Consider the following 110,393-nt stretch of genomic DNA (forward strand, 5'->3'; position numbering starts at 1 on the left):
AGAGGAAGACCACGGTCGGCCCGGACCCGGAGACGATGCCCCGCAGCGCGCCCTCGGACTCGCCGCGATCGATGAGCAGGCCGAGCTCGGGCCGCAGGTCGACCGCCGGCTCCTGGAGGTCGTTGTGGAGCGCGCGGGCCAGGCTGACCGGCTGACCGGTGCGCAGCGCCCCGAGCAGGACGTCGGCCCCGGGCGGGGTCTCGGGGGCGTCGGGCCGCAGCCGGTCGAAGTGCCGGTAGACCTCCGGGGTCGACAGGCCCTGGCGGCTGGGCACGATCACCCACCACCACGTGCCGACGTCGGAGACCGGCTCGACGAGCTCACCGCGCCCGGTGCCGAGCGCCGTCCCGCCGACCAGCGCGAACGGGACGTCGCTGCCCAGCTCGGCGGCGATCGCCAGCAGCGCGTCGTCGGTGGTGCGCAGGTCGTGCAACCGGTCGAGGGCGACGAGCGCCGCGGCGCCGTCGGCCGACCCGCCGGCCAGGCCGCCGGCGACCGGGATCGCCTTCTCGACCTCGACGCGGCCGGTGAGCTCGCGCCCGTGGTGCCGCCCGAGCAGGACGGCGGCACGGTGCACCAGGTTGTCGCCGTCGACGGGGACGGCGCCGGCGTCGATCCAGTCGGTCGTCGTGAGCGTCAGGGTCAGGTCGTCGGCGGGGTGGGCGGTCACGTCGTCGCACAGCCCGACCGCCTGGTAGACGGTCGTGAGCGGGTGGAAGCCGTCCTCGCGCGCGGCGCCGACGCCCAGGTGGAGGTTGACCTTCGCGGCGGCGCGCACGGTCACCGGGGTCGTGCCGACGCCGATCACCGCAGGCCCGCCGCGATGGCGGCGAACTGCCCGACGTCCAGCGACTCCCCGCGCGCGAGCGGGTCGACGCCGGCGCCGGTGAGGGCGCGGTCGATCGCCTCGGGCTCGGCGATGGAGCGCAGCGCGCCGCGCAGCGCCTTGCGGCGGTGGGCGAACGCGGCGTCCACGACCGCGAAGACCTCGGTGCGCGACGCCGTGGTCGCCGGCGGCGGCCGGTGGGTCCACGCGACCAGGCCGGAGTCGACGTTCGGGGCCGGCCAGAACACGCTGCGGCCGATCGCGCCGGCGCGGCGCACGTCGGCGTACCAGGCCGCCTTGACCGACGGGACGCCGTAGGTCTTCGACCCCGGTCGCGCCGCGAGCCGGTCGGCGACCTCGGCCTGCACCATCACCAGCCCGCGCTCGAGGCTCGGCAGCAGGGCGAGCAGGTGCAGCAGGACCGGCACCGAGATGTTGTAGGGCAGGTTCGCCACGAGCGCGGTCGGCGGCGGGCCAGGGACCTCGGCGACGCGGAGCGCGTCGGCGTGGACCAGCTCGAACGCCCCGGGCCGGGCGGCCTGGTCGGGTGCGCGCTCGTCGACGGTCTCCACCAGCAGGGAGGCCAGCTTGTCGTCGACCTCGATCGCGACGACGCGTCGCGCGACCTCGAGCAGCGCCAGGGTCAGCGAGCCGAGGCCCGGGCCGACCTCCACCACGACGTCGTCGCCGGTGACGCCGGACTCCCGCACGATGCGTCGCACGGTGTTGCCGTCGATGACGAAGTTCTGCCCACGCTGCTTGGTCGGACGCAGGTCGAGTCGGTCCGCGAGCCGGCGCACGTCCGCCGCCCCGAGGAGGCGTGGGGCGGCGGACGTCATGTCGAGCAGGCTATCGGCGGCGCTCCCGGTCAGCGGGGCAGCCCCAGCTTGGCCGCGCAGCCGGGCCAGGACCCGTAGCCGCCGGTGGCGGCACGCACCCGCTCGGCGACGGCGATCTGCGCCTCGCGCGAATTGTTGCTCGGCAGGCCGGAGCCGCCGTAGGCCTGCCACGTGGGGAGGCTGAACTGCAGGCCGCCGTAGTAGCCGTTGCCGGTGTTGATGGCCCAGTTGCCGCCGGACTCGCACTGGGCGAGGGAGTCCCACACGGTGCCGCCGCCGGAGTAGTCGGGGGCGGCCTCCTCCAGGGTGCCGACGGTGACGACGGCGTCCACGGGGCGGCGGGTGACCCTTGAGCTCACCTCGCGGCGCTGCACGACCTCGCCGTTGCGGACCACGACGCGGTAGACGACGTCACGAGCGCCGGCGCGGCCCTCGGTGACGGTCTCGGTCTCGCCCTCGGGCATGGTGTCGTCCTCGCGCTCGACGGTGGAGAAGTCGATCTCCTCGCCCTCGACGGTCTTGCGGGCGACCCGGACGTCGGTGAAGACGACCCGGTCGCCGTCCTCGATCTGGGCGCCGCGCGCGGGCTTGGTCTCGTCGCTCTTGTCGAGCTCGACGCCGACGCCGCGCAGCGCCTCCGCGACGGTGAGGGCGGTGACGGTCCTGGTGACCGGCTTCCGGCCGGCCAGGCGGAAGGTGACGTCCTTGGCGGTGACGACCTCGACGGCCACGCCGCCACGGTCGATCGTCAGGCCGCGGCTGGTGGACAGGCGCGCGTCCTGGAACGGGGCGCCGATCTCGCCGAGCGCCGATGCGACGTCGGTGGAGGTCACCCAGTGGCTGGTCGTGTCGCCGTCGACGGTGAGCTCGACCTCGCGGCCGTAGCGGACGTTGATGAGGGTGCCGTCCTGGACGTCGGTGTCGAGGGCGGGCGCCACCAGGTCGTGCTCGCCGACCTCGACACCCTCGGCCTCGAGGACCTCCGCGACGGTGCCGCCCATGGCGGTGACCTCGCGCCGCTCGCCGTCGACCGAGACGGTGACCGACTTGCTGAGCGCGGTGTACCCGAGGGTGGTGCCGGCCACGGCGAGCAGGACCACCACGGCGAGCGAGACCACGACGGCCCGGCTGCGGAGGAGTCGGCCGGCGAGCCCCCGGGAGGGGGGCGTCGAGCCGGCGGTGCTGCTGACGGTGGTGCTGTCGGTGGTGCTGTCGAGAGGGGTCTGGTCTGGATGCTCGTGGGCGGGCATCGTGCTCCGAACGTCGTGATCCCCGGGCCTCGGGCGCCGGCGCCCCGGCACGCTCGAGCGGCCCCGTCCGGGACCCCTCTCGCAGCGGGCGTCGGACCCGGTGTTCGTCGTCGTGCTGGGGGTCCGACCGCGCCGGACGGGTCTTCCCGATCCCGGCCAACGCTTTCCAGAACAGCAGTGATGTGGTCGAGAATCAAGCCGGCGGACCGTCCCCCGGCTCACCGGGTGGCCGGGATCACGGCCCGATCACCCCACCGGTCACACCAGCCCCACCCGTCGCTGACCCGTCGCTGATCACTGACGGGTCAGCGTCGAAGGCCAGGTGACCCGTCGCTGATCACTGACGGGTCGCCGTCGCAGGCCCGGTGACCCGTCGCTGATCACTGACGGGTCGCCGTCGCAGGCCCGGTGACCCGTCGCTGATCACTGACGGGTCAGCGTCGGAGGCCCGCTGACCCGTCGCTGATCACTGACGGGTCGGCGTCGGAGGCCCGGTGACCCGTCGCTGATCAGCGACGGGTCAGCGGTGGGTCGGGGTTCACCAGGGGCCGCCGAAGGCGGTGGAGGTGTTGGTGTCGATGGCGCGGCAGAGGGTCTCGAGGTCGTCGCCGCGGACGTCGGCCATGGCGCGGACCGTCAGCGGCACCAGGTAGGAGGCGTTCGGGCGGCCGCGGTACGGCGTCGGGGTCAGGAACGGGGCGTCGGTCTCGACCAGCACCCGGTCCAGCGGGGTGATCGCGAGGGCGTCGCGGAGCGGCTGGGCGTTCTTGAAGGTCACCGTGCCGGCGAAGGAGAGGTGGGCGCCCCGGTCGAGGCAGGCCCGGGCGAACGCCGCGTCCCCGGAGAAGCAGTGCATCACCCAGCGCTCGGGCGGGCCCTCCTCGTCGAGGACGCGGAGCACCTCGTCGTGGGCGTCGCGGTCGTGGATGACCAGCGTCTTGTCGAGCCGCTTGGCCATGTCGACGTGGCGCCGGAACGAGGCGACCTGCGCCGCCCGCCCGTCCTCGCCGGTGCGGAAGTGGTCGAGGCCGGTCTCCCCCACCGCGCGCACCTTCGCGTGCGCGCCGGCCAGCGCCTCGATCTCGGCGAGCGCCTCGTCGAGCCGGCCCTCGGCGGCCAGGCGCGGCGCCTCGTTCGGGTGCAGCGCGACGCCGGCCACCAGCGTGTCGTGGGACGCCGCCGCCTCGACCGCCCAGCGCGCGCCGGGCAGGTCGCAGCCGATCTGCACGATGCGGGTCACGCCCACCGCCGCGGCCGCGGCGATCGCGCCGGCGGTGTCGACCCAGTCGCCGTCGGCGATGTCGAGGTGGCAGTGGTTGTCGACCACGGGGTGCGGCAGCGGCTCCGGGGACGGCGGCCGCTCGCGGTCGCGGCGGGCGCCGCTGGTCTCCTCGGTCGCGGCCCGCGAGCGGGTCGGTCCCTCGCCGGTCATGCCGACGCCGCCCTCTCCAGCACGGCCTCGGCCAGCGCCTCGGGCGCGTGCAGGGGGATCCAGTGGTCGATCCCGGCGAGCACCACCAGCTCGTAGGGCGCCCGCACGTGCTGCGGCGTCCGGTCGATGCTGGCCCCGCTGACGAAGTGGTCGCCGTCGCTCCAGACCATCGTGGTGGGCACGGTGACCGGCGAGCGGAGCAGGCCCCGGTCGGCGAACGGCAGGGCGCGGTACCAGGCCAGCGCGCCCGGCAGCGCGCCGTGCTCGACGATCTCGGTGCGGAAGCGCTCCAGCTCCTCGGCCGGCATGCCGCTCCCCCGCAGCGCCCGGTCGAAGACGCCGCCGCGGCGGGCGGCGAGCCGCTCGGGCACCCACGGCACCTGGAAGCCGGCCATGTACCAGGACCTCAGGGCCTGGGAGGAGCGCACCAGCGAGCCGAGGAAGGCCTGCGGGTGCGGCACCGAGACCGACGTCAGCGTGCGCACCAGGTCGGGCCGGGTCGTCGCGACCGCCCACGCCGCGATCGCGCCCCAGTCGTGCCCGACGACGTGGGCACGACGTCCGGCCCCACCACCGGCCCGCTCGACCAGCGCGGCGACGTCGCCGGCGAGGTGGGTGATCGTGTAGTCGCGGCGCCGCGGCGGCCGCGCGCCCGGGGAGTAGCCGCGCTGGTCGGGCGCGAGCGTGCGGTAGCCCGCGGCGTGCAGGAGGGGCGCGACCAGCCGCCAGCACGACGCCCGCTCGGGGAACCCGTGCAGCAGCACGACGAGGTCGCCGTCGACCGGTCCCTCGTCGAGGACGTCGAAGGTGAGCCCCTCGTGGTCGTAGGACGTCAGGCGCGCCGTCATCGCGGACCCGGGGTCGCGTGGACCAGGTTGTAGACGTCCCGCTTGGGCAGGCCGGCCAGCCGGGCGACCTCCACGATCGCCTCCTTGCGCTTCATGCCCCGATCCTCCCGCTCGGCGACGGCGGCCAGGAGGGTGGCCTCGTCGTGCCCGATCGCGGGCGCCGGCTCGGCGCCGCCGACGACGATCGTCACCTCGCCGCGGACGCCGTCCGCGGCCCAGGCGGCGAGCTCGCCCACCGGCCCGCGACGGACCTCCTCGTGGGTCTTGGTCAGCTCGCGGCAGACCGCGCCGGCGCGGTCGGGCCCCCAGGCCTCGGCCATCGCGGCCAGCGCCGCCGCCGTCCGGTGCGGGGCCTCGAAGAACACCATCGTGCGCTGCTCGCCGGCCAGCTCGGCCAGGCGCCGCGCCCGCTCCCCGGCCTTGCGCGGCAGGAAGCCCTCGAAGCAGAACCGGTCGACCGGCAGCCCGCTGACCGCCAGCGCCGTCAGGACGGCGCTCGGGCCCGGTACCGCGGTCACGTGGACGCCGGCCTCGACCGCCGCGACCACCAGCCGGTAGCCGGGGTCGGACACGCTGGGCATCCCGGCGTCGGTGACCAGCAGCACCCGCTCGCCCGCGAGCAGCGCCTCGACCAGCGCCGGCGTGCGCTGCTGCTCGTTGCCCTCGAAGTAGGAGACCACCCGGCCCGACAGCGTGACGCCGAGGTCGGTGGTGAGCCGCTTGAGGCGGCGGGTGTCCTCGGCGGCGACGACGTCGGCGTCCGCGAGCTCCTCGGCGAGCCGCGGCGGCGCGTCGGCCACCCGGCCGATCGGGGTCGCGGCCAGGACCAGGACTCCGGGATCGCCAGTGCTCACACCTTCGATCGTAGAGTTCCGCCTCGTGACCTCGCTCCACCCGCCCTCGACCGACGACGGGGCGACGGCACCCGGCCTGGGGCCGTCGGCGTGGCAGCGCGCGCGGGGCCGCCTCGCCGGCGTCGAGGCCCGCCTGGAGAACCGGGCCCTCGCCTGGGGTGTGGCGATCCTCGTGGCCGGGCTCGCGTTCGGGATGCGGCTGTGGCGCCTCGGCGAGCCGGACCGCTTCGCCTTCGACGAGACCTACTACGCCAAGGACGCCTGGGGGCTGCTGAACCAGGGCTACGTCCGCAACTACCAGGGCGAGGTCGACGGCAAGCTGATCGACGAGGCCATCCTCGGCGGGCGCACCCAGGGCATCTGGGGCGAGGGGCCGTCGATGGAGGTGCACCCCGAGGCCGGCAAGTGGGTGATCGCGCTCGGCGAGAAGGCCTTCGGGATGGACCCGTTCGGCTGGCGGATCTCCGCGGCCGTCGTCGGCGCGCTGATGGTGCTGGTGATGTGCCGGCTGGCGCGGCGGCTCACCGGCTCGACGATGCTCGGGGGCCTGGCCGGGCTCCTGCTCGCCTTCGACGGCCTGCACTTCGTGCTGTCGCGGCTGGCGCTGCTCGACATCTTCCTCGCCTTCTTCCTGCTCTGCGGGGTCGCCTGCATCGTCAACGACCGCGACTGGCACCGCGCAAGGCTCGCCCGGCTCGTCGGCGACACCCCCCTGGTCGACTCCGCGTGGGGACCGGTGCGCGGCCTGCTGTTCCGTCCGTGGCTGGTCACCGGCGGCGTGTGCTTCGGCCTGGCGCTCGGCACCAAGTGGACGGCTGCCTACCCGCTCGCCGCGTTCGGCGTCCTGGTGTGGGTGTGGAGCGGTGGCGCCCGGCGCTCCTTCGGCCTGCGCCACGCGCGGGTCCGGGCGATGCTGGTCGACGGCGTCCCGGCCTTCGCCCAGCTCGTGCTCGTCGCCTTCGTGGTCTACGTCGCGTCCTGGACCGGCTGGCTGGTGCACGCGGGCGAGTACGAGGAGGCGCTGTCGTCGACGCAGTACACCGGCTTCGTCTCCGAGGGCGAGTGCGTCGAGGGCGAGGACGGCGAGCTGCAGACCAACAACGTCACCGACGACTCCGCCACCTGGCCCACCGCCACCGAGAAGGACGCGAGCGGGCTCGGCGAGGTCGTGCAGTCGCTGCGGTCGCTCTGGTACTACCACCAGGACGTCTACACCTTCCACACCCACTACCTGAACTGCAGCTCCCACGTCTACCAGTCGCAGCCGTCGGGCTGGCTGGTCCTGAACCGGCCGGTCGGCGTCGCGACCGACCTCGACGTGGCGCCCGGCACCGACGGCTGCGACGCCCCGGCCGGCGACACCTGCTACCGCCAGGTGCTGCTCATCGGGACGCCGATCCTGTGGTGGGGCGGGTGCCTGGCGCTCCTCGCCGCGGCCGCCCTGTGGGTAGGCACCCGGGACTGGCGCTTCGGGGTCGCCCTCACCGGCACCCTGTCGACCTGGCTGCCGTGGCTGCTCTACGACGACCGGCCGATCTTCTTCTTCTACGCGATCGCCTGCCTGCCGTTCCTGGTGCTCGCGATCACCCTCGTGCTCGGCAAGATGATCGGGCACTCGCGCGAGCCGTCGGGGCGGCGGACGACGGGCGTGGTCGTGGCCGGGTCGTTCCTCGTGCTCGTCGTGCTCAACTTCGCCTACTTCTACCCGTTGCTCTCCTACGAGGTGATCCCGCGCGGCGACTGGATGGACCGCATGTGGTTCCACCGGTGGATCTGAGCCGGCTGCCCGAGCGTGCGAGGGCGAGCCGGCTCGACGGTCGTCGAGCAAGCGGCGCGACCGAGGGACGAGGTCGCGACCCGCGTGTCGAGACGCCTGGCCCACCGAGGCCGAGGCGAGTGGGCGGGTCTGGTGCAGCGGACCGGGGTTTCGTCGGCGCTCGCTGGCGCTCGCTTGCTCAACCTCCGGTGGTGGGGCTCGACCTCCGGTGCGGGCCGGTGGTTTCGTCGGCGCTCGCTGGCGCTCGCTTGCTCAACCTCCGTGCGGGGTGGGGTTTCGTCGGCGCTCGCTGGCGCTCGCTTGCTCAACCTCCGGTGGGGGCGCTCGACGGCCGAGGTTTCGTCGGCGCTCGCTGGCGCTCGCTTGCTCAACCTCCGTGCGGGGCGCGGTTTCGTCGGCGCTCGCTGGCGCTCGCTTGCTCAACCTCCGTGCGGGGCGGGGTTTCGTCGGCGCTCGCTGGCGCTCGCTTGCTCAACCTCCGATGGCGGGTTGCGTCGGGGCTCGCTTGCTCGACGTCGGGGGGAGGTCGGGTTCGGGGGTGGCGGATACGGTCGCGCCATGACGTCGTGGACACCCGGCTGGGACGCGGTCCCGGAGCCGCTGCTGGACTTCTGGACCGACCGGCACCTCTGCACGCTCACCACGCTGCGGCCCGACGGCCGGCCTCACGTGGTGCCGGTCGGGGTCGCGCTCGACCTCGAGCAGGAGTGCGCGTGGGTCATCACGGGGAGCGGGTCGCGCAAGGTGCGCAACCTGCTGGCCGCGGGCAGCGCGGGCGGCCCGGTGGCGGCGTGCCAGGTCGACGGGGCCCGGTGGGCGACGCTGGAGGGCACGGCGATCGTCGTGCACGACCCGGCCTCGGTGGCGCGGGCCTGCGAGCGGTACGCCGCGCGCTACCGCCAGCCGCGGGTCAACCCCGACCGCGTCGCGCTCCGGATCACCGTCGAGCGCATCGTGGCCTCGCGCGGCCTCGTCTGAGCCCCGCCTGCCGGGTGGCCCGGATGGTGGGGCTCAGTCGCCCCGCGTGACCAGGGCCTCGGTCAGCAGCGCGACCAGCGCCTCGGTCTGGATGTCGGCCGAGGAGCCGACCTCCTCGTCGGACCCGTCGAGCGCGCGGGCGGCGAGGCCGGCCTTGCTGTCGATGAGCTCGGCGACCTTGGTGTCGACGGTCTGCGCGGCGATGACCCGCCACGCGGTGACGGGCTGGTCCTGCCCGATCCGGTGCACGCGGTCGATCGCCTGGGTCTGCTCGGCGTCGGTCCACGACAGCTCGGCGAGCACGACGTTCGAGGCCACCTGCAGGTTGAGGCCGACGCCGGCCGCGGTGAGCGAGCAGACCGCGACCGCGACGTCGGGGTCGTTGACGAAGGCGTCGATGTTCTGCTGGCGCACCTTGGGCGACTGGTCGCCGCGCACGGACGCCGAGCGGATGCCGCGCTTGGCGAACAGCTCCTCGGCGGTGTCCATGACGTCGACGTGCTTGGCGAAGAAGACGACCTTGCCGACGTTGCGGGCCAGCTGGGCGGCGTAGTCGGCGGCGAGGCCGGCCTTGGCCTGCCCGATGCGGCGCATCATCGTGAAGACGTTCTCGCCGTCCTTGCTGCCGCTGGACGTGGTGTCCTCGCGCTCCCACGTGGCGACGCGGCGCACGAGGTCGCCGTCGATGCCGTCGACGACGACGCCGGAGCGACGCGTCGCGAGCGCCATGTCGTAGCGCTCGACCAGGCGGCGGGCGAGCTCGCGCTCGGCGGCCCGGATGGAGCGGCCGACCTCGCCCTCGAGCTCGACCGGGAGGTCGGCGATGCGGCGGGCCGGGATGTCGGAGGCGACGTCGACCTTGCGGCGCCGCACGATGCCGAGGTCGATGACCGCGGAGCGCGCCGCCGGGTAGAAGCCGGGGTCGATCGGGGTCAGACCGGTGTCCTCGAGGCGGTCCATCAGCTGGCCGAGGGGCTTCTTCTCGTCGATCCAGCCCAGGAACTGCCAGATCGCGCGGAAGTCGTCGATGTCGTTGATGAGCGGGGTGCCGGTGAGCGCGGTCATCAGCGGGCGGCCGGCGCGGGCGCGGATCCGGTCGGCGATCTTGAGCACGTGCTGCGAGCGCTGCGACGACTTGTTCTTGATGAAGTGCGCCTCGTCGACGACCATCCCGCGGAACCCGTGGGTGCTCATCCAGCCGACGTGGCGGTCGAGGATCTCGTAGTTGACGATCACGATGTCGGCGAAGCCATCGACGTCGTGCCCGTTGCCGTTGACGACGGTGGCCGTGCGGTGCGGCGTCCAGAGCGAGGCCTCGCGGGCCCAGTTGGTCTTCACGACGCTGGGGACGACGACCAGCAGCGGGTAGGCGTCGGCGGCCTGCGCGGCCAGCAGCGCCTGCGCGGTCTTGCCGAGGCCGGGCTCGTCGGCGAGCAGGAACGTGCGGTGGCCCGAGGCTGCCGACTCCACGACCTGGGCCTGGTGGTGCATCAGCTCGAGGCCGGCGGGCGCGCGGAAGGAGAACTCCTCGCCGTCGGGCAGCGCCATGCAGGACGTCGCCCCGCCGGCCGCGCGCTCGAACGACTCGAGCAGCGGCTCGATGAGCTCCCACCCGGACAGCCGCCGGGCGTGGGAGGGGCGCACGACGCCGGAGAAGTCCGGCACGAGGAACGGGTTGGCCAGCTGGCGCGAGACGACCGAGCGCGGGGTGACCTGGCGCTCGGGGTCGAAGGCGACCGTCGCGACGGGCTCGGGGGCGCTCTCCTCCTCCTCGGGCACCTCGACGCCGGCGGCGACGAGCATCTCGCGCTTGAGGTCGCGCCCGGCGTCGGAGAGCACGGCGTCCTCGGCGAGCAGCGCGAGCAGCGAGGTGTCGCGCGCGGTGGTCTTCGCCAGGATCGTGCCGATGCCGTCGAGCCGCTTCAGCTGCTCGGCGCGCTGGGCCTCGTTGATCTCGGTGTCGACCTTGACCCGGCCGCGCTCCTCGCGGGCGAGCTGGGCGACGACCTGGAACTTGGTGCGGCTGGTCGGCTTGACCTTGCCGCGCTGCGCGGCGCCCTCGACCTCGCGGACGGCTCGCGCGAGGATCGGGATGATCCCCTCGTTGTCGAGCTCGCGCCCACGGCGGCGCGCGCGGGTGGCGCCGTTCTGGCGCTGGCCTCCTCGAGCCAAGGAACTCCCCCTTCGGAGCTGCCCGACCGGTGCGGTCGTGGCGGTACGACGTGCGGCGACTCCTGGCGGGCCCACCGACGCAGCCCTGCGGGTGGGTGCCCGCCGGGCTGGTACGTCGCGCGTGGCCGACCGGTCGATCGCCAAGGCGTTTCGGGTGCCGTCGAGGACGGCGGTCGCCGGTCCCATACCGACGTGCCGTCAGCGTACCCCCCGCCCGGCCGATCGGGACCATCCCGGTGCGGCGGGTCCCCGACGAGGGGGAACCGGCCGCACCCGCCCACCCAGCGGCGCGGGTGCCGCCGCGAGGGCGGACGACGATATGTTCAGGGTCGGCGCGCCCCGCACGGCCGGGCCGGGCGGGTCGGCACCGGCCGCCGTCCGCAGCCGCGCCAGGACCCGAACCACCAGATCCGGAGCACCGACATGACGCTGCACCAGCCGACCGAGACCGCCACCGCCGACCGGCGCCGGGCCTTCTCCCCGACCGACCTGGCCCTGGTCGCCTCGTTCGCGGCCCTCATCTCGGCCATGACCTACCTGGGCGCGGTCCCCGTCGGCGGCGCCGGCGTCCCGATCACGCTGCAGACCCTCGGCGTGATGCTCGCCGGGTGCCTGCTCGGCCCGGTCCGCGGCACAGCCGCGGTCCTGCTCTACCTGCTGCTCGGCTTCATCGGGCTGCCCGTCTTCGCCGGGCACACCTCGGGCCCGGGGGTGCTCAGCGAGCCGAGCGTCGGCTACCTGCTGTCGTTCCCGGTCGCCGCGGCGCTCGGCGGCTTCCTGGTCAGCCGGATCGCCGCGTCGGCGCGCACCCGGGCGCTGCCGGTCTTCCTGTGCTCCATCGCGGCCAGCATCCTGGTGATCCACCCGATGGGGATCGGCGGGCTGATGGTCCGCCTCGACCTCGACGTCGTCGAGGCCTGGCGCATCGACGTCCTCTACTGGGTCGGCGACCTGCTGAAGACGACGATCGTCGCCCTGGTCGTCTCCGAGGTCCACCGCGCCTTCCCCCAGCTGCTCGACCGTCGTCGCTGACCGGCCCCGCATGCCGCTGATCGAGCTGCGCGACGTCGAGGTCACCGTCTCGACGCCGGCCGGCGACCGGGTGCTGCTGCACCCGACGTCGCTGTCGCTCACCGAGCAGCGGATCGGCGTGGTCGGCCCGAACGGCTCGGGCAAGTCGACGCTCGTGCGGCTGCTCAACGGCCTCGTGACGCCGACGGCCGGTGGCGTCCGCGTCGGGGGCGTCGACGTCGTCGCCCACCCGGCGGCGGCGCGCCGGGTCGTCGGCTTCTGCTTCACCGACCCGGCGGCCCAGCTGGTGATGCCGACCTGCGTGGAGGACGTCGAGCTGTCGCTGCGCCGGCACGAGAAGGACGCCGCGACCCGGCGCCGGCGCGCGCTGGAGGTGCTGGAGGAGCACGGCCTCCTCGCCCACGCCGACCTGAGCGTGCACGCGCTCTCGGGCGGCCAGAAGCAGCTGCTCGCGCTGGCCGGCGTGCTCGCGGTCCGGCCAGGGGTGCTGGTCGCCGACGAGCCGACGACCCTGCTCGACCTGGTCCACACCCGTCGGGTGGGCGACCTGCTGTTCTCGCTCGAGCAGCAGCTGGTGCTGGTCACCCACGACCTCGACCTGGTGCGCCGCTGCGACCGGGTGCTCGTGGTCGACGACGCCCGGGTCGTCTTCGACGGGCCGGCCGGCGCCGCCGTCGACCACTACGTCGCCTCGGTCACCGGGCGGTGAGCCGGTGAGGGGGCCGGGGCCCCGGTCGGTGACCGTCGGGCTCCACCAGCCCGGCGACACGGTGCTGCACCGGCTGCCGGCCGGCGCGAAGCTGGCGGGGCTGTCGGTGATCAGCATCGGCACCGTCGTGGCCCACGCGCCGGCGGTGACGGTCTCGGTGTTCGTGCTCGCCGTGCTGCTCGCGTGCCTCGGCCGGGTGCCGCTGGTGTCGCTGGTCCGCTCGCTGCGCCTGGTGCTGGCGATCGCCGTGGTGGCCGCCGCCCTCCAGTGGTGGTGGTACGACCTCCCCAAGGCCGTCGAGACCCTGGTGGACCTGGTCTCGCTGGCCCTGCTGGCCGTCGTCGTGACGGTCACCACCGCGGTGACGGCGATGCTCGACACGATCGTGCGGCTGCTGGGCCCGCTGCGCCGGGTGGGCCTCGACACCGAGCGGGTCGCGCTGGCGGTGGCGCTGGCGATCCGCGCCCTGCCCGCGACCGTCGACCTCGGCCGCGAGACCCGCGACGCGGCGCGGGCCCGGGGGCTCGGGCGCGACCCGCGGGCCCACCTGACGCCGTTCGTCATCCGCGTCGTCGCGCAGGCCCACCTGACCGGTGACGCGCTCGTCGCGCGCGGCATCGGCGACGACGACCTCGTCGGGCCGGCCGACGCCGCGCCGGGCCCCCAGCCGCCGCCGTAGCCGACGACGTGGACCCAGCGGCGCGGCGCGGCGTCCCGGGCTCAGCCGGTGGCGAGCCGCCGCTCGACGCGCAGGACGTCGACCTCGTGCTCGACGTCGCCGGTCATGGCGTGGGCCAGCCGCAGGTGCGGCAGCGCCTCGCGCAGCCGGGACTGGCGCTCGAGCGTGCGGCCGAGCGCGTGGCGGGCCCACACGTCGCTCGGGTCGTCCTCGACCAGGGCGCGCAGGTCGGTCTCGGCCGGGCCGAGCGAGGCGCGCATGAAGTGGGCCCAGGCGCGCAGCGTGCGCAGCCCGCGGTTGCCGGGGTCCTGCTCCAGGGCCGGGGCCAGGACGTCGAGCGCCTCGCGCGGGGCACGGCGCTCGAGCAGGTCGTGGGCGACCCGGTGCGCGGACTCCACGCCGCGCTGGCCGGGGAAGACGATGGCCGGGACGGCGATCTCAGGCAGCTCCTCGATGTTCACACCGGTGCAACGCGACGACGCCGATCGCGATTCCTGACCCGGCGCCGGGTAGTTTTCGGCGGGTGTCCGACAGCCGCCCCCGCCGTACCTTCGCGGTCATCAGCCACCCCGACGCCGGCAAGTCCACCCTGACCGAGGCGCTCGCGCTGCACGCGCGCGTGATCACCGAGGCCGGGGCCGTGCACGGCAAGGGCGGGCGCCGCGCGACCGTCTCCGACTGGATGGACATGGAGAAGGCGCGCGGGATCTCGATCACCTCGGCCGCGCTGCAGTTCACCTACCGCGACCACGTCGTGAACCTCGTCGACACCCCCGGCCACAGCGACTTCTCCGAGGACACCTACCGCGTGCTCTCGGCCGTCGACTCCGCCGTCATGCTCGTGGACGCCGGCAAGGGGCTCGAGCCGCAGACCCTCAAGCTGTTCCGCGTCTGCGCGCTGCGCGGGATCCCGGTCATCACCGTCATCAACAAGTGGGACCGCCCCGGGCTGTCCGCCCTCGAGCTGATGGACCTCATCGAGCAGCAGATCAAGCTGCGCCCGACCCCGCTGACCTGGCCGGTCGGCGAGGCCGGCGACTTCCGCGGCGTGCTCGACCGGCGCACCGGCGAGTTCGTGAAGTACACCCGCACCGCCGGCGGCGCGACCCGCGCCCCGGAGCGGCGGATGCCGGCCTCCGAGGTCGACGCCGCCGACCTGCCCGTGTGGCAGGACGCCGTCGAGGAGCACGAGCTGCTCGAGGCCGACGGCGCCGACCACGACCAGGAGCTGTTCCTGGCCGGCCGGACGACGCCGGTGATGTTCGCCTCGGCGCTGCAGAACTTCGGCGTCGCCCAGCTGCTCGACCTGCTGCTCGACCTGGCTCCCGCCCCGCACGCCACCGAGGGCGTCGACGGGTCGGTGCGCGAGCCCGCCGACGACTTCAGCGCCTTCGTCTTCAAGGTGCAGTCGGGCATGAACGCCGCGCACCGCGACCGGCTCGCCTACGCGCGCGTCGTGTCCGGCACGTTCGAGCGGGGGATGGTCGTCACCCACGCCTCGACCGGGCGCCCCTTCGCCACCAAGTACGCCCAGGCCGTCTTCGGCCGCGAGCTCTCCTCGATCGAGGAGGCCTCGCCCGGCGACATCATCGGCCTCGTCAACGCCCAGGCCCTGCGGGTCGGCGACACCGTGTACGTCGGCGACGCGATCGAGTACCCGCCGGTGCCGACGTTCGCCCCCGAGCACTTCATGACCGTGACGGCGGCCGACGTCGGTCGCTACAAGCAGTTCCGCAAGGGCATCGACCAGCTCGACCAGGAGGGCGTCGTCCAGGTCCTGCGCTCCGACCTGCGCGGCGACCAGAGCCCGGTGCTCGCGGCGGTCGGACCGATGCAGTTCGAGGTCGTCGAGGAGCGGATGGAGAACGAGTTCAACTCCCCCATCCGCCTGTCCCGCCTCGACTACCAGGTCGCCCGCCGCACCGACGCCGACGGGGCGGCCGCGCTGTCCGGCAAGCGCGGCGTCGAGGTGCTCCAGCGCTCCGACGGCACCCACCTCGCGCTGTTCGTCGACAAGTGGCGCGCCGACGTCACCGCCCGCGACAACCCCGACATCATGCTCGAGGCGCTGCCCGCGGGCGGCGCGGCCTGACGGCTGCCCGGGCCGCTCGCCGGCCGGGCGGCGCGACGAGGAGGTCCCTGCCGCCCGGGGGCCGGGCTCTCGCGGAGCGGCACCCGGACGCCAGGGACGTCGAGGGGTGGGGCGCAGACGTCAGCCGCGCGCGACGCGGAGCATCTCCTCGCGCGCGACCACCTTGATCCGCTCGCGGCCGGCGGCCTCGCCGAGGGCGACCTCGTGGGCGTCGAGACGGCCCCAGCCGTCCCAGGTGACGACGTCGACGCCGCGGTCGGCCAGGTGGGCGACCAGCCCGTCGGGGTCGGTGTCCTCGGGGACCGCGAGGGCGGCGACGTCCTCGAGCAGGTGCGCCACGGTCTGGGCGGCGTCGGACTTGGTGTGGCCGATCAGGCCGACCGGGCCGCGCTTGATCCAGCCGGTGACGTAGGCGCCGGGCACGGGGACGCCGTCGAGGTCGACCACCCGCCCGCCGTCGTTGGGGATGACGCCGGCGGCCTGGTCGAAGGGCAGGTCGACGAGCTGGGTGGAGAGGTAGCCGACCGCGCGGTAGACGGCCTGGACGGGCGTGTCGACGTACTCGCCGGTGCCGCGGGCCGTGCCGTCGCCCTGGAGCTCGGTGATCTCGGTGCGCAGCCCCTCCACCCGGTCGGTGCCGAGCACCTCGACCGGCGCCTGGCACAGGTGGATGTGGATCCGGCGCGAGGCGCCGGTCGGCTCGGCGTCGACGTGCTTGAGGAGGGTGTCGACGACCAGGCGGACGCCCTTGCTGGAGCTGATCGCCTGCTGGCTGGCCTCGTCGATCTCGAAGCCCTCGGGGTGCACGACGACGTCGACCTCGGGCGAGTGCGACAGCTCGCGCAGCTCCATCGGCGTGAACTTGATCTGGGCCGGGCCGCGGCGGGCGAAGACGTGGATCTCGCGGGCCCGGTTGAGCGACAGCCCCTGGAAGACGTTGTCGGCGATCTCGGTGCTCAGCTGCTCCTCGGCCGGCTTGGCGAGCATCCGGGCGACGTCGAGGGCGACGTTGCCGGCGCCGAGGACGGCGACCGACTCGGCCTCGAGCGGCCAGTGCGCGGGGACGTCGGGGTGCCCGGCGTACCAGGACACGAAGTCGGCCGCGCCGTGGCTGCCCGGCAGGTCGATGCCCGGGATGTCGAGCGGGCGGTCGGCCATCGCGCCGGTCGCGAAGACGACGGCGTCGTAGAAGCGCTGGAGGTCGTCGAGCTTGAGGTCGGTGCCGTACTCGACGTTGCCGAGGAAGCGGATGTCCTCGTGGCCCAGCACCCGTCGCAGCGCCTTGACGATCTCCTTGATGCGCGGGTGGTCCGGCGCGACGCCGTAGCGCACCAGGCCGTAGGGCGCCGGCAGGCGGTCGAGGAGGTCGACGCTGACCCGGACCCCGGCCTCGTCGGCCTCCTTGGTCAGGATGTCGGCGGCGTAGATGCCCGCCGGGCCGGCACCGACGACGGCGACGCGGATGTGGCGCATGAGGAGGTACTCCTGGGGATCTCGAGGGGCTGCTGCTCCAGCCTGTCGTGGGGGCAAGGTCATGGGTACCCGCCACATTCCTGTGAAGCCACAGGAACGGCCTGTGAGTCTCGACACGACGGATAGATTCACCTCGATCGCCCGACACCTGCAGGAGGACCCGTGAGCGCACCGACCATCGACCAGAGCAGCGTCGCCCAGGAGCGCCGTCTCGTCACCGCGCTCCCCGGCCCGCGCTCGGTCGAGCTGATGGCCCGCAAGCAGGCCGCCGTCGCGGCCGGCGTCGGCACGACGATGCCGGTCTTCGCGGCCCGTGCGGGCGGCGGGATCGTCGTCGACGTCGACGGCAACCACCTCATCGACCTCGGCTCCGGCATCGCGGTGACCACGGTCGGCAGCAGTGCGCCGCGCGTGGTCGCGGCCGTGCAGCAGCAGGTCGCCGAGTTCACCCACACCTGCTTCATGGTCACGCCCTACGAGTCCTACGTCGCGGTCGCCGAGGCCCTGAACCGGCTGACGCCCGGCGACCACGAGAAGCGCACCGCGCTGTTCAACTCCGGTGCCGAGGCGGTCGAGAACGCGGTCAAGATCGCCCGCACCGCGACCGGTCGTCCCGCGGTCGCGGTCTTCGACCACGCCTACCACGGGCGCACCAACCTGACGATGGCGATGACCGCGAAGGTGATGCCCTACAAGCACGGCTTCGGCCCGTTCGCCTCCGAGGTCTACCGCGCGCCGCTGTCGTACCCCTTCCGCGACGGGCTCGACGGCCCCACGGCGGCCGCGCGGGCCCTCGACCTGCTGGAGAAGCAGGTCGGCGCCGACAACCTGGCCGCCCTGGTCATCGAGCCCATCCAGGGCGAGGGCGGCTTCATCGAGCCCGCGCCCGGCTTCCTGCCCGCGCTCGCCGCCTGGTGCCGCGCCCACGGCGTCGTCTTCGTCGCCGACGAGGTGCAGACCGGCTTCGCCCGCACCGGCGACCTGTTCGCGTGCGAGCGGGAGGGCGTGGTCCCCGACCTCGTCGTCTCGGCCAAGGGCATCGCCGGCGGGCTGCCGCTCTCGGCCGTCACCGGTCGCGCCGAGCTGATGGACGCCGCGCACGCCGGCGGCCTCGGCGGCACCTACGGCGGCAACCCGCTCGCCTGCGCGGCGGCCCTGGCCGCGATCGAGACGATCGAGGCCGACGGCCTGGTGCAGCGTGCCCGCGACGTCGAGGACCTGCTGCTGACCCGGCTGCGGGCGCTGCAGGCGGTCGACCCGCGGATCGGCGACGTGCGGGGCCGGGGCGCGATGGTCGCCGTCGAGCTGGTCCGCCCCGGCGGCACCGAGCCCGACCCCGCCCTCGCCCGGGCGGTGGCGGCCGCCGCGCACGCCGAGGGCGTGATCGTGCTGACCTGCGGCACCCACGGCAACGTGCTGCGGTTCCTGCCGCCGCTCGCGATCAGCGACGCCCTCCTCCACGAGGCCTTCGACGTCGTCGAGCGGGCCTTCGCCGCCTCGGACACCACGGCGGGCTGAGCGGGCCCCGACCGCCGGGTCAGGCGCGCACCCAGCCGTCGCCGTCGCGGCGCACCAGACCGAGCTCCTCGAACGCCGTCAGCCAGCCGCCCATCGGCCACCGGCCCCACCGGGCGTGGAAGAGCCGGCCGTTGCGGAGGATGGCGTCGAGGTGCTCGACCGGGGGCGAGCTGACCGGGTGGTGCTGGTGGTAGGCGCGGGCGGCGCCGACCCACCACAGCTCGACGCCGGCCGCGGCGGCGCAGCGCCCGAGGTCGGTGTCCTCGCCGCCGTAGCCCACGTAGTCCTCGCAGAAGCCGCCGACGGCCGACCACGCCGCGGGGGTCGTGGCGAACGACAGCGACCAGAACAGGTCCGGGTCGCCGGCGGGGGCGACCTCGCCGGCGGCCGGCGCGGGGCGGGCGGGGTGCGGGGCGTCGAGGTCGTCCAGGGCGGCGAGGTCGTAGCCGGTGGCCGGCGGGGGCCGCAGGTAGGTGACCGGACCCGACCAGAGCCGGTCCGGGTGGGCGGTGACCACGCCGGCGTACCCGGCGACCAGGCCGGGGCCGGCCAGGCAGTCGACGTCGAGCAGGACGACGACGTCCGCACCGTGCTCGACGAGGTCGGCGACACCCTGGTTGCGGGCGGCCGCGAGCGGCAGGCCGAGCGCCGTGGTGTCGATGCGGGTCACGCTGCGCTCCAGCCCGGCCACCGTCGCCGGCTCGATCCCGGGGTCACCCATGGCGACCACGGTGTAGCGGTCGGGCCGCCGGGTCCCGAGGGCGAGCGAGCGGTGCTGGGCCTCGAGGTGGTCGTGGCGCCCGTGGGCGATGGTGACGACGCCGACGCGGGTCACCCGCGCTCCCCCGTCCCGGTGGTCGCGCTGGTCCCGGCGGTCCCGGTCACGACGGCGGCGAACCGCTCGACGGCGCGCCCGTCGCACCACTCGGCCCACGCCCGGCCGTCCAGGCCGGCCGCGCGGTCGAGGTCGGCCGCGTCGCTGGGCCACTCCCGGCTGACCACGGCCGGCCATCCCCCGGCCAGGACCGAGCCCGCGGTGGCCTGCTCGGCGTGCGGACGCGGCTGCGGCACCACCACGGCCGGACGGCGGGCGGCGGCCACCTCGGCCACGGCGTTCTGCCCGGCGTGGGTCACCACGACGTCGGCGGCGCGCATCGCCGCGGACGGGTCCTCGACCCAGCGCTCCGGGGTCCCGTCGAGCACGGTCCACGTCCAGCCGCGCACCCGCTCGGCGGCGCGGGTCGCGGCGGCCGCCGTCGCCGCGTCGCCGCCGGTGCCGAGCAGCAGGAGGGCGTGCCGGCCGCCGGCCGCCGGGGGCGGCGGGCCGTCGTCGACCGGCAGCCGCGACAGGGCACCGAGGCGGTGGACCCGGGCGGCCACCGCGTCCGGGACGCCGCGCAGCATGCCCTCGGCGCGCGGCGGCCAGAACGCGACCAGCGCGTCGGCGACCTCGAAGCCGAGCAGGTGCGCGGCGTCGTCGCGGTGGCCGGGCAGCACGACCCCCACGGTCGGGATCCCGTGCAGCCGGGCCAGCAGCAGCACCTCGACCGAGAGGTCGACGACCACGACGTCCGGCCGCGCGCGCTCGATCCAGGCCGAGATCGCCGCGGTGCGCGACCGCAGGCCGGCGTGCCCCAGCGGCGCCCAGTGGAGCCGACCGCCGGCGGTCGGCCGCACCGGCTCGCCGTCGTCGTCGCGGGCCAGGTCGACCCACTGGCCCGGCCAGTCCGAGGGGCGCTCCAGGGACGACAGCGCGGTCACCGCGCCCTCCCCCGTCGCCGCCAGGTGCGCGGCCAGCGAGCGGGCGCGCTGGAGGTGGCCGCGGCCGACGTGGTGGACGTAGTACCCGACCGTGCAGGGGGCGCGGCTCATGCCGCTTCGTCGTCGAGCTCGAGCAGCTCGTGGTAGCACCGCTCGTAGTCGTCGACCATCCGCGTCAGCGAGCACGTCGCCTCGGCGTGGGCGCGCACCGCGCGCCGGTCCAGCCGGGCGGCGGCGAGGACGGCCGCGGCGAGGGCGTCGACGTCGTCGGCGGGCGCCAGCACCCCGCCGAGCGCGCCGACGACCTCGGGCAGCGCGCCGCGGACGTACCCGGCGACCGGGGTGCCGCAGGCCATCGCCTCGGAGGCCACCAGGCCGTAGGGCTCGTCCCAGGCGGGGGTGACCACGGCGACCGACGCCCGCCGCAGCAGCTGCCCGAGCTCGGCGTGGTTCAGGTGGCCGGCGTACTCGATGCCGTCGCCGAGCCGCGGCTCGAGCTCGGTGCGGAAGTAATCCCGGTCGTGGGCCGGCCCGACCAGCACCAGCGGGACGCCGGCACGGCGGCAGGCGTCCATCGCGGCGTGCGGCGCCTTCTCGGGCACGAGGCGACCCGACCAGACCGCCGGTCCCCCGCCGTCGCCGGCGTACCAGCGGGTGAGGTCGATGCCGTTGTGGACGACGCCGGCCGGCACCGCGTGCGCCCACGCCTCGGCGGTGAACGCGCTGACGGCGGCGAACGTCGAGCCGAGCGGGTCGAGCGAGATGGCCGACTCCACCAGGGGCAGCGGGGGCGTGTGCAGGGTCGTGAGCATCGGCACGCCGACGGCCGACGCCATCGCGACCGGGAGGTGGTGGAGGCTGTTGTTGTGCACCACGTCGTACTCGGCGGCGCCGGTGCGGGCCAGGTCGAGCATCAGGCCGAGGTAGGCGTGGTGCTCGGCGACCCAGCCGGCGCTCGGGGCGTTGCGGTCGGCGAGGGCGGCGGCGCTCGGCTCGAACCCGGCCGGCACGAGCAGCCGGACGGGCAGGTCGACGTCGGTGCCCGGGCCGGCGAACAGCGTCACGTCGTGGCCGCGGGCGGCCAGCTCGCCGGCCAGGACGTGGGTCATGGCCTCGAGCCCGCCGGCGAAGGGCTCGCGGATCGGGAACCGGCTGGAGGCGATCAGGCAGATCCGCACGGTCACCTCCCCGCGAGCGCGTCGGCGTACAGCGCGGCGTGGGCGGCGGCGAGCGAGCGGCGCTGGGCGCGCCGCTCCTCCACCGTGGCGGCGAGGTCCGGCCGGAGCTCGTGGGCACCGCGGACGGCGACCGACAGCGACGCCGCGTCGAAGTGGTCCTCGTCGTGGGCGTAGGTGAGCACGGGGCCCTGGTCGGCGAAGTAGCCGCACGACGGCGCGACCACGGTCGTGCCGAGGTCGCGGCAGGCCTCGAGCCAGCCCGAGTGCGTGCCGAAGCGGTACGGCAGGACCGAGACGTCCAGGGCGGAGAGGTAGCGCCAGAGGTCGTCGTCGGAGAGGTAGTCGTGCACGTGGAGCTCGATCTGTCCGGCCGCCTCGAGGCGCCGCAGCGTCGCGGCCAGCCCGGCGTCGTGCCGGGCGCCGCCGGCCTCGAGCACGTCGCGGTGCGCGTTGACCTGGAGGACGGCGTCGGGCAGGTCGGCGAGGGTCTCGGCGAGGGTGGTGATCACCGGGAGCGGGGCCATGCTCGCCCGCAGGCTCTTGACGTGGACGCCGACGCGGAACGGGCGCCGCGCCGCCGCGCGTCGTGCGACCTCCCGCATCGAGCGGGCCGCGCGCATGGTCTCGAACGGGACGACGTGCGGGTGCGGCAGCACCACGGCCTCGCGGTCCCAGCGCCGGCGGATCTCGGCCGCGGCGCCCTCGGTGAGGGTGACGACGCGGTCGGCCGCCGGCACCAGCACGTCGAGCTGGGCGTCGTGGAGGGCGCGGGACTCGTGGTGCGGGTTGCGCAGGTCGTGCGCGGTGTAGACCAGGGGCGTGCCCCGGCGGCGCAGGACGTCGACGAACGCCTGGAGGTCGCGCGGCTCCCGGGCGTCGAAGCCGAAGTGCACGTGGAACAGGTCGACGTCGGTGGCGGCCTCGGCCCAGGCCGGGTCGAGCATCACCGGCGGCCACCACCGCTGCGTCGGCGCCGCGGCGCGGCCGTCGGGGCCGCCGTCGGGGTCGGGGTCGGGCATCCGCACCGGGCCGCCGCCGCCCTCGGGGGCGAGGTGACGGACGTAGACGTGGCCCGACGGGACGGACGCGACGACGGGCGGCGCGGCGGCGTCCGCGGCGGGGGGCGGGTCGCTGGCGTGGTGCTCGGAGAGTCGGGTCGTCACGAGGAGTGGTGCCCACGAGCGGACCGCCGCACGCACCGACACGCCTCAGACACCTGTCCGGGTGACTGCGCGATCGTCACCCGACGGGTGTGCCGACATCGGGGCTCGCGGTGGTGACCGGGGGCTCAGTGGTTGCGCAGGGCGTCGACCAGCTCCGACTTCGTCATCGACGACCGGCCCGCGACGTCGAGCTCACGGGCGCGCTTGCGCAGGTCGTCCACGCTCCACTCGTCGTAGGAGCCGGCGCGACCGCCGCGAGCCCCGACCGTGCCAGCACCCTGGGCAGCGGAGGCGTTGGCGATGCGGGCCGACTTCTCCTTGCTGTTGCCCTCGCGGCGCAGGGCCTCGTACCTCTTGTCGTCCTTGACGCTCGGCCCGGGCTTGTCGTCTGCCGGCATGACGGCCTCCTTCGGCGTGGTCGCGCCCCTCACGCTAGGCAGGACCGCACGGCCCCCACGGCACCCGCGCGGGTGATTGTGGGCCCGGACACCCCTGGAGGTGGGAGCCCGCGGTCCCGGCGCTGACTACGTTGATGAAAGAACCTGCGGCCGCCCTGCTGCCTCCGACTCCTCGTCGTCGAGGCCGATCGGCGTTCGCCCGACCGATCCTGAAGGCGGTTGCCCATGCTCGTCGAGGTCCTCGACCCCCATGACGTCCACCCCGACCCCGAGCTCTCCCGCACCGGTCGGTCCGAGCTGACCCACGACCTCCTCACCCGCGCCCACGCCACCGACGACCCCGTCGAGCGCGAGCGTCTGCTCGACGAGGTCATCGTCGCCAACCTCCGCGTCGCGCACGCCGTCGCCGCCCGCTACCGGGGCCGCGGCGTCGCCCTCGACGACCTCGAGCAGGCCGCCTGCGAGGGCCTCGTCAAGGCCGTGCACCGCTTCGACCCCGCCCAGCGCCACGACCTCCTCAGCTACGCCGTCCCCACCATCCGCGGCGAGGTGCTCCACCACTTCCGCAACCACTCCTGGACCCTGCGGCCGCCCCGCCGCATCCAGGACCTGCAGTGGCGCATCAACCGCGCCGCCGACGACCTCAGCACCAGGTTGGGGCGCGAACCCCTCACCGCCGAGGTGTGCGAGGCCCTCGAGATCACCCCGGCCGAGCACGACGAGGCGGTCGCCGCCTTCGGTTGCTTCCAGCCGACCTCGCTGGACCAGGAGATCGGCGGCACCGAGCAGCTGACGCTCGGCGAGAGCATCCCCGACGCCACCGACCACCACGACGCCACCGAGGCGCGCACCCTGCTCAGCCCGGTCGTCCGCCGTCTCTCCGACCGCGACCGCCGCATCCTCTACCTGCGCTTCTTCGAGGACCAGACGCAGCAGGAGATCGGCGAGGAGCTCGGGGTCCCGCAGACCCAGGTCTCGCGCTGGCTGGGCCGGATCTGCCGCGACCTGCGCAGCCAGCTCGCCGGCTGAGACCGGCGGGCCCGCTCCAGCCGTCGGCCGGAGCGGGCACGCCCGGTTGCGTCAGGGCCGGAAGACGGTCTTGACCATGCCGTCGCCCTTGTCGCGGAACGTCTTGTACGCCGCCGGCGCGTCCTCCAGCGGGAGGTGGTGGGTGGCGAAGGTCTCGACGCCGAGCACGTCCTCGTCCCGGTTCAGCAGGTCGAGGATGTCGTCGCTCCAGCGGTGGACGTTGGCCTGCCCCATGCGCAGCTGCAGCTGCTTGTCGAAGAGCTGGAGCATCGGCATCGGCGAGGCCGCGCCGCCGTACACCCCGGAGATCGAGACGGTGCCGCCGCGGCGGACCGACTCGAAGGCCGTGTAGAGGGCGTCGAGCCGGTCGGAGCCGGTCTTCTGCATCAGCGCGCCGGCCACCTTCTTGGGCAACAGGCCGAGGGCCTTCTGCGCGGCCTCGGCGACCGGGGAGCCGTGCGCCTCCATGCCCACGGCGTCGATGACGGCGTCCGCGCCGCGGCCGTCGGTGAGGTCGCGCACCCGCTCGGGCACGTCGTCGGAGTCGACCTCGCGCAGGTCGACGGTCTCGCCGCCGCGCTCGGTGATCCGGGCCAGCCGCTCCGGGACCGAGTCGACGACGATGACGCGCAGACCGCGGTGCTTGGCGATCCGCGACGCCATGTCTCCGATGGGGCCGGCCCCGATGACGAGCAGGGTGCCGCCCTCGGGGGTGTCGGCGTACTCGACGGCCTGCCAGGCCGTGGGCAGCACGTCGGAGAGGTACAGGAAGCGGTCGTCGGGCGGGCCGTCGGCGACCTTGATCGGCAGGGTGTTGCCGAACGGCACGCGCAGGGCCTCCGCCTGCCCACCGGGCACCTGGCCGTAGAGCTTGCTGTAGCCGAAGAGGCTCGCCCCGGTTCCCTGGTCGCGGTTCTGGGTGGTCTCGCACTGGCTGTGCAACCCGCGGGCGCACATCCAGCAGGTGCCGCACGAGACGTTGAAGGGGACGACGACGCGGTCGCCAACCTTCAGCGCGCTCACCTCGGGGCCGACCTCCTCCACGACGCCCATCGGCTCGTGGCCCACGACGTCGCCGGCCGTCATGAACGGCGTCAGCGGGTCGTAGAGGTGCAGGTCGGAGCCGCAGAGACCCGTCGAGGTGATCTTGACGACGACGTCGGTCGGCTCCTCGATGCGGGCGTCCGGCACGTCGACGACCTGCATGTCCTGCCGGCCCTGCCAGGTGACGGCCCTCATGCGGCGCACCCCGCAGGAGTGGTGGTGGCTGGTCGGTGGGTTCGGTGGGTCATGGCGACCGGTACCCACCCCCGGTGCTGCCTACGCACCTGCATGGGTGGGCCCGGATCGGGGCACTGAGGGTCATGGCGACGAACTCACGCATCGTGAAGGCCCCGCCCGACAAGATCTGGGCCGTCCTGGAGGACGGCTGGCTCTACCCGCTGTGGGTGGTCGGCGCCTCCCGGATGCGCGAGGTCGACGACGACTGGCCGGCGGTGGGCTCCCGGCTGCACCACAGCGTCGGCTCGTGGCCCCTGCTCATCGACGACACGACGGAGTCGCTCGAGGTCGTGCCCGACACCCAGCTCCGCCTGCGCGCCCGGGGCTGGCCCGGCGGGGAGGCCGAGGTGCTGGTCACGCTCGAGCCGCACCCGGAGGGCACCCGGGTCGTGATCGAGGAGGACGCCGTCCGCGGCCCGGGCGTGCTCGTGCCGCGTCCGGTGCGCTCGCCCCTGATCGGCTGGCGCAACGTCGAGACGCTGCGCCGCCTGGCCCTGCTCGCCGAGCGCCGCTGAGTGGCGCACGACGCGGTCGTCGTCGGGGCCGGGCCGAACGGCCTGGTCGCCGCCAACCTGCTCGTCGACGCCGGGTGGTCGGTGCTCGTGCTCGAGGAGCAGCCGACGCCGGGCGGTGCGGTGCGCAGCGACCGCGAGCTGCACCCGGACTTCGTCCAGGACACCTTCAGCGCCTTCTACCCGCTGGCGGCGACGTCGAGGACCATCCAGGGGCTCGGGCTGGAGGCGCACGGGCTGGAGTGGGTGCACGCCCCCGCCGTGCTGGGGCACCCGACCGACGACGGCTGGGCGGTGCTGCACCGCAGCCGCGAGGACACCGCGGCGGCCCTGGCCGCCTCCCACCCCGACGACGGCGAGCGGTGGCTCGATCTGTGCCGCACCTGGGACGCGGTCGGTGGCCCGCTCGTGGACGGGCTGATCTCCCCCTTCCCGCCGGTGCGGGCGGGGGCCTCGCTGCTGACCCGCGTGCCGCGTGCCGGTGGCCTCGACCTCCTGCGCACCTTCGTGACGCCGGTGGCCGACCTGGCCCACCGCTTCTCCGGGCCGGGCGCCGGGCTGCTGCTCGCCGGCAACGCCGGCCACGCCGACCTGCCGCTGCACTCCGCGGGCTCGGGGCTGTTCGGCCTGATCATGACCATGCTCGGCCAGACGGTCGGCTTCCCGGTGCCGCGCGGCGGCGCCGGCGAGCTCACGGCGGCGCTGGTGCGCCGGTTCGAGGCGGCCGGCGGCGAGCTGCGCTGCGGCACCCGGGTCGACGCCGTCCGCGTGCGCGAGCGGCGGGCGGTCGCCGTCGAGACCGCCGGGGGTGAGCGCCACGAGGCGCGCCGCGCGGTGGTCGCGGACGTCTCGGCCCCCGCCCTGTTCAACCGGTTGCTCGACCCGGCCGACGTGCCCGCCGGGGTGACCCGCGGCATGCGCTCCTTCGGCCTCGACCCCGGCACGGTCAAGGTCGACTGGGCCCTCGACGGCCCGGTGCCCTGGACGACGCCGCCCCCGGTCGCCCCGGGCACGGTGCACGTCGCCGACTCGGTCGACCAGATGGCCGAGGCACTCGGCGAGGTCGCGGCCCGGCGGATCCCGGCGGCGCCGTTCCTGCTGTGCGGGCAGATGACCGCGTCCGACCCGACCCGCTCCCCCGCCGGCACCGAGTCGCTGTGGGCCTACACCCACGTGCCGCAGCCCCACCCCGGCGTCCGCGACGCCGCCGGCGACGGCCCGGACGCCGTCCGGGGCACCTGGGACCGCGACGACTGCGAGCGCTTCGCCGACCGCATCCAGGCCCGGCTCGAGCGGCACGCACCCGACCTGGCGTCGCGGATCCTGGCGCGCCGGGTGATGGGGCCCCGCGAGCTGGAGGCCCGCGACGCCAACCTGGTCGGTGGTGCCATCAACGGCGGCACCTCCCAGATCCACCAGGAGCTGTTCTTCCGGCCGGTGCCGTCGATGCGCGGCCGCCCCGAGACGGGCGTGCGCGGGCTCTACCTCGGCTCGGCCTCCGCCCACCCCGGCGGCGGCGTCCACGGCGCCCCCGGCGCGAACGCCGCCCGCGCCGCGATCTGGCACCACCGGCTGCGCCTGGGGCGCTAGCCCGCCCGGCCCGCCGGCGCCGGTGGCTCGGCGAACTGGCGCCGGTAGCTCGACGGCGGCACCGCGAACTGCGCCACGAAGGCCTGGCGGAAGGTGACGGTGCTGGCGAAGCCGCAGGCACCCGCGACGCGGCCGATGCTCCAGGTGGTGGTCTCCAGCAGCACGCGGGCCTCGTCGAGGCGGCGCGAGAGCACCCAGCGGGCGGGGGTGGTGCCGGTGACGCGACGGAAGTGCCGGACGAAGCCGCGCCGGCTCATGTGGGCCTGCTCGGCGAGCCGCTCGACGGGCAGCCGCTCGTCGAGACGGGTGAGGGCCCAGGCCATCACCCGGCTCACCGGGTCGTCCTCGGCGGGTCCGGCGACCGGACGCTCGATGTACTGCGCCTGCCCGCCCTCGCGGTGCGGGGCGACCACGAGGGCGCGCGCGACCCGGGCGGCGGCGGCGGCCCCGAGGCGGGTGCGCACCAGGTGCAGGCACGCGTCGATCGAGGCGGCCGTGCCGGCCGAGGTCAGGACGTCGCCGTGGTCGACGTACAGGGCGGTGGCGTCGACGACGGTGGCCGGGTGCTGCGCGGCGAGCTGGTCGGTGGCCAGCCAGTGGGTGGCCGCGCGGCGTCCGTCGAGCAGCCCGGCCGCGGCCAGCGGGAACGCGCCCAGGCAGAGCCCCACCACGACCGCGCCCCGCGCGTGGGCGGCGACGAGCAGGTCGCACAGCCGGGGGTCGACCGGGGCCGGCGGCGGGTGCCACGACGGGACGACGACGACGTCGGCGTCCGCGACCACCTCCGGCCCGGCGACCGGGCCGAGCCGGTAGCCCTCGGCGGTGCGCACGGAGTCGCCGTCGAGGGCCCAGAGCGTGGTGACCCAGTCGGTGGCGGCGTGCTGCCGGCCCACCTCGCCGAAGACCAGCTCGGGGGCGGCCAGGTGGAACGTCGTCACGCCGTCGAAGGCGAGGACCGCGATCCGCACGCGTCCCTCCTCGGTCGTTGGCCCAGATCCATCACAAGTATGCATCCGGGCCACTCACGGACGCCGGTGCGTCCGCGCCAGGCTGGGGGCACCGACGGTCCCGCCGTCCCCCGACACGAGGAGAACCCCATGAGCAACCCCCGCCGCGCCCTCGTGGTCGTCGACGTCCAGCAGGAGTACTTCGACGGCCCGCTCACCATCCAGCACCCGCCCCGGGCCCACGCGCTGGCCCAGGTGCTCCGCGTCATCGGCGTCGCGCGGGAGCACGGACTGCCGGCCGTCGTCGTGCAGCACGCGACGGTCGAGGGCGCCCCGGCCTTCGCGCCCGGGTCCCCGGGGTTCGAGAACCACCCGGACGTCGAGGCGGCCGTCGACCCCGGCTGGAAGCGGGTCACCAAGCAGTTCGGCAGCGTCTTCGCCGGCACCGACGTCGCCGACTGGCTGCGCGAGGTGGGCGCGGACACCATCACCGTGGTCGGGTTCATGACCAACAACTGCGACCTGGCCACCGCCGTCGAGGCCGAGGGCCTCGGGGTGGCGGTCGAGGTGCTCTCGGACGCCAGCGGCGCCATCCACCTGGCCAACTCCGCCGGCACGGTGGCCGCCCGCGACCTGCACGAGACCCTGATGACGCTGCTCAACTCCAACTTCGCCACGGTCGCGACCACCGCGCAGTGGGAGCAGGCCGTCGCCGCCGGCACCGCCCTGGACACCGGGAGCGACCTGGGCTCCTCGGCCATGGCCGGGCGCGCGGCGTTCGACGCCTGAGCCGGGCCGACCACCGGGCCGACCGCCAGGTCGACCGCCGGGCCGGCCGCCGGGCTCAGGGCCCGCCGGTCGCCACCGGTCGGTCGAGGTTGCTCCACTGCGACCACGAGCCCGGGTAGAGCGCGACGTCGTCGTGCCCCGCGATCGCGAGCGCGGCGACCTCGTGGGCCGCGGTCACCCCCGAGCCGCAGTACACCGCCGTCGCGACGCCCTCGCGGACGCCGAGCGCCTCGAACCGGGCGCGGAGCTCGGCGGACGGCCGGAAGGTCCCGTCGGGCAGCAGGTTGTCGGCGGTCGGCGCGCTCACCGCCCCGGGCACGTGCCCGGCCCGGGGGTCGACCGGCTCGACCTCGCCGCGGTACCGCTCGCCGGCGCGGGCGTCGAGCAGGGTGCCGGCGTCCGCGAGCCCGGCCACGTCCTCGACGTCGAGGGTGGCCATGCCCCCGCCGGGCAGGACGACGTCGCCGACAGCCGGGACCACCTCGTCGTCGTCGAGCGGCCGGCCGGCAGCGACCCAGGCCGGCAGTCCGCCGTCGAGAAGGCGGACGTCGGTGAACCCGGCCCACCGCAGCAGCCACCACGCCCGCGCGGCCGCGAGGTTGCCCGTGGCGTCGTAGGCGACGACGGTGCTCCCGGCGCGCACGCCCCACCGTCGTGCGGCGGCCTGCAGCCGGTCGAGCCCGGGCAGCGGGTGGCGTCCGTCGGTGGGCCGGCCGTGCGCGGCGAGCTCGGCGTCGAGCGGGACGAAGACGGCGCCGGGCAGGTGGCCGCGCCGGTAGTCGTCGTGCCCCGGCGGCCCACCCAGCGTCCAGCGCACGTCGAGGAGCACCAGGTCGAGGCGACCGGCCCGGGCGTCGTCGACGAGCCCGACCAGCCGGTCTGCGGTGACGAGGACGTCCTGCGCGGTCATCGCGCCACCGTAGACGCCGTCAGGACCGCTTGCGCGACACCGCGTCGAACACCGGTCCGACCATCCGGTCGTAGAGCCCCGGCGCGAGCCGGAAGGCGGCCACCAGGCCGTAGTTGAGGTAGGCCGTCTGCACCTCGAAGCGCCGCGAGCCGATCTGCCGCAGCACCACCCGCGCCGCCCGCTCGGGGCTGATCGTCGGCGGTGGGGCGGTGTTCACCCCGCCGGCCGCGTCGAGGGCCGAGTCGTAGATCGGGGTGTCGACGCTGCCCGGCGTCACGTGCGAGATCCGCACGTCCGGCAGGTCGCCGTTCTCGATCTTCAGCTGGCGCGCCAGGGCGCGCACGCCCCACTTGCTGACGACGTACGGCGTCATCTCGGGCACCGCGACCAGCCCGAGCAGCGAGCCGACGAGCACGAGGTCGCCGCGCTCCTGCCGGCGCAGCACCGGGACGACGTGGCGGGCCACCGACGCCGAGCCGAGCAGGTTGGTGCCGACCACCTGGGCGAAGTCCTCCGCGGAGGTGTCCTCGGTGCGTCCGTAGGTCACGACGCCGGCGCAGTGCAGCACCGCGTCGATCCGGCCGTGCCGGGCGAGCGTGTCGGCGACCACCTGCTCGACGGCCTCGTCGTCGGAGACGTCGGCCACCAGCGGTGTGGCCGAGGCCGCACCACGGGTCCGGCACTCCTCGGCGACCTCCTCCAGCACGTCGGCGCGACGGGCCACGAGCACCACGTGGTCACCGGCCTCGGCGGAGAGCAGCGCGGTGGCGCGGCCGATCCCGCTGGAGGCGCCGGTGACGACGACGACCCGTTCCTCGGGCCGGCGGCCCGGCGCGCCGAGGAGACCCGGCAGCCGCGGGAGCAGCCCGCGCGTCAGCACGAGCAACCCCCTCGGGTGAGGTCACTCGGGGCGGCGGCGCCGTTAGCGTCGAACGCATGAGCATCAGCAAGGGAACCAAGGTCCACTGGAACACCTCTCAGGGGAAGACCACCGGCAGGGCCGTCGAGAAGCGGACGAAGCCCTTCCAGCACGACGGGCAGAAGTTCAACGCGAGCGAGGACGAGCCGTACTGGATCGTCGAGTCCGAGAAGTCGGGGGCGAGCGCGGCCCACAAGGAATCCTCGCTCGAGCAGGCCTGAGGCGTGGGAACCACGCAGCCAGCAGCGCCGCGAGCGGTGCTGGTCGTCGGGGCGAGCTCCGGCATCGGGCTGGCCGTCGCGCAGCAGCTGAGCGAGCGCGGTGACCGGCTGGTGCTGTTCGCCCGCGACCAGGGCCGCCTCCGGCAGGTCGCCGACGCGCTGCCCGGCCCGGTCGAGGTGGTGGCCGGCGACGTCGCCGACGCGGACGCCGTCGAGCGGGCCGTCGCCGCGTGCGTGGCCGCCTACGGCCGGTGCGACGCGGCGATCAGCACGGCCCAGGCGATGGCCTACGGCACGGTCGAGAGCCTGCCGCCCGACGTGCTGCGCCACCTCGTCGACGTCGCCGTCGGCGGCACCGGCAACCTGGCCCGCTCGCTGCTGCCCCGCTTCCGCGAGCAGGGCGGCGGCCACCTGGTCGTGGTCAGCTCGCTGCTCGCCGAGATCGCCGTCCCCTCGATGGGCGGCTACTGCGCCGCCAAGTGGGGCCAGCTCGGCCTGGTCCGCACGCTGCAGGCGGAGGTGCGCCGCGAGCGCGGCGTCCACGTGAGCGTCGTGCTGCCGGGGGCGGTCGACACGCCGATCTACCGCCAGGCCGCGACGTACGCCGGCCGGCTGGGCTCCGCGCCGCCGCCGGTCGTGGCTCCCGGGCGCGTGGCGCAGGCGTGCCTGCGCCGGCTCGACCGGCCCCGCCGGCTCGACCACGTGGGGCCGGCCAACCTGCCCGCCGTCGCCGCCTTCCGCACCGTGCCCGCGCTCTACGAGCGCCTGGCCGGTCCACTGGTCGACCGGGTCGTGCTGCGGGGCCCGCGCTCCGAGGACCACGCCGGCAACGTGCTGGAGCCGGTGCCGGCGGCCGAGGGGCTCCGGGGCGGCTGGACCACCGGCGGGCGGCTGCGCGGCCGTACCGGACGAGCTCGGTGGCGTGGATGAGGGCACGGCCACGACGCTAGCCAGCAGCCGGGCCGGGCACGTCACCCGAAGGATTCCGAGCCGCCACCCGTCCGGGGGGCGACCGCGACGGGCGGGGCGGGCAGCATCGGGGGCATGACCGACGACGCAAGCACCTCGCAGGACTCCAGCATGCTCGAAGCCGTCCAGGGCGTGGTCGACCGCGTGAGCTCCTACCAGGACGGCGCCCCGGAGGGCACGGTCCGCCACGAGCTCCTCGCCGGCCTCGACAGCGCCGGGATCCGCCTCGAGGACGCGGAGGTCACCCGGCTCGCCGACGCGATCGAGGAGCAGCACGGCGCCGTCGACGCCGCGAGCGTCCTGGGCGGCTGAGCCCGGCCTAGTCGCCGACGGCGTCGCTGCCCCGCTGCACGACCAGCGGGTCGGGGTCACCGACGACGTCGTCGTCGCGGCCCTCGTAGTCGAAGCGCGACAGGAAGTGGCGCATCGCGTTGACCCGCGCCCGCTTCTTGTCGTTGCTCTTCACCGTCGTCCACGGCGCCCACTCGGTGTCGGTGCGCCGGACCATCGCCTCCTTGGCGGCGGTGTAGTCCTCCCACTTGTCCAGCGACTCCAGGTCGATCGGTGAGAGCTTCCACTGCCGCACCGGGTCGACCTGGCGGATGATGAACCGCGTGCGCTGCTCGGACTGCGTCACCGAGAACCAGAACTTCGTCAGCGAGATCCCGCTGTCGACCAGCATCCGCTCGAACAGCGGCGCCTGGGCCATGAACTGCTCGTACTCCGGCGGCGAGGCGAACCCCATCACCCGCTCCACGCCGGCGCGGTTGTACCAGGACCGGTCGAACAGGACCATCTCGCCGGCGGTCGGGAGGTGCTGGACGTAGCGCTGGAAGTACCACTGGTTCTGCTCGCGGTCGCTGGGCTTGCCGAGCGCCACGGTGCGCGCGTAGCGGGGGTTCAGGTGCTCCATGAAGCGCTTGATCGTGCCGCCCTTGCCGGCGGCGTCGCGACCCTCGAAGAGCAGCACGTGCTTGCTGCCGGTGTCGGCGGCCCAGCGCTGGAACTTCAGCAGCTCCACCTGCAGGCCGTACTTCGCGGCGTCGTACTCCTCGCGCGACATCCGCTCCTCGTAGGGGTAGTTCTCGCGCCAGGTGTCGACGGCGCGGCCGTCGGGATCGATGAGCACGGGGTCGTCGTCGTGGTCCTCCCCGATCGTGTGACCACCGATGTGCAGCCGGTCGATGTACTCGCGCACGTCCCTCAACATGGGTGGGACCGTAGCGATCCAGCATGAACAGCCGGGTTCGGGGCTACCGTGACCCATGGCCGAGTCCGAGAGCGGCGCCGATGAGCCCCGACGAGGGGGGTCACCCCCGTCGGTGCACCGGGACGTCGAGGAGCGCTACCGCTCCCTGTTCGACAACAATCCGCAGGCCGTCTTCCGGCTCGACGTCGAGGGCCGGTTCACCGGTCTCAACCCGTCCGCCGGAACGATCAGCGGCTACTCCGCCGCCGACCTGGTCGGCCGGCACTTCCGCGACCTCATCGTCCACGACGACCACGACCGGGCGGCGACGGCGTTCGCCCGGGTGGTCGAGGAGGGCTCCCAGCAGGTCAACCTCACCATCCGGCGGGCCGACGGGCAGGTCGTGGACCTGTTCGTGACCGGGATCCCGTGGCGGACCGACGGCGAGACCCGGGGCGTCTACGCGGTCGCCGCCGACCTCACCAGTCGCAACGACGCGGCCCGGGAGCTCGACGCCACGCGGCGCTTCGCCACCCAGGCCGCGCGGGCCAAGACCGACTTCGTCGCCCGGATGAGCCACGAGGTCCGGACCCCGCTCACCAGCATCCTGGCGGCGGTGGAGCTGCTGGCCGCCACCGACCCGACCACCGAGCAGACCGAGCTCATCACCACCCTGCAGCGCTCCGGCGCCCGGCTGCTCACGCTCGTCGACGGCGTCCTCGACTTCGCCGACGCCGACGCCGCCAGCGCGCAGGCCACCGAGGAGTTCGACCTGCACGCGCTCATCGACGACGCCGTGGCGCTCGTGGAGAAGTCGGCGAGGCGCAAGGGCCTGCGGCTCGACCTCGACCTCGGCGCCGACGTCCCACGGCGGATCAGGAACCACCCGACCTGGACGTCGCAGATCCTGGTCAACCTGCTGAGCAACGCCGTCGAGAACACCGAGACCGGGGCCATCGAGCTCGCGGTCAGCACGACGGTGACCGCGACGTCCGACCCGGCGATCCTCTACCGCGTCTCCGACACCGGCGTCGGCATCGACCCCTCCCGCCACGAGCAGATCTTCGAGCCCTTCAGCCGCCTGCCCGCCCCCGGGTCGCCCGGCCCCCGACGGCCCGGGCTCGGCCTCAGCATCGTCAAGCAGCTGGTCACCGTCAGCGGCGGCACCATCGCCGTCGACAGCGCCCCCGGCCGGGGCAGCACCTTCTTCGTCCTGATGCCCACCGGCACGGCCCACGACCCCAACCCCAACCCCCCACACTGACCCGTCGCTGATCACTGACGGGTCACCGCGTTGGCGGCACTGACCCGTCGCTGATCACTGACGGGTCACCGCGTTGCTGGCGCTGACCCGTCGCTGATCAGCGACGGGTCAGCGGGGGTTCAGCGCCAGGGAGTCACGAGGTCGGTGAGGGACGGCGTGAGGGCCTTCATGAGGAGCGGGCCGAAGGTGATGCGCTGGACGCCGGCCGCCCTCAGCTCGGCGAACGAGCCGGACGGCGCGCCGTCGACCGGGTGGGCGGTGACGTTGACCGGTCCGGAGAGCTCGGCGAGCAGGGTGCGCAGGGTCGCGGCGTCGGGCACCTTCACGGGGTAGACGCTCCGGGCCCCCGCGGCCTCGCAGGCCTGCAGCCGGCGCAGCGCCTCGGCGAGCGGGTCCTCGAAGGTCACCGTCGAGCCCAGGAAGGCGTCGGTGCGGGCGTTGACGACCAGCTCGACGCCGGCCTCGTCGGCGGCGGCGCGCAGCGCGCCGATGTAGTCGGCGTGCTCGGCGACCTCGCGGAGCCGGCCCTGGCTGTGCACGGTGTCCTCGACGTTGATCCCGGCGACGCCCGCGGCGAGGACGCGCTCGACCAGCTCGGCGGCCGGGGTGTCGTAGCCCGACTCGACGTCGGCGGTCACCGGGACGTCGACGGCCGCGGTGATCCGCGCGATGCCGTCGAGGGCGTCGTCGAGGGTCATGCCCTCGTTGTCCTGCTGGCCGCGGGAGTCGGCCAGCGGGTGGCTCCCGACGCTGAGGGCGGGGAACCCGGCCTCGACGACGGTCCGGGCCGACCAGGCGTCCCAGACCGTCGGGAGCACCAGGGTCGACCCGGTGTGGTGCAGGCGGAGCAGCTCACTGGCCCTGGCGGCGACGTCACTCATGGGTCGAGGATGCCACGCGTCGGGTCAGACGCGGGCGCCCTTGTTGCGACCCGACAGACCCTCGGCCACGCCGATCAGCAGGACGGCGGCCACGATGGCCACGATCGCGCCGAGGATGTTGAGCTCGAAGATGTCGCCGGTGCCGAGCGCGCTCGCCACGATGCCGCCGATGACCGAGCCGGCGAGACCGAGCAGCAGCGTCGCGACCAGCGACAGGTTCTGCTTGCCGGGCTTGATGAGGCGCGCGAGGACGCCGACGACGAGTCCGAAGACGATGAAACCGATGATGGCGAACATGTGGGGTACCTGTCTCTCAACCGGCGCCTCGACCGCTTCCGTGGCGCGGTCGAGCGCTGCCGGGGCTTGCCCGTACCACTCCACCGTCCCGCGGCCCGCCACGGGTCGCCTCACCCGCGGGGGTCACCCCGGCGTGAGGTGGGACTCAGTGCGCCGTCACCGCTCGATCCCCCCGGGTTCGCTCCCCCGGGCCCGAACAGCTCCACCAGCGGGGCCGCCCGCTCCAGGGCGGCGTCGAGCATCTCGGGGCGCTCGCGGTACCAGGCCAGGTGGGCCGCGGTCACCGCCTCGGTGGTGACGGTGCGTCCCTCGATCGTCCAGTCGCTCGTGGGGACGACGTCGAGCCGGTGCGCGGCCACCACCGGGGGCAGCACCGGGGCGTGGATGGAGGCCAGGAGCGGCCGGTCCACACCCGGTCCGCGCGGCTCGAGCCCCAGCGCGTCCCGGAGCCGGGCGGCCACGGGGACCAGCACGGCGTTGCCCGGGTGGTTGATCGTGCGCATCGCGTCGGCGTCCGGCTCGGCGAACAGGTCGCTCACGACCACGGTGCCGTGCTGGCGCTCGCGCCGGGCGAGCTCGGCGACCGAGGCGGCCGCGACCGCTCGGACGACGTCCTCGGTGAGCTCGAGCGGCGGCCGGACCGGCCGCCCGGCGCGCAGGTCGTCGGCGAGCAGCGCGGTGCGCAGGTCGTGGTACGGCACGACCGGCGGGTCCGGGCGCTCCAGGCCGGGCGGGTGCACCAGCAGGTGGAACGGGTGCAGCCCGGAGTAGCGCAGGCTCGGCACCAGGGCCACCCGCGCGCCCGGCGGGAGGACGGCGCGCAGCTGGCGGGTCCCGACCGGGAGCCCGCGGTAGTCGTCGGAGGTCGGCTGGGCCACGAGCAGGTCGGTGCGGGCGAGCAGCTCGCGCAGCGCTGCGGCGTCGGCGGCGGTGAGCTCGTGCAGGGCCGGCGTCCGCACGGTGCGCACGTCGCCGGCGTCGAGGAGCAGGCGGAACGACTCCGCCTGGCAGTTGCCCACGACCACGAGCAGCGGTCGGTCCTCAGCCACCGGCCCACCCGCCCAGCCAGGACTCGAGCGTGACGTCGTCGGACCACGGCCGCGGCCCGCTCTCGAGGGGAGGTCCCGCCGGGGCCAGGTCGGGTCGCCCCCAGCGGGCGGCCCGGCGCAGCAGCCGCAGGTCCTGCAGCTCGGCGGCGCCGCCGGCCACCGCGCGGGTGGCGGCGGAGCCGTCGTGGCCCGCGAGCAGCGCGGTCCACGCCGCGGCGTCGCCGGTGAGGCCGTGCCGCACGTCGAGGTGCAGGCGCGCCGAGGCGGCCACGGGCTGCTCGAGGCCCACGACGCGCGGGTCGGTGCCGACCAGCGCCCGGTGCTCCGCGCCGAGCCGGACGACGGCGCGCGGGAGCGCCGCGAGCAGCGAGTCGAGCGTCACCAGGACCTCGGTCGCCCCGAGGCCGGGGTCGCACGTGACGACGACGTCGGCCGGGCCGCGCCACAGCCCGCGCCACGTCGTGCCCGGAGCCGAGGTCCGGTCGGCGACGGCGACGGTCTCGGAGCGGTGGGCCTCCGGGCTCCGGCCGCGGGCGCCGGCGTCAGGACCGTCGTGCCAGGCGACGGCGTCGGCCCGGTGCGCGAGCAACCCGCCCGCCGTCCACGACCGGTGGGCCAGCTCCCAGTCCTCGCCGCCGTAGGCGGTGAACGTCTCGTCGAAGCCGCCGAGCTCGTCGTACCACCACCGGCTGCAGGCCAGCACGGCGCCGATGGCGAACCGGTGGCCGGTCTCGTCGGCGTCGAGCAGGTCGCGCGTCGCGTCGTAGGCGGTGCGCAGCCAGGCCGGCTCGGGCAGGGCGAGCGCCGGGGCGACGCGCTCGACCGCCTCGCCCGGTCCGGTCGCCGCGAGGTCGGCGTGCCGGCGGCGTCCGACCACGAGGGTCTCGGGGAGTGCCTCGGGCAGCGCGACCATGCGCGCGACGAAGTCCGGCTCCGGGGTCGTGTCGGCGTCCAGGAGCACGAGCAGCTCACCCGTGCTCGCGGCCACGCCGAGGTTGCGGACGGCGGCGAGGCGGAACCCGTCGTCGTCCTGGCGCACCAGCCGCACGCCGGGCGGCACCACCGGCGCCTCCCGCGAGCCGTCGTCGGCGACGACGACCTCGTCGGGGGGACGGGTCTGGCGGCCGAGCGCGGCCAGGGTCCGCTCGAGCTGGGCCGGCTGCTCGTGGTGGGCGAGCACGACCGACACCGTCCGCCGGGGCACGTCGGCCGGGGCCAGGTCCCACCGGTTGCCCGGGACGCTGGTGCCGTACGGCGGCGCGGTCACCGGTCCACCGAGGCCCACCACGCGCGGTAGGCGGCGGCGGTGTGGGGCAGGCGGGGCCCGAGGTCGGTGCCCGGTGCGGTCCACGTGGTCTCGGGACGGCGCAGCGCGGCCCCGACGCACCGGCTCAGGGACGCGTCGTCGAAGAGCGTGATCGTGCCGGGGCGCAGGGCCGCCATCTCGCGGGCGTAGGCGCCGTCGCGTACCAGGGGACGCCGACCCGCGGCGATCCACGAGTTGAGGCTCCCGGACGCCGACACGTTGCGGTGGGCGACGACCGGCACGGCGACGGCACGCAGCGCGCGGCCCAGGTCGTGGTCGGGGACGCGGCCGGTGACCTCCACCGGGACGTCGCGCGCCCAGCCCATCCGCTGGAGGTCCTCGACCTCGTCGTCGTGGCCGGGGGCGGCGGCGCCGAGCACGCACACCCGCACGGAGGTCCCCCCGCGGCGCAGGGCCGCGGCGGCACGGAGGACCTGGCGGTGGCCCTTGCCGGGGTAGACGAACCCGAACACGCCGAGCGCCGGGGCACTCCGGACCCCTGCGTCCTCGGCCTCCTCCGGGAGCGCCGGCGACTCGATCACCGGGAGCGGGATCACCGCGCCGCGCGGGTCGGCGACGCACCAGCGGCCCACGAGCGCGTGCTCGTGCCAGGAGTTGGTGACCCAGGCGTGGCTGGCCCGCACGATCCGGCCGTACGCCGCCGCCCGCGCCTCGAACCCCGGCCCGTCGGTCGGCTGCGGGACGTCGTGCAGCGTGACCGTGAGCCGGACCCGGCGGGCCAGCGCCTCGACGGCGGCCGCCGCGGCGGCGGGGTCGCGCGCCAGGAGCCGGTCGGTCACGTGGAGGTGGGCCGGTTCGCCCGGCCCGAGCCGGTCGGCGTCGCGGACGACCGGGGCGCCCGCGGCAGCGGCGACCTCGCCGGCGTAGCGGGTCACGCCGTGCGTCTCCGGGCCGAGCAGCAGGTGGTGCGGCAGGACGAGGTCCGTCGGTGGCGGACGGGTCGGGGAGCGCAGCACCCACGCATCCTCGCCGCCGGCGGGGACGCCCGACTCCCCCCAAGGAGGAGGCGGTCCACGGGTCAGGCAGGATTTCTCCATGTCCTCGCCCGTGCCCCCGCCCGTGCCCCCGCCCGTGCCCGCACCCCGCTGGAGCCCCGAGACGCTCGCGCGCGCCGGCGTGCAGCGCGACTGGGTCGACGCCGACGACCGGCCGCACCGCGTGCCCGAGGCCACCATCGAGGCCGTGCTGGCCGTCGTCGGCGAGCCGCCGGCCGACCTCGCCGACCGGGCACCCGTGGTCACCCGCCCGGGCCGGCGCACCGGTCTGGCCGGCGAGGTGCTGCTCGAGGACGGCGGCACCGCCCGGCTCGACGACCTGGTGCCCGACGACTTCCCGCTCGGCTACCACCGGCTCCGGGTCGACGGCGGCGCCGAGCGCCGGCTCGTCGTCTCGCCCGGCCGCTGCTGGCTGCCGCCCGAGCGCACGTGGGGCTGGGCGGTCCAGCTGTACGCCGCCCTGTCGACCACCAGCGCCGGGATCGGCGACCTCGGCGACCTCCGCACGCTGCGGGAGTGGACCGAGCGGCGCGGCGGCGGCTTCGTGGTCGTCAACCCCCTGCACGCCGTGGCGCCGGTGCTGCCCCTGGAGGCCAGCCCCTACCTGCCCGCCACCCGACGCTTCCGCAACCCGGTCTACCTCCGGGTCGAGGGGTCCCCCGACGGCGGGGGCGACCGGCCGTCGCCGGCGACCGTCGACCGCGACGCCGCGTGGGAGCACAAGATGCGGGTGTTGCGGACGACGTTCGCGGACCGCGGCGAGGAGCCGGCCTTCGACGCCTGGCGCGCCGAGCAGGGCGCGGCGCTGGAGGAGTTCGCGACCTGGATGGTGCTGGCCACCGAGCACGGCGGCGACTGGCGCGCGTGGCCGGCCGGCCTGCACGACCCCCACGGCGAGGAGGTGCGCCGGGCGGCGGCCGAGCGCCGCGACGACGTCACCTTCCACGCCTGGCTGCAGTGGCTGCTGTCGGAGCAGCTGCGCGAGGCCAGCGGTGACCTCATGGTGATCCAGGACCTGCCGATCGGCGTCTCCGGCGGCGGCGCCGACGCGTGGGCGTGGCAGGACGTGCTGGCCCGCGGGCTCACCGTGGGCGCCCCGCCCGACGCCCTCAACTCGGTCGGCCAGGACTGGGGCTCTCCCCCGCTCGTGCCGTGGCGGCTGCGCGCCGCCGACTACGAGCCGTTCGTGCAGTCGGTGCGGGCCACCATCGCCGGCGCCGGCGGGCTGCGCATCGACCACGTGATGGGGCTGTTCCGGCTCTGGTGCATCCCCGAGGGCGCCTCCCCGACCGAGGGTTGCTACGTCCGCTTCCCCGCCGACGACCTCCTCGACATCGTCTGCCTCGAGTCGCACCGGGCGCGCGCCGTGGTGGTCGGCGAGGACCTCGGCACGGTCGAGCCGGGGGTCGCCGAGGCGCTCGCCGAGCGCGACGTCCTCACCTACCGCGTGCTCTGGTTCGAGCCCGACGACCCCGCGACCTGGCCGGTCGGCTCGATGGCGACCGTGACCACCCACGACCTCCCCACCGTGCCGGGGCTCTGGACCGGCAGCGACGTCGAGGACCAGCTGGCCTCCTCCACGATGGCCGAGGACGACGTCCGCGCCGGCCGGCAGGAGCTCCTGCAGCAGCTCCTCCGCGACGGGCTCAGCGAGGAGGCCACAGCCACCGAGGCGGTCGTCGAGGCCTACACCCAGCTCGGGCGGGCGCCGTCGCTGCTGGTCTCGCTCTCGCTCGAGGACGCCCTCGGCGAGGAGCGCCGCCCGAACGTGCCCGGCACGACGGCGCCCGCCCGGGCCAACTGGTCGATCCCGCTCCCCACCCCCGTCGACCGGCTCGACGACGCCCCCGGCCCCGCGACCCTCGTCGCCCTGGTCGACGGACGGCCGGACCCCGCGTAACCCGTCGCGGAGGTTGAGCGCCCACCGCCGGAGGTTGAGCAAGCGAGCGCCAGCGAGCGCCGACGAAACCGGAACCACCGGAGGTTGAGCAAGCGAGCCCCAGCGAGCGCCGACGAAACCGAACCCCACCACCTGTGGGACCGTCGGCCCGTGCCGAACCCGCCCGTCCCCACCCCGACCGTCGTCGTCGTCGGCTCGCTCAACGCCGACCTGCTCATCGACGTCGAGCGCCTCCCCCGCGCCGGGGAGACGGTGACGGCGCTGGCCACCGCCGTGGCCTGGGGCGGCAAGGGGGCCAACCAGGCCGTCGCCGCGGCCGGGGCTCGGCGCCCGGACGATCTTCGTCGGTGCCGTCGGACGGGACAGCCGTGGCACCGAGGCACTCGACGACCTGGCCCGGGCGGGCGTGGACACGACCGGCGTCGACCGGGTGGAGCAGCCGACCGGGACGGCCCACGTGCTGCGCGACGCCGCCGGCGAGAACCTCATCGTCGTCGTCCCGGGCGCCAACCACGCGCTCTCCGCCGACCACGTGCGCCACGCCCTGGAGCACCTCCACGTCGAGGACGCCGTCGTCGTCTCGAACCTCGAGGTCCCGGACGACGCCGTGCTCGCGGCCGCCACCGCCGCCGCCGGACGCGGCTGGCGCCTCGTGCTCAACCCCGGGCCCGCCCGGGTTCTGCCGCCGGAGCTCCTGGCCCTCGTCGCGGTGCTGACGCCGAACGCCGAGGAGGTGCTGCTCCTGGGCGCGGACTCGGTCGCGGACCTGCTGGCTGCCGGCACCGGTGCGGTCGTGGTGACCCGCGGGGCCGACGGCGTCGACGTCCACGACGGCGAGCGCGCCGGCGGCCCGCGGCGGCTCCCGGCGCTCCCGGTCGACGTCGTCGACACGGTCGGCGCCGGTGACGCGTTCACCGCGGGCCTGGCCGTGGCGCTCGCGTCCGGCGCCCGCCTCGACGACGCCGCGCTGTTCGGCACGGCGGCCGCCGCGATCGCCGTCACCGGGTCGGGGGCGCGCGGCGCCCCCCTCGACCCGGCCGCCGTCCGGGCCCTGCTCGCCGACCGTGCGGCCGGGGCCTGACGGGCCTCAGCCGAGCAGGAGCAGGACGCCGCCCACCAGCAGGGCCGGCATCGTGGTGATGAGGCTGGCGAGCAGCGCGGAGCGGTGCTCGAGCACGAGCAGGGGGAGCAGGGCGTCGCCGTCCTGGCTGATGGTGTTGGCGACCAGGGTCGGCAGGGGCATGCCGCCGGCGAGGAAGATGCCGGTGAAGACGATCTGGACCGCGCACCCAGGCACGAGGCCCACGAGGGCGCCGACGGCCACGCCGGTGACGCCGAGGAGCGGGAGCTGGGAGCCGTCGAAGCCGGTGAGGTGGTTCAGCAGCGACCAGGAGAGGTAGGCCAGGGCGACCCAGGTGGTGATCAGGGCGACCTCGTGCCCACCGTCGCGTGCGACGGCCCTCAGGGACGTCGGCGGAGCCGCGACGGTCGCCCGGCCGCGGCCCTGGACCAGGGCCACCACGGCGGCAAGGGTGCCGAGGACCCCGAGGGCCAGGTAGGCGGTGCCGGCCGGGGCGAGCTGGAAGGACACCGGCACGGCCACGAGCGCCCCGACGCCGAGGACCACCCAGAGGGTGGTGCACGTGGGGCCGACCCGAGCCGGGTCCGCGCTGCCGACGTACTGGTCGCCGGCGGGCGCCAGCGAGGGTGGCGGTGCGGGCACGACGACGCGGCCACCGACCCCCACCAGCCCGGCGCTGGGCGAGCTCGCGCCGAGGGACTGGGCGTCGACCCGGCGTCGGGGCGTGATGCCGAGCGCGTCGACGACGTACCCGGTGGTGGCACCGGTCAGGAGCAGCAGGGCCTTGAGCTTCAGGGTCAGCACCGGGTCGGCGGCCAGCAGCACCCACGAGGCGTCACCCATGGTCGCCACCAGCGCGGCGACGGCGGCGCCGAAGCCCACCGCGCCCCGGGCGTACAGGCTCATCACGATGATCGCGCCGCCGCAGCCGGGCGGCATGGTGAGCAGGGCGGCGGCCGCCGGGGCGTGGCGGGCGTGGCGGGTCAGCGCGGCGGCGAGCTGGTCGCCCCACCGGTGCTGGGCCCACCCGAACGGGGCGACGAGGAGCGCCACGAAGACCCCGACCTGCATGAACGCATCCGCCAGCGGACGCAGCAGGACCTCGGTCACCGCACGCTCCCCGTCACCTCGTCACCCGTGCCGGCGGATCAGGACGAGGACCCGGAACCGGCCTCGTCGGCCGCGATCAGCTCGACCTCGGCGGTCGCCTGGATCAGCGCGAGCAGCTCGGGGTCGAGGCCCGGGCTGAACTCCTCCCGGCGCTCGGGTGCGATCGTGATCGGCACGCCCTCCGGCATGATCGCCGTGCTCAGCTCGGTGCCGTCGTTGGACGGCGACGCGCCCCGGTAGAGCTTGGCGGCCTGGCTGGTCTGCTCGGGGTTGAAGGTGTACTGGACGCTCTGGAGACCGAGGTCGAGCAGCTTCTTGACCTCGGGGAACTGCTCCGCGTTGGTCTTCGGGATCGGCAGCAGCGGGCCCCAGTTGACCCCGAGCGACTCGAGCGCCTTGGCGTAGGCGTTCTCGTGGGCCTGGTCGCGCACGATCAGGTAGGCGATCGTGGAGCGGGCCGCCTTGTTGGCGGTCATCTCGTAGATCCGGCACTTCTGCAGGCGCCCGGTCGACTCCAGCATGAGGTTGTAGAGCAGGTCGAGCACGAGGTTGCCGCTGTTGTAGACGTAGGAGCCCGACCACGGGTTGCCGGCCGCGTCGACGGGCAGGGCGCCCTGGGCCGCGACGAGGTAGTGGTGGATGTTGCTGGTGTCCAGCGCGATCTTGAGCGGCGTCGCACCCTTGGCGCCGGGCTCGTCGACGGGGTCCTTCTTCTTGCCGTGGTAGTCCGGCGACCCGTCCAGCAGCCGCGCGATCGTCGTCCCGATCAGCTCGACGTGGCTGATCTCCTCGGTCCCGATGCCCTGGAGCAGGTCCTTGTAGGGCTTCGAGCTCGGGTCGCCACGGAAGTTCATCGACTGGAAGAGGTACTGCATCATCGTGCGCATCTCGCCGAACTGGCCGCCGAGACCCTCCTGCAGCGCGTTCGCCGCGGCCGGGTCCGGCTCGTCGATCTGGATCTCGTTGATGAGCTCTTCAACGTGCAGGTACATGGCGCACTCCATCTGTTGGAGTGGCTTGCGCTGCTGAACCACTGACCTCAGCGAACCACGGCTCCCGCGGCGTCCGGTTCATCCCTGGGGCTGTACGGCGGCACCAGGTCGTCGCTGCTGGTGCCCGGGATGCTGCGGACGACGTCCGCCGCCAGCTCGTGCACCTTCACGTTGCTGCTCTGGGACTGCTGCGTGAGCAGCCCGAACGCGGCGTCGGCGGGCACCCGGCCCCGCTCCATCAGGATGCCGAGGGCGAGGTCGATGACCCGGCGGTGGGCCAGCAGCGCGGTGAGGTCGTCGAGGTCGGAGGCCTGGCGACCGAGGTGCATCGCCAGTGCGAAGCCGCCGCTGACCTCCTTGGCGACGAGGTCGGCCGTGGCGCGCTGGTCGGGGGTGATGGCGTCGACCTCGCTGGCGTAGACCTTGAACACGGCGACGCACGTGTCGCCCACCAGGACCGGCACGGAGTAGCAGGACGCCGCTCCCCGGGCCGCGGCCTGCGGCCCGTAGTCGCCCCACCGGTCGTCGCCGGCCAGGTCGGGCGCGTGCAGCGCGACACCCGAGGTCAACGCCGCCAGGCACGGGCCGACCCCGATGCGGAACTGGATGCGGTCGACGTCGGCGGCCAGCGTCGTGCTGGCCGCCAGGGTCCGCGGCCGGCGCCCCTCGGCGGTGCTGACGGCCACGCCGGCGACGTCGCCGAGCCGGTCGTGGATGCCGGTGGCGCTCAGCTCCAGGAAGTCGGTGACCAGTCGCTGGACCGGGCCCTGGAGCGAGGGTGCCCCGCCCGTCACGCCTCCACCCCCGACCGGGGGTCCGGCGTCGCCCGGTGCTCCTGCGAGCGGGACCGGCGGGCCGCGGCGTAGCCCGGCCCCCTGATCCGGCGGTGCCACGGGTACACCTCGAGCCCGTCGGGCGCGGCCGACACCGGGTCGAACGTCACCGGCGCGTCGCCCGGGGTGCTTCCGTGCCGGCCGTCGAACGGCTCGAGCGTGGCGAACCGGTGCCACGTGCCCCACGGACGCGCCCAGGAGAGGTCCCACCCGCCGCCGGCGGTCGGATCCGCGCCGAGGAGGACCGGTCCGGACGGCGAGCGGAAGGGCACCAGGCACCCCAGGAACGTCGTCCGCGCGTGGCGGGCGGGCGCGAGCAGGTAGCGGGTCACGCGGCCGCGGCCGGTGCTCGAGAGCAGCACGTCGGCGTGTCCGCCGTCGTCGGTGGGCACCCGGACGGCCAGCCCGTCGACGTCCGGCCACGGCGGCGGGAGGCCGACCGAGCGGGACGTGCGCACCAGGACGTCGTCCTGACCGGGCGTGTCGAGGAACGCGGCGCCACTCACCGCGCCGCCGTACCGGCGCAGGCTGGCGGTCGCCACCGAGCCGCGCGGGTGCATCGGCTTCTCGGTGGACCTCAGCCGCGACAGGCCGGCGACGCCGCCGGCGAGGACCCGACCGAGCACCGTGGACAGCAGGTGGGGAGAAGTCACGGTCACGACCCTTCCAGCGCGCGCCGCCGGCCCGCTCCCCCGCCGCGGGTGACTCCCACCTCCGGGCCGCGCGCCACCCGGGCGTGGGTACGGTCGGCGGGTACCCCACCGAACCCCGCCCGAGGAGACCGCGATGAGCGAGACGAGCAACGAGAAGGACCAGGAGACCGGCGACGGTCGCAACGAGCAGCAGCAGGAGATCGCGGACGTGCAGGAGAAGCTGGACGCCGAGTCCGACGGCGAGGGCCTGGCCAACGAGTCGGGCCGCGGCGAGGAGACCGGCCTGTCCCAGGGCTGAGTGCGTCACGCTCGCGGGCGACGTCGAGGTTCTCCACAGGCGTTCGAACACACTGTCGATTGTCGGTGGTGACCCCTAGAATCAGGCCATGAGCAAGCACCCCGGCGACCACCACGACGGGCACCCCGTCACCCGGTTCGTCACGCTGCTCGAGACCGAGCTGACAGCGCTGGTGGACGCCCCGGCCTGGTCGCTCGACGCCCCTGCGACGGCTGATCTCGTGCCGCGGCTGGCCGGGTTGGTCGCGGGGGTTCAGGAGCTCGAGGCCCGCGTGGTCGGCCATGCCGGGGTGCTGGACCTGCCGGCATCGATCGGCGCCAGGTCGCTCGCGGCGTGGCTCGCTCGGGTCACCCGGGTCACGGGCGCGGAGGCTGCGCGGAAGGCTCGGTTGGCTGGCGATCTCGCCGCCCACGAGGCGACCCGGATCGCGATGGCCGAGGGACGGGTGCACGGCGAGCAGGCCAAGGTCATCGCCACCGTGGTCGACGACCTGGACGGTGACCACCTTGCCTGGCGCGGGAAGGCCGAGGCCCACCTGCTCGACGAGGCGGCGCACCACGACGCGCACGACCTGAAGACCCTCGGCCGCCGGATCCTGGAGACCCTCGACCCCGACAAGGCCGACGAGCACGAAGCGCGACTGCTGGAGGCCGAGGAGGCCCGAGCCCGCAAGCGCACTGCGTTGACGATGTGGGACGACGGTGAGGGTCTCGCCCACGGCCGGTTCACCCTGCCGTCGGCGCAAGCCTCGATGCTCCGGAAGGCGCTCACCGCGATCGCGGCTCCCAAGCACGTCCGGGCCACCGACGGTGCGGGCTCCTACGACCACGAGAAGCCGACACCCGAGCGGCCTGGGCAGGCGTTCGGCGAGTACGTCGAGCGCTACCCCGCCGACCAGCTGCCCGCCATGGGCGGGACCCAACGCCACCGTGGTCGTGACGATGACTCTCGACACGCTCAACGGTGGGCTCGCAGCCGCCCACCTCGACACCGGTCTCGCGCTCTCCCCCACCCAGGCCCGCCGACTGGCCTGCGAAGCAGGCATCATCCCCGCCGTCCTCGACGGCGCCGGCCACGTCCTCGACCTCGGCCGCAAGCGCCGGTTCCACACCCCAGCCCAGCGCCTCGCCATCACCCTCAAGCAGCAGCACTGCCAACACCCGGCCTGCACCACACCAGCCGCCTACTGCCACACCCACCACGGCATCCCATGGCCCCGGGGTGGCAGCACCGACACCCGCGACGCCGTCCTGCTCTGCCCCTTCCACCACCGCCAGACCCACGCCACCGGCGAGACCTACCCGCTGCGGCCCTGACGCGACCGGCGGATGGACCTCGGGCGGCCGTCAGACCGACCCAGCCGATCGACGTTGCCAGTCGCCGATCGAGTGAACCTCCGAGTGCGCGCCGCGTCGAGCAACCTCGTGCGGTTGGCTCGGCGGCAGCGATCCGGCCGGAAGCCGGTCCCAATCCGCGCACTTCCAGCCGTGCGACCGTGCCGCGGCAGGGCACGCCGCACCGATGAACCAGCCGTCTCCCGATGACGGCGTGCCGCTGAAGACGAGTCGGCCAGCTCGACCTTGCCTTCTGGTGCGGCCACAACCGTGGTCGGTACCGCCAGCTGAGCTACCAGGCGCCGACGCGGGCGGCGGCGGTACCGGCGGTGGCCCAGGCGGTGGGATGGGGGCCGCGAGCGACGACGTCGCCGGTCGCGCACTCGACGACCTCCCACGAGCCCCAGCGCAGGCCGCCGGTGCCGACGCGGCGGTCGGCGATCGTGACGGCGTCGGCGAGGGTCGGCGCCGCGAACGGGCCGAGGGCGTGGTCGACGACCAGGTCGGTGCGGCGGATCTCGTAGTACCGGACCGAGCTCACGGTCGTTGCCCCGGCTCGGCGACGACGACGGACGCCACGGGGGTGCTGGCCCGGCCGGGCTCGCGGGTGGTGCTCATGGGTGGCCTCCAAGCGGCTGAAGGGTGAATTCCCAGCGTCCTCCGCCGCGTCGGCGTTCTCCAGGGACGATGCCCGCAAACACCCCCACAGGTGACCCGTCGAGCGCCGTCGGCCTGGCTACGCAGCACCCGGCCGCCCAGCACCCGGCCGCGCCGCAACCCGGGCCGACCTCTCATCGGGTGAGCCGCCGGGCGGCGGGCAAACGTAGGTTTGGGGCATGCTCGCTCCGACCTCGATCCGGTCGACGCCCGCCCCCATCGGTGACGTGCACCGGGTCGACGAAGCCCTCACCCGGACCGTCGACGCCCAGGCTCGCATCCTCGTCGACGTCAGTCCCGACCTCGAGCCGGTCGCGCAGGCTGTGCGGCAGCGGGCCGGCGGCGGCAAGCGGCTGCGGGCGGCGTTCTGCCTGTGGGCGGCGGACGCCGTCGCCGGCAGCGCCGGCGCCACCGCGGGCGCCGGCGAGACCGTGACCCCCGGCGTGGTCGAGGCCGGTGCCGCGCTCGAGATGTTCCACCTCGGCGCACTCGTGCACGACGACGTGATGGACCGCAGCGACTCGCGCCGCGGCATCCCGACGGTGCACCGGGCCTTCGCGGACGGCCACCGCTCCGCGCGCTCGACCGGCGACCCCGAGCTCTACGGCCACTCCGTCGCCATCCTCACCGGCGACCTGTGCCTGACCTGGGCCGACGACCTGCTCGCCCGTGCCGCCGACGCCGCGACCGCGGCCGGCACGCCCGAGCGCGCCGCCGCGGCGCGCGCGGTGTGGGAGCTGATGCGCACCCAGACGATGGCCGGGCAGTTCCTGGACCTGCATCCGCTCGGTCGCCCCCGCACCCTGGACGACGTCGCCCGCGTCGTCCGCTTCAAGAGCGCGAAGTACACCGTCGAGCACCCGCTGCTGCTCGGGACGGCGCTGGCCGGCGGCTCGGGGGCGATGACCGACTTCTGCTCGGCCTTCGGGCTGCGGGTCGGCGAGGCGTTCCAGCTGCGCGACGACGTCCTCGGCGTCTTCGGCGACTCCCGCGAGACCGGCAAGCCCACCCTCGACGACGTCCGGGAGGGCAAGCGGACCGTCCTCGTCGCCCAGGCCGCGGAGACCGCGAGCGCGGCCCAGCTCGCCGTGCTGCACCGCCACCTCGGCGACGACGCCCTCGACGAGGCCGGCCTCGAGCAGGTCCGTCAGGTGCTCGTCGAGTCCGGGGCGCTCGACCGGGTCGAGCGCCGGATCACCACCCTGGTCGAGGACTCCCTCGCCCTGCTGGCGGCGGCGCCGATCCCGGTCCGGTCGCGGGAGGCACTGGTCGACCTCACCGAGGCGAGCGTCTGGCGCGCCGCGTGACCAGCAGCCGCGCGACGGCGGGGCGCGGGCCCGGGCCGAGCCGCTGCTGCACGCCGCGGCGGCCCCACCACACCCACCAGATCATCGACTGGGTGACCAGGGCGAAGCCGAACCAGAAGTCCTCGATCGGGGCGTGCCCGATCCGCCACCCGAGGATGGCGTCATCGTCGTAGTCGAAGACGCCCCGCGACGTCAGCCACTCGTTGGTGATCAGCTGGAAGAACAGCACGATCGCGTAGGCGACCCAGTACGCCCGTCGGGTCAGCAGCCGGGTCCGCAGGACCCAGAGGTCGAGCACGACCGTGACGGCGATGCCCAGCAGCGAGGCCTCGGTGTGGGTCACGTCGCCTCCCCCTCTACAGTGTCGCCGGCCGGCTGCTGCGGCTCGTCGCCGACCGTCCAGCCGCGCACGCTGCGCACCGCCTCCAGCGTCATCACCGACGCCAGCGGCACCACGACGAAGAACAGCACCTCCTCCAGGGGCAGACCGGCGAGCTCGAGGCCGAGGGTCTGCGAGGTGTCGAAGAACCAGTGGCCGGCCCGGACCGCGAGCAGGTCCCACACCACGAACGGCAGCCCCGCGCAGACCAGCACCAGCGCCAGCCGGCGCAGCCGCGCGTACACGCGCGTGCGCAGCAGGATCTCCAGCGGCAGGGTGGCCACGAGCACGAAGACCAGCATGGCCGCGTACGTCAGCTCCCTCATCACCCCATCCTGTCGGGTGCCTGGGTGGCGGGCGTGAACGGCGTCGCCCGGCTCCGCGGCGAGGCCCGCACGCTGGTCCGCGGCACCGGCCGGCTGCTGTCCGGGCGCGACCTGTCGGCGGCGGCGGCCACCCTCACCTACTTCTCGGCGATCGCGGTCGTGCCGTGGCTGCTCCTCGCGCTCTGGACGACGACCTGGTGGCGCGGCGACGGCGCGGCCCAGGAGCGGCTGCTGCGCCTCGAGGTCCTCGTGCCGCCCGCGATGGGCGCGCGGCCGCCGTACGAGGTGCTGGTCGACGCCGCCACCCACCTCGGCGTGGTGGGTGCGGTCGTCCTGCTGTTCCCCGCGTCGTTCTACGGCGAGGGCCTGCGCCGCGCCTGCCTGGCCATCCGCCCGGAGCCGGACCGCTTCACCGGCTGGCGCGCACGGGTGGCCGTGCTGGCCCTGGTGGTGGCGCTGCCGCCGCTGACCTGGGCCGTGCTCGGCGTCGGCGACGCCCTCGTGCCGCTCTCGCCCGACGGCGGCGGCGGTGGCCCCGGCGACCGCCTCCTGCGCATCGTGCTGGGCTTCACCGCGCTCTGGCTCGCGCTCGGGGTCCTGCTGACCTGGGTGTTCCGCGCCGTCACCCCCGGCCGACCCCGGTGGTGGGTCGCGCTGGCCGGCGGCCTCGGAACCGGCTCGTTCCTGGCCGGGTTCCTGCACGGCTTCCAGCTCTTCCTCTCCCTGCCCGTCGACGTCGGCATCCCCTTCGGCGGCCTCGGGTACGTCGGCGGCGTGGTCGCCGTCGGACTCTGGCTCTACGTGCTGCACGTGTTCCTGCTCGTCGGCTGGGCCACCACCCAGGCCCTCGAGGAGCGCGCCGCGCGGGACGCGGTGACCCGGTGAGCGTCGTGGACCTGCGGGTCTGGCGGGTCGGGTCCGCCGCCCCCGCCCTGCTGCGGATGGCGACCGGCCGGCGCCGGCTGCGCGGCGTCCCCGGGCTGCGGTTCGCCAAGCTCCTCGGCACCGGGTCCGGCCGCACCTTCACCCCGCGCGACGCCGACCCGCACCACTGGGCCCTCCTCACCGTCTTCGACGACGCCGCGCCGGCCGACGACTTCGCCGGCAGCCGGCTCGTGGCGGGCTGGGAGTCGGCGGCCCAGGAGCGCCTCCGGGTGCGGATGGTGCCGCTGTCCGCCCGCGGGCGGTGGTCGCGCACCGAGCCGTTCGACGCCTCCGGGCCGCCGTCGGCCGACGCCGTCCGGGGCGCCCCCGTCGCCGCGATCACCCGCGCCCGGCTCCGACCGGCCCGCGCCCTCTCGTTCTGGCGGGCCGTGCCGCCGGTGATCGACGACCTGGGCACGGCGTCCGGGCTGCGGATGGCGATCGGGATCGGCGAGGCCCCGATCGGGCTGCAGGGCACGTTCTCGCTCTGGGACTCCTCGCGCGACCTCGTCGACTTCGCCTATCGCAGCGCCGCGCACCGCTCGGCCGTCGACCGCACCGACGCGGCCGGCTGGTACGCCGAGGAGCTCTTCGCCCGGTTCGCCGTCCTCGACGTCGAGGGCACCTACCGCGGGCGCACGCCGTGAGCGGCCTCCGCCCGGCCGGCACCCCGGTCCGCACGGCGCGCACCGCCGTCCCGGTCCTGCTGGCGGCGGCCGGCGTCCTGGTGCAGATGGCCTTCCCGTTCACCGACGGCGGCACCCTCGCGCTCACCGTGGCCAGCGTCGTGCTCTTCGCGGGCACCGCCCTCGCCCACGCCTGGGCCAGCAGGGGTGCCGCGACGGCGGTCCTCGTGCTGGTCGTCGCCGGCGGCGGCGGGCTCGTGGCCGAGGCGGTCGGCGTCCGCACCGGCGTGCCGTTCGGCTCCTACGACTACACCGGCACGCTGGGCACCGAGGTGCTCGGCGTCCCGGTCCTGGTGCCGCTGGCCTGGGTGATGATGGCCTGGCCCGCGCTCCTGGTCGCCCGCCTGCTGGTGGGCTCGCCCGTCCTCCGGGTGGTCGTCGCGGCGTGGGCGCTGACCGCCTGGGACGTCTTCCTCGACCCGCAGATGGTCGACGCCGGCCACTGGGCCTGGGACGACCCGCACCCCGCGCTCCCCGGCGTCGAGGGCATCCCCCTCACGAACTTCGCGGGGTGGCTGCTGGTCTCGGCGGTGATGTGCGCCGTCCTCGACCGGCTCGTCCGCGACCCCGTCGACGACCGGACGCCGGTGGCCCGCGACGCCGTCCCCGTCACGGTCTACCTGTGGACCTACTTCTCCTCGGTGCTCGCCCACGCCGTCTTCTTCGGACGCCCGTCGGTGGCCCTGGTCGGCGGCGTCCTCATGGGGCTGGTCGCGGTCCCGCTGGCCGTCCGCGTGTCGCGGGAGGTGCGGCGATGACGTCCGCGACCGGCCGGTGGCTCGTGCGCGCGGGGGCCGCGCTGGCGGTGGCCTCGCTCGGGCTCACCGTCGACAACCTGCGCCGGATCCGCACCCCGTCGCCGTCCCCCGACGTCGCCGACCCCGACGACGTCGTGCTGCTGCTCCCCGTCCGCGACGAGGCCGGGCGGGTCGTGGACGCCGTCCAGGAGCTCGTCGTCGCGGCGCGGCACTGGCCGGGCCGAGCCCGGGTCGTCGTCCTCGACGACGCCAGCAGCGACGGGACCACGACGCTGCTCGCGGAGCTCGCCGGCCGCGCCGACCTCCGCGACGTCCTCGAGGTCGTCCCGGGCACGCCGACGCCGCCCGGCTGGCTGGGCAAGCCGTGGGCCTGCCACCAGCTCGCCGGGGCGGCCGGTGGCGCCGGCGTCCTCGTCTTCGTCGACGCCGACGTGGCGCTGACCGCCGACGGGCTGACCGCGACCGTCGACCTGCTCCGGTCCTCCGGCCTCGACCTGGTCTGCCCCTACCCGCACCAGGAGGCGCGCGGCCCGGCCGAGCGGCTGGTGCAGCCGCTGCTCCAGTGGTCGTGGATGAGCACGCTGCCGCTGGGTCTCGCCGAGCGCTCGCCCCGCCCCTCGCTGACCGCCGCGAACGGCCAGCTGCTGGCCGTCGACGCCGCCGCGTACCGGCGCGCCGGCGGGCACGCCGCCGTCCGCGACCAGGTGCTGGAGGACATCGCCCTGCTCCGCGCGGTGAAGGCGTCGGGCGGGCACGGCGTGGTCGCCGACGGCAGCCGGGTCGCGTCCTGCCGCATGTACGACGGCTGGGCCGACCTCCGCCAGGGCTACGCGAAGTCCCTCTGGTCGGCGTTCGGGACGCCGGCCGGCGCCGCGGGGGTCACCGCGCTGATGGTGCTGACCCACGTCGTGCCGGCCCTGGCCGCGCTGCGCGGCTCCCGCACCGGCCTGGCCGGCTACGCCGCGAGCGTCGCGGCCCGGGCGCTCGTCGCGCGCCGCACCGGGTCGCGGGTGCTCCCCGACGCGGCGGCCCACCCGCTCTCCGTCGCCCTCCTCGGCGCCCTGACCGCCGACTCCGTCCTCGCGCACCGGCGCGGGACGCTGCGCTGGAAGGGCCGGCCCGTCGAGGTGTCGCGGTGAGCGCCGCCGTCGTGGTCGGCGCCGGGATCGGCGGCCTCGCCGCCGCCGTCCGGCTGGCCGCGCAGGGCCACCGCGTGGTCGTCGTGGAGCAGGCCGCCGACGTCGGCGGCAAGCTCGGCACGTGGGCCCACGACGGGTTCCTCTTCGACACCGGACCCTCGCTGCTGACGATGCCGCACGTGCTGGCCGACCTCTTCGCCGAGACCGGCGCGCCGCTGTCCGACGTGCTGCCCCTCCAGCGGCTCGACGTCGCCTGCCGCTACCGCTTCCCGGACGGCACCCTGCTCGACCTGCCGGGCGACGTCGCCGACGTCCCGGCCGCGCTGGACGCCGCCCTCGGGCCCGGCCGGGGGGCGCAGTGGTCGGCGTTCCTGCGGCGGGCCGAGCGGATCTGGGACATCACCCGGGAGCCGTTCCTCGAGTCGCCGATCACCGTCGGCGACATGGCACGGCTCTCGCGGCGGCTCGACCACGTCGCCGCCGTCGCGCCGTGGCGGAGCCTGCGCGGCCTCGGCGCGCGGTACCTGGAGGACCCCCGGCTGCGGATGCTGCTCGACCGCTACGCCACCTACACCGGGTCCGACCCGCGGCGGGCGCCGGCCGCGCTGGCCGCCGTCCCGTACGCCGAGCAGGCCTTCGGCTCCTGGTACGTCCCCGGCGGGCTGCACCGGATCGCCGAGGCGCTGCTCGACCGTGCCCGCGCGCTCGGGGTCGAGGTCCGGACCGGGGCCGAGGTGGTCGAGGTCCTGCTCACCGGGGGCCGGGCCAGCGGCGTCCGGCTGGCCGACGAGACGGTGGTCGCCGCGGACGTCGTCGTCGCGAACGCCGACGCCGCCCAGGTCTACGGGCGCCTGGTCCCCGGTGACCGCGCGCGTCGGGCCGCCTCCCGCATCCGGCGGACCACGCCGTCGCTGTCGGGCTTCGTGCTCCTGCTGTCCCTCGACGAGGCGCCGCCCGGGCAGCCGCACCACGAGGTGCTGTTCGCGGAGGACTACGACCTCGAGTTCGACGCCGTCTTCGGACGCCGGGGCCGGGCCCGGCCGGTCGAGCGGCCGACCCTCTACGTCTCCGCGCCCGACGACCCGGCCGTCGTCCCGCACCCGGGCGCCGGCGCCTGGTTCGTCCTGGCCAACGCCCCGCGGCACGACCCCGCGGGCGGCGTGGACTGGGACGAGCCCGGCCTGGCCGACGACTACGCCGACCGTCTCGTCGCGCTGCTCGCCGAGCGCGGCACCGACGTCCGCGACCGGGTGCGGCACCGCCGCGTGCTCACCCCCGCCGACCTGGAGCGCCGCACGCTGACGCCGGGCGGCTCCATCTACGGGACGTCGTCCAACGGCGCCTCCGCGGCGTTCCGGCGCCCGGCGAACCGCTCCCCCGTGCCCGGGCTCTACCTGGTCGGCGGCTCGTCGCACCCCGGCGGCGGGCTGCCGCTGGTGCTGCTCTCGGCCCGCATCGTCGCCGACCTGGTCGGCCCGGCCTGAACGAGCCGGCCTAGGCGAGCCGGCGGCGGACGACGGCCAGCAGGTGCACGAGGCCGACGACGGCCAGCGCCGTCCCGACCACGGCCGCGCCGGTCGCGACCACGTCCCCGTCCACCCGGGGCAGGACGTCGACGCCGACCTCGCGCGCGCACCACTCCAGCCCGCAGAGCAGCGCCGCGAACGCCGCCACGATCACCCGGGTGGGGCGCTCGGCGACGGTCACCGCTCCGGGGCCGCCCATCCCGGCGGCCTGGGCCGTCGAGCGGACCGACTCGTGCAGCAGGCCGAGCGCGCCGTAGGTCGCACCGAGCCAGAGCGGCGCGCCCAGGACGACCACGGTGAGAACGAGGAGGAGGTCGGAGACGCGATCGGCGAGGGGGTCGAGCACCTGGCCCCAGCGCGACGAGGTGCCCGAGCGCGAGGCGAGCGCTCCGTCGACGCCGTCGAGGACGGCGGCCGCCACCATCACCGGGACGGCGGCCAGCGGCCAGGCGGCACCGGCCGAGGCCAGGAGCGGGACCGTCACGGCGACGGCCACGCCCGCCGCCGTGACGGCGTCCGGGGCGACACCGCGGCGGGCCAGGGGCCGCGCGCAGGCGTCGCTGAGCCGCACCCACCCGGCGACCCAGCCGGATCCGCGCGGGTCCAGCCCGCCGTGGCGCCGCGACCACTGGTCGAGGGCGTCCTCACGGCGCGGGGCTGCCATCAGACCGGGCTCGGACGCACCGAGGAGGTGGGCTCGACCGACGGGCCGGTCGAGCGGTCGCCGCGCAGCCGCTTGAGCACCAGCTCGGCGCTGATCAGGCACATCGGCAGCCCGATGCCGGGCACCGTGCTGTAGCCGGCGTAGTAGAGACCCTCGACCTTGCGGGAGGCGTTGCCGGCCCGGAAGAAGGCGCTCTGCCGCAGCACGTGGGCCGGGCCGAGCGCGCCGCCCGACCAGGAGTTGAGGTCGGCGAGGAAGTCACCGGGGCCGAGGGTGCGCCGCACGACCACCCGCTCGGCCAGGTCGGGGACGCCGGCCCACGCGGCCACCATCGCCACGGCCCGGTCGGCGATCGCCTCGACCTCCGGGTCGCCGGCGCCGTCGACGCCTCCCCGGCCGATGCCGGGGTCGGCCGGGACCGGCACGAGGACGAACACGTTCTCGGTGCCCGGAGGCGCCACCGACGCGTCGGTGGCCGAGGGCCGGCACACGTAGATCGAGGCCGGGTCGGGCACCCGGCTGGGCCGCTCGAAGATGGCGTCGAAGTTGTCCTTCCAGTCCTCGGTGAAGAAGAGCGAGTGGTGGGCCAGCTCGGGCAGCGAGCCGGTGACGCCGAGGTTCACCAGGACCGCGCCCGGCCCCGACACCGCCTTGTCCCACCAGGACTCGGGGTAGGTCTGCAGCGCGCGCGGCAGCAGGGCGGTCTCGACGTGGTGCAGGTCGGCGGCGCCGACGACGACGTCCGCGGGGCTCTCGTGCTCGGCCCCGCCGGCGTCGGTCCAGTGGACGCCGGTGACCCGGGCCGGGCGGCCGCGACGGCCGGTGCGGGGGGCGGTCGCGATGCTCGTCACCGTGCACCCCGTGCGCAGCTCGGCGCCGTGCGAGCGCCCCACCTCGGCGACCGCGGTGACGAGCCGGGTGAAGCCGCCCTGGGGGTAGCGGACGCCGTCGGCGAGGTCGAGCCAGCTCATCAGGTGGTACATCGCCGGCGCGCGGTCGGGCGAGGACCCGAGGAACACCGCGGGGTAGCCGAGGACCTGGCGCAGCCGGGGGTCGTCGAAGCGGGCGGCGACGAACGACTCGAGCGAGCGGGAGAGCAGGGTCGCCAGCCGCGGCCCGTTGCGCAGGACCCGGCGCGCGGTGAACGCGGCCGCCGACTCGAAGCTCGTGTAGAGGAACTGCTGGACGGCGAGGTCGTAGACGGCCCGTGCCGAGGCCAGGTAGTCGCGCAGCCGGTCGCCGGCCCCCGGCTCGACGGACTCGAAGAGCCGCCGGTTCGCCGCCTCGTCGGCGCCGACGTCCAGCGCCGGGTGCTCCTCGAAGAAGACCCGGTAGCCGGGGTCGAGCCGCACCAGGTCGAGCTGCTCCTCCGTGGTGGTGCCGACGAGGCGGAAGAAGTGGTCGAAGACCTCGGGCATCAGCCACCACGAGGGCCCGGTGTCGAAGCGGAATCCGTCCTGCTCCCACGACCCGGCGCGCCCGCCGAGCTCGGCGTTCTGCTCCAGCAGCTCGACGTGGTGACCGTCGCGGGCGAGCAGCGCGGCGGTGGCGAGCCCGGCGATGCCGCCGCCGACCACGACGACCCGCAGCGGCGTCCCGGGCCGGGGTGTCCGGGTCATCGCGCCGCGCTCGCGACGCGCGGGCGGCCCCCACGCACCAGCACCGCGGCCACGAGCCGGGCCTTGACCGGGTGCGGCACCCGGACCCGGGTCTCGCGCAGCACGGCCGCCGGGGTCGCGCGCAGCCGCGTCGAGAGATCGGCGAAGAGGTCGTGGGCCGCGCAGACCGCGAGCCGGCTGCTGCGCGGGAGCCGCCGGACGACGGCGGCCGCGGCGGCCAGGTCGGCGTCGATGTCGTCGAGCAGCACGTCGCGCTCGGCGTCGGTGAGCCGCCGGGGGTCGATCCCGGGGAAGTAGCTGCGTCCGAGCGTGTCGTGGTCCTCGCCGAGGTCGCGCAGGAAGTTGACCTTCTGGAACGCCGCACCCAGGCGTCGCGCACCCGGCGCCAGCTCGTCGTAGCGGCTCGCGGGGTCGGGCTCCTCCACGACGAACGCGCGCAGGCACATCAGCCCCACGACCTCCGAGGACCCGTAGACGTACTCCGCGAACGACGCGGCGTCGTGCTCGCGGCGCTCCAGGTCGGTGCGCATCGAGGCGAAGAACGGCACGACCAGCTCGGGCTCGACGCCGCACCGCCGCGCTGTGCGGGCGAAGGCGTGGACCACGAGGTTGCTGCTCTGCCCGGTGCGCATGGCGCTCAGCGTCTCCTCCTCCAGCGTCGCCAGGGCCTCGGCCTGCTGCCCGGCGGCGGCGTCGGGACGGGGGGCGTCGACGACCTCGTCGGCGACCCGCACCAGCGCGTAGACGTTGCGCACGTGGTGCCGCACCGGTTCCGCGAGCAGCCGGGACGCGAGCCCGAACGACGAGGAGTACGCGCCGATGACCAGCGCCGCGCTCGCGTCGGCCACGTCGTCGTACGTCTCGTGGGGGGCAGGTCGCACCGGGGCTCCTCGGGGTTCTGGGCGGCTCGAGATGTCTCGGCCCTCCATGGTGTGTGGAGCGGGGCGACGGCGCCCCACCCTTTCGTGACCCAGTTCGGCCCAGCGCCGCGACGCGGCGTCGAGCGTCGCGGCCAGCACGGCCGGGAGCACGGCGTCGGCGATGACGGCGTAGCCCGCGCTGGAGGGGTGGAACCGGTCGGCCGAGAAGAGCGCCGGGTCGCGCGCGAACGCCCCGGACGCGCGGTGGTCGGGGTCCCCGACCCGTCCGCCGGCGGCCAGCACGGCCGCCACCTGCCGGCTGCGGAGGTCCTCGGCCGCCGCGCGGACGACGTCGCGGAGGAAGGGCGGCACGTGCGGCACCGCGCTCAGGTCCGGGGCGGGCGCGACGACCACCTCGGTGCCGCCCGCCCGGAGCCGGCGCACGGCGTCCGAGAGGGCCTGCACCGCCGGCCCGACCGGCTCGAGGTGGGTGAGGTCGTTGGCGCCGATGACGACCACCGCGACGTCGGCGCCCCAGGGGAGGGCGGTGTCCACCTGCGCGGCGAGGCCGCGACTGCGCGCCCCGGGGACGGCCACCACGCGCGAGACGACCGTCAGGTCACGGGCCTCGAGGGCCGCGACCAGCCGGGGCGCGAGCCGGTCCTGCTCGCGCGCCGCACCCTGGCCCCACGCGATCGAGTCTCCGAGGACGACGAGCTTCAGGGTCATGCCCTCCAGCAGACCAGCCACCCCCAACGGGTGAGGTCAGGCCCGGGCCGGCAGCAGGCAGAGCTCGTTGCCCGACGGGTCGGTGAAGGAGGTCCAGGGGAGGTCGCCCCAGTCGGTGCGCAGCGGCGCGCCCCCGCGCTCGGCGATGCCGGCCGCGACCGTGTCGAGGTCGTCGCCGGCCTCGAGCCGGACGTCGAGGTGGCACCGGTTCTTGGTCGGGCCGTGCGGTGCCGCCTCCGCCACCATCTCGAGCAGCGGGCCCCGCAGCGACGGGTGCCTCAGCGACCGCGGCGCGGAACCCGTCACGTCGGTCCAGCCGGTCAGCCACGCCCAGAACGCCGCGTCGCGGTCGGGGTCGGCCGACGCGAGCGGCAGGGAGGCGACCGGACCGCTGCCGGCGTGCGCCGCACGCTCCTCCAGCACGCAGCACGGGTTGCCCTCCGGGTCGGCCAGCACCACCCACGGCACGTCGCCCTGACCGATGTCGAGGCGGCGCGCGCCCAGCGCGAGCAGCCGCGCGACCTCCTCGTCCTGGTGCGGTCCGCCGGCCAGGTCCACGTGCAGCCGCGGCGCGGGGGGAGCCGGCTCGGACACCTGCTGGAAGCACAGGTCGAGCTCCGGGCCCCCGGGGACGGCGAGCCGGGTCTCGAAGATGCCCGGCTCGTCGGTCAGCCGCTCACCCTCGACCACCGCCTCCCAGAACCGGCCCAGCCGCTGGGGATCGAGGGCGTCGATCACGAGGTTCTCGAGGTACATGCGGCCACGGTAGGTCCACCGCGCGGACCCCGTCACGCCCCGCACCGGCACCACCGGGGTGGCTGGACCGGCCGCCGACGGGGTACCGGGGACCACCACCCCCCGACCGAGAGGTACCTGACGTGCGCATCGTCATCACCGGCGCCACCGGCAACGTCGGCACGGCCGTCGTCCGCCGGCTCGCCGCCGAGCACGACCTCGTCGGCGTCGTGCGCCGTCCGCCCCACCCGCCGTCGGGGGCCGAGGAGCCGCTGGACGCCGTGCGCTGGGTGACCGCCGACCTCGCGAGCGACACCTCCGTGCCGGTCCTGCGCGAGGCCTTCGCCGGTGCCGACGCCGTGGTGCACCTCGTGTGGGCCTTCCAGCCCTCCCACCGGCTCGACCAGCTCGAGCAGACCGGGCCCGGCGGGACCGACCGGGTGCTCACCGCGGTGCGCGCGGCCGGGGTGCGGCACCTCGTGCACATGTCGTCGGTCGGTGCCTACTCGCCGCGGACCTCCGACGTGCCGGTCACCGAGGACCACCCCACCGGCGGCATCCCGGGGTCGCCCTACAGCCAGCACAAGGCGGCCGCCGAGCGGCTGCTCGACACCTTCGAGCGGACCACCACCGACCACGTGGTCACCCGCCTGCGCCCCGGCATCGTCGGGCAGCGCGGCGCGGGCAGCGCCCTGCTGCGGTACGGGCTGCCGGCGCTGGCGCCGGCCGGGCTGGTCCGGCTCGTGCCGCTGCTGCCCGTCGACCGCGGCCTCGAGCTCCCGATGGTGCACGCCGACGACGTCGCGGAGGCGATCGCGCGCGTCCTCGACGTGCGAGCGCCGGGCCCCTTCAACCTCGCTGCGGCACCGGTGATCACCGTCGAGCACCTCGCCGCCGCGCTCGGTGCCCGGCACGTGCACGTGCCCCTCGGCGTGGTGCGGGCCGCCGTCGCTGCGTCCTGGCACGCCCGGGTGCAGCCCCTCGACCCGGGCTGGATCGACCTGGCCGGCAGCGTGCCGCTGATGGACTGCTCCCGCGCCGAGCAGGAGCTGGGCTGGGTGCCGGCCACCGACGCCGTCTCGACGCTCCAGCAGGTCGTCGACGGCATGGGCGAGCGCGCGCACCTGCCGACGCCCGCGCTGCGCCCCCGGACCCTCGTGGACTCGGCCCGCCGCTTCCTCGCTGAGGGCCCGGTCTCGCGTCGCGACCGGCCCTGACCCCGGGTACCCCTAGCCGCGCGGGGGACGGCCTCCGCCCGAGGGCCCGCTCGTCCGGGCCAGCAGCCACCCGCCGACCACCAGCAGGGCGCCGAGGGCGAGGAAGCCCAGGTCCCAGGCGAGCGGGGCGCCGACGTCGTCGCGGACGTGGTGGATCCCCAGCACGTGGTGGTCGACCACGCCCTCGACGAGGTTGAAGACGCCCCAGCCGGCGAGGATCGCGCCGAGGTGGAACCGCCAGGCGGGCGCGAACCGGCCAGCGCGCCACTGTCGCATCGTCACCACGCAGGCGGCCACCACCACCAGCCACGACACGACGTGGAACAGGCCGTCGGCCAGCGTGTTCGCCTCGAGGCCGGCCACGGTGGTGGTGGGGTGGGCGTCGGTGTGGCTGACCAGGTGGTGCCACTGCAGGATCTGGTGGAGCACGATCCCGTCGACGAAGCCGCCGAGCCCGATCCCGTAGAGGAACCCGGGCAGCGCGGCGGACCGGTCGGTGCCGCCGCGTGGTTCGGTTCGCAGGGTCATCCCACCCGGTACCCCGCGGGGCTGCCTCCCAGACGCTGGCGGCGCGGTGGTCGCGAGGGCCCTAGGGGCGCAGGGTCCGGGAGCGGTCGGGCTTGAAGCCCTGCTCGGTGCCCCAGAGCACCGCCTGCGTGCGGCTCTCGACGCCGATCTTGCGGTAGAGGTTGCGGATGTGGGTCTTCACGGTGTTCATCCCGATCCAGGCCCGGCGGGTGATCTCCTCGTTGCTCAGCCCCTGGCAGATCAGCCCCAGCACCTCCGACTCGCGCGCGCTCAGCCCGTGCTCCTCACCGGGCCAGCGGCCGAACGCGTCGCCGTCGGGCTGCCCGGCGCCCGCGGGCGTGACGACCTCGCCGGCGTGGATCCGCTCGATCGCGTCGACGAGCTGCTCGGCGTCGACGCCCTTCGAGACGTAACCGCCAGCCCCGGCGGCGACGGAGCGGCGCACCAGGTCGGCGTCGGTGTTCCAGCTGAAGATGACGACCCGGGCGGTCCCGTGGTCGAGCAGGGCGTCGACGTCGACGTCGGAGCCCTGCACCTGGCCGAAGGAGTCGTAGAGGACGACGTCGACGTCGCTGACGACGGGTTGGCGGCTGTCGAGCTCCACGACGCGCACCCGCTCGGCGAACGGCGCGAGGACGGCGGCGGTCCCGGCCACGACGATCTCGTAGTCGTTGACGATCGCGACCCGTACCGGCTGTTTCGACATGCTCGGCACGATAGCCGTGTCGGCGCGCACCGTCGGGGTGAGTGACGCGGTCAGGTGAGCAGGTCGATGACGCAGCCGACCATCGCCTCGAGCGAGACCCCGGCGCGGAGGGCGGCGTCGAGCAACCGCTCGGAGCCGGCCTCGACGGTGATGTCGAGGTCGCCGGCCAGCAGCGTCGCGGCCACCGCGAGCCGGGTCGCGACGCCGAGGGCGGCCTCGCCCCTGGCCGCCGCCTCCCGGGTCGACCAGGCCAGGTCGGCGTTGAGCACCGCGCCCTCGAGCCAGGTGCCCAGGATCGAGCTGACCTCGGCGGCGCGCGTGACGAAGGCGTGGGGCGTGGAGGCGTAGAGGTTGAAGACGCCCACCACCCGGGTCTGGTCGAGCATCGGCAGCGACAGCGTGCTCGCGACCCCGCGCGAGGCGGCGGCCCTCGCGAAGTGGTGCCAGCGCGCCTCGTCGAGTGCGTCGTCGGTGACGTCGAGGTGGACCGTCTCGTCGACCTCCGCGGCGTGGACGCAGGGCCCGCCGGCCACGTACTGCACGCCGTCGAGGAGCGCGACGTCGGTGTCGGTCGAGGCCAGGGTGAAGGTGACGACCGGGTCGGTGAGCGACACGCTCATCCCCATGCACGCCGGCACCACGCGCTGCACCCGCCCGGCGAGCTCCTGCAGCCGGGTGAGGAGGTCCTCGCCGTGGAGCAGGAACGGGCCGAAGGCGTCGTCGGCACGCAGGGTGCCAGGGGTCGGTTCCACGGTCACTCCCCACGAGGTCGGTCGAGCAGCAGGTCGGAAGGACGAGCCTAGGCGCGACACCGGCCCGCCACGCCACCCCGAGGAGCGTGGTGGGGACCCGGACACCTCGGCGGGTGGTGGGCAACCGGCGAGGAATCGCGCACCGTGGTGGCCAGACCCCCTAGCGAGGAGAACGCCATGACCTCTGCCGATCGCATCCGCGCCGACGCCCTCGTGCCCGGCTCCGTGCACGCCGTGGGCCAGTGGGCCGTGGGCACGAGCAACGGCGAGCCGTTCGCGGTCTCGCGTCGCTGCCGCCACCAGCTCGCCGACCTGTCGAAGGGCTCGGTGGACGCCGACGGCTGCCTGGTGTGCCCGTGGCACCGCAGCACCTACGACGTCCGCACCGGCGCCATGCTCAAGGGACCCGACGGGTTCCTCGGCCTGCACCGGCGCATCCCGGGGTACGGCCGCCTGGTGCTCTCCTACGCGCGCCACCTCCGCCTGCGGACCCGGTCGCTGACACGTCGCGGGGACGACCTCGTCGTCGACGAGCGTCGTCCGCGCTGAGGGTCCTCCACGCCGGGACGCACGACGAGGCCCCCGGTACCGCCGATCGCTCGGCGGTACGGGGGCCTCGTGGTGGGTGCTCAGCCCTGGGCGTCGCTGCGGACGTTCTGGGCCGCGGAGGTGCCCTCGTCCTTGACCCGGCCCGTGGCCTCCTGACCGGTCTGCTTGACCTGCTCGACGGCGTCGGCGGCGTTCTCCTTGACCTGACCGCCCACCTCGGCGGCCGCGGACCTGACGTCCTCGACCAGCGGCTGGGCGTGCTCCTGGACGGCGTCCTTGACCTGGACGGCGGCGCGCGACTCGGCGCGGGTGGCCGGCACGAGGGCGGCGATCACCATGCCGAGACCGAACGCGGCGACACCCGCGGCCAGGGGCGAGCCCTGGAACTGGTCCTTGGCGGTGTCGGCAGCGTCGGAGGCGGTGCCCGAGACGCTGCCGCCGGCACCGGAGACAGCACCGGTCACGGACTCCTTGGCGCCACCGGCGCTGCCCATGACCTTGCTGCGGACGCTGCCGACGCGGTCGCGGGCGGCAGCCTTCTTGCGGTCCACGATGGCCGCGGGGCTGACCTTGTCCTGGAGCTCGTCCAGGTGGTTGGCCAGGTTGCCCCGGGTCGTGGCGATCTCCGTGCTCAGCTGGTCTGTGTCTTCGCCCATGATGCGTCCTCCTTGAGTGTCTGCTGCGTCTTCGGCAGCTGCGGGTTGGCCTTCTTCAGGTTCGAGCGGCCCAGGACCGCGAGGATCGCGGCCACCACGCCCCACACCACGGCGGTGATCAGGGCGGCGAGCTCGATCGGCATCACGTTGTCGAGCACGAACATCAGCGCCAGGGACAGGAACACCAGCACGAGGTGACCGGCCACGCCGGCACCGGCGAGCATCCCCGCCCCCTTGCCGGCCTTCGTGGCCTCCTGCTTGAGCTCGACCTTGGCCAGCTCGAGCTCCTGCTTCATCAACGTGCTGAGGTCGGCGGTGACCTCACCGACGATCTCCCCCAGGCTCCGCGTCTCGTGACCGGAACCCGCGGGGTCGTGGCTGGCCGAGGCGGTTGCGCCGTGGGGGTCCAGGGTGCTCATGCCGGTCCTCCGGGAAGCTCCTGCCCCCGGCCGTACCCGGCGGCGTCGGTTCCGAGACCGGAGCCTGGGGCCGTGGCGGGCGCGGTGACGTCGTGCGTCGGGACGGCGACCGGCGTGGGCGGTGCCGCCGCGGCCGCCGGCGTCCCGGCGGGCAGCCCGAGGGACTGACCGACCGGCTGGCCACCCGGAGCCGCCAGCTGGTCGGGGGACGTGGTCGCCGGAGCATCCGAGCCGGCGTCCTTGACGCCACGGGCGACCCGGCCGACGACAACGCCGGCCAAGAGAGCCCCCAGCAGGAACGTGCCGGGGCGGCGGCGGGCGAAGTCGCGGGCGTCGTCGAGCAGCTGGCCGGGCTCGCGGCCGTCGAGGTAGCCCGTCAGCTTCTGGGCGTGCTCGGCGACCTCACGGGCCACGTCGGCGGCCAGGCCACCGTCGGGTGCGTCGGCCATCGTGGCCAGGTCGTCGCCGAAGGTGGCGAGGGTCGCCACGAGGTTGTCGCGCTGCTGCCGGGTCTGGTCGCCGAGCTGGCCGCCGACCTGCGTGCGAGCGTCGTCGAGGACCGAACGGACCTGGGACGTCGCCTCGCTCGCGACCTTCCTGGCCTCGTCCTGGGCCACGCCGGCCACGTGCTTGCCCTCGTCGGCCGCAGTGGATGCCGCCGCCTGTGCCTTCTCGCTGGTGGGGGTGTCGGTCATGGTGCCTCCTGGGATCGGGCGGCGCGTCCGAGTCCGGACGTGTCGCTCCCCCCGGTGCCCATCCCCGGAGATCTACCGCCACCCGTGCAGGTGACTGCGGGGTGGTCTCAGGCGACGCCGTCGGCCGGCAGCACGAGGCCGGCCGGCACGGCGGGCTCCGGGCGCGCGAACGTCGCCTGGCGCTGCGTGCGCGCGACCATCGTCCAGAACTCGTCGCTCGCGTCCACCAGGACCACCCCGGCCGGCAGCCGCGACAGCAGCGCCGTCCAGTGCCGGGCGAGGACGCCGAGACCCGAGGCGTCGACGAACTCCACGCCGCGCAGGTCGACCGAGACGCAGACGGCGCCCGCGGCCACCGCCGCGTCGAGCGTGCGACGCAGGCGGGCCGCGCCGACGACGTCGAGGCTGCCGGTGACGGTGCACAGCACGTCGTCGTGAGCGGCGGTGGCGTGGTGGACGTCGATCAAGTCCCGGTTCCGATCGAGCGATGGAGAGCCGGGAATGGAGCCGCCTGACTGGCGGGACGCGAAGAACCCTCGGTAGCCAGCACGGTACGCCACGCGACCCGCGCCCGCAGCCGTTCGCCGCGATGCCCCGCCGGCCCTGCCTCAGCCCCCGACCGGTGCCACTCCCTTGCCCGCCTCGGCGTAGGAGCGCACGACCGAGGTGCTGAGCGGGAAGTCGACGGCGAGCCCGCGGAACAGCAGCGCCGAGGCCGTGGCGGCCGCCTCGACGGCCTGGGCGGCGACGGCGTCCGCCAGCTCGGCCGGGGCGTGCACGACGACCTCGTCGTGCAGGAAGAAGACCAGGTGCGGGCGGCTCTCGAGTCGTCCGGAGCCGAGCCGCCACAGGCGGTTGCGCAGGTCGGCGATCCAGCACAGCGCCCACTCGGCCCCCGTGCCCTGGACGACGAAGTTGCGGGTGAACCGGCCGTAGGACCGGCGGAGCCGGGCCTGCCGGGCGTGGGTGTCGGCGGTGGCCGGGCCGTCGTCATCGGGGTGCTCCCACACCTCGCCCAGGCCCGGGGAGCCGCGCCCGAGGAGCGTGCGGACCACCTGGCCGCGCTCGCCGGCCCGCGCGGCGTCCTCGACGAGGCCGAAGGCGTCGGGGTAGCGCCGGGTGAGGCCCGCGACCATCCGGCCGCTCTCGCCGCTGGTCGCGCCGTACATGGCGCCGAGCAGGCCGAGCTTGGCGTCGTTGCGGCTGGCCACCGCGCCGTCGTCGACCATGCCCTGGTAGAGGTCGGCGCCCCGCGCGGACCGCGCCAGCGCGCGGTCGCCGCTCATCCCGGCGAGCACCCGGGGCTCGAGCTGCGCGACGTCGGCCACGACGAGCACCCAGCCGTCGTCGGCCACGGCCGCCGGGCGCACCTGCGCCGGGATCGACAGCGCTCCCCCGCCGTTGGAGGACCACCGGCCGGTGCTCGACCCGGCCGGCTGGTAGGACGGGCGGAACCGTCCCCCACCCACCCACTGGTCGAGCCACGCCCAGCCGTTGGTGGAGAACAGGTGGGCGAGCTGCTTGTGGCGCAGCAGCGGGGCGACGGCCGGGTGGTCGAGGGCGCGCAGCGTCGAGGCCCGCGTGTCGGCGACGTCGAGGCCGGCGCGGCGCAGCGCGGCCAGCAGCTCGGGGCGCGAGTCGGGGTTGAGCGCGGGGGCGTCGAGGGCCCGGCGCACCTCGGCCACGAGCGCCTCCAGGCGCTGCGGGCGGGCACCGCGCGGCGGCCGGGGTCCGAGCAGGTCGACCAGCAGCCGTTCGTGGACGTCGACCCGCCACGGGATCCCGGCGTGGGTCATCTCGGCCGCGACCAGGGCGCCGGCCGACTCGGCCCCGAGGAGCAGGCCCAGCCGGCCGGCCTCCGCGGAGGCCGCCACGGCAGCCCGCTGCCGGGCGTCCTCGACGTCGGCGCGCAGGTGCTCGGCGGTGTCGTCGATCTCGAACAGGGCCGGGTCGGTCGGCCGGCTGGGCCCGAGCCGGTGCCAGTGCTCGGACTGCTCGCCCTCGAGCAGCCGCTGGTCGACCGCGGGCGCGCGCCGCAGCACGTGGTGCGCCAGGCGCAGGTCGTGGCAGCGCGCGACCCGGACGCCGGCCGCGAGCAGCGGCGGGTACCACCGCGCGGTGTCGTCCCAGACCCACCGCGGCGGCGACCCCGTCGCGGCGTCGTCGGCCTCGCGCTCGGCGACGAGGGCCGGGAGGTCGGCCGCCCGCACCACCCGCTCGGCCCCGGCCTCGACGAGCAGCACCTCCCCCTCCGGCAGCCGGGAGAGGCAGACCCTGGTCATGGCCCCACCCTGGCACCCGCCACCGACGACCCGCGCAGGGAGCGGGTTCACCACCGCCGGGCAGGATGGTGGCGTGACGCCCGCTCCGAGGACCTGCGAGTCGTGCGGCCGCCGGATCGAGTGGCGCAAGAAGTGGGAGCGCAGCTGGGACGAGGTCCGCTACTGCTCGACCGCGTGCCGCAAGCGCCGGGTCGGCCCCACCGACCGGGCGCTGGAGAGCGCGATCCTCGACCTGCTCCGGCGGCAGCGGTCGGGCGGCACGGTCGACGTCGCGGACGCCGTCCGGGTCGTGGCCGGTCCCGACACGGACGCCGGTGCGCTCACCGAGCCGGCGCGCCGGGCCGCGCGCCGGCTGGTCGCCTCCGGTGAGGTCGAGATCGTCCAGCGCGGCTCGGTGGTCGATCCCTCGACGGCCCGCGGACCGATCCGGGTGCGCCGCGCCCGCTGAGGTCACGCGTGCTGCGGGAGCAGTCCTTGCAGCACCTCGCGCACGGGCACGGCCGGTCGACCCAGCACCGACTCGAGCGCCGGGTCGGTCACGGCGAACTCACCGGCCCGGGCCGCACGGAACATGCCGAGGGTGAACTCGGCGGCGGCCGGCGGCATCCCGCGCGCGACCGCCGACGCCGCCCACTCCTCGTCGGCGACGACGACGCGGGTGACCGGTCGGCCGACCAGGTCCGCGACGACCGCGGCGACGTCCGCGAGGTCGAGCAGGTGCGGTGCGGTGAGCGGCGCCGTCACGCCGTCGAGCCCGCCGCCGGACGCCAGCGCGATCGCGGCCGCCTCGGCGAGGTCGGCGTGCGCGGTCCACGACACCGGACCGTCCTCGGGGAGGGCCATCCGCCCGGTGCGCAGCGCCTCGTCGAGGTGGAGGCCGAGGGTGGAGGCGTAGAACCCGTTGCGCAGGGCGGTGAAGGGGACCCCGAGCCCGGCGAGGTGCTCCTCGGTGGCGGCGTGGGTGTGCTGCGGCAGGAAGGCCGAGACCGGTGAGGCCGCCTGGTGACTGGTGTAGAGGACGCGCTCGGCGCCGGCGTCGCGGGCGGCGTCGAGCGCCGCGAGGTTCGCCGCGACGGCGCCGGCACCCCGGATGGCGGCCGAGAGCACCAGCACGCGCGAGGCGCCCTCGAGGGCGTGGGCCAACGTCGCCGGCTCGGTGAAGTCCGCCGCCCGGACGCGCACGCCCCGGTCGGCGAGGGAGGTGGCCCGGGACGGGTCCCGGACGCTGACCCCGACCTGGTCCGCGGGAACCCGCTCCAACAACCGTTCGACGATGCGGGACCCGAGCTGTCCGGTGGCTCCGGTGACGATCAGCATGACTGCTCCTATCGATGATGTTGCGATGACGTTAGCAACGGTAACATCATCGATAGCAAGAATGCGTTATCGTTGTTGCATGACCAGCGCGACCGACGACCCCCGCGAGCGGATCGTCGAGGCGGCGACCCACCTGCTGCGCGAGCAGGGCGCAGCCGCCCTCACCACGCGAGGGGTGGCCCAGGCGGCCGGCGTGCAGGCGCCCACCCTCTACCGGATCTTCGGCGACAAGGACGGACTCCTCGACGCCCTCGCCGAGCACGTGATGGCGGCCCACGTCGCGGCGAAGCGGTCACCCAGCCCGCCCGACGCCGGTCCGGTCGAGGAGCTGCGCGCGGGGTGGCGGATGCACCTCGACTTCGCCCTGGCGAACCCCGAGCTCTACGCGCTGCTCCAGGCACCGGGTCGGCTCGGTCCGTCACCGGCGACCGTGGCGGGCATCGAGGTGCTCCGCACGCGGGTGCGGGGTCTGGCGACGGCGGGGCTGCTGCGCGTCGAGGAGGAGCGGGCGCTGCTCATGATCCACGCGGCCGGCAGCGGGGCCGCCCTCGCGCTGCTCGCCACGCCGCCCACCGAGCGCGACCCGGGGCTGTCGGAGGCGATGCTCGAGGCCGTCCTCGGCGCGATCCTGACCACCGCACCGGTGGTCCCGGACAGCGCGACGCGCACCGTCGCGGTTACCTTCGCCGCCGTGGTCCCGACGTTGCCGGGGCTGTCGGACGCCGAGCGTGCGCTCCTGGGCGAGTGGCTCGCGCGGTCGCTCACCGACCTCCGCGACACCTGAGCCCGCCGCGACCCGCGCGACGGGTGCCGGCCGCCCCGAGCGGGCTCCCACCCGGAACGTGTCCGGACGCACGAAGGGCCCCGACCGCGTGCGGTCGGGGCCCTCCGAGTGAGATCAGGAGACGCGAACGTTCTCAGCCTGAGGACCCTTGGGGCCCTGGGCGAGGTCGAACTCGACCTTCTGGTTCTCGTCGAGCGACTTGTAGCCGCTGGTCTGGATCGCGGAGAAGTGGACGAACACGTCCTCGCCGCCGCCATCCTGAGCGATGAAGCCGAAGCCCTTGTCAGCGTTGAACCACTTGACGGTGCCCTGAGCCATGATCTGTTCCCTTGTTCGGTGCCGGAAGCCGTGTGCTTCCGAGCCGCTGAAGACATCCACATGCTGATGTCCAGCGAACCGAAGACCAGAAAGTACTAGATACAAGCCACGACTACTTGCGCGGCGAGGACGGCGAGTGCTGCCGTCCCTTCAACAGGATCCACAGTAGCGCGTCCGTGGTGGTTTCGGGGTTTCGGCGTCGATCCGGCGCGTCAGGACCGCCGCGGCAGCTCGAAGGTGACCGTGCCGACGGACCGGGGCACCGACCCCGAGCCGGGGTAGACGACCCGCAGCGTGGTCCGTCCGGCACCGAGGCGACGACGCGGCAGGTCGACGGTCACCCGTCCCCCTCGCAGGCGGGCCCGACGGACGAGCTCGCCGTCGCCGCGGCGGATCTCGACCCGGCCGCCGGCCGTGCCGCCGGGCACCCGCACCCGGACGGCGAGGCGGACCCGGCGGCGCAGCACCCGCAGCACGCTGGCGGTCACGACCGCGCGCCCGGGCGCGGTGGGCGGCGGGGTCACCGGGGCGTCCGGGCCGTCCGGGTCGGGCACGGTGACCGCGAGCGACATCGAGGCGGCGAGGTGGGTGCGGGTCCGCGGGAACACGAGGGACACCGGGTGCGTGCCGACGTCGAGCACCCCGGCCGGCAGCGTGACGGCGAACGTGCCGGCCGTCACCGTGGCGCGGGCCAGCTCGCGCCCCTCCGCGCTGACCACCACCGTGCCGGTGGCCGCCGAGCCGGAGCGGACCGTGCCGGCGATGCGGACGCCGTCCGTGCCGGTCATCGTCGCGGACGCCGTCATCACGGTCGCGCCGCGCCCGACGGTGAACTCGTCGATCACCCACGGTGCCGTGTCGGGCTGCTTGACGTCGTAGACCCAGGTGGTCACGGTGCGCGTCGCGGTGTCGAGGGCGGTGAAGACGCACAGGTCGTTGCTCTGCACGAACGGCAGCGGGACGCCGTCGGGGTTCGTGAACGGCTTGACCGACGGCAGGATCGGCTCGAGTCCCCCGGGGTTGCCCAGGGCGAGGTAGTTGTCGGCGTTCCAGGGGCCGGCGGCAGCGGCCGGGTGCGGTTGGAGAGCCCGTCGAAGGCACCGTAGGTGTTGCCGGTGTTGGAGGTCTCCATCCAGTTCGTGCCACCGGGCGAGCGGTAGCGGTTCCAGAGGTGGCTGTGGCCGTTGAGGACCAGGTCGGTGCCGGCCTCCTCCAGCAGCGGCTGGAGGTCGTGCAGCAGCATGTTGTCGCTCGGGTGGTACTCGTAGCGCACCGAGGTGAGCGCCCCGCTGGCGTCGCGGCTCTCGATCCGGTCGGGCTCGGCGAAGACCGGCATGATGTTGTCGCCGATCCCCTGCGGGCCCTCGTGCAGCACGACGACGGTGATCGCCGCGCCCTGGAACTCCTCGCTGGCCAGCTCCGCCCTCAGCCACTCGTACTGCTCGCTGCCCTCGGCGAGGGACTCGAAGACGAACTCGCCGTAGCCCTGCGCCATCGGGTCGCCGAGGGTCGCGGCCGACTCCTGGTAGCGGCTGGTCGCGGTGCGCTCGGCCGGCAGCGTGTTGGCGTTGGTGCCGCGCCAGATCCGGGTCGAGAACAGGCTGATCATCCGGACGTCGCCGACCGTGGTGGCGTAGTACTTCTTGCCGCCGGGCGAGTCCTCGGGGAGCGAGAAGATCTCCTCGTAGGTGGTGGTGCTCCACGAGTTGTCCTCGATCCACTGCGCCTCGACGGCGGGGTCGCCGGTCGGGTTCACGGTGGCCGCGACCTGCGCGTAGCGCCGCTCGGCGACCTCGCGGGGCACGCAGTTGTTGAGGTTGAGGGCGGTGAGCCCGTCGACGCGGCCCTGGACCTCGTGGTTCCCGATCGCCGGGTAGAGCACCGCGGACTGGACGATCTCGCCGCCGGCGTAGGAGCGGCCGCCGGTGGAGACCCGTCCCCCGCGGCCCTGGAGCGCGGGGAAGAAGCCGCTGCCGCGGGTGTCGTCGAACCACTCCGAGGCGCGGTCGGGCACGTTGACGAGGTCGCCGGCGAGGAAGACGGCGTCGATCCGGCCGAGGGTCGCCTTCGCGACCTCCAGGTTGGCCGGGGTGTTGACCATCGCCTGGTGGTCGCTGGTCAGCAGGATGGTGGCGCCCTGGCCGGGCTTCGGCGCCGGCGCGAGCTCGAAGGTCCCGGACGCGGCGAACTCGCCGCCGGAGGTGCTCACGATGCGGTACGGCGTCCGCTCGCCGAGCCCGGAGGCGACGGCCTCGTGGCGGTGCACCTCGCGCGCGACCATCGTGGCCGGCTTCACCGGCACGTTCGAGGCGGCGTCCTCGACGACCCGGGAGAGTCGGGAGGAGTCCGCCGGGAAGCTGCGGACGCCGGCGACGGCGGTACCGCTCGCGGCGGCGACCAGCTGCTCGTCGGTGAGCGACTCGACGGCGTCACCCACGAGGAGCGTGTGCCCGGCGCCGGCGTACTCGGTCATCCAGACCACGGAGACGCCGTCCGCGGTCGGGGCCTGCAGGAACGGGTCGGTGAGCAGGCCGAGCGTGCCGGCGCGCGCGGTGGACAGCGCGCGGGCCGTCCGGGCGGCGGCGGGGGCGGGGCGGACGGCGGAGCCGAGCGCGAGCACGGACGCGGCGGCGGCGCCGGCGCCGACCACGGCGCGGCGCGACAGGGAGAGCTCGGACGGGACGAGGGACACGATGGATTCCTCCAGGCTGGGGCAGCACCGGGCCCGGACCCGGTGGGGACGCCGTGACCGTAGGAAGCCCGGGTCGCCGGGGTGTAAACGCAGCACGACCGCTCGTCGGACGGAGCAAGTCCGGTGCGCGGCCACGGCTGGTGGGCGACGATGCGGGCGTGCCCGCCCCGCTCCCCGCCCCGCTGCCAGCCCCGCTGCCCGTCCCGTCCGCCGAGCCGTCCCTGGCCAGACTCGCCGACGTCGCGCGGTGGTGGCGGGGCGACGCCGCGGGCCTCGCCCCGGGTCGCGGCAGCACCGGCGTCCTCGTGGCCGCCGCCGTGGACTGCCTCGTCGGCGGGGTCGACTCTCCCACGCTGCGAAGACCTCCGAGGAGGCGTTCGGGGTCTGGCGGGCCAGCCGCCGACGAGTCCCGCCGGCACCACCGGCCGGACGAGCTCAGTCGTCGGACCCGAGGGCCGACGCGACGGCCTCGAGGTACTCCTGCTCCGTCACCGGCACGAGGCGGTTGAGCGGCACGCCCAGCAGCGGCGCCGACAGCGAGAGCAGCGACCACTCGTCCTCGTAGCGCACCGCCATGGCCCCGCCCATCACCTGGCCCTCGGCGGTGTCGAGGAGCATCCCGACCATCCGGAGCTCGTCGGCCCCGTAGACGTCCGCCTGCTGCTCGAGCGTCTCGGCGAAGGCCGCCTCGGACCGGTCGAGCTCGTCGACCCGCACCGCGGACAGCTCCGACAGCGGCTCGGGCGACAGCTCGTCGACCAGCTCCTCGGCGGTCACGTCGTCGCCCAGGGACGTCGTCGCGGCCTGGTCGCGCTCGGGGGCGAGGACGTTGCGGACCAGTGTGCGCAGCTCCACCGCGATCTCGCCGCGTCGCACGTCCTCGTTGATCTCGTCGTAGCCGTCGGACGCCCCGGGCAGCCAGGTGCTGAACGACACGGCCCTGATCCGCTCGGCCTGCGCCTCGTAGGACCACCCCGCCACGACGGGCTCGACCGCGAAGGCCTCCGCGGCCTCCCCGCCCTCCCCGGCGGCCAGGCGGTCGACCATGAAGGTCACCGCCTCCGCCGGTGAGTCGAAGCCCCGCTCGGTGCCCCCGTCGGAGCCGCCGTCGGAGCCGCCCGCGTCGCCGTCGGAGCCGCCCTCGTCGTCGCCGCCGACGAGCACGACCACCAGCGCGACCACCGCGGCGAGGGCCACCACGGCAGCCAGGGCGGCCACCACCCACGGCGCCCGCGTCGGACGGCCGGCGCCCGGGGGCGGTGGTGGCGAGGCGGGCGGCTGGGCGGGGGCGTGGGGGTCGGACACGGAACGGCTCCTGTCGTGGGCTGCGTGGCCCGGCGACGCGGTCACGGCGACGGCGGCGCCGGGCACCACCTGCCTGCCCCGTGACCGCGGGGGGCAAACGGGCCCGGCACCGAGGCCCGGAACGACGGAACCGCAGGCCGGGAGCGGCCTGCGGTTCCGGTGGATCTGGTGGAGCTGAGGGGATTCGAACCCCTGACCTTCTCATTGCGAACGAGACGCGCTACCAACTGCGCCACAGCCCCGGTGCGTCGTGCGACGCGGTGGCAAACGTTAGCACCGCCCCCGCGGCGCTCCGAATCGGGTGCCGGTCAGTCGCCGGAGGCGCGACGCTCGGCGGCCGAGCGCTCGGTGCTGCGCGAGGCCTCGCGGGCCTGGTCGGCCTCGCGGGCGATGGCGGAGTCGACGGCGCTGCGACCGGAGGTCCAGACGCCGGTCGAGTCGAGGTCGATGGTGCGCACCGTCCGGCGCGCGGCCTGCTCCTTGCCGACGTAGGTCGGGAGCGTGGTCGGGACCGGGTCCCAGCCGCCCGAGGCCGGCGCGGCGGCCGGCGGGGCGGGCTGCGGCTCGGGAGCGCCGTCGGTGGGGACGACGGGCGCGGGCGCCGGCTCCTCGTCGAGGACCACGGAGAACTCCTCGGTGTGCGGGCCGTCGTCGTCGGCGACGGGCTCCTCGACGCTCGGCGTCACGGGCAGCCGGGTGGCGGGGGCGTCGACCGCCCGCTCCTGCTTGACCATGAGCCGGCAGGCGACCAGCCAGGCGACCAGGACGGCGCCCGGCGCGGCGAGGGCGACCCAGGCGACCTGGCCGAGCGCGGCCAGGACGCCGACGACGACGCCGGCGAGCAGGATCGCGAGGACGACGCGGAGGCGGCGTCGCGCGGCACGGCGGGCCGCGGCGCGCCGGACGGCGACCGGTCGCGCGGAGCCGGTCGCGCCCGCGGGCTCGACCTTCTCCGGCTCGACCCGCGCCGGCTCGATCGGCGTGGCCCTCCCGACCGGTGCGGTGGCGGTGGCCGCGGGACGGCCGGGCGTCACCACCAGGCGCGCGGTCTTGCGGTCGACGGGCTCACGCCGTGCCAGCACCCGCATCCGCTCGGAGAAGCCCTCGACCGACCGCGAGGAAGCACTCTCCTCGTGGTGGCGGAGCGCCTTGGGGATCAGGTAGACGGCCCAGGCCACTGCCAGGGCGACGAAGATCAACGCGCTCAGGTCCACGTCCTGAGGTTAGGAGCGATACCGCACGGTCGGTCGGACGTCCAGGCGTGTGTCGCACATTGCTGGTGTGACGCGTGGGACTCATCCGCCCCGCCGAGTCGGCGTTCCCGCTCAGTCCGAACGCCGACTCGGCGGCTCCGGACTTCACCTTCACGCCGACTCGGCGTCGTCGAGGCGGCGCAGCAGGCCGAGCGGCACCTCCTCCCTGGTGATGCCGTAGAGCCGGTGGTCGCGCCACTCGCCGTCGATGTGCAGGTAGCGCGGGGCGTAGCCGACCTCGCGGATGTCGAGCTTCTCGACGACGCGCAGCGAGTTGGAGTTCTCGGGCCGGATCGCGATCTCGATGCGGTGCAGCCCGGCGGTCTCGAAGCAGTGGTCGACGGCCATCGCCACGGCGCGGGGCATCACGCCGCGCCCGGCGAAGTCGCGGTCGAGCCAGTAGCCGATCGAGGCGAACTGCGCGGAGCCGCGGACGACGTTGTTGACGGTCAGCTGCCCGGCGAAGCGGCCGTCGACCTCGATCGCGAACGGGAGCGTCGTCCCCTGCGCCGCCGAGCGCCGCAGCCGCCGCACCAGCCGGCGGAACGTGACCGGGCGCGACGGGGCACCGGGGGGCGCGGTGGCGTCCCACGGGACCAGCCACGCGGTGTTGCGGCGGCGGGCGTCGCGCCACGCGGCGACGTCGCCGCGACGCAGCGGGCGCAGCACGACGACGGGCGAGGTGCCCGACGACAGCGTCGCCGGCCAGCCGGCCGCGCGGCTCAGTGGTCGCTCCCGACGACCTGCTCGACGGCGTGCACCAGGATCGGCGCCAGCACCGCGAGACCGTCCTTCACGCCCCCGCGCGAGCCCGGCAGGTTGACCACCAGGCAGTCGCCGACCACGCCGGCCAGGCCGCGCGACAGCACCGCCGTCGGGACGCCGGCCGCGGCGCCGGCCGCCCGGATCGCCTCGGCGATGCCCGGCACCTCGCGGTCCAGCAGCGCGGCGGTCTGCTCCGGCGTGCGGTCGGTCGGGGTCAGGCCGGTGCCGCCGGTGGTGAGCACCACCCGCGCTCCCCCGTCGACGGCGGCACGGATCGCGGCGCCCACCGGGTCGCCGTCCGGGACCACGACCGGTGCGTCGACCACGAAGCCGAGCCCGCGCAGGGCCTCGACGATGAGCGGGCCGGTCTCGTCGGCGTACACCCCCGCGGCGGCCCGGTTGGAGGCGACGACGACCTCACCGCGCAGGCTCACCGGTCGCCCCGCTCGAAGTCGCCGCTCTTGCCGCCGGTCTTGGTCTCGATCCGCACGTCGGTGATGACCGCGGCCTTGTCGACGGCCTTGACCATGTCGACGACGGTCAGCGCAGCGACCGCGACGGCGGTCAGCGCCTCCATCTCCACGCCGGTGCGGTCGGTGGTGCGGACGGCGGCGGTGATGTCGACCGACGCCGCGCCGACGACGAGGTCGAGGCTCACCGACGACAGCGCCAGCGGGTGGCACAGCGGAATCAGGGACGAGGTCTGCTTGGCCCCCATGATCCCGGCGAGCCGCGCGACGGCGAGCGCGTCGCCCTTCGGCACGCCCTCGGCGTTCAGCAGCGCGACGACGGCCGGCGAGACGAGCACCCGGCCCGACGCGGTGGCGGTGCGGGCGGTGACGTCCTTGGCCGACACGTCGACCATCCGGGCGGCGCCGTGCTCGTCGACGTGGGTCAGCCTGTCCATGGTGTCCTCAGTCCTGGTCGAGCCGGATCACGGTGACCCGCTCGCCGGCGGCGACGGCGGTGACGTCCTCGGGGACGACGATCAGCGCGTCGGACGCCGCGAGGTCGCCCACCAGGTGCGAGCCCGACCCGCCGACCGGCTCGACCTCGGTGACCGTCGTGCCGTCGGGGCCGACGGTCACGACGCCGCGCAGGAACTGCCGGCGTCCGGGGGGTGAGGTGACGGCGTGCGTGAGCCGGGCCGTCACCGGGCGTCGCGTCTCCGGGGTCAGGCCCAGCATCCGGCGCAGGGCCGGGCGGACGAACACCTCGAAGGACAGGTAGGACGACACCGGGTTGCCCGGCAGCGCGAAGAACGGCACCCGGCGCCCCGGGTCGTCGGGGCTGACGAGGTGGCCGAAGCCCTGCGGCTTGCCGGGCTGCATCGCGAGCCCGCCGAACCACACGGTGCCGACGCTCAGCAGCGCCTCCTTGACGACGTCGTAGTCGCCCATCGAGATGCCGCCGGAGGTCACCACGACGTCGGTCTCGGGGAGCCGCTCGGCGAGGGCGTCGAGGAAGGCCTGGGGCCGGTCGGGGACCAGGCCGACGCGGGAGGCGACGCCGCCGGCGCGGCGCACTGAGCCGGAGAGCAGGTAGGAGTTGCCGTCGTAGATCGAGTCGGCGTCGAGCTCCTCGCCCGGGTCGCGCAGCTCGGAGCCGGTGGACACGACGAGCACCCGCGGGCGCGGGCGCACCAGCACGCTCGGGCGTCCGAGCGAGGCGAGCAGGCCCAGGTGGCGCGGCCCGAGCGCGGTGCCGGCCTCCACGACCAGGTCGCCCGTGGCGACGTCCTCGCCGGCGAAGCGGACGTGCTGGCGCGGGGCGGCGGCCCGGGTGATCGTGACCTCGGTGGCGCCGCGGTCGGTCCACTCGTAGGGGACGACGGTGTCGGCGCCGGCCGGCATCGGGGCCCCGGTCATGATCTTCGCCGCCGAGCCGGGCGGCAGGTCGTGGACGCCGGACTCGGCCTGGCCGGCGCCGATCTCGCCGATCACCGGCAGCGTCACCGGGGCCCGGTCGGCCGCGGCGGCGACGTCCGCGCTGTGCACGGCGTAGCCGTCCATGGCGGAGTTGTCGAAGCGCGGCAGTCGGATCGTGGCGACGACGTCCTCGGCCGCGGCGAGGTCGAGGGCGTCGAGCAGCGGGAGCTCGACGGCGGGCGACGGGGTGGTCGCGGCCAGGATCGACGCGAGGTGCTCGTCGACCGAGCGCAGGTCAGGCATCCGACCCGGTCGACCCGAGCACCGCACCGGCGTCGATCCGCTCGGGGCTGGTGGCGCTCAGCTCGACGTCGCCGACCACCTGGACCCCGCGGCCGAAGGTCACGTCGCCGTCGACACGGAGCGAGGAGGCCTTCACCAGCGAGGGCGCGCCCTCGGGGAAGCGCTTGTCGAACTCGCCGACGAGCTTGTAGACCTCGGCGTCGAGGTCGACGAACGGGATCTCCGGGGCGACCTGGTCGAGCACGAAGTCGGTCCCGACCGCGTAGACGTCGGAGCGCAGCACCAGCAGGTCGTTGGTCGTCTTGACCGGCACGAACCGGTCGCGGCCGACCTCGATCAGCTGCGAGCCCTCGAAGACCTCGATCGCCGCGCCCATCGCCGTCTCGACCTGGATCACCCGCGGCGTGCTGGGGTCGCCGGGGTCGACGGTCTTGACGTTGCGGATCAGCGGCAGCCCCAGGATCCCCTGGCGGACGTCGAGCGCCTGCTTCATCGCGCCGAGGTCGAACCAGAGGTTGTTGGTCGAGCAGAACCGGTGCCGGTCGAGGTCGGCGAGGGCGGCGCGGTCGGCGTCGGGGGTCTGCGCGGTCTCGCGCAGCACGATCCGGCCGTCGGAACGGCGGCGCGCGAAGTGCCCGCCCTTGCGGTCCGACGGCGTGCGGCGCACGGCCTCGATCGCGAACGGCGCCCCGCCGGAGGCGAACCAGCCGGCGACCCGCGGGTCCGGTACGGCGCCCAGGTTGTCGGAGTTGGAGACGAAGACGTGGCGGTAGCCGCGCTCGAGGAGCAGGTCGATCAGGCCGGTGCCCCGCATCGCGGTGTAGAGGTCGCCGTGACCCGGCGGACACCACTCGAGGTCGGGGTCGGCCGGCCAGCCGACCGGGCTGAGGTCCTTCTCGAGCAGCTTCGGCACCTTGTTCTGGAGGAACTCCAGCGGCAGGCCGTCGACGGCGAGGTCGTCGTAGCGCGCGAGCGCGGCCATCGTGTCGGCGGAGGTGCGGAAGGAGTTCATGAAGATCAGCGGCAGCGGCGCGTCGTGCTGCTCGCGCAGGTGCAGCACCTGGCGCGCGATGACGTCGAGGAACGACCGGCCGCGGCCCACGCACAGCAGCGACTTGGCGCGGTCCATGCCCATCGAGGTGCCGAGGCCGCCGTTCAGCTTGATGACGGCGGTGTGCCGGATCGCCTCCGCGGCGGTGGCGTCGTCGACCTCGACGTCGGCCAGCGACGGCATGTCGACCGGGTCGATGGTGGCCTCCGGCACCATCCCGGTCTCGCCGTGCTCGAGGAGCCGGAAGTAGTGGGAGAAGGTGTCGATCGCGACCTCGTCGACACCGGCGTCGGCCATCTTGGCTCGCGCCCGCTTCAGTGCAGGACTACCCATGACACCGAGCCTAGGCTCATCGGGTGGCCCCCGCACATCCGCCCGCACATCCGCCCGCACCGGCGCCCGGCCCGTCCCCCGCCAAGGTCGCCCTCCGCGACCAGGTCCTGACCGCCCGGAACCGCCTGACCCCCGCCGAGGTCGGGGCCCACGCGCGGGCCCTCGCCGAGCACGTCCTGGCCGCGCCCGAGGTCCGTCGGGCCGCCACCGTGGCGGCCTACGTCTCGGTCGGCACCGAGCCCGGCACCGGCCTGCTCCTCGACGCGCTGCTCGCCGCCGGCCGGCGGGTGGTGCTGCCGGTGCTGCTCCCCGACGGCGACCTGGACTGGGCCGTGCACACCGGCGCACCGGGCGGGCTGGCCCCGGCCCGCCGCGGGCTGCTCGAGCCGACGTCCGAGCGGCTCGGCGTCGACGCGGTCGCGACGGCCGACGTCGTGCTCGTGCCCGGCCTGGCCGTCTCGGCGACCGGCCTGCGGATGGGCCGCGGGGGCGGCTCCTACGACCGGGCCCTGGGCCGCGTCCCCCTCGGCACCCTCACCTGCGTGCTGCTGTACGACGAGGAGACCGACCGCGCCGTCCCGGTCGAACCCCACGACCGGCCGGTGACCGCCGCCGCCACCCCCGCCGGGCTGCGCCGCTTCGCCCCGACCGGCCCGGGCGGCCCGGGCCGCTAGCGCGCCGCTACTCCCCGGACGGCGGGACGAGGGTGAGCACGTCCTCGCCGGCGGCCTCGACCGCGTCGCGGGAGAAGGCCCAGGGCAGGGTCCCACCGTCGACCATGAGGTCGGTCTGGTCGGTCTGGTGCGGGTGGAAGGCGTGGCCGGAGACCCCGGTGAGGTTGATCCAGCGCGACGCGTCGAGGTCGGCGAGGTCGACGAGCATCCGCATCGACGGCGCCGTCACGACCTCGAACCCCTCGGCCGCGTCCCAGCCGGTCGCGTCGACGATCGAGCTGCCGCCGCCGACCTCCCAGCCGCCGCGGTTGAAGAGCCGCTCGACGACGCCGATGCCGGACTCCCCCAGGGTCGAGGAGCGCAGCTCGAGGCGGTGCAGCGCACCCCACGTCCAGTCGTCGGGGTCGGGGCCGATCATCGAGGTCAGGTCGTCGCGCGCCTGGAGCAGCGCCGCGCGCAGGACGTCGTCGCGGGTCTCCACGACGCCCTCGGTCGCGAGGTCGTCCCACCACGGGTTGCGGGCGTCGGCCAGGATCGCCGGGAGCGCCGCCATCCACCGGGCGCCGCCGTCGGGCCACAGCTCCTCCGGCAGCTCGTCGTGGAACGTCCTGGCCAGCAGGTCGCGCCACACCACGTTGTAGTAGGCGGCGGCCGCGCTGTCGGCCGGCTGGTCGAAGTCCCACGTCTCCAGCAGCCGCTGCCCGTCGTCGTCGTAGCCGCCGTCGAGGACGACGTCCAGCAGGTGTGGCACGAGCACCGGCGCGAGCGGGTTGCGGTCGTCGCGCTGGACGTCGAGCAGCTCCTCGGCCGAGAGCGTGCCGCCCTGCTCGGACCCGTCGTCGAGCTGGTCCTCGATCAGGTGCCGGATCCGGTCGGAACGGTCGCCGGGGTCCCAGTCGTTGCCGAGGAGGTAGGGGTAGCGCCGGTCGGTGACGGCCTGGTTGGCGGTGACGACGAACCCCTCGGCGGGGTCGAGGACGCTGGGCAGCCCGTCGAAGGGCACGTACTCGCCGGTCCAGTCGTTCTCCGGTCGCCACCCGGCCGAGGGCAGCATGCCGTCGTTCCCGGACACGCGGATCGGGATCCGGCCCGGGGCCTGGTAGCCGATGTGGCCCTCGCGGTCGGCGTAGACGATGTTCTGCGCGGGCGCGGCGAAGTCGGCCACCGCGGTGCGGAAGGTGTCCCAGTCCGAGGCCCGGTTCAGCCCCAGGATCGCGTCGGCGGTGGGCGCCGGGGTCAGCGCCGTCCACGACAGGGAGACGGCGTACTCGGTGCCCCCGGACGCTCCCCCGCCCGCCCCGTCCTCCCCGGCGCCGTCCTCGGCGGCCGCGACCGCTCCGACGTCGGCGACCAGGTCGTCGACGTCGGAGAGGATCGGGCCGTGCCGGGTCGAGCGCACGGTGAGGGTGACGTCGTCGCCGCCGGCCACCTCGATCGTCTCCTCGCGGACCTCCAGCTCGCGGAGCCGGCCGCGGTAGCGCCACCGGTCGCCGACGACCTGCTCGACGTAGAGGTCGGTGACGTCGGGGCCGAGGTTGGTGAAGCCCCAGGCGATGTCGGCGTTGTGCCCGATGATCACGCCGGGCACCCCGGAGAACGAGAAGCCGGCGACGTCGTAGGGGCACGCCGGCCCCACGGTGCGGCAGTGCAGGCCGACCTGCATCCAGACCCCGGGCATGGAGACGCCGAGGTGCGGGTCGTTGGCGAGCAGCGGCGCGCCGGTGTCGGTGTGCTCGCCGGAGACGACCCACGAGTTGCTGCCCAGGCCGTCGCCGCGGCCGAGCCAGGCCGGCATCCGGTCGAGGCCGGCCGCGAGGCGGCCGAGCCGGTCGGCGACCTGACCACCGCGACCGAACGGCGGTCGCACCGGGTTGCGGGTGCCGCCCGTGGTGGCGTCCTGCTCGAAGACGCCGTCGACCACGGCGCCCTGCTTCACGATCGGGTCGTGCTCGGCGTACGGGTAGGGCGGGAACAGCGCGGCGGTCCGCTCCTCCCCCACGGCGGCGGTGGCGAGGGCGCGCTCGATCTCCTCGGTCATGTTGCCGCGCAGGTCCCAGGCCATCGCCTTGAGCCAGGCGAGGGAGTCGACGGCGGTCCACGGCTCGGGCTGGTAGTCGAGCCCGCCGACGTCGAGGACGGCGTACTCGAGCGCGATCGCGCCGAGCGCCCGGTCGTCGAGGTAGGCGTTCACCCCGGCCGCGTAGGCGTCGAGCGCGACACGGGTGTCGGGGTCGAGCAGCGGCAGCTCGGCCTCCGCGACCCGGCGCCAGCCCATGGTGCGCACGTAGGCGTCGGTCTCGACGGCGTCCGCACCGAAGAGCTCGGCCAGCCGGCCGGCGGTGGCGTGGCGGCGCACGTCCATCTCGAAGAACCGCTCCTGGGCGTGCACGAAGCCCTGGGCGCGCATCAGGTCCTCGGTGGTGTCGGCGTAGACCTGCGGGATGCCGTGCTCGTCGCGCACGACCTCCACCTCGCCGCTCAGCCCGGCCACCTCGACCTCGCCGGTCGTCTGCGGGAACGACCGGCGGACCACGACGACGCCGACGAGCAGGCTGGCCACCAGCACCAGCACGATCGCGACCACGACGTAGGTCGAGACCCGCAGGGTCCGGGGTAGCAGCCGGAAGCGTCGCCACCACAGCGGCGGCCACCGCCGTCGCGACGTCGACGGGTCGGCGGGCTCGTCGAGCTGGGGGCTGGTGACCGTCATCGTGCGGAACATTCTGCCGTGGCGTAGAGTTGGCACTCGTCAGGGCAGAGTGCCAATCCCTCTCCCGACCCCATCCGAGGAGAACCGTGCCGACCTACCAGTACGCCTGCACCGAGTGCCACCACGCGTTCGACCAGGTCCAGAAGTTCAGCGACGACGCCCTCACGGTCTGCCCCGAGTGCCAGGGCCGGCTGCGCAAGGTCTACAACGCCGTCGGCGTGGTCTTCAAGGGCTCGGGCTTCTACCGCAACGACAGCCGCTCGACGTCGTCCTCGAGCGTCCCGGCCGTCGAGGGTGGCTCGGACAAGTCGGAGAAGAAGGCCGACAAGAAGTCCGACGCGAAGCCGGCCACGAAGAGCGAGTCGTCGGGCTCGTCCTCGGGCAGCTCCTCCTCGGGCTCGTCCTCGTCGGGCAGCGCCGCCTCCAGCAGCTCCTGACCGCGCTCGGGGGCCCTGTGGAGAGCCTCGGCAGCCGTGGCCCGGCTCGCCTAGCGTCGTCGGGTGCCCGACGTCTCCTTCCACCCCCGCCCCCGTAGCCGACCGGCCCGCGCCCTCGGTGGCGCCCGGCGGGCCGTGCTGCGGCGCCGGCGTCCGCTCGCGGCGCTGCTGGCCGCCGTCGCCGTGGCGGCCGGGCTGGCCGCGACCCGCGCCGAGCCGCCGCCCGCGGTGCCGGTGCAGGTGGCCGCCCGCGACCTGCCGGCCGGCGAGGTCGTCCACGAGCGCGACCTGACGACCGTCGCGCTGCCACCGGACGCCGTCCCGTCCGGCCTGGCCGGGGTGGCGACCGGCCGGGTGCTCGCGGCGCCGGTCTCGCGCGGCGAGCCGCTCACCGAGGTCCGGCTGGTCGGCGAGCGGCTGACGGCCGGGCGGCCCGACCTGGTCGCCGTCCCGGTCCGGCTCCCGGACGCCGGGACGGTCGCGCTGCTGCGGGTCGGCGACGTCGTCGACCTGGTCGCGGCCGATCCTCAGGCCGGCACGGCCTCCGCCGTCGCGCCCGGCGCGACGGTGCTCGCGCTGCCCGCGGCCGACGACGTCGCCGGGCCGACGGGGATGCCCGGGCGCCTGGTGGTGCTCGGGGTGGCGCCGTCGGAGGTGACCGACCTGGCCGACGCCACGGCCCGGATGGTGCTGACCTTCGCCTGGTCGAGGCAGTAACGTCGTCACGGCGCGGGGAACCCCGCCTCGGCACCCAAGGAGCACCGACATGAGTGGATTCAGAAACTTCCTCTTCCGGGGGAACCTCGTCGACCTCGCGGTCGCGGTGATCATCGGTACCGCCTTCGGTGCCGTGGTCACGACGTTCACCAACTGGCTCACCGCCCAGATGCCCGACTCGACCTCGGAGTACTTCAGCAACGTCGAGAACAGCTTCGGCGCGTTCCTCAACGCCGTCGTCTCCTTCGTCATCCTGGCCGCCGTCGTCTACTTCCTCGTGGTCACCCCGTACGTGAAGGCCAAGGAGCGCTTCTTCCCCTCGCCGCCCGCCGGCACCCCCGAGGACATCGAGCTGCTCCGCCAGATCCGCGACTCGCTCGCCGGCGGTGCCCACAAGGCCTGAGCAACCGCCAGCACGACCGCTCGTCCAGGTGCCGTCCCACCGGTGGGGCGGCACCTGCGCGTCCCGGCCCTGGTCGCTCCTGTGGAGGACGGGTGCGGCGCCGCGCCCGACCGAGCAGGCTGGGCGCATGTCCTGGTCCGCGGCCGAGTGGCTGACCGAGCTCGGGGGTGTCGCACGGTACGGCTCGCTGGCCCGCCTGGTCGGACGCGCCGAGGTCGAGGCCGCCGTCGCCGCCGGGTCGGTGCGCCGCGACGACCGCGGCGTCTACTCCCTGCCCGGTGCCGACGAGGCGGCGCGCGTCGCGGTGGTGCTCGGGGGCGTGCTGTCGCTGACCAGCGCCGCGCTCCACCACGGCTGGGCCGTCAAGACGGTCCCCGACCGGCCCCACGTGACGGTCCCCCGCGGCCGCAAGCTCGGACGACGCGCGCGCCTGGCCCACGTGCACTGGGCCGACCTCGGTCCGGACCTCGTCACCGACGGCGCCACGTCGCCCGCGCTGACCCTGGAGCAGTGCCTGCGCCGGCTGCCCCACGACGAGGCCCTCGCCGTGGCCGACTCCGCGCTGCGCGAGAGCCACTGCCACGACCTGCTCCGCCGGGTCGCCGAGGGGGCGCGCGGGCCGGGGTCGCCGCAGGTGCGCGCCGTCGCCGCCCGCGCCTCGGGCGAGGCGGCCAACCCGTTCGAGTCCGTGCTGCGGGCCATCTGCGACACCGTCCCCGGGCTGGCCGTCGAGCCGCAGGGCCAGATCCGCAACGGCTCCTTCTCGGCGCGGGCCGACCTCGTCGACCGGCGACTGCGGATCGCGTGCGAGGCCGACTCCTTCGCCTGGCACGGGGGCCGCTCGGCGCTCTGTCGCGACGCGCGCCGCTACAACGAGATGGTGGTCGCCGGGTGGATGGTGCTGCGCTTCACCTACGAGGACGTGATGCTGCGGCCGGAGGAGGTGCGCCGGATCCTGGCCGGTGCGGTGGCCCTGGCAGAGCTGCTGCTGGAAGTCGGCGGCGGCACCCGACCCGCCGCGTGAGCCGCGCGGTGCCCGGCGACTTGGCCCGTCACTCCTGCGGCTCACCCGTGGTGCGGCGGCACCTGGGCCTTCAGCCACGCCTCGGACGCCGACTCCTCGCGCGGGGCGCGCGCGTCGTCGCGCTCGTCGGAGGTGGTGTCGGGCAGGGTGTCGCCGAAGATCGCCTCGAGGCGCCGTCGGCGCTCCTCGCGGGTCTCGGGCCGGGTCGGGTCGGTCACGACGATCAGGCGCAGAGCCCGGCGGACTCGCGCGCCGCGACCTTGTCGGAGGTGGGGGTGCCGCTGCCCCCGGCCTTGGCGCCGCTGGTGACGTCGTCGGCGGCGGTGATCACGTCGGGGATCAGCTTGTTGGTCACCGGCTGGTCGTCGAGGACCTTCGCCCAGAGGGCGTCGGCCTCGGGGAGCCAGGCGACGCGGTTGGGGTCCACCGGCGAGTACTGCCAGGGCACGGTGACGAACTTGATCTTGTCGGCGCCGATGTCCTTGAAGGAGTTGCCGACCTTGGCCATCTGGATCGGGGACTCGAAGTCGGTCTGCAGCGAGGAGGTGGCGGCGTCCAGGAAGCCGACGACGCGGTCCACGCGGGTCAGCGTCCCGGCGGAGAGCAGCTTGCTCGCCATCGCCGCGATGAAGGCCTGCTGACGCTTGACCCGGCCGAGGTCGGAGCCGTCACCCAGCGTGTAGCGGGCGCGGACGTAGTTGAGGGCCTCGTTGCCGCGGACCTCCCGCGTGCCGGCCGGGATGCTGATCCCGTGGTCGGGGTCCTCGATGGCCTCGGGGATGCAGACCTGGACGCCGTCGATGGCGTCGACCATGTCGCGGAAGCCGTTGAAGTCGACCTTGACGTAGTTGTCGAGGCGGATGCCGGTGAGCTGCTCGAACTGCTGCATCGTGCACGCGGGCCCGCCGACGGCGAACGCCTCGTTCCACATCACGTCGTCCTCGCCGGGGATGGTGTCGCCGTCCTCGTCGGTGCAGTCGGGACGGTCGACGAGGCTGTCGCGCGGGATGCTGATGCCGTAGGCGAAGGTGCGGTCGGCCGAGAGGTGGAACATGATCGTGGTGTCGGACCGCTCACCGTCGCCGGTGAGCCCGTCGATGTTGTTGCCCGCCCCGTCGCGGGTGTCGGAGCCCATCACCAGGATGTTCATCGGCTCCTGCGGCCCGGCGACCTCCTTCTTGGCCGGTCGCGCGGTGAGCTGGTCGTCGTAGTCCTGGTAGTCGATGTTGTCGCCGAGGTGGCGGTAGAAGTACGTCGCGCCGAGGCCGAGGACCAGCCCGAGGGTCACGACGCACGCGGTGACGACCGTCAGGACCTTGTAGCGCTTCTTGCCACGGCCGCGGCGCTTCGGCGCCGAGGGCACCGGGGTCGCGGACCCCTCCGAGGAGATGACGTCGGGGGCGGGGTCGGACTCGAGGGACATGGGCACCTTGGGTGTCGTCGGGCTTACCAGGTCATTCTGCGGGGTCCGCACCGCCCCTCCCAAACCGCGGCGGGCTGCTGATGCGGAGGTCACGACGGCGCTCGTCCCACCCGTCCCAGCAGTCACTGGCGCGGTCTCCTGGCCGCGAAGTCGGCCGGCCGCGGTCTAGACGCCTCGCCCGGATCCACCGAACCTGCCCCGGCGCGGCCCGGAGGACGACAGTCTCTCCACGGGTCGGCGTCTCCCCCCGGACGCCGTCCGATCGACCTGAGAGGCAGACCTGACGTGCTGTTGTCGAGGCGTGGTGCCCCGGACCGTTCGACCGACCTGCGCCGGACCGTGCGCCGGGCCGCGGCCGGCTCTGTGGCGATCGGGCTGGTGACGCTGTCGGCCGGACTCGCGTGGGCGGCCGTGGTGTCCCACGAGGCCTCCGACCTCGCGGCTCGCACGCTGGACACCCGGGCCGCCGCCGTGCAGGACGCCGCGCAGGACGAGGTCCGCCGCCACGGAGACGCCCTGCGGCTGGTGGCGGCCGGCCTCGCGTCGGGCGAGCGGGTCGACGCGGCCGCCTTCGAGACCGCCGCCGCGCCGCTGGACTCGATGACCCTGGCCGGTGCCACCTCGCTGGCGTTCCTGGCCCGGCCGGTCGACGACGCCGGGCTCGGTGCGTTCGCGGCCACCTGGCGCGCCCGCGGGTCGGTCGACCTCGAGCTCGACCCGGTGGAGGCCGCCGACACCCACGTCTTCGCCGTGCTCAGCAAGCCCCTCGACGGGAGCAGCCAGCGCCGCACCGGGGTGGACCTGGCCGGGGCGCCCGCCGCCCTCGAGGCGCTGACCCGGGCGCGCGAGTCGGGCGACGTCACGATGTCGCAGGCCTACCAGCTCATCATCGACCAGCAGCTGCCGGAGACCGAGCGCCAGACCTCGTTCGTGGTCACGGCGCCCGTGCTGCGGCAGGACCGGCTCGTCGGCTGGGTGCTGATGGGGTTGCGCGGCCAGGACTTCCTCGGTGGTGTCGTGGGCCAGGCCGCCGAGGGTCGCGTCGACGTCGCCCTGTCCGCCGACGACACCGCGGGCGAGAGCCTCACCGTCGCCGTCGCCGTGGCCGGCGGCGCCGGGGCGGGACCCGACCGGCGACGCAGCATCACCCTCCCGGTCGCCCACCAGACCTGGACCCTCGACGTCACCGCCGGCGACGCCGCCCTCGTCGGCGACGTCCGCCACCGGCCGGCGGCGATCCGAGCCGTCTCCGTCGTCATCGCCCTCCTGGTCGCCGGGCTGTGGTGGAGCGTCACCTCGAGCCGGGCCCGGGCCCGCGGCGAGGTGCGGGCCGCCACCCGGGACCTGGCCGCCGCCGAGGCGACGGCCCGCAGCCAGGCGATGCTGCTCCACACCATGGTCGAGACCATCGAGGAGGTGGGCGTCACCGTGGTCGACGCGGACGGCGCCGTCCTGGTCCAGTCCCGCTCGGCGCGCCGGATGCTCGGCGTCGACGGTCCGGCCGACCAGGACGCCGCGACCTCCGACGGCATCGGCGACGCCGACGGGCCGGACCGGTGGCAGCAGCACTACGGCCTCTTCGCACTCGACGGGTCGCCGTTCCCCCGGGACGAGATGCCGCTGACCCGGGCCCTGGCCGGGGAGGCCTCGGACGGGGTCGAGATGGTCGTCCGGAACCGGGCCCGTCCCGACGGCACCCAGATCGCCGTGTCGGGACGGCCGATCACCGTGGGGCAGGACCGGAGCGGTGCCCTGGCGGTCTTCCGCGACGTGACCGAGGAGCGACGCCGCCAGGCCGAGCAGGCCGCGTTCGCCGGCATGGTCGCCCACGACCTCAAGAACCCGCTCACCCTGGTCCGGGGCCTGATGGAGCTGGTCGAGGACGGCCTGGAGGACCTCACCGGCCCCGAGCGGACGAGGAGCACGGTCGCCACCCACCTGCAGATGTCGTCGGCGGCAGCGGGGCGGATGGCCCAGCTCATCGACGACCTCCTCGCCTACACCACCGCCGACAACACCACCCTCGACGTCAGGGAGGTGGCGCTGGGTGGACTCGTCCGCGACACGCTCGTCGACGTCGTCGCCGGCCACGTCCCCGGGCGCGAGGGTGACGGGCAGGCGGCACCGCGGCCCTCGGTGCACGTGGGCGACCTCCCGACGGTGGCGTGCGACGAGGAGCGGATGCGCCAGGTGCTCGGCAACCTGATCGGCAACGCGCTGAAGTACGTCGAGCCCGGCTCCCCCGCCGTGGTCGAGGTCACCGCCGAGGAGCGCCGCGGTGGCGGGGTGCGGATCCTCGTCGCCGACCGGGGCATCGGCATCCCCGAGGAGCTCCGGGCCGAGGTGGTCAAGCCCTTCGTCCGGGCACCCACCACGACCGCCGGCCGGACGAGCTATCCCGGCACCGGTCTGGGGCTGGCGATCTCCCACCGCATCGTCGAGCGGCACGGCGGCAGCCTGCGGCTGCAGGCGAACCCCGGCGGCGGCACCGTCGCCGTCGTCGACCTCCCGGGTCCGACCCGCGCGGCCGACGTCCCCGTGGCGCCGCAGCCGGCCCAGGAGCGGCGCCCCGGCGGCCCCCGCGCGGAGGCGGTTTCGGCGACCGCGACCCGGTCCTGACAGGATGTGGACCGTCGTCGTGGCCCTCCGCCGTGGAGGTGCCCACGTGGCCCGCCCCAGTAGCTCAGTGGATAGAGCAGCCGCCTCCTAAGCGAAAGGTCGTAGGTTCGACTCCTACCTGGGGCACAGCAAGTAAATGTCAGGTGTAGCCATTGCTGTAGCCATTGCGCCGGATGTCGGCGCAAACGGCTACTTTTCGCGGCATGGGGACCATGGGGGTCCTCGGCGTGCGCGACCACATGATGCTCCAGCTCGAAGACACGTGGTGGAAGTACGCCAGGGCGAAGGAGACAGTCGTCCGCGAGCGCTTCGCGATGAGCCCGACTCGCTACTACCAGGCGGTGAACGTGCTGATCGACAGGCCTGAGGCACTGGCGGCCTACCCGCTGCTGGTGCGCCGGCTCCGCCGGTTGCGCGACGAGCGGCGGCGTCAGCGTGCAGCCGCGCGCTGAGCACGTGTGGGTCACCGACATCGGTGAGCCGGCGCCCGCGTTGCTGCTCGGTTGGCGGCAGACGAAGACAGGCGCCTGGGAGGGCTGGTGCGTGGTCGCCCGGCCGGTGAACGATGCGACCGAGGTGCGCCAGGGCTGGGTACAGGCCGCGGCGATCAGGCGGACGGGGCCCGCGACCGGGCAACCCCCCCAGTTGGGCCCGAGCGCGAGCCCTACCCGTGTCTTCGGAGCACGTGCCGGGTCGGATTGGTCAGCGACTCTGGCTACCTTCTCGAGGTCTGCGTCCCTGGCGCGGCTGGGCACCGAACACCCCGCGCTCGGGTGGGGGGATTCTCGAGCGCGGGGCGTCGGCCTGCGGCCAAAGGTAAGACTGTCGACGTTGTCGCGGCTCACCCATTCTGTCGTGGTGGCGCCGCCCTCGGGCGCCCTCGCTAACCGCGACTCGATGGGGGCTCAGCCTTACGGGTGGGCGTGCCTTTCGCTAACGTCCCGCCCATGCCGAACGGTCTTCGAATCGCCGTGCTGAGCTCGCGCGACCTGGTCCGCCACGGGTTGCGCGGCATGCTGCGCGAACTCCCGGTCCCGGTGTACTTCGTCGACGCGACTGACCCCACCGTCGCAGCGGACCTCATCATCGTGGACGCGACCGGCACCTTGAACGACGAAGCAGAGGGGTTGGAGGCCGTCACCACCGGCGAGGACGCCCCTGTCCTGGTGCTCACCTCGCGTCCTCCGGCCCAGGGCTTCGCGGAGTGGGATCAGGCCGTGCACGGGTTCGTCAGCGTCTCGGCCACCGACACCCAGCTCGTCGACGCTGTGGCTGGGGCACTACGGACCTCGCTGGTCGCGCGGACCAAGCGCGTGCTGACGACCCCGGACAGGCTTAGTGGATTGAGCCCGCGGGAGGTGCAGGTTCTTGCTGCGATCGCGGCTGGCAAGTCCAACGGCGAGATCGCCCAGGAGATTTACCTCGGCCTGAACACCATCAAGACCTACATCCGCACCGCCTACCGCAAGATCGGTGTCACCACCCGCCCCAACGCCATTCTCTGGGCGCTGGATCACGGACTCGGGCGCGACGGCATCGGCCTGGACATCAGCGACCAGGACCGGCGATGGAGTGGAGACGACCCAACACCGAGGACTGACCCCGGCACGCTGCACGCGGGTAAGCCGTCCGCATAGACACCGATCGCCGCGAGTCTGTCACGCCAAGGGAGGCGCTGGGGTGACCCCTACCACAGGGGCGTCACCCCTACGAGGCGCGTGACGCAAGCCGCGCCGGGCACCGGAAGAGTGCAAGCCTCACGCGCGGCTCTGCCCAACGCTTGCCGGGCAAGCATTGCTCAGCCGCGTGCAGCAGATCGGAATCCCTCATGGCTTCGAACAACAACAACAACAACAACGCTCGCACGCACGACGCCGCTGGCCGTCGGATCAGCACCGAGACCAAGGCCTCGACCAAGACCACCGAGCTCTACGCCTACATCGCCGCCGTCGTCGCGGTCGTCATCACCGCCATCGTCATCGGAGACAACGGCGACGCCCCCGGCGGCGACTCCTTCGGCGGGTCCGAGGCGATGCGCTACATCACCTACCTGACCATCGGCTACATGATCGCCCGTGGCCTGGCCAAGGCCGGCAGCCGCGACTTCTACGACGCCGACCGCGCCGACAGCAACCGCGCGGCACGCTGACCTGGCGCGCTCGACGAGCGCTGAGCAGCCCCACCCGGACATAGCCTGGGTGGGGCTGCTTCATTTCCGTTCAGCCAACCTGAGCGCAACCGCCGCGTCGGCTCAGTGGTCGCGCATCCTCGCCCAGACGATGATGCCGCCGCCAGTAGCGGCGCGGGACAGGTGACGGCCCTGCCGCCCGGGGGGAAAATGCGGCAGGGCCGTCCGCTTGTCAGATCTCAGGAACGCGGGAGCCCGCCGAGGAGTCCACCGAGGAGGTCGTCGAGCCCGTCCTGGACCTGCTCGAGGATGGGGTTGAGCTCCTCGAGCGGCGTCCCGGTCAGGGCGTCCTGGACGGCGTCGACGATGAGGTCGATCAGCCCGTCGGGGTCGCTCGGCAGGTTGCCGGCGGACAGCGCGTCGAGGACCTGCTGCAGGAGCTCGGAGAGCTGGTCGGCCGGCAGGCCGGCCGCGGTGAGCGCGTCGACGACGGGCTGGAGGGCTGCGGCGAGCTGCTCGGGGGTGAGCCCGCCACCGCCACCGCCGGCGCCAGCGAGGGCCTCGGCGATCTGGTCGGTGATGGCCTGCAGCTGGGCGGCGCTCAGGCCGGCCGCGGCCAGGGCGTCGAGGATTTGCTGGAACGCAGCAGTCTGCTCGGGGGTCAGCGGGGGTGTGGTGGTGGTGTTGTTGCGGTGGCAGCGCTCGGCGGCACGACGGGCGTCGGCCCGGTTGGCGCGCTGGGTGCGCAGGTTGCGGATGGCCTTGCGGTTGGCCTTGCGGGCCTGGTTCAGGCGCTTCTGCGAGGTGCGGGTGTCGCGCCGCTGGTCGACCCGCTTGGCCTGGCGCAGCTTCCGGGTCGTGAACTTCTTGTGGTCGCGGGCCTTGGTCACGCGGACCTGGGTCCTCCCGTAGCGCTGGTCCTTCGCTGAGCACGGGGCGGCGGCCGCTCGAGCGGCCACGGTGGAGTCGCCAGCGACGGCAGCAGATGCGGGGGAGGCCGGGATGGCGGCGGCGCCGAGGGCGACCGCGAGGCTGGCCACGAGCACCAACAGCATCTTGCGGAAACGAGACATCGACTGTCCTCCTTCAGGTGGGGGGCCGGCAGTGCGGGAACGCCGGTGTGACGTTGCAACGAACCACCCTCGTGATGGTTACAAAGCACTGCAGCCGTGCCCAGCGTCTCGGCGGGACATGCGATGTGATCGGAGAGGTCTAGCCCGGGTTGGTTAGCCGACCCGCGTCCTCGCCCAGACGATGATGCCGCCGCCAGCTGCGGCTAGCAGGTGCGTGATGACGAGGAACGGGTCCATCGACGTACCTCGCCGCGTCGCGCAGCTTCTCGGGCGTCATCTTCGTCGACGTCACGGCTTGTGGAAGACGTACTCGGGCTCGGAGTAGTTGGCAAGGGCCTTCAAGTGACCCTGCTTGACGTGGACCAACGTCCAACCGTCAGCCTCCCGCTCGTTGAGCGTCTGAGTCAGGCTCTTCCCGGCAAGGTCTTGTTCGCGCACAACTTCGTAGGTCATCAGGCTCCCCCTCCTCGTAGCGATCGTGGACCCCGCCCGAGGATGTTACGGATCTGGTTGCGGCTCGCTGCGGTGGGTCTCAGGGCTCGACGGTCTGGACGCTGATGCGGTCCCAGCCCTCGGGACCGCGGCCTTCGCCTCGACCAGGGCGGCGTCGTAGCCGGCGGCCTCGACGGTCCACTCGTGGGCGTCGGCGTGCGTGTCGCCGTGGGGTCGGGAGCGGGCCAGGAGGATCACGTATTCGTCCAGTCGGTCGAGGAGGATTGGCGGGCCACTGATCGCGCCGATGTGGGACGATCGGCGGCGCACCAAGGACACCAAGGAGCACCGATGACGAAGAGCGTCGACCGTTACGCGACGGTCGTCGTCGCCGTGACGGCGATCCTGTGGGGCTGCTATCTGCGCCAGCCCGAGGCGCCGCCCCGACCGACGACGAATACTTCGACGCGACCGTGGTGGTGGAGAACTCCACGTTCTACCCCTTGGTACGCGATGGGTTCGAGGACGAGTCCGTGATGGTGGTCGGGAACTCGGGCTACATCGACGCACGCGCCACCATCACTGACCACCTCGGACGTCCGGTGCGCACGTTGCAGCTGACCGACTACCTCACCGAGGACCGCGACGCGGTCCTGCGGGCCGCATGGGACGGCCGCACCGAGGCGGGCTCGCTGGTGGAGGCAGGCAGCTACACCGTGGCATTCTCCGCCGACTACACAACCGTGATCGACGGCGAGGTCGTGCAGCCCACGGTGCACGCCGTTCGCGAGGTTCGTGTAGCCACCCGACCGCATGCCTCGCCGTTTCGAGCGTTCCGTCGTCGGCGCGAAGACGTCAGCGCGGTCGAGCGGACCAGGTTGTCGCACCCAGAAACTTCTCGGTCATCTTCTGCTCGCGTGCCGGCAGGGGACGCGAGCGTCGGCGTCGTGGAAAGTGCGGCTACCGGCCGGAGCAACCCGCGTCCGATGGGGCATCGACGCTGAGCGCGGACACAGGGGACGCGGAAACGTGAAAGCGACCGGAAAGCGCCTCCGGCACGCGCTCGTGGTCACGGTCGTCGTGACAGGTTCGCGGCGCGCGCTTGTTGAGTCCATTGCCGTCAGCTACACCCGTCGCACCAAGATCTGATCGCCTAGCGTGCGCGCATCCTTGCCCAGACGATGATGCCGCCGCCAGCTGCGGCGAGCAGGTGGGTGACGACGAGGAACGGGTCCATGATCCGCGACATGGACCAAGCCGGGCGGCGGTGCACGATCGCTCACGAGGCCGGGCACATCCTGCGCGGCCCGGCACCGTCAGCGCACCGCGTGCGCGAAGAGCTGCTGATCGACCGCCAGGTCGGCAGGCTGCTCCTGCCATCGGCGCGCCGCATCGGGCACGCCCTGGCATGGGCGAGGGCGGACTACGAGGCCGCGGCCGACGAGCTCTGGGTCGACGAGAACATCCTCAACGTCCGGAGGTCGACGCTGGCACCACGCGAGCGGGAGCGGTTGCACGAGCAACTGGCGACGGTGCTGGTCGACGCCCCCGCGTAGATCAGCCGGGGCCGTGAGTGTCGGTCCCGTCTGATGGAGATCTCCACGTGCTGATCGCGTAAGTCGACGAGTCCGGGGACACGGGCGACGTAGCGCTGAAGGGCGCCTCTTCCTGCTTCGCTCTCGGTTGCGTCCTCATCGATTCGAGCGACTGGACAGCCGGATTCGACCGTCTGCTTCAGTTCCGGCGCCAGATCCGCGACACCTTCGGCCCGCTGATGCGCTTCGAGCTGAAGGCCAACCACCTCATCCGCAACGGCGGAGGGCTGAGGCGATTCGACATGGCCCCCGGTCAGCGCCGGCTGATCTACAACTACCACCTGAACCAGCTCGCGGGGATCAACGCCAGGGCGTTCGCCGTCGTCGTCGACAAGGCTGCGGCTGACGTCAGCGGCACGGCCTGTTTGGAGATCGCGTGGGAGACGCTGCTTCAGCGGCTCGAACGTACGACGTCGCAGGAGCAGACCGACGTCATGGTCATCCACGATCAGGGGGAGGACGCCGCGCTGCGGGCCATCCTGCGCCGCGCCCGTCGGCACATGACCTCAGGCACCTACTTCGGCAGCGGCACGATCAGGATGCCGCTGCAGCGGCTGATCGAGGACCCCGTCCCGCGCGTCTCGCACGAGTCGTACTTCCTGCAGCTCGCCGACCTCGTCGCCTACGCGGGTTGGCGCACGCACATGGCGCCCGGACCGGGTGCGGCAAGGGTGGCCGACGAGCACACGTGGGACCAGCGCGGGACGGCTGTTCACTCGGCGGTGAACTCCCTGTCGAGACGCGGGCGACCCGGTGTAGTGCTTCGCTACTGAACGTAGAAGCCCCCGAGGTTCTCCCTCGGGGGCGGGAAGCGCCTACCCCGTCCAAGGGGACGGCTCAGCACTTGTGGCGACAGTAGCGCAGTACCGCAGGCGCGCCCAGTAGGCACCCGGCGGGAGTTCTGGCGCGCCGACCTTTAGCTCGGGTTGAACCGCAGCATGGCCGCGACTTTCTCGACCGCCTCGAGCTTCGGAGCCCGGTGGATGCGTCGGTACTCCCCCGACTGTGCGGCGGTGGCGTGGCCGAGCAGCGACTGGATCACGACCGGGTCGACGCCGGCCTCGCCGAGCTGCGTGGCGGTGACGTTGCGGCACTCGTGGATGTGGAAGTACCGCCCCGACGGGTGGCCGACAGAGACGGGCCCGAGAGCCGCAGCGCCCTGCAGCGCGTGCCACTCGAGCAGGTCGGCCTTGTCGTTGGCGGGGCGCACCCCGCCGCGACCCTGGGTCGCCGGCCACACCAGGTCCCACGGGTTCGCCGGCGCGACGTCGCGCCACGCGAGCAGCGCAGCCTGGTAGCCGGCCGACATCGGCAGCACGCGGAAGCCCTTGCGCGACTTCGGGCGCACGAGGTGCCAGGCGCCGACCAGGTGGCGGACCTCGTAGGAGTCGGGCACCCGGAAGCCGAGCGCCTTGTTGGCGCGGTCGAGGTACGGGAGGTTGTCGAGCTGCCACTCGATCCGGATCTCGCCGGTCTCGAAGTCGACCATGTCCCAGGTCAGCCCGAGCGCCTCGCCCTGGCGGACGCCGTAGATCAGCGCGAGGGCCCAGCGGGTGCCGTGCGGCAGCGTGGCGGCCACCGACAGGCACGCGACGGCCTGGTCGACGGGCAGGTCCATGCGGTCGCTCTTGCTCATCTTTGGCGCCGGCACGAGCAGCACGCGCTGCGGCACCTGGTGGCCCTCGACGATCGCCGAGCGCAGCATGTTGAGCAGGGTGCGGTGGGTCGCGGCTTGGGTCGACCCCGTGCGCCCGGCTTCACGCTGGGCGGTCGCGACCGCGCGGAGGTCGGCCGGGGTCAGCGCGTCGAGCCGGCGGTGCCCGATGGTCGGCACGATCCACTTCCGCACCGGCGAGGCAGCGGCGTTGTAGCCGCGCGGAGACAGCGTGCGCTGCTTGACCTCGAGCCAGGCCGCGGCCCAGGTCTTGACCGTCGTGCGGGCGCCCTGGGTCGGGACGCCCCCCTGCTCGATCGCCAGCCGCTTGTCGCGCAACTTCTTGACGACGCCGGGTCGGGTCTTCGCCGAGACGGTGATCCGCCGGCGCTTCCCGTCGGGGGTTGATCCGGCCTCCAGCGTGGCGACGAAGAGCCCGTCGCCGGCACGTTGGTAGATCGAACCGTCGCCGTACTCCCGCTTCTTCACCACGTCCCCAACTGTAGCCATTGGTGTAGCCATCTATCACCTGGCAACCCCCGCCAGAACCCCAATAAGCCCCGTGTTTACAGGGCTTTCGGGTACATCCGAGCGTAACGGGTTCTGCCTCCTAAGCGAAAGGTCGTAGGTTCGACTCCTACCTGGGGCACAGCTTCACCACGCCGCCGCCGGCCACGTGCGGCCCGGCCCGCGCCGGTCACCCCCTGGGGTAGATCTGGCGATCCGAGTTGGTGGCCGGGCCCGCGGACGGTCAGTCTGGGAATCCGCCAGGCGAAGGAGCCCACCACCTCTTGATCACCCACCGCACCGCCACCGTCCACGACCTCACCCCGCGCGAGCTCGACGTGATCCAGCTCGTCACGAACGGCCGGTCGAACCACGAGATCGGCGCCGAGCTCTACCTCGGCGTCAACACCATCAAGACCTACATCCGGACCGCCTACCGCAAGATCGGCGTCACGACCCGGGTCCAGGCCGTCCTGTGGGGCGTGCACCAGGGGCTGCTCGAGGGCTACGAGATCGTCCAGAAGCCCGACGCGCCGCAGTCGCTCCGCGCCAGCTGACCGCACGGGCACCGCTCGTCGAGCGGGGCTGACCGCCGCCCCGCCGCAGGTGGGCGACCGCGTCCCGTGCTCGCCTGGGGGGATGTGAACACAGGACGCGGTCGGGTCGAGTCTCGCCAGACCGGGCGCACCGTGGTTCACCCGTGGGGGCATGGCGGAACCGCGCCGCGCCTGTCCGCGCACCGGAGCTGAGAGCGGGTGTGCGGGACCCGCGGTCGGCCGTTCCCCCCACGGGTACGGCCGAACGCGAGCCCCTGGACCGCGGCGTCGCCTCGACATGGGGGCATCGGCGACGCGGGTCCTGGTGTGACGCTAGGGCGGTCGGCGCCCGGAGCCCGCATCCGTCACGACGAGGCACGGGGGTGCCCGCTGTTGCCCGCACGCGGCAGGGTTCGGGGGCTCGGCCGGACGTCGACTCCCGTGCAGCGGCGCCGGCGCCCCCGACGCCCGAGTGGGGGGATCCCGCGCGCGTGGCGCCGGCGCTCACTGTTCGAGGGGTGCCGTACCCGGCCCGGCGCAGAGCATGCGGAACTCGCGCTCGGACGTTCCCCCCACGGGCACGTCCGAACGCGAGTCCCGGGCTGGCGTCGTCCTGACACGGGGAGAATCGGCGTCGCCCAGCCCTGGTTGAACCGTAAACCACCTCCCCCGGCGCTGTCACCCCGTCACACCGCGGCGCCGGCCCGAAGGCGGCCGGCGCGGCTAGCCTCGCCCCATGACGGACGAGGCGACGGGCAAGGCGGTCGACGCCGCACTGGTCCCGATCGTGGCGTCGCTGGGTCCGTGGGGCGTCGAGGAGGCGCACTGGCTGCCCGACCGGCAGGGCGCCCCGGTCATCTGGCTGCGGGTCCGGCGCCGGGCGCAGGCCGACGCCCTGCGCCGGCAGGTCTGGTTGCTGCCGCAGGTGCAGGTGACCCTGACTCGGCTCGGCGTCGGGCACGACGTCGTGTGGAACCTGCGCGTCGAGATCTCCTCCGCCGAGGCCGAGGCCGAGCTGTTCAGGGAGTGAGGCCGGCGAGCGCGGCCAGGCGGGCCAGGCCGCGCGGCGCGTGGGCACCGATCCGCTCCTGCACCGCCACGACCTCGGCGGAGCCGCTCAGGCCCGGCGGCACGCGAGCCGGGTTGAGCGCGACCGAGTCGGCCCACTCCCGGATGTCGGGCTCGGCGCCGAACGACGCGGCGCCGCGCATGCCGAGGACGTTCATCTCGGCCCAGTCGGCCAGGGAGTCGCCGTACGACGTCGGCGGGCAGAGCCGGTTCTTCTCCTCGTCGTCGCCCCGGGTCGCCTCCACGTAGCCCACCAGCGCGGCCCCGAAGCACGGGAAGCCGGCCCGGACCGGCTGCGGCGTGATCGTGCCCGGACCCCAGATCGGCACCCGCGGTGGACGGCGGAGCCCGTCGGCGGCGCAGTCGACGACGAGGGCGTCGGGGCGGATCGCGACCGTGCCCCCGCGCAGGTCGAGCCGGCCGTGGCCGACGGCGTCGACGTGCCCGAGCCGGACGACGTCCTCGATGGTCCGGAGCCGCTCCAGCTCCCAGAGCCCGAGGGTCGGCGCCTTGGCCATGGTCGGCTCGACCGACGGGTCGAGGCGCAGCATGATGCCGGCGTCCTCGAGGGCGTGGAACAGCCCGGGGAGGGACGTCGCCTCCCCCGCCGCGCGCAGGAGGTCGGCGACCATCGCGAGGTAGACGGTGGGATCGGGCTGGACCACGGCCCGGTTGAGCATCCAGGGGTCGCGCGGGCGGACCCAGCAGATCCGGTCGGGGTCGGTCCCGGAGGCCAGCAGCCGGATGCAGGCGTCGGTGGCGGTCTTGCCCGAGCCCACGACGACGTGCTGGCCCGGCGGCTCGCGCTCGAGGGCGGCGTCGAGGTCGTTGACCGGCACCACGCGGACGCCGTCCTCGACGGCGAACCGGCGCGGCGACTCGGCGGGGATGTCGGGCGCGAGGTAGCGCGCGTCGACGACGCGGCACCGCTCCGGCACCTCGAACCGCTCCCCGGTGTCGAGCGAGGTGAAGGTCCGGTCGCCGCGGTACTCGCAGCCGCTGAAGAGCTCGACGCGGCCCGAGGCCAGCAGCCGCTCCTCCAGCACGCGGTCGTAGTAGGCGCAGATGGAATCGCGGTCGGCGCGCTCGTGCAGCCCCGCCTCCGGACCCTCCTGCTGGATGCCGCCGCCGAGCACGGTCGAGGCGACGCCGTAGAAGCTCGAGGCCTGGTGCAGCTGCACGAACGAGTACGCCGCGCGCCAGTGCCCGCCGACCCCGGGCCGCCGGTCGAGGATCGCGACGCGGACGTCGGCGTGGTCGACCAGGGCGTCGGTGAAGGCCATCCCGGTGGCCCCGGCACCGACGACGAGGTAGTCGACCTCCACCCGCCTCGTCACGCGGCCCAGCAGATCACTCGCGCGGCCCGGCGTCCACCGCGGCGCGCGGTCACCGGGAGGCGGAGGCCTCCCGCTCGAGGATCCGGGTGTCGACGGCGGCCGGGCTGAGCACCTGGTCGAGCACCATCGCCGCGCAGCCGACGAGGCCGGCACGGTCCCCGAACGTCGAGGACAGGAACTGCAGGTCGCGGGTGGCCAGCGCCGAGGCGCGGGCGTAGACGCTCTCCCGGACGCCGGCGGCGTAGACCTCGAAGGCGGCGGACATGTCGCCGCCGATCACCACGGCGTGCGGGTTGAGCAGGTTGATCGCGACCGCCAGCACCTCGCCCAGGCTGCGCCCGGCCTCGCGCAGGTGGTGCTTGGCCTCGGCGTCGCCCCCGACGGCGCGGGCGACGACGTCGCGGACGTGCCCGATCCGGTGCCCCTGGGCCTGCAGCTCGGCGACCAGCGCCCAGCCGCCCGCGATGGTCTCGAGGCAGCCGACGTCGCCGCACCGGCACGGCCGGCCCTCGGCCGCGTGGACCTTCGTGTGGCCGATCTCGCCGGCGGCGCCGAGGTGGCCCGGCACGACCCGTCCCTCCGAGACGATGCCCAGGCCGAGGCCGGTCGAGGCCTTGACGACGAGGAGGTCGCGGTAGGTCGCGGCGTGCCCGAGACCCTCGGAGCGGGCCAGCACGTCGGCGTCGTTCGCGACGAACGTCGGGCCAGGCTCGACGTCGGCGAGGAACGCCCCGAGGTCGACGCGGTCCCAGCCGGTCATCGCCGGCGAGTCGATGCTGACGCCGAGCACCGGGTCGACGGTGCCGGGCAGGCTGATGCCGGTGCCGAGCACCGGGGGCCGTCCGCGGTGCCCGCCCGGGAGGTCGGCGAGCAGTCCGGTGAGCTGGGTGGCGACGTCGGGCATGACGACGTCCGGCGGCGCACCGACCTCGTGCTCGACCGAGGAGGAGCGCAGCTCGTGCCCGGCGAGGTCGAAGAGCGCGAGCTGGGAGCGGGAGCGGCCGATCGCGGCGGTCAGGACGACGCCCGCGCGGGCGTCGAGACCGATCCCGCCGGCAGGCCGGCCGCCGGTCGAGGCGAGCTCGTCGCCGGCCAGGACGAGTCCCAGGTCCTCGAGCGCCGCGAGCCGGGCGGTCACGGCCGTGCGCGAGAGCCCCGTGAGCCGGACGAGGTCGGAGCGACTGCTCGCCCGCCCCTGGCGGACCAGCTGGAGCATGTCACCGGCGGTAGTCACCTCCTCATCCTAGGCAACAGTTCCTGACTTTTGTATTAACAGAACCAAAGTTCGTTTGCGGAGTGCAGACATCGGATCTACCGTGGTCGAGTGACTCAACCCGCCTTCGGACTCCCCGACGCGATGCCGGCCTGCGACTTCACCGTCATCGGCGCCACCGGTGACCTGGCGCTGCGCAAGCTCGTACCCGCCCTCTACCGCCGCGAGGCCGAGAACCAGCTGCAGCCCAGCTCCCGGATCATCGGCGTCTCCCGCTCCGAGCTCGACGACGACGGCTACCGCGCCGAGGTCGCGCAGGCGCTGCGCGAGCACATCGGCGCCGACCTCGACGTCGTCGTCGCCACGCGCCTGCTCGACCGGATCAGCCACCTGACCCTCGACGGTGCCGACCCCGAGGGGTGGCACCTCCTGCACAACCACCTCAAGGTCGGCGACCCCGCGGCCGTCCGGGTCTTCTACCTCGCCGTCGCGCCGGCCCTGTTCGGCCCGATCTGCCACCGCCTCGACGAGATCGGCGTCGTCGACCCGACCGCGCGCGTCGTGCTCGAGAAGCCGATCGGCCGCGACATCGACTCGGCCCGCGCCATCAACGACGCGGTCGGCGAGGTCTTCGACGAGGCCCAGATCTTCCGCATCGACCACTACCTCGGCAAGGAGAGCGTCCAGAACCTCCTGGTCACCCGCTTCGCCAACACCTTCCTCGAGCCGCTCTGGAACTCCCACTGGGTCGACCACGTGCAGATCACCGTCGCCGAGACGCTCGGGGTCGGCGAGCGCGGCGACTACTACGACACCTCCGGCGCGCTGCGCGACATGGTGCAGAACCACCTGCTCCAGCTGCTCTGCCTGGTCGCGATGGAGCCGCCGACCTACGTCGGGCGCGAGACCGTGCGCGACGAGAAGCTCAAGGTGCTCCAGGCGCTCAAGCCGATGACGCCGGCCGACGTCGACCGCGACACCGTGCGCGGTCGCTACGGCCAGGGCCTGGTCGACGGCGTCGCGGTGCCGTCGTACACCGAGGACCTCGGCCGCCCCGGCAGCGCGGCAGAGACGTTCGTGGCCATCCGCACCGAGGTGCAGAACTGGCGCTGGGCCGGCGTCCCGTTCTACCTGCGCACCGGCAAGCGGCTCGACCGCAAGCTGTCGGAGATCGTCGTGGTCTTCAAGGAGCCGCCGCACTCGATGTTCCCGCACCACGAGGGCGTGCAGACCGCGAACCGGCTGCACATCCAGGTGCAGCCCGACGAGGGCATGCAGCTGCACATGACCGCCAAGGAGCCCGGCCCCGGTGGCATCCGGCTGCGGCCGGTCTCGCTCGACCTGAGCTACGCGACGGCCTTCGACGCCCGGATGCCCGACGCCTACGAGCGCCTGCTGATGGACGTCGTCCGCGGCAACCCGACCCTGTTCATGCGTCGCGACGAGGTCGAGGCCGCCTGGACCTGGGTCGAGCCCATCCTCCAGCGGTGGGCGGTCACCGCCGACCGCCCCAAGCGCTACCCGGCCGGCACCAGCGGGCCGATCGCCGCCACCACGCTCCTCGAGCGGGACGGCCGGACCTGGCAGGAGCTCCCCGAATGACCACCACCCCGTCCGGCCCGACCGGCCCGACCGGCCCGACCGGCCCGCCCCAGCAGCTGCACCCCGTCGTCGCCGCGGTCACCGACCGCCTCGTCGAGCGCAGCGCCGGCACCCGGGCGGCCTACCTCGCGCAGATCCGCGCCGCCGCCTCGACCGGGCCGGCCCGTGGCCAGCTCGGCTGCGCCAACCTCGCCCACGGCTTCGCCGCCTCCGAGCCGTCGGAGAAGGTCGCGCTGCGCGGCCGGGTCAAGCCCAACCTGGCGATCGTGACGAGCTACAACGACATGCTCTCCGCGCACCAGCCCTACGTCGACTACCCGCCGGTGCTGAAGAGGGCCGCGATCCGCGCCGGCGGCCTCGCGCAGGTCGCGGGCGGCGTCCCGGCCATGTGCGACGGGATCACCCAGGGCCGCGCCGGCATGCAGCTCTCCCTCTTCAGCCGCGACGTCATCGCGATGTCGGCGGCGATCGGGCTGTCGCACGACATGTTCGACGGCGCCCTCATGCTCGGCGTGTGCGACAAGATCGTGCCGGGCCTGCTCATCGGCGCCCTGGCCTTCGGCCACCTGCCGACGGTGTTCGTGCCGGCCGGTCCGATGGCCTCGGGCCTGCCCAACGGCGAGAAGGCGCGGGTGCGCCAGCTGCACGCCGAGGGCAAGGTCGGCCGCGAGGAGCTGCTCGAGGCGGAGGCCGCCTCCTACCACTCCCGGGGCACCTGCACCTTCTACGGCACCGCGAACTCCAACCAGCTGCTCATGGAGGTGCTCGGCCTGCACCTGCCGGGCTCGTCGTTCGTGAACCCCGGCACGCCCCTGCGCGAGGCCCTCACCCGCGCCGCCGCCGAGCGCGCCGTCGCCATCACCCACCAGGGCGCCGCCCACCACGGCGGCGAGGCGATCCCGGTCGGCGAGGTCGTCGACGAGAAGGCCGTCGTCAACGCCTGCGTCGCCCTGCTGGCCAGCGGCGGCTCGACGAACCACACGATGCACCTCGTCGCGATGGCCCGCGCGGCCGGCGTCCAGCTCACCTGGGACGACCTCTCCGACCTGTCGGCGGTCGTGCCGTCGCTGTGCCGGATCTACCCCAACGGCACCGCCGACGTGAACCACTTCCACGCCGCCGGCGGCATCGGCTTCCTGATCCGGACCCTGCTCGAGGCCGGCCTGGTGCACGACGACGTGCTCACCGTGATGGGGCGCGGCCTGCACCGCTACACCCAGGAGCCGGTCCTCGACGGCGACGTCCTGACCTGGCGCGAGGGGCCCGAGCAGAGCCTCGACCTCGACGTGCTGCGCCCGGCGACGGCGCCGTTCGGCCCGGACGGCGGCCTCAAGGTCCTGCGCGGACCGCTCGGCACGGCGGTCATCAAGACCTCCGCCGTCAAGCCCGAGCACCGCCTGGTCTCGGCGCCCGCGCTGGTCTTCGACGACCAGGACGACTTCCTCGTCGCCTTCGCCGAGGGGCGCCTCGACGGCCGCGACCTCGTCGCGGTGATCCGCTACCAGGGGCCCGCGGCCAACGGGATGCCCGAGCTGCACAAGCTCACGCCCGCGCTCGGCGTCCTGCAGGACCGCGGCCAGCGCGTCGCGATCGTCACCGACGGCCGGATGTCCGGGGCCTCCGGCAAGGTGCCGGCCGCCATCCACGTGACGCCGGAGGCCGCCCTGGGCGGTCCGCTGTCGCGGGTCCGCGACGGCGACCTGGTCACCGTCGACGCCGAGGCCGGCGTCCTCGACCTGGTCGGCGTCGACCTGCGGCACCGCGAGCCGGCCGTGCGCCCGGCCACGGACGCCGACGCCTCCGGGACCGGTCGCGAGCTCTTCGCGGCGTTCCGCGCCACCGTCGGCCCGGCCGACGCCGGCGCCAGCGTCTTCCCCCTCCACCACGCCCCCTCCACCGACCCCGCCGAGGTGCCCGTTGTCCAGCACGCCTGAGTCGTCCCCCGCCCTGAGCTCCGTGCTCGACGTCGTCCCGGTGATGCCGGTCGTCGTCGTCAAGCGGGTCGAGGACGCCGTCCCGATCGCCCGGGCCCTGGTCGCCGGCGGCTTGCCGGCGATCGAGCTGACCCTGCGGACGCCGGTCGCGCTCGACGCGATCGCCGCCATCGCCGCGGAGGTGCCGGAGATCCTCGTCGGCGCCGGCACCATCGTCACGCCCGGCCAGGCGAAGGAGGCCGCCGACGCCGGCGCCCGCTTCCTCGTCTCCCCCGGCGCGACGCCGACGCTGCTGGCCGCCATGGCCGGCACCGGGCTGCCGTTCCTGCCCGGCACCAGCACGGTCTCCGAGGCGCTCGCCGTCCTCGAGACGGGCGTCACCGAGATGAAGTTCTTCCCGGCCGAGGCCTCCGGCGGCGCGGCCTACCTGTCCTCGATCGCCTCGCCGGTGCCCGCCGCCCGGTTCTGCCCGACCGGCGGCATCACCGCCGCCACCGCGCCGTCGTACCTGGCGCTCCCGAACGTCGGCTGCGTCGGCGGCTCCTGGCTCACCCCCGCCGCCCTCGTGGACAGCGGCGACTGGGCCGCGATCGAGACCCTCGCCCGCGAGGCCGCCGCCCTCCGCTGACCCGTCGCTGATCACTGACGGCTCACCGCTCACCCGTCGCTGATCACTGACGGGTCACCGCCGACCCGTCGCTGACCCGTCGCTGATCAGCGACGGGTCAGCGTCGGTCGGGCCAGTCGACGCTGAGGAACTGCGTCTCCTGGAACTCCCGCAGCCCGTCGCGGGCGCCCTCGCGCCCCAGGCCGCTCTGCTTGACGCCGCCGAACGGCGCCGACGGGTCGGAGACGACCCCCCGGTTGACGCCGACCATGCCGGCCTCGAGCGCCTCGCCGATGCCGATGGCGGTCCGGACGTCGCCGGCGTACACGTAGGCGGCCAGGCCGTGCTCGGAGGCGTTGGCCAGGGCGACCACGTCGTCGGTGTCGCTCCAGGTCACCACCGGGGCGACCGGGCCGAAGACCTCCTCGGCGACGACGCGGGCCCCGGGTGCCACCCGGTCGAGCACCACCGGCGCCACGAAGTGCCCGGTCAGGCCGTCGGGCACGCTCGCGCGGTGCGCGACCCGTGCGCCGTCGGCGACGGCGGCCTCGACGAGCCCCTCGATCCGGGCGGCCTGGGCGGCGGTGATCATCGGGCCGACGTCGACGCGGCCCGGACCGTGGGCCGGACCGACGCGCATCCCCTCCACCGCGGCGCCGAGCAGCGCGGTGAACTCGGCCGCGACCCGCTCGTGCACGAGGAAGCGGTTGGCCGCGGTGCAGGCCTGTCCCCCGTTGCGGAACTTCGCGTGCAGCGCCCCGTGGACGGCGGCCTCGACGTCGGCGTCCGCGGTCACGACGAACGGCGCGTTGCCCCCGAGCTCCATCGAGGAGGTGACGACCCGGTCGGCGGCCTGGCGCAGCAGCAGCTTGCCGATCCGCGTCGAGCCGGTGAAGGAGACGGCACGGACGCGGTCGTCGGCGAGCCAGGTCGAGACGACGTCGCCGGCCGCCGTGGTCGGGACGACGTTGACCAGGCCGTCGGGCGCGCCGGCCTCGGCGAGCAGCCGGGCCAGGGCGAGGGCGGTCAGCGGCGTCTCCTCGGCCGGCTTGACGACGACGCTGCAGCCCGCGGCCAGCGCCGGCGCGACCTTGCGGGTGATCATCGCGGCCGGGAAGTTCCACGGCGTCACCAGCGCGGCGACGCCGGCCGGGTGGTGGGTGACGATCGAGCGGGTGCCGCCGCCCGGCGACTCGCCCCACGAGCCGTCGGTGCGCACCGCCTCCTCGGCGTACCAGCGGAAGAACTCCGCGGCGTAGGTCACCTCGGCCCGCGCGTCGGCCTCCGGCTTGCCGTTCTCCGACATCAGCAGCCAGGCGAGCCGGTCGGCGTCGCGCAGCATCAGCTCACGAGCCCGCGACAGCACCTCCGACCGGGCGCGCGGCGACGTGCGACGCCAGCCGCGACCGGCCTCGACGGCGGCGTCGACGGCCGCGGTCGCCTCGGCGGCACCGCCGTCGGCGACGCGGGCCAGCTCGAGCCCGGTGGCCGGGTCGTCGACGACGAAGCTGGCGCCGGTCGAGCGCCACTCGCCGCCGACCAGGACGCCGCGCTCGGGCTCGAGGTCACCCAGGTTTCCCGGGTCGGCGGGGGCGGGCGGGTGGGTGGTGAGGCTCATGGTCGGGGTCCTTCGGGAGGAGGGCGGGGACGCGCCGCCCGCCCCCGCCGCGGCAGGACCGGCGGTGGTGGGCAGGAGCGGCTGGGAGCGGCTGGAGCGGCTCAGGTGCCGAGGTCGAGGCCGGCGAGGAGGGCGGACCGGCTGGCGCGCACGTGCTCGCGCATCACCCGCTCGGCGCTGTCGCCGTCCTTGGCCAGGATCAGGTCGAGCACGACGTGGTGCTCGCGCTCGGACTGCATCGCGCGGCCGGGCTGGTCGAGCGACGTCGTCACCAGCCGCGAGTAGGCCAGCTGGTTCATCAGGGTGCGGTAGTGCGCCTCGAGCTTGGTGTTGTCGGCGCCGGTGATGAGGAGGTCGTGGAACTCCTCGACCAGCTCGGCGTAGCGCAGCCGGTCGTCGCGGGCGACGGCCTGGTCGGCCTGGCGCAGGTTCTCCTCCAGGGCCTCGACCTCCGGCACCCGGCCGCGCTGGGCGAGCAGCCGCGCCGCGGCGCCCTCGAGGAGCTCCTTCATCTGGAACAGCTCGGTGATGTCGCGCCGCGACGGCGCCGAGACGAACGTCCCGACCCGGGGCCGGATCTGCACCAGGCCCTCGGTCTGCAGCTGCTTGAACGCCTCGCGCACCGGCGTCCGGCTCACCCCGAGCTCCTCGGCGAGGGCGAGCTCGGACAACAGCGTGCCCGAGGCGGCCTCGCCGGAGATGATCCGGCGCCGCATCTCGGCGATCACGCGCGCCTGGATGCTGCCGTTGGGCACCGGGGGTGCGGAGCTCATCGGTCCTCCAGGACGTCGGTCGGGCGGTCGGGCGGTCGGGCGGACAGTCAGGCTAGGGGTGTCAGGTCCTGTGAGTCGAAGAACCGTCCCGCGCTGTAGATGACCGGGGGCTCCTCGCCGACCGCGGCGTCCACGACCCGGCAGACGAACACCGTGTGGGTGCTGGCCTGCAGCCGCTCGCGGATCTCGACCTCCATGTGCGCGCTGCTGCGCGCCAGGATCGGGCTGCCGTGCACGCCGGGGGTCCAGTCGACGCCCTCGAACTTGTCCTCGGTCTTCGACGACAGCTTGCCCATCGCCGCCATCTGCGCGGTCGAGGCGATGTTGATGGCCAGGTGGGTGGCGCGGAACAGGCAGTCGTGGGTCGACGACGAGCGCTGCACGCAGACCATCACGGTCGGCGGGTCGAGGGAGATGTTGGCGAAGGCGTTGACCGCGAGCCCGCGCGGGACGCCGTCGTCCATCGTCGTGACCAGGGTGACCCCGGTGACGAAGCAGCGGTTGACGGCCTTGAGGAGGTCGGCGTCGGGCCGGGCGGCGCTCACTGGTCGCTCCCGAGGGTGATGATGCCGAGCGCGGTGAGCAGGGCGCGCGGGTCCCACGTCACCTGCTCCTCCACGATCAGCCCGTCGGGGCCGAAGTGCGCGAACGTCGCGCCCGCGACCTCGACCGTGCGCCGGGTGGGCGGCACCCCGAGGAAGGAGTGCTGGTGGGTGCCGACGCTGCGCCAGCGCACCGCGGCCCGGTCGCCCTCGACCACGATCTCGTCGATGTGGGTCACCAGGTCGGGGAACGCCGCCCGGGTGGTGGTGATGGTCGCCTTGAAGGCCTCGAGGGTCAGGCCCTCGTCGGTGGTCGAGCTCCGGCGCCGGTACCCGGGCGCGTGGAGCGCGTCGAGGGCGGCGACGTCGCCGTCGTCCCAGGCCGCCGACCAGGCCGCCTCGATCCGGCGGCGGCGCTCGTCGGCCGACGAAGCGTGCGGTGCGGTGGTGGACATCCGGTCCTCCTCCTCGTGGTGGTGGGGGTGGTGGTGGTGGTGCGTCAGGGTCGCGACTCGGCGCGCAGGGCGGCCAGCAGGGCCCGGTCGCGCTCGTCGGCCTCGGCCTGGGCGACGCGGCGGTCGAGCACGAGCTCGCGCCAGAACGAGACGGCCAGGCCGGCGATGATGACGAGGAACGGCGCCGAGGTGACGATCACCGTGTTCTGCAGGGCGTTCAGCCCGCCGGCGAGCATGAGGACGACGGCGGTGACGCCGGTCAGCACGCCCCACATCACCAGGATCCAGCGCCGCGGGTTGAGCGACCCGCCGGAGGTCATCATGGCCAGCACGTAGGTGTTGGCGTCGGCCCCGGAGACGAAGAACATCACGACGAGGATGATCGCGACGGCCGAGGTGACGGTCGAGAGCGGGAAGTAGTCGAGGGTGGCGAAGAAGGCGCTGTTGATGTCGGTCGCGGTCTGCTCGCCGATCGTGCCGCCCTGGAACAGGTCGACGTGGATGGCGGTGCCGCCGAAGACGGTGAACCAGGTGAAGAAGACCACCGACGGCACGACGAGGACGCCCATGATGAAGCCGCGGATCGTGCGGCCCTTGGAGATGCGGGCGAGGAAGACGCCGACGAAGGCGCCCCACGAGACCCACCAGGCGAGCATGAAGTAGGTCCACCACTGCATCCACTCGAGCCCGCCGAACGCGGTGCCCTGCAGGCTCATCCGGAAGAAGTCCGTGGACCAGGTGCCGACCGACTCGATGTAGAGGTTGGCGATGAAGACCGTCGGGCCCACCACGAGCATGAAGACGAACAGGGCGATCGCGAGGCCGGCGCTGCCCTGGCTCAGGTACTTGATGCCCTTGCTGACGCCGGTGACGGCCGACATCGTGAAGATCGCGGTCACCACGGCGATGATCAGCACCTGGCTGAGGTTGTCGACCGGCATGCCGAACAGCGAGGCGGCGCCGTTGTTGACCTGGAGCGCGCCCAGCCCCAGCGAGGTCGTCGTCCCGAAGAGGGTGGCGAAGACGGCCAGGACGTCGATCGTCTTGCCGATCGGACCGTTGACCCGGTCGCCCAGGAGCGGCCGGAAGAGCTGGCTGACCAGGACCGGGCGGCCCTTGCGGTGGGTGGAGTAGGCGATGGCGAGCCCGAAGACGGCGAAGATCGCCCAGGCGTGCAGGCCCCAGTCGAAGTAGCTGTACTGCATCGCGCGCACCGCGGCCTCCGGCGTCCCGGACTCGGCGAGCCCGTGCGGCGGCGTCCCGAAGTGCGAGATCGGCTCGGCGACGCCGTAGGAGACCAGCCCGATGCCCATCACCGCGCTGAGGATCATCGCGAACCAGGACAGGGTGCTGAACTCGGGCCGGTCGGTGTCCTTGCCGAGCCGAATCTCGCCGTAGGGGCTGAAGGCGAGGAAGACCAGGAAGACCAGGATCCCGAGGGTGATCACGAGGTAGGCCCAGCCGAAGCTGGAGGTGAGCCAGCCGAGCGACTCGTTGGTGACCTTGTTGAGGTTGTCGGTGAAGAGCACCGCCCAGCCCACGAACAGGGCGCACACGGTCACCGACGCCCCGAAGACGACACCGAGCCGGCCCCGGTCGTGCTCGGGGTCGACCACGGCGGCGGTGGTGGCATCGGTCGTGGACGGCGGCGGGGCGTCGTCGGGCGACGGCGCCGCGGGAGGCGTCGAGGAGGCGGGAGCGGCGGACCGCTCGCCGAGGTGGCTGGACATGGGACTCCCTGCACGTTCGGGCCGCTGGAGTGCGACTGGTATGCAACAGAACGTACGGACGGGTGTGACGTGCGTCAACCCCCCGGGCCGACAAATGTGACGGTCGCCACCGAGCAGGGTCGACGGGCCGC

Annotated in this window: 113 protein-coding genes, 2 tRNA genes and 1 pseudogene (1 of these 116 cut by a window edge); 48 read left to right on the forward strand and 68 right to left on the reverse strand. The window is 74.6% G+C overall.

Annotated elements, in window-relative coordinates; all coding sequences use genetic code 11:
• The 6 genes from FE634_RS15715 to rsmI form a co-directional block, all read right to left on the reverse strand.
• On the reverse strand, positions 1-808 hold the 5' portion of the coding sequence (locus tag FE634_RS15715) for a 4-(cytidine 5'-diphospho)-2-C-methyl-D-erythritol kinase (RefSeq protein ID WP_262347451.1). Its footprint begins 119 nt before the window's first position; only the first 808 of its 927 coding nucleotides appear in the window; it begins with the start codon at positions 806-808; its stop codon lies off the left edge, out of view.
• Positions 805-1,665 (reverse strand): 16S rRNA (adenine(1518)-N(6)/adenine(1519)-N(6))-dimethyltransferase RsmA, encoded by an 861-nt coding sequence (gene rsmA / locus FE634_RS15720; protein ID WP_138876433.1) that lies wholly within the window; start codon positions 1,663-1,665, stop codon positions 805-807. The genes FE634_RS15715 and rsmA overlap by 4 nt, the downstream gene beginning before the upstream one ends.
• A 29-nt stretch (positions 1,666-1,694) precedes the next feature.
• Positions 1,695-2,915: a resuscitation-promoting factor gene (locus FE634_RS21800; RefSeq protein WP_148240756.1), complete on the reverse strand. Its 1,221-nt coding sequence runs from the start codon at positions 2,913-2,915 to the stop codon at positions 1,695-1,697.
• 538 nt (positions 2,916-3,453) lie between these two features.
• Positions 3,454-4,347 carry a TatD family hydrolase gene (locus FE634_RS15730; RefSeq protein WP_138876434.1) on the reverse strand — a complete coding sequence of 298 codons (894 nt, stop codon included), beginning with the start codon at positions 4,345-4,347 and terminating at the stop codon, positions 3,454-3,456.
• Entirely contained in the window at positions 4,344-5,195 is an 852-nt protein-coding gene (locus FE634_RS15735; protein WP_137293846.1) for an alpha/beta fold hydrolase, read from the reverse strand. The genes FE634_RS15730 and FE634_RS15735 overlap by 4 nt, the downstream gene beginning before the upstream one ends.
• On the reverse strand, positions 5,192-6,049 hold the full coding sequence (gene rsmI, locus FE634_RS15740) for a 16S rRNA (cytidine(1402)-2'-O)-methyltransferase (RefSeq protein WP_138876435.1): 858 nt from the start codon (positions 6,047-6,049) through the stop codon (positions 5,192-5,194). The genes FE634_RS15735 and rsmI overlap by 4 nt, the downstream gene beginning before the upstream one ends.
• 25 nt (positions 6,050-6,074) lie before the next feature.
• On the opposite strand from rsmI, the gene FE634_RS15745 reads away from it, so the two are divergent.
• Together FE634_RS15745 and FE634_RS15750 are read left to right on the forward strand one after the other, a co-directional pair.
• Entirely contained in the window at positions 6,075-7,826 is a 1,752-nt protein-coding gene (locus FE634_RS15745; protein WP_262347452.1) for a dolichyl-phosphate-mannose--protein mannosyltransferase, read from the forward strand.
• Positions 7,827-8,384: 558 nt separating this feature from the next.
• Positions 8,385-8,804 carry a pyridoxamine 5'-phosphate oxidase family protein gene (locus FE634_RS15750; protein WP_148240757.1) on the forward strand — a complete coding sequence of 140 codons (420 nt, stop codon included), beginning with the start codon at positions 8,385-8,387 and terminating at the stop codon, positions 8,802-8,804.
• Positions 8,805-8,837: 33 nt separating this feature from the next.
• Here the strand turns inward: FE634_RS15750 and FE634_RS15755 are convergent, their stop codons facing one another.
• Positions 8,838-10,976: a DEAD/DEAH box helicase gene (locus FE634_RS15755; RefSeq protein WP_137293849.1), complete on the reverse strand. Its 2,139-nt coding sequence runs from the start codon at positions 10,974-10,976 to the stop codon at positions 8,838-8,840.
• 423 nt (positions 10,977-11,399) lie between these two features.
• Here FE634_RS15755 and FE634_RS15760 point away from each other — a divergent pair, with 423 nt between their 5' ends.
• The 3 genes from FE634_RS15760 to FE634_RS15770 are packed head-to-tail and all read left to right on the forward strand — an operon-like array spanning position 11,400 to position 13,396.
• Positions 11,400-12,008, forward strand: a complete 609-nt coding sequence (locus FE634_RS15760) for a biotin transporter BioY (protein WP_138876437.1) — start codon at positions 11,400-11,402, stop codon at positions 12,006-12,008.
• A 10-nt stretch (positions 12,009-12,018) separates the two neighbouring features.
• Positions 12,019-12,717 carry an energy-coupling factor ABC transporter ATP-binding protein gene (locus tag FE634_RS15765; protein ID WP_138876438.1) on the forward strand — a complete coding sequence of 233 codons (699 nt, stop codon included), beginning with the start codon at positions 12,019-12,021 and terminating at the stop codon, positions 12,715-12,717.
• 28 nt (positions 12,718-12,745) lie between these two features.
• Positions 12,746-13,396, forward strand: coding sequence for an energy-coupling factor transporter transmembrane component T family protein (locus FE634_RS15770; protein WP_137293852.1), 651 nt, complete (start codon positions 12,746-12,748; stop codon positions 13,394-13,396).
• Positions 13,397-13,437: 41 nt separating this feature from the next.
• Here FE634_RS15770 and FE634_RS15775 read toward each other — a convergent pair whose 3' ends face one another.
• Positions 13,438-13,857 carry a tetratricopeptide repeat protein gene (locus FE634_RS15775; protein WP_246060689.1) on the reverse strand — a complete coding sequence of 140 codons (420 nt, stop codon included), beginning with the start codon at positions 13,855-13,857 and terminating at the stop codon, positions 13,438-13,440.
• A gap of 62 nt (positions 13,858-13,919) precedes the next feature.
• Between FE634_RS15775 and FE634_RS15780 the strand changes: the two genes are divergently transcribed.
• Positions 13,920-15,488, forward strand: coding sequence for a peptide chain release factor 3 (locus FE634_RS15780; protein ID WP_138876439.1), 1,569 nt, complete (start codon positions 13,920-13,922; stop codon positions 15,486-15,488).
• A gap of 120 nt (positions 15,489-15,608) precedes the next feature.
• Here FE634_RS15780 and FE634_RS15785 read toward each other — a convergent pair whose 3' ends face one another.
• Positions 15,609-16,961: an FAD-dependent oxidoreductase gene (locus FE634_RS15785; RefSeq protein WP_138876440.1), complete on the reverse strand. Its 1,353-nt coding sequence runs from the start codon at positions 16,959-16,961 to the stop codon at positions 15,609-15,611.
• Positions 16,962-17,123: 162 nt separating this feature from the next.
• On the opposite strand from FE634_RS15785, the gene gabT reads away from it, so the two are divergent.
• Positions 17,124-18,479 carry a 4-aminobutyrate--2-oxoglutarate transaminase gene (gene gabT, locus FE634_RS15790; protein ID WP_148240758.1) on the forward strand — a complete coding sequence of 452 codons (1,356 nt, stop codon included), beginning with the start codon at positions 17,124-17,126 and terminating at the stop codon, positions 18,477-18,479.
• A gap of 19 nt (positions 18,480-18,498) precedes the next feature.
• Here gabT and FE634_RS15795 read toward each other — a convergent pair whose 3' ends face one another.
• The 5 genes from FE634_RS15795 to FE634_RS15815 form a co-directional block, all read right to left on the reverse strand.
• A complete protein-coding gene (locus tag FE634_RS15795; protein WP_138877195.1) occupies positions 18,499-19,314 on the reverse strand; it encodes a glycosyltransferase family 2 protein in 816 nt (271 codons plus the stop codon).
• Complete coding sequence (locus FE634_RS15800) at positions 19,311-20,351, reverse strand: glycosyltransferase (protein WP_138876441.1); 1,041 nt, start codon at positions 20,349-20,351, stop codon at positions 19,311-19,313. The genes FE634_RS15795 and FE634_RS15800 overlap by 4 nt, the downstream gene beginning before the upstream one ends.
• Complete coding sequence (locus FE634_RS15805) at positions 20,348-21,418, reverse strand: glycosyltransferase (protein ID WP_262347453.1); 1,071 nt, start codon at positions 21,416-21,418, stop codon at positions 20,348-20,350. The genes FE634_RS15800 and FE634_RS15805 overlap by 4 nt, the downstream gene beginning before the upstream one ends.
• Before the next feature lie 2 nt (positions 21,419-21,420).
• Positions 21,421-22,623: a glycosyltransferase family protein gene (locus FE634_RS15810; RefSeq protein WP_262347454.1), complete on the reverse strand. Its 1,203-nt coding sequence runs from the start codon at positions 22,621-22,623 to the stop codon at positions 21,421-21,423.
• An 83-nt stretch (positions 22,624-22,706) separates the two neighbouring features.
• The gene (locus FE634_RS15815) at positions 22,707-22,979 is read right to left on the reverse strand and encodes a DUF7218 family protein (protein WP_138876442.1); all 273 of its coding nucleotides are present in this window, start codon (positions 22,977-22,979) and stop codon (positions 22,707-22,709) included.
• A 225-nt stretch (positions 22,980-23,204) separates the two neighbouring features.
• Here FE634_RS15815 and FE634_RS15820 point away from each other — a divergent pair, with 225 nt between their 5' ends.
• Positions 23,205-24,008, forward strand: coding sequence for a sigma-70 family RNA polymerase sigma factor (locus FE634_RS15820; RefSeq protein WP_138876443.1), 804 nt, complete (start codon positions 23,205-23,207; stop codon positions 24,006-24,008).
• A 51-nt stretch (positions 24,009-24,059) separates the two neighbouring features.
• Here FE634_RS15820 and FE634_RS15825 read toward each other — a convergent pair whose 3' ends face one another.
• The gene (locus FE634_RS15825) at positions 24,060-25,247 is read right to left on the reverse strand and encodes a zinc-dependent alcohol dehydrogenase (protein ID WP_137293860.1); all 1,188 of its coding nucleotides are present in this window, start codon (positions 25,245-25,247) and stop codon (positions 24,060-24,062) included.
• A 125-nt stretch (positions 25,248-25,372) separates the two neighbouring features.
• Here FE634_RS15825 and FE634_RS15830 point away from each other — a divergent pair, with 125 nt between their 5' ends.
• The gene (locus FE634_RS15830; protein ID WP_138876444.1) at positions 25,373-25,804 is read left to right on the forward strand and encodes an SRPBCC family protein; all 432 of its coding nucleotides are present in this window, start codon (positions 25,373-25,375) and stop codon (positions 25,802-25,804) included.
• The gene (locus FE634_RS15835) at positions 25,805-27,391 is read left to right on the forward strand and encodes a phytoene desaturase family protein (RefSeq protein WP_138876445.1); all 1,587 of its coding nucleotides are present in this window, start codon (positions 25,805-25,807) and stop codon (positions 27,389-27,391) included.
• On the opposite strand, the gene FE634_RS15840 is transcribed toward FE634_RS15835, so the two are convergent.
• Positions 27,388-28,359 (reverse strand): GlxA family transcriptional regulator, encoded by a 972-nt coding sequence (locus tag FE634_RS15840; protein WP_148240759.1) that lies wholly within the window; start codon positions 28,357-28,359, stop codon positions 27,388-27,390. The genes FE634_RS15835 and FE634_RS15840 overlap by 4 nt on opposite strands.
• A 129-nt stretch (positions 28,360-28,488) precedes the next feature.
• Here FE634_RS15840 and FE634_RS15845 point away from each other — a divergent pair, with 129 nt between their 5' ends.
• Entirely contained in the window at positions 28,489-29,127 is a 639-nt protein-coding gene (locus FE634_RS15845; RefSeq protein WP_138876446.1) for an isochorismatase family protein, read from the forward strand.
• Between the two features lie 55 nt (positions 29,128-29,182).
• Here the strand turns inward: FE634_RS15845 and FE634_RS15850 are convergent, their stop codons facing one another.
• Complete coding sequence (locus FE634_RS15850; protein ID WP_138876447.1) at positions 29,183-30,037, reverse strand: sulfurtransferase; 855 nt, start codon at positions 30,035-30,037, stop codon at positions 29,183-29,185.
• Between the two features lie 19 nt (positions 30,038-30,056).
• Positions 30,057-30,917 carry an SDR family NAD(P)-dependent oxidoreductase gene (locus tag FE634_RS15855; RefSeq protein WP_170981569.1) on the reverse strand — a complete coding sequence of 287 codons (861 nt, stop codon included), beginning with the start codon at positions 30,915-30,917 and terminating at the stop codon, positions 30,057-30,059.
• Positions 30,918-30,973: 56 nt separating this feature from the next.
• Here FE634_RS15855 and FE634_RS15860 point away from each other — a divergent pair, with 56 nt between their 5' ends.
• The 3 genes from FE634_RS15860 to FE634_RS15870 all read left to right on the forward strand — a co-directional run bounded on the left by FE634_RS15860 (position 30,974) and on the right by FE634_RS15870 (position 32,458).
• Positions 30,974-31,177: a hypervirulence associated TUDOR domain-containing protein gene (locus FE634_RS15860; RefSeq protein WP_137293867.1), complete on the forward strand. Its 204-nt coding sequence runs from the start codon at positions 30,974-30,976 to the stop codon at positions 31,175-31,177.
• Positions 31,178-31,180: 3 nt separating this feature from the next.
• Positions 31,181-32,107, forward strand: coding sequence for an SDR family NAD(P)-dependent oxidoreductase (locus tag FE634_RS15865; protein ID WP_138876448.1), 927 nt, complete (start codon positions 31,181-31,183; stop codon positions 32,105-32,107).
• A gap of 114 nt (positions 32,108-32,221) precedes the next feature.
• A complete protein-coding gene (locus FE634_RS15870) occupies positions 32,222-32,458 on the forward strand; it encodes a hypothetical protein (protein ID WP_137293869.1) in 237 nt (78 codons plus the stop codon).
• 7 nt (positions 32,459-32,465) lie between these two features.
• Here FE634_RS15870 and ppk2 read toward each other — a convergent pair whose 3' ends face one another.
• A complete protein-coding gene (gene ppk2 / locus FE634_RS15875) occupies positions 32,466-33,356 on the reverse strand; it encodes a polyphosphate kinase 2 (protein WP_138876449.1) in 891 nt (296 codons plus the stop codon).
• Between the two features lie 112 nt (positions 33,357-33,468).
• Between ppk2 and FE634_RS15880 the strand changes: the two genes are divergently transcribed.
• Positions 33,469-34,599 (forward strand): two-component system sensor histidine kinase NtrB, encoded by a 1,131-nt coding sequence (locus tag FE634_RS15880; protein WP_187366726.1) that lies wholly within the window; start codon positions 33,469-33,471, stop codon positions 34,597-34,599.
• Between the two features lie 119 nt (positions 34,600-34,718).
• Here FE634_RS15880 and FE634_RS15885 read toward each other — a convergent pair whose 3' ends face one another.
• From FE634_RS15885 to FE634_RS21140, 5 genes are all read right to left on the reverse strand, one after another.
• Positions 34,719-35,480: an isocitrate lyase/PEP mutase family protein gene (locus FE634_RS15885; RefSeq protein ID WP_138876451.1), complete on the reverse strand. Its 762-nt coding sequence runs from the start codon at positions 35,478-35,480 to the stop codon at positions 34,719-34,721.
• A gap of 24 nt (positions 35,481-35,504) precedes the next feature.
• Positions 35,505-35,777, reverse strand: coding sequence for a GlsB/YeaQ/YmgE family stress response membrane protein (locus FE634_RS15890; RefSeq protein WP_246060693.1), 273 nt, complete (start codon positions 35,775-35,777; stop codon positions 35,505-35,507).
• A 110-nt stretch (positions 35,778-35,887) separates the two neighbouring features.
• On the reverse strand, positions 35,888-36,826 hold the full coding sequence (locus tag FE634_RS15895) for a WcbI family polysaccharide biosynthesis putative acetyltransferase (protein ID WP_138876452.1): 939 nt from the start codon (positions 36,824-36,826) through the stop codon (positions 35,888-35,890).
• Positions 36,819-38,093, reverse strand: a complete 1,275-nt coding sequence (locus FE634_RS21135; RefSeq protein WP_187366727.1) for a glycosyltransferase — start codon at positions 38,091-38,093, stop codon at positions 36,819-36,821. Before FE634_RS21135 ends, FE634_RS15895 begins: the two co-directional genes overlap by 8 nt.
• Complete coding sequence (locus tag FE634_RS21140; RefSeq protein ID WP_170981572.1) at positions 38,090-39,109, reverse strand: glycosyltransferase family protein; 1,020 nt, start codon at positions 39,107-39,109, stop codon at positions 38,090-38,092. The genes FE634_RS21135 and FE634_RS21140 overlap by 4 nt, the downstream gene beginning before the upstream one ends.
• A 79-nt stretch (positions 39,110-39,188) precedes the next feature.
• Here FE634_RS21140 and malQ point away from each other — a divergent pair, with 79 nt between their 5' ends.
• Together malQ and FE634_RS15910 are read left to right on the forward strand one after the other, a co-directional pair.
• Positions 39,189-41,048: a 4-alpha-glucanotransferase gene (gene malQ / locus FE634_RS15905; protein WP_148240760.1), complete on the forward strand. Its 1,860-nt coding sequence runs from the start codon at positions 39,189-39,191 to the stop codon at positions 41,046-41,048.
• Between the two features lie 337 nt (positions 41,049-41,385).
• A complete protein-coding gene (locus tag FE634_RS15910; protein WP_148240761.1) occupies positions 41,386-42,129 on the forward strand; it encodes a PfkB family carbohydrate kinase in 744 nt (247 codons plus the stop codon).
• Between the two features lie 6 nt (positions 42,130-42,135).
• Here FE634_RS15910 and FE634_RS15915 read toward each other — a convergent pair whose 3' ends face one another.
• The 4 genes from FE634_RS15915 to FE634_RS15930 are packed head-to-tail and all read right to left on the reverse strand — an operon-like array spanning position 42,136 to position 45,717.
• On the reverse strand, positions 42,136-43,239 hold the full coding sequence (locus FE634_RS15915; protein ID WP_138876453.1) for a putative manganese transporter: 1,104 nt from the start codon (positions 43,237-43,239) through the stop codon (positions 42,136-42,138).
• Positions 43,240-43,277: 38 nt separating this feature from the next.
• The gene (locus tag FE634_RS15920) at positions 43,278-44,243 is read right to left on the reverse strand and encodes a manganese catalase family protein (protein WP_212721687.1); all 966 of its coding nucleotides are present in this window, start codon (positions 44,241-44,243) and stop codon (positions 43,278-43,280) included.
• A gap of 35 nt (positions 44,244-44,278) precedes the next feature.
• Positions 44,279-45,025: a GAF and ANTAR domain-containing protein gene (locus tag FE634_RS15925; RefSeq protein ID WP_170981573.1), complete on the reverse strand. Its 747-nt coding sequence runs from the start codon at positions 45,023-45,025 to the stop codon at positions 44,279-44,281.
• On the reverse strand, positions 45,022-45,717 hold the full coding sequence (locus FE634_RS15930; protein WP_222847598.1) for a hypothetical protein: 696 nt from the start codon (positions 45,715-45,717) through the stop codon (positions 45,022-45,024). The genes FE634_RS15925 and FE634_RS15930 overlap by 4 nt, the downstream gene beginning before the upstream one ends.
• A 133-nt stretch (positions 45,718-45,850) precedes the next feature.
• Here FE634_RS15930 and FE634_RS21145 point away from each other — a divergent pair, with 133 nt between their 5' ends.
• From FE634_RS21145 to FE634_RS15940, 3 genes and pseudogenes are all read left to right on the forward strand, one after another.
• Positions 45,851-46,015 carry a hypothetical protein gene (locus tag FE634_RS21145; RefSeq protein WP_187366728.1) on the forward strand — a complete coding sequence of 55 codons (165 nt, stop codon included), beginning with the start codon at positions 45,851-45,853 and terminating at the stop codon, positions 46,013-46,015.
• An 88-nt stretch (positions 46,016-46,103) separates the two neighbouring features.
• Positions 46,104-46,772: pseudogene (locus FE634_RS21900) on the forward strand (DUF222 domain-containing protein); the annotation flags it as partial.
• Positions 46,773-46,956: 184 nt separating this feature from the next.
• Positions 46,957-47,331 carry an HNH endonuclease signature motif containing protein gene (locus FE634_RS15940; protein ID WP_148240762.1) on the forward strand — a complete coding sequence of 125 codons (375 nt, stop codon included), beginning with the start codon at positions 46,957-46,959 and terminating at the stop codon, positions 47,329-47,331.
• A 310-nt stretch (positions 47,332-47,641) separates the two neighbouring features.
• Here the strand turns inward: FE634_RS15940 and FE634_RS15945 are convergent, their stop codons facing one another.
• A complete protein-coding gene (locus FE634_RS15945) occupies positions 47,642-47,890 on the reverse strand; it encodes a hypothetical protein (RefSeq protein ID WP_138876457.1) in 249 nt (82 codons plus the stop codon).
• Between the two features lie 295 nt (positions 47,891-48,185).
• Here FE634_RS15945 and FE634_RS15950 point away from each other — a divergent pair, with 295 nt between their 5' ends.
• Positions 48,186-49,313, forward strand: coding sequence for a polyprenyl synthetase family protein (locus FE634_RS15950; RefSeq protein ID WP_138876458.1), 1,128 nt, complete (start codon positions 48,186-48,188; stop codon positions 49,311-49,313).
• Here FE634_RS15950 and FE634_RS15955 read toward each other — a convergent pair.
• Both FE634_RS15955 and FE634_RS15960 read right to left on the reverse strand, forming a co-directional pair.
• The gene (locus tag FE634_RS15955) at positions 49,282-49,656 is read right to left on the reverse strand and encodes a lycopene cyclase domain-containing protein (protein ID WP_138876459.1); all 375 of its coding nucleotides are present in this window, start codon (positions 49,654-49,656) and stop codon (positions 49,282-49,284) included. The two genes, FE634_RS15950 and FE634_RS15955, sit on opposite strands and share 32 nt — an antisense overlap.
• The gene (locus FE634_RS15960) at positions 49,653-50,018 is read right to left on the reverse strand and encodes a lycopene cyclase domain-containing protein (RefSeq protein ID WP_138876460.1); all 366 of its coding nucleotides are present in this window, start codon (positions 50,016-50,018) and stop codon (positions 49,653-49,655) included. Before FE634_RS15960 ends, FE634_RS15955 begins: the two co-directional genes overlap by 4 nt.
• A 24-nt stretch (positions 50,019-50,042) precedes the next feature.
• Between FE634_RS15960 and FE634_RS15965 the strand changes: the two genes are divergently transcribed.
• From FE634_RS15965 to FE634_RS15985, 5 genes are read left to right on the forward strand one after another with little or no spacing between them, the layout of a single operon-like run.
• Positions 50,043-50,903: a YhjD/YihY/BrkB family envelope integrity protein gene (locus FE634_RS15965; RefSeq protein ID WP_138876461.1), complete on the forward strand. Its 861-nt coding sequence runs from the start codon at positions 50,043-50,045 to the stop codon at positions 50,901-50,903.
• Positions 50,900-51,589, forward strand: a complete 690-nt coding sequence (locus FE634_RS15970) for a monooxygenase (protein ID WP_138876462.1) — start codon at positions 50,900-50,902, stop codon at positions 51,587-51,589. The genes FE634_RS15965 and FE634_RS15970 overlap by 4 nt, the downstream gene beginning before the upstream one ends.
• Positions 51,586-52,386 (forward strand): carotenoid biosynthesis protein, encoded by an 801-nt coding sequence (locus tag FE634_RS15975; protein WP_212721696.1) that lies wholly within the window; start codon positions 51,586-51,588, stop codon positions 52,384-52,386. Before FE634_RS15970 ends, FE634_RS15975 begins: the two co-directional genes overlap by 4 nt.
• Entirely contained in the window at positions 52,383-53,525 is a 1,143-nt protein-coding gene (locus tag FE634_RS15980) for a glycosyltransferase family 2 protein (protein WP_138876463.1), read from the forward strand. Before FE634_RS15975 ends, FE634_RS15980 begins: the two co-directional genes overlap by 4 nt.
• Positions 53,522-55,009 (forward strand): phytoene desaturase family protein, encoded by a 1,488-nt coding sequence (locus FE634_RS15985; protein ID WP_138876464.1) that lies wholly within the window; start codon positions 53,522-53,524, stop codon positions 55,007-55,009. Before FE634_RS15980 ends, FE634_RS15985 begins: the two co-directional genes overlap by 4 nt.
• Before the next feature lie 10 nt (positions 55,010-55,019).
• Here the strand turns inward: FE634_RS15985 and FE634_RS15990 are convergent, their stop codons facing one another.
• The 4 genes from FE634_RS15990 to FE634_RS16005 are packed head-to-tail and all read right to left on the reverse strand — an operon-like array spanning position 55,020 to position 59,679.
• Positions 55,020-55,715 (reverse strand): CDP-alcohol phosphatidyltransferase family protein, encoded by a 696-nt coding sequence (locus FE634_RS15990; RefSeq protein WP_148240763.1) that lies wholly within the window; start codon positions 55,713-55,715, stop codon positions 55,020-55,022.
• On the reverse strand, positions 55,715-57,334 hold the full coding sequence (gene crtI / locus FE634_RS15995; RefSeq protein ID WP_148240764.1) for a phytoene desaturase family protein: 1,620 nt from the start codon (positions 57,332-57,334) through the stop codon (positions 55,715-55,717). Before crtI ends, FE634_RS15990 begins: the two co-directional genes overlap by 1 nt.
• A complete protein-coding gene (locus FE634_RS16000) occupies positions 57,331-58,923 on the reverse strand; it encodes a squalene/phytoene synthase family protein (protein ID WP_148240765.1) in 1,593 nt (530 codons plus the stop codon). The genes crtI and FE634_RS16000 overlap by 4 nt, the downstream gene beginning before the upstream one ends.
• Before the next feature lie 36 nt (positions 58,924-58,959).
• Entirely contained in the window at positions 58,960-59,679 is a 720-nt protein-coding gene (locus FE634_RS16005; protein ID WP_138876465.1) for a VOC family protein, read from the reverse strand.
• 122 nt (positions 59,680-59,801) lie between these two features.
• On the opposite strand from FE634_RS16005, the gene FE634_RS16010 reads away from it, so the two are divergent.
• The gene (locus FE634_RS16010; protein ID WP_138876466.1) at positions 59,802-60,875 is read left to right on the forward strand and encodes an NAD-dependent epimerase/dehydratase family protein; all 1,074 of its coding nucleotides are present in this window, start codon (positions 59,802-59,804) and stop codon (positions 60,873-60,875) included.
• Between the two features lie 12 nt (positions 60,876-60,887).
• On the opposite strand, the gene FE634_RS16015 is transcribed toward FE634_RS16010, so the two are convergent.
• The 3 genes from FE634_RS16015 to FE634_RS16025 all read right to left on the reverse strand — a co-directional run bounded on the left by FE634_RS16015 (position 60,888) and on the right by FE634_RS16025 (position 62,861).
• On the reverse strand, positions 60,888-61,403 hold the full coding sequence (locus tag FE634_RS16015) for a DUF2243 domain-containing protein (protein ID WP_138876467.1): 516 nt from the start codon (positions 61,401-61,403) through the stop codon (positions 60,888-60,890).
• A gap of 61 nt (positions 61,404-61,464) precedes the next feature.
• On the reverse strand, positions 61,465-62,109 hold the full coding sequence (locus tag FE634_RS16020; protein ID WP_138876468.1) for a response regulator transcription factor: 645 nt from the start codon (positions 62,107-62,109) through the stop codon (positions 61,465-61,467).
• A 50-nt stretch (positions 62,110-62,159) separates the two neighbouring features.
• The gene (locus tag FE634_RS16025) at positions 62,160-62,861 is read right to left on the reverse strand and encodes a GAF domain-containing protein (protein ID WP_138876469.1); all 702 of its coding nucleotides are present in this window, start codon (positions 62,859-62,861) and stop codon (positions 62,160-62,162) included.
• A gap of 177 nt (positions 62,862-63,038) precedes the next feature.
• Here FE634_RS16025 and FE634_RS16030 point away from each other — a divergent pair, with 177 nt between their 5' ends.
• The gene (locus FE634_RS16030) at positions 63,039-63,410 is read left to right on the forward strand and encodes a Rieske (2Fe-2S) protein (RefSeq protein WP_138876470.1); all 372 of its coding nucleotides are present in this window, start codon (positions 63,039-63,041) and stop codon (positions 63,408-63,410) included.
• Between the two features lie 80 nt (positions 63,411-63,490).
• On the opposite strand, the gene FE634_RS16035 is transcribed toward FE634_RS16030, so the two are convergent.
• From FE634_RS16035 to FE634_RS16055, 5 genes are all read right to left on the reverse strand, one after another.
• Positions 63,491-64,066 carry a DUF3618 domain-containing protein gene (locus tag FE634_RS16035; RefSeq protein ID WP_137293899.1) on the reverse strand — a complete coding sequence of 192 codons (576 nt, stop codon included), beginning with the start codon at positions 64,064-64,066 and terminating at the stop codon, positions 63,491-63,493.
• Positions 64,042-64,485 carry a phage holin family protein gene (locus tag FE634_RS16040; protein WP_137293900.1) on the reverse strand — a complete coding sequence of 148 codons (444 nt, stop codon included), beginning with the start codon at positions 64,483-64,485 and terminating at the stop codon, positions 64,042-64,044. Before FE634_RS16040 ends, FE634_RS16035 begins: the two co-directional genes overlap by 25 nt.
• Positions 64,482-65,180, reverse strand: a complete 699-nt coding sequence (locus FE634_RS16045) for a hypothetical protein (protein WP_138876471.1) — start codon at positions 65,178-65,180, stop codon at positions 64,482-64,484. Before FE634_RS16045 ends, FE634_RS16040 begins: the two co-directional genes overlap by 4 nt.
• Before the next feature lie 107 nt (positions 65,181-65,287).
• Positions 65,288-65,647, reverse strand: a complete 360-nt coding sequence (locus tag FE634_RS16050; RefSeq protein ID WP_187366729.1) for an STAS domain-containing protein — start codon at positions 65,645-65,647, stop codon at positions 65,288-65,290.
• A gap of 141 nt (positions 65,648-65,788) precedes the next feature.
• Positions 65,789-67,462: a bifunctional 3'-5' exonuclease/DNA polymerase gene (locus FE634_RS16055; RefSeq protein WP_148240766.1), complete on the reverse strand. Its 1,674-nt coding sequence runs from the start codon at positions 67,460-67,462 to the stop codon at positions 65,789-65,791.
• A gap of 73 nt (positions 67,463-67,535) precedes the next feature.
• On the opposite strand from FE634_RS16055, the gene FE634_RS16060 reads away from it, so the two are divergent.
• On the forward strand, positions 67,536-67,910 hold the full coding sequence (locus tag FE634_RS16060) for a DUF2256 and DUF3253 domain-containing protein (protein WP_222847599.1): 375 nt from the start codon (positions 67,536-67,538) through the stop codon (positions 67,908-67,910).
• Between the two features lie 2 nt (positions 67,911-67,912).
• Here the strand turns inward: FE634_RS16060 and FE634_RS16065 are convergent, their stop codons facing one another.
• Positions 67,913-68,779 (reverse strand): NAD(P)H-binding protein, encoded by an 867-nt coding sequence (locus FE634_RS16065; protein WP_138876475.1) that lies wholly within the window; start codon positions 68,777-68,779, stop codon positions 67,913-67,915.
• Between the two features lie 79 nt (positions 68,780-68,858).
• Here FE634_RS16065 and FE634_RS16070 point away from each other — a divergent pair, with 79 nt between their 5' ends.
• Positions 68,859-69,563 (forward strand): TetR/AcrR family transcriptional regulator, encoded by a 705-nt coding sequence (locus FE634_RS16070; RefSeq protein ID WP_222847600.1) that lies wholly within the window; start codon positions 68,859-68,861, stop codon positions 69,561-69,563.
• A gap of 114 nt (positions 69,564-69,677) precedes the next feature.
• Here FE634_RS16070 and FE634_RS16075 read toward each other — a convergent pair whose 3' ends face one another.
• From FE634_RS16075 to FE634_RS16125, 11 genes are all read right to left on the reverse strand, one after another.
• Positions 69,678-69,881 (reverse strand): cold-shock protein, encoded by a 204-nt coding sequence (locus FE634_RS16075; protein WP_134767068.1) that lies wholly within the window; start codon positions 69,879-69,881, stop codon positions 69,678-69,680.
• Between the two features lie 212 nt (positions 69,882-70,093).
• Complete coding sequence (locus tag FE634_RS16080) at positions 70,094-70,828, reverse strand: hypothetical protein (RefSeq protein ID WP_148240767.1); 735 nt, start codon at positions 70,826-70,828, stop codon at positions 70,094-70,096.
• Entirely contained in the window at positions 70,771-72,573 is a 1,803-nt protein-coding gene (locus tag FE634_RS16085) for a metallophosphoesterase family protein (protein ID WP_148240768.1), read from the reverse strand. The genes FE634_RS16080 and FE634_RS16085 overlap by 58 nt, the downstream gene beginning before the upstream one ends.
• Before the next feature lie 435 nt (positions 72,574-73,008).
• Entirely contained in the window at positions 73,009-73,878 is an 870-nt protein-coding gene (locus tag FE634_RS16090; RefSeq protein WP_138876479.1) for a hypothetical protein, read from the reverse strand.
• A 166-nt stretch (positions 73,879-74,044) separates the two neighbouring features.
• Positions 74,045-74,120 (reverse strand) — tRNA-Ala (locus tag FE634_RS16095).
• 66 nt (positions 74,121-74,186) lie between these two features.
• Positions 74,187-75,092 (reverse strand): divisome protein SepX/GlpR, encoded by a 906-nt coding sequence (gene sepX, locus FE634_RS16100; protein ID WP_138876480.1) that lies wholly within the window; start codon positions 75,090-75,092, stop codon positions 74,187-74,189.
• Positions 75,093-75,242: 150 nt separating this feature from the next.
• Complete coding sequence (locus FE634_RS16105) at positions 75,243-75,857, reverse strand: GNAT family N-acetyltransferase (protein ID WP_138876481.1); 615 nt, start codon at positions 75,855-75,857, stop codon at positions 75,243-75,245.
• Positions 75,854-76,330 (reverse strand): MogA/MoaB family molybdenum cofactor biosynthesis protein, encoded by a 477-nt coding sequence (locus FE634_RS16110; RefSeq protein ID WP_137293911.1) that lies wholly within the window; start codon positions 76,328-76,330, stop codon positions 75,854-75,856. Before FE634_RS16110 ends, FE634_RS16105 begins: the two co-directional genes overlap by 4 nt.
• Positions 76,327-76,803 carry a cyclic pyranopterin monophosphate synthase MoaC gene (moaC, locus tag FE634_RS16115; RefSeq protein WP_137293912.1) on the reverse strand — a complete coding sequence of 159 codons (477 nt, stop codon included), beginning with the start codon at positions 76,801-76,803 and terminating at the stop codon, positions 76,327-76,329. Before moaC ends, FE634_RS16110 begins: the two co-directional genes overlap by 4 nt.
• Positions 76,804-76,810: 7 nt before the next feature.
• The gene (gene glp / locus FE634_RS16120) at positions 76,811-78,067 is read right to left on the reverse strand and encodes a molybdotransferase-like divisome protein Glp (protein WP_138876482.1); all 1,257 of its coding nucleotides are present in this window, start codon (positions 78,065-78,067) and stop codon (positions 76,811-76,813) included.
• Entirely contained in the window at positions 78,060-79,451 is a 1,392-nt protein-coding gene (locus tag FE634_RS16125) for a UTP--glucose-1-phosphate uridylyltransferase (RefSeq protein ID WP_137293914.1), read from the reverse strand. The genes glp and FE634_RS16125 overlap by 8 nt, the downstream gene beginning before the upstream one ends.
• 23 nt (positions 79,452-79,474) lie before the next feature.
• Here FE634_RS16125 and FE634_RS16130 point away from each other — a divergent pair, with 23 nt between their 5' ends.
• Positions 79,475-80,125, forward strand: a complete 651-nt coding sequence (locus tag FE634_RS16130) for a 5-formyltetrahydrofolate cyclo-ligase (protein ID WP_138876483.1) — start codon at positions 79,475-79,477, stop codon at positions 80,123-80,125.
• Positions 80,126-80,132: 7 nt separating this feature from the next.
• Here FE634_RS16130 and FE634_RS16135 read toward each other — a convergent pair whose 3' ends face one another.
• Positions 80,133-82,835, reverse strand: a complete 2,703-nt coding sequence (locus FE634_RS16135; RefSeq protein ID WP_148240769.1) for a penicillin acylase family protein — start codon at positions 82,833-82,835, stop codon at positions 80,133-80,135.
• An 86-nt stretch (positions 82,836-82,921) separates the two neighbouring features.
• Here FE634_RS16135 and FE634_RS16140 point away from each other — a divergent pair, with 86 nt between their 5' ends.
• The 4 genes from FE634_RS16140 to FE634_RS21150 all read left to right on the forward strand — a co-directional run bounded on the left by FE634_RS16140 (position 82,922) and on the right by FE634_RS21150 (position 85,416).
• Positions 82,922-83,272 (forward strand): FmdB family zinc ribbon protein, encoded by a 351-nt coding sequence (locus FE634_RS16140; RefSeq protein ID WP_138876484.1) that lies wholly within the window; start codon positions 82,922-82,924, stop codon positions 83,270-83,272.
• 63 nt (positions 83,273-83,335) lie between these two features.
• Positions 83,336-83,989: an SAF domain-containing protein gene (locus FE634_RS16145; protein WP_138876485.1), complete on the forward strand. Its 654-nt coding sequence runs from the start codon at positions 83,336-83,338 to the stop codon at positions 83,987-83,989.
• Between the two features lie 49 nt (positions 83,990-84,038).
• Entirely contained in the window at positions 84,039-84,392 is a 354-nt protein-coding gene (locus FE634_RS16150) for an MscL family protein (protein WP_137294306.1), read from the forward strand.
• 127 nt (positions 84,393-84,519) lie between these two features.
• The gene (locus tag FE634_RS21150) at positions 84,520-85,416 is read left to right on the forward strand and encodes a PDDEXK family nuclease (protein WP_187366730.1); all 897 of its coding nucleotides are present in this window, start codon (positions 84,520-84,522) and stop codon (positions 85,414-85,416) included.
• Between the two features lie 41 nt (positions 85,417-85,457).
• Here the strand turns inward: FE634_RS21150 and FE634_RS21155 are convergent, their stop codons facing one another.
• Together FE634_RS21155 and FE634_RS16160 are read right to left on the reverse strand one after the other, a co-directional pair.
• On the reverse strand, positions 85,458-85,634 hold the full coding sequence (locus FE634_RS21155) for a hypothetical protein (RefSeq protein WP_170981611.1): 177 nt from the start codon (positions 85,632-85,634) through the stop codon (positions 85,458-85,460).
• Between the two features lie 5 nt (positions 85,635-85,639).
• On the reverse strand, positions 85,640-86,839 hold the full coding sequence (locus FE634_RS16160; protein ID WP_148240770.1) for an LCP family protein: 1,200 nt from the start codon (positions 86,837-86,839) through the stop codon (positions 85,640-85,642).
• A gap of 378 nt (positions 86,840-87,217) precedes the next feature.
• Here FE634_RS16160 and FE634_RS16165 point away from each other — a divergent pair, with 378 nt between their 5' ends.
• The 5 genes from FE634_RS16165 (at position 87,218) to FE634_RS16185 (ending at position 91,607) form a co-directional block, all read left to right on the forward strand.
• Entirely contained in the window at positions 87,218-89,458 is a 2,241-nt protein-coding gene (locus FE634_RS16165; RefSeq protein WP_138876486.1) for an ATP-binding protein, read from the forward strand.
• Between the two features lie 53 nt (positions 89,459-89,511).
• A tRNA-Arg gene (locus tag FE634_RS16170) sits at positions 89,512-89,584 on the forward strand.
• A 77-nt stretch (positions 89,585-89,661) separates the two neighbouring features.
• On the forward strand, positions 89,662-89,910 hold the full coding sequence (locus FE634_RS16175) for a DUF3263 domain-containing protein (protein WP_246060770.1): 249 nt from the start codon (positions 89,662-89,664) through the stop codon (positions 89,908-89,910).
• Positions 89,911-90,405: 495 nt separating this feature from the next.
• Positions 90,406-91,095: a helix-turn-helix transcriptional regulator gene (locus FE634_RS16180; protein WP_137294310.1), complete on the forward strand. Its 690-nt coding sequence runs from the start codon at positions 90,406-90,408 to the stop codon at positions 91,093-91,095.
• 191 nt (positions 91,096-91,286) lie between these two features.
• Entirely contained in the window at positions 91,287-91,607 is a 321-nt protein-coding gene (locus FE634_RS16185) for a hypothetical protein (protein ID WP_138876487.1), read from the forward strand.
• Positions 91,608-91,825: 218 nt separating this feature from the next.
• On the opposite strand, the gene FE634_RS16190 is transcribed toward FE634_RS16185, so the two are convergent.
• Positions 91,826-92,659, reverse strand: coding sequence for a hypothetical protein (locus tag FE634_RS16190; protein WP_138876488.1), 834 nt, complete (start codon positions 92,657-92,659; stop codon positions 91,826-91,828).
• 288 nt (positions 92,660-92,947) lie between these two features.
• Positions 92,948-93,112 (reverse strand): hypothetical protein, encoded by a 165-nt coding sequence (locus tag FE634_RS21160; RefSeq protein ID WP_170981613.1) that lies wholly within the window; start codon positions 93,110-93,112, stop codon positions 92,948-92,950.
• Positions 93,113-93,564: 452 nt separating this feature from the next.
• Here FE634_RS21160 and FE634_RS16195 point away from each other — a divergent pair, with 452 nt between their 5' ends.
• The 3 genes from FE634_RS16195 (at position 93,565) to FE634_RS16205 (ending at position 95,459) form a co-directional block, all read left to right on the forward strand.
• Positions 93,565-94,095: a flagellar hook assembly protein FlgD gene (locus FE634_RS16195; protein ID WP_138876489.1), complete on the forward strand. Its 531-nt coding sequence runs from the start codon at positions 93,565-93,567 to the stop codon at positions 94,093-94,095.
• 231 nt (positions 94,096-94,326) lie between these two features.
• A complete protein-coding gene (locus FE634_RS16200) occupies positions 94,327-94,647 on the forward strand; it encodes a hypothetical protein (RefSeq protein ID WP_137294314.1) in 321 nt (106 codons plus the stop codon).
• A 95-nt stretch (positions 94,648-94,742) separates the two neighbouring features.
• On the forward strand, positions 94,743-95,459 hold the full coding sequence (locus tag FE634_RS16205) for a DUF3800 domain-containing protein (RefSeq protein ID WP_212721777.1): 717 nt from the start codon (positions 94,743-94,745) through the stop codon (positions 95,457-95,459).
• 143 nt (positions 95,460-95,602) lie between these two features.
• Here FE634_RS16205 and FE634_RS16210 read toward each other — a convergent pair whose 3' ends face one another.
• Positions 95,603-96,832 (reverse strand): tyrosine-type recombinase/integrase, encoded by a 1,230-nt coding sequence (locus FE634_RS16210; protein WP_187366731.1) that lies wholly within the window; start codon positions 96,830-96,832, stop codon positions 95,603-95,605.
• Between the two features lie 299 nt (positions 96,833-97,131).
• Here FE634_RS16210 and FE634_RS16215 point away from each other — a divergent pair, with 299 nt between their 5' ends.
• A complete protein-coding gene (locus FE634_RS16215; RefSeq protein WP_246060772.1) occupies positions 97,132-97,404 on the forward strand; it encodes a response regulator transcription factor in 273 nt (90 codons plus the stop codon).
• Between the two features lie 715 nt (positions 97,405-98,119).
• On the forward strand, positions 98,120-98,413 hold the full coding sequence (locus tag FE634_RS16220; protein WP_137294317.1) for a hypothetical protein: 294 nt from the start codon (positions 98,120-98,122) through the stop codon (positions 98,411-98,413).
• On the opposite strand, the gene FE634_RS16225 is transcribed toward FE634_RS16220, so the two are convergent.
• Together FE634_RS16225 and FE634_RS16230 are read right to left on the reverse strand one after the other, a co-directional pair.
• Positions 98,403-99,788, reverse strand: coding sequence for an NAD(P)-binding protein (locus FE634_RS16225; RefSeq protein WP_138876492.1), 1,386 nt, complete (start codon positions 99,786-99,788; stop codon positions 98,403-98,405). The genes FE634_RS16220 and FE634_RS16225 overlap by 11 nt on opposite strands.
• Positions 99,789-99,837: 49 nt before the next feature.
• A complete protein-coding gene (locus tag FE634_RS16230; RefSeq protein ID WP_262347456.1) occupies positions 99,838-101,022 on the reverse strand; it encodes an ROK family transcriptional regulator in 1,185 nt (394 codons plus the stop codon).
• A 90-nt stretch (positions 101,023-101,112) separates the two neighbouring features.
• Between FE634_RS16230 and zwf the strand changes: the two genes are divergently transcribed.
• From zwf to eda, 3 genes are read left to right on the forward strand one after another with little or no spacing between them, the layout of a single operon-like run.
• Positions 101,113-102,603 (forward strand): glucose-6-phosphate dehydrogenase, encoded by a 1,491-nt coding sequence (zwf, locus tag FE634_RS16235; RefSeq protein WP_246060776.1) that lies wholly within the window; start codon positions 101,113-101,115, stop codon positions 102,601-102,603.
• Positions 102,600-104,537 (forward strand): phosphogluconate dehydratase, encoded by a 1,938-nt coding sequence (gene edd, locus FE634_RS16240; RefSeq protein ID WP_148240772.1) that lies wholly within the window; start codon positions 102,600-102,602, stop codon positions 104,535-104,537. The genes zwf and edd overlap by 4 nt, the downstream gene beginning before the upstream one ends.
• Positions 104,521-105,165 carry a bifunctional 4-hydroxy-2-oxoglutarate aldolase/2-dehydro-3-deoxy-phosphogluconate aldolase gene (eda, locus tag FE634_RS16245; protein ID WP_137294320.1) on the forward strand — a complete coding sequence of 215 codons (645 nt, stop codon included), beginning with the start codon at positions 104,521-104,523 and terminating at the stop codon, positions 105,163-105,165. The genes edd and eda overlap by 17 nt, the downstream gene beginning before the upstream one ends.
• A 97-nt stretch (positions 105,166-105,262) precedes the next feature.
• Here eda and FE634_RS16250 read toward each other — a convergent pair whose 3' ends face one another.
• From FE634_RS16250 to FE634_RS16270, 5 genes are all read right to left on the reverse strand, one after another.
• Positions 105,263-106,762, reverse strand: a complete 1,500-nt coding sequence (locus FE634_RS16250; RefSeq protein ID WP_138876494.1) for an NAD-dependent succinate-semialdehyde dehydrogenase — start codon at positions 106,760-106,762, stop codon at positions 105,263-105,265.
• 101 nt (positions 106,763-106,863) lie between these two features.
• Positions 106,864-107,535 (reverse strand): GntR family transcriptional regulator, encoded by a 672-nt coding sequence (locus FE634_RS16255; RefSeq protein ID WP_138876495.1) that lies wholly within the window; start codon positions 107,533-107,535, stop codon positions 106,864-106,866.
• Positions 107,536-107,582: 47 nt separating this feature from the next.
• Positions 107,583-108,080 carry a flavin reductase family protein gene (locus FE634_RS16260; protein WP_222847601.1) on the reverse strand — a complete coding sequence of 166 codons (498 nt, stop codon included), beginning with the start codon at positions 108,078-108,080 and terminating at the stop codon, positions 107,583-107,585.
• Positions 108,077-108,532, reverse strand: a complete 456-nt coding sequence (locus FE634_RS16265) for an ester cyclase (protein ID WP_138876496.1) — start codon at positions 108,530-108,532, stop codon at positions 108,077-108,079. The genes FE634_RS16260 and FE634_RS16265 overlap by 4 nt, the downstream gene beginning before the upstream one ends.
• Before the next feature lie 44 nt (positions 108,533-108,576).
• Positions 108,577-110,262 (reverse strand): BCCT family transporter, encoded by a 1,686-nt coding sequence (locus FE634_RS16270; protein ID WP_148240773.1) that lies wholly within the window; start codon positions 110,260-110,262, stop codon positions 108,577-108,579.
• Positions 110,263-110,393: the final 131 nt, after the last annotated feature.

This window comes from Nocardioides sp. S-1144, from assembly GCF_005954645.2.
GTDB lineage: Bacteria > Actinomycetota > Actinomycetes > Propionibacteriales > Nocardioidaceae > Nocardioides > Nocardioides dongxiaopingii.

Excerpts from the sequence above, each read along its gene's own strand:
- rsmA (WP_138876433.1), bottom strand. The coding sequence starts at position 1,665 with ATGACGTCCGCCGCCCCACGCCTCCTCGGGGCGGCGGACGTGCGCCGG.
- FE634_RS21800 (WP_148240756.1), bottom strand. The coding sequence starts at position 2,915 with ATGCCCGCCCACGAGCATCCAGACCAGACCCCTCTCGACAGCACCACC.
- FE634_RS15730 (WP_138876434.1), bottom strand. The coding sequence starts at position 4,347 with ATGACCGGCGAGGGACCGACCCGCTCGCGGGCCGCGACCGAGGAGACC.
- FE634_RS15735 (WP_137293846.1), bottom strand. The coding sequence starts at position 5,195 with ATGACGGCGCGCCTGACGTCCTACGACCACGAGGGGCTCACCTTCGAC.
- FE634_RS15750 (WP_148240757.1), top strand. The coding sequence starts at position 8,385 with ATGACGTCGTGGACACCCGGCTGGGACGCGGTCCCGGAGCCGCTGCTG.
- FE634_RS15760 (WP_138876437.1), top strand. The coding sequence starts at position 11,400 with ATGACGCTGCACCAGCCGACCGAGACCGCCACCGCCGACCGGCGCCGG.
- FE634_RS15765 (WP_138876438.1), top strand. The coding sequence starts at position 12,019 with ATGCCGCTGATCGAGCTGCGCGACGTCGAGGTCACCGTCTCGACGCCG.
- FE634_RS15785 (WP_138876440.1), bottom strand. The coding sequence starts at position 16,961 with ATGCGCCACATCCGCGTCGCCGTCGTCGGTGCCGGCCCGGCGGGCATC.
- FE634_RS15800 (WP_138876441.1), bottom strand. The coding sequence starts at position 20,351 with ATGAGCCGCGCCCCCTGCACGGTCGGGTACTACGTCCACCACGTCGGC.
- FE634_RS15815 (WP_138876442.1), bottom strand. The coding sequence starts at position 22,979 with ATGCCGGCAGACGACAAGCCCGGGCCGAGCGTCAAGGACGACAAGAGG.
- FE634_RS15820 (WP_138876443.1), top strand. The coding sequence starts at position 23,205 with ATGCTCGTCGAGGTCCTCGACCCCCATGACGTCCACCCCGACCCCGAG.
- FE634_RS15825 (WP_137293860.1), bottom strand. The coding sequence starts at position 25,247 with ATGAGGGCCGTCACCTGGCAGGGCCGGCAGGACATGCAGGTCGTCGAC.
- FE634_RS15830 (WP_138876444.1), top strand. The coding sequence starts at position 25,373 with ATGGCGACGAACTCACGCATCGTGAAGGCCCCGCCCGACAAGATCTGG.
- FE634_RS15845 (WP_138876446.1), top strand. The coding sequence starts at position 28,489 with ATGAGCAACCCCCGCCGCGCCCTCGTGGTCGTCGACGTCCAGCAGGAG.
- FE634_RS15850 (WP_138876447.1), bottom strand. The coding sequence starts at position 30,037 with ATGACCGCGCAGGACGTCCTCGTCACCGCAGACCGGCTGGTCGGGCTC.
- FE634_RS15860 (WP_137293867.1), top strand. The coding sequence starts at position 30,974 with ATGAGCATCAGCAAGGGAACCAAGGTCCACTGGAACACCTCTCAGGGG.
- FE634_RS15870 (WP_137293869.1), top strand. The coding sequence starts at position 32,222 with ATGACCGACGACGCAAGCACCTCGCAGGACTCCAGCATGCTCGAAGCC.
- ppk2 (WP_138876449.1), bottom strand. The coding sequence starts at position 33,356 with ATGTTGAGGGACGTGCGCGAGTACATCGACCGGCTGCACATCGGTGGT.
- FE634_RS15885 (WP_138876451.1), bottom strand. The coding sequence starts at position 35,480 with ATGAGTGACGTCGCCGCCAGGGCCAGTGAGCTGCTCCGCCTGCACCAC.
- FE634_RS15890 (WP_246060693.1), bottom strand. The coding sequence starts at position 35,777 with ATGTTCGCCATCATCGGTTTCATCGTCTTCGGACTCGTCGTCGGCGTC.
- malQ (WP_148240760.1), top strand. The coding sequence starts at position 39,189 with ATGTCCTCGCCCGTGCCCCCGCCCGTGCCCCCGCCCGTGCCCGCACCC.
- FE634_RS15920 (WP_212721687.1), bottom strand. The coding sequence starts at position 44,243 with ATGGAGTGCGCCATGTACCTGCACGTTGAAGAGCTCATCAACGAGATC.
- FE634_RS21145 (WP_187366728.1), top strand. The coding sequence starts at position 45,851 with ATGAGCGAGACGAGCAACGAGAAGGACCAGGAGACCGGCGACGGTCGC.
- FE634_RS15940 (WP_148240762.1), top strand. The coding sequence starts at position 46,957 with ATGACTCTCGACACGCTCAACGGTGGGCTCGCAGCCGCCCACCTCGAC.
- FE634_RS15950 (WP_138876458.1), top strand. The coding sequence starts at position 48,186 with ATGCTCGCTCCGACCTCGATCCGGTCGACGCCCGCCCCCATCGGTGAC.
- FE634_RS15960 (WP_138876460.1), bottom strand. The coding sequence starts at position 50,018 with ATGAGGGAGCTGACGTACGCGGCCATGCTGGTCTTCGTGCTCGTGGCC.
- FE634_RS15980 (WP_138876463.1), top strand. The coding sequence starts at position 52,383 with ATGACGTCCGCGACCGGCCGGTGGCTCGTGCGCGCGGGGGCCGCGCTG.
- FE634_RS15990 (WP_148240763.1), bottom strand. The coding sequence starts at position 55,715 with ATGGCAGCCCCGCGCCGTGAGGACGCCCTCGACCAGTGGTCGCGGCGC.
- crtI (WP_148240764.1), bottom strand. The coding sequence starts at position 57,334 with ATGACCCGGACACCCCGGCCCGGGACGCCGCTGCGGGTCGTCGTGGTC.
- FE634_RS16000 (WP_148240765.1), bottom strand. The coding sequence starts at position 58,923 with ATGACCCTGAAGCTCGTCGTCCTCGGAGACTCGATCGCGTGGGGCCAG.
- FE634_RS16005 (WP_138876465.1), bottom strand. The coding sequence starts at position 59,679 with ATGTACCTCGAGAACCTCGTGATCGACGCCCTCGATCCCCAGCGGCTG.
- FE634_RS16015 (WP_138876467.1), bottom strand. The coding sequence starts at position 61,403 with ATGACCCTGCGAACCGAACCACGCGGCGGCACCGACCGGTCCGCCGCG.
- FE634_RS16020 (WP_138876468.1), bottom strand. The coding sequence starts at position 62,109 with ATGTCGAAACAGCCGGTACGGGTCGCGATCGTCAACGACTACGAGATC.
- FE634_RS16030 (WP_138876470.1), top strand. The coding sequence starts at position 63,039 with ATGACCTCTGCCGATCGCATCCGCGCCGACGCCCTCGTGCCCGGCTCC.
- FE634_RS16035 (WP_137293899.1), bottom strand. The coding sequence starts at position 64,066 with ATGGGCGAAGACACAGACCAGCTGAGCACGGAGATCGCCACGACCCGG.
- FE634_RS16040 (WP_137293900.1), bottom strand. The coding sequence starts at position 64,485 with ATGAGCACCCTGGACCCCCACGGCGCAACCGCCTCGGCCAGCCACGAC.
- FE634_RS16045 (WP_138876471.1), bottom strand. The coding sequence starts at position 65,180 with ATGACCGACACCCCCACCAGCGAGAAGGCACAGGCGGCGGCATCCACT.
- FE634_RS16055 (WP_148240766.1), bottom strand. The coding sequence starts at position 67,462 with ATGACCAGGGTCTGCCTCTCCCGGCTGCCGGAGGGGGAGGTGCTGCTC.
- FE634_RS16065 (WP_138876475.1), bottom strand. The coding sequence starts at position 68,779 with ATGCTGATCGTCACCGGAGCCACCGGACAGCTCGGGTCCCGCATCGTC.
- FE634_RS16070 (WP_222847600.1), top strand. The coding sequence starts at position 68,859 with ATGACCAGCGCGACCGACGACCCCCGCGAGCGGATCGTCGAGGCGGCG.
- FE634_RS16075 (WP_134767068.1), bottom strand. The coding sequence starts at position 69,881 with ATGGCTCAGGGCACCGTCAAGTGGTTCAACGCTGACAAGGGCTTCGGC.
- moaC (WP_137293912.1), bottom strand. The coding sequence starts at position 76,803 with ATGGACAGGCTGACCCACGTCGACGAGCACGGCGCCGCCCGGATGGTC.
- glp (WP_138876482.1), bottom strand. The coding sequence starts at position 78,067 with ATGCCTGACCTGCGCTCGGTCGACGAGCACCTCGCGTCGATCCTGGCC.
- FE634_RS16125 (WP_137293914.1), bottom strand. The coding sequence starts at position 79,451 with ATGGGTAGTCCTGCACTGAAGCGGGCGCGAGCCAAGATGGCCGACGCC.
- FE634_RS16135 (WP_148240769.1), bottom strand. The coding sequence starts at position 82,835 with ATGACGGTCACCAGCCCCCAGCTCGACGAGCCCGCCGACCCGTCGACG.
- FE634_RS16150 (WP_137294306.1), top strand. The coding sequence starts at position 84,039 with ATGAGTGGATTCAGAAACTTCCTCTTCCGGGGGAACCTCGTCGACCTC.
- FE634_RS21150 (WP_187366730.1), top strand. The coding sequence starts at position 84,520 with ATGTCCTGGTCCGCGGCCGAGTGGCTGACCGAGCTCGGGGGTGTCGCA.
- FE634_RS16160 (WP_148240770.1), bottom strand. The coding sequence starts at position 86,839 with ATGTCCCTCGAGTCCGACCCCGCCCCCGACGTCATCTCCTCGGAGGGG.
- FE634_RS16175 (WP_246060770.1), top strand. The coding sequence starts at position 89,662 with ATGGGGACCATGGGGGTCCTCGGCGTGCGCGACCACATGATGCTCCAG.
- FE634_RS16180 (WP_137294310.1), top strand. The coding sequence starts at position 90,406 with ATGCCGAACGGTCTTCGAATCGCCGTGCTGAGCTCGCGCGACCTGGTC.
- FE634_RS16185 (WP_138876487.1), top strand. The coding sequence starts at position 91,287 with ATGGCTTCGAACAACAACAACAACAACAACGCTCGCACGCACGACGCC.
- FE634_RS16190 (WP_138876488.1), bottom strand. The coding sequence starts at position 92,659 with ATGTCTCGTTTCCGCAAGATGCTGTTGGTGCTCGTGGCCAGCCTCGCG.
- FE634_RS21160 (WP_170981613.1), bottom strand. The coding sequence starts at position 93,112 with ATGACCTACGAAGTTGTGCGCGAACAAGACCTTGCCGGGAAGAGCCTG.
- FE634_RS16200 (WP_137294314.1), top strand. The coding sequence starts at position 94,327 with ATGATCCGCGACATGGACCAAGCCGGGCGGCGGTGCACGATCGCTCAC.
- FE634_RS16220 (WP_137294317.1), top strand. The coding sequence starts at position 98,120 with ATGACGGACGAGGCGACGGGCAAGGCGGTCGACGCCGCACTGGTCCCG.
- edd (WP_148240772.1), top strand. The coding sequence starts at position 102,600 with ATGACCACCACCCCGTCCGGCCCGACCGGCCCGACCGGCCCGACCGGC.
- FE634_RS16250 (WP_138876494.1), bottom strand. The coding sequence starts at position 106,762 with ATGAGCCTCACCACCCACCCGCCCGCCCCCGCCGACCCGGGAAACCTG.
- FE634_RS16255 (WP_138876495.1), bottom strand. The coding sequence starts at position 107,535 with ATGAGCTCCGCACCCCCGGTGCCCAACGGCAGCATCCAGGCGCGCGTG.
- FE634_RS16265 (WP_138876496.1), bottom strand. The coding sequence starts at position 108,532 with ATGTCCACCACCGCACCGCACGCTTCGTCGGCCGACGAGCGCCGCCGC.
- FE634_RS16270 (WP_148240773.1), bottom strand. The coding sequence starts at position 110,262 with ATGTCCAGCCACCTCGGCGAGCGGTCCGCCGCTCCCGCCTCCTCGACG.